Below are 115,343 nucleotides of genomic sequence, written 5' to 3'. Positions count from 1 at the left end.
AGATCATAACAACCAAGTCGAGCAATTATTAGGTAACATAAAGGATAAAACTTTAATCGTAGAAGAATATAAAAACAAGAATGATATGCTGCTGAGTGATCTACAAGAATACAAACAATATAAGGTTGAATTAGAAGAGTATAAAAAGCTTCTAGCAGATGCTCAGGCCAGAAACATAGATAAGGATAATATCATTAGGGATAATGATTATACTGTTAATCAATTGAATAAGAGCATGGAAAAGGCATCACAAGATAACCATAAGGAATTAGAAACATTAAAAAAAGAAAATCAATTAAATATAAGATTAGAAGTTGCAGAAGTTAAAGAAGAATTGAATAATAAATTTAGCCAGGAACAATTTAAACATAGTAAAGAGATAGAGGAATATCAAAGTAAATATAGAGAATTATTAGAAGAACTGGAGAAGAAAAGAATAACTCCCAAAGCCACTCCTAAAAAAACAATATAAATTCAAAAACTGAAAACATTGATGTATAAGGCTTGTTAAGCATTTAGTTAAATTTAATTAAGCGCTTAACAACTATAATTAATATTGTGGTACAAAAAATAAAACAAATAAAGAAACACCAAACGGAGTATCGGAAGTTCACTTGATTCAGATATGCAGTGCGGTAGCAACAAACAAAGTGCGTTAGAGATATTAAATAATTAAGACCGTTATAATACATTCAAAGTAAAAAGTCAACACGTTATGTTACGTTGAAAATGAAAAAAATAAGGAATGGTCAATAGCCCCAATGTGAAAGTAACTCAATTGATATTGTGTTACTTTCACTTTGGTTTTCATCATTAGGGGTATAAAGAACATAGCTGTGCCTTACTGAAAACTCAATTCCTTATATTGGCAAGTTTAAATATATATCGTGGGTTTTCTGCTTTCGTGACCGGAATGCTTTTGTATCATAGTATCCTTTTATTTAAATTAAACTTATATAAAATAACTTACTTTTAAAAAGTTCCTATAATGTCGAGTGTAGGAATTTTTTTGAGCTTAATTTACTATATCGGGGTCTCGCCAACATAAGTCTGAATCACACCAGTAGTAATTTTATAATCTCTCTGTAAAGCTAAATATATTTTGCGGAGATGTTCATAAATGGTTTGTTATATTTTACGAATATATTTTATAGGTTTTTTCACCCTTACATAAAGGTATACCTTTATGTAAGGGTGTTTGTTTCAGCATTAAAATAGAGTTTGCAAAAATGGTATCAAATGTTATAATTTTTTTAAGATTAAGTCACAACTTCAAAAAATTGTAACTTAAAGCTATTTATATAATAAGCAGACAAATAGTGATTTATCAAGTTTGCTTATTATTAAATTATGAAGAAAATTTATAAACAATGAAATGTACAAACCAAAATTTGTCGTTTTTGCAAGGAGGGAGAGCCATTATGAACAGACCATTAACGGAACTGAAAGCATTAAGAAAATTAGGTATTGAGGATTTTAAACATCTTACAAAAGATAAGGTTATTACTATGGCATCAATGCTAGATAAGATGGATCCAGAGGTGGCTAAGAAAGCATTAGAACAATTCCCGATGTTTTCCAATACAGTAAAGGAAATATTGATTGGGTATAAAGACACATTGGATAAAGGTTCAGAATTAAATAGGGAAAGTGTTCAATCGTACTATGATTCGTGTAAATATATAATTGAGGGTTTACAAAAACAACTTGATGTTGAGAATCCTTCGTTTGAAGAAAAAAAGTATATCTTTGATAAGATGCTTGAAATCTCAAAAATGATGGGTGAAAAAGACTCAGAGAATAAAAGGTTCATTGCTACAATGGTTGTATTTGGTACGGTAGCTACTGGTATTGCCCTAACTGCGTTGGCGTCTGTACTAGGTGGAAATACAAAGATTGAGAGTTGAGGTAACATAATTTCAGACTCAGTTATGTCGTCTCTTTCTTATATTGTATACCAACCCAAAAGGCAGCAATGCCTTTTTTTATTCCTGTTGGTGTAATTCAGAGAAATGTTGGCGATACCCCTGTTAAAAAGTGTAGTAGCCGAAACTTCAAACTTGGTAACAACTACTGGTGATGTTAATGCTGAGCTAGGTAATGAGGTAACAACAATTAATACTGCTTTAACCTCATTTAAATCTATTATAACTTCTGTAGAGACTATATTACCTGATATACAAAAAGTTTCAATAGGTATCGGTAAACTAAATAATGACATGCACCCAGTAGTATTAAAAATAGAAAGTACTAGTGCAGTATCTGAGGAAAACTCTGCTTCAGCAGAAGAAATTGCAGCTTCAACTGAGGAAATGAAGAATTCAGCAGGTTCAGTAGCGAGTACCGCTCAAAGCCTTACAAATTCAGCAATACATTTAACCGAAGAGATCAATAAATTTAAGCTTTAAACTATTTACTAAATAAATAGACTATTAACTTATCTGTTTAGTAGTATATAGTAATTTATTTATTAGAAAAAAATTTTAAGAAGGGTATACAATATAATAAACGTTATGTTGTATGCTTTTTGTTAATTTATTAAGAGATAGAGGCAACATCCGAAATTTTGGCTCTGCTCCTTTAAGAGTTATAGTAAGAATGCATTTAAATTTAACTGCAAATTTAACAATAAAGTCAGGGGATATAATTCATGGATACCCCAAATGCCATCTAGTACTCATTGCTGGGTTTCACATAATCCACGTTTCGAAACACTTAGCATTTAACTTATATGAAAAGCAAACTTTTGGTTGATAAAACGCGAACTTATATTATAATTATATTAGTGGAATTTTATTTATGTAGATATCAATAAGATATTGTGGATGGTAATATAAAGGATAAAATTCAAGTATAAAAGAGTGTAAATACAAGAATGATATGCTGATGAGTGAGCTGCGGGAAAAAGTTTCTCACAATAAGATCATAAGGAGAAGTTAAAATGCCACAAGTAACGCTTAGGCAATTAAGAGACCTTCCTTTGCTAGGATGTATTGAGGATAAAACCTTAGAGTTAATCAGAGAAAAAGTTGTTATAAAAAAACTAAAAAAATTACAAATGTTATTTGGAGAAAGAGAGTGTTTAGATAACATATACATAGTTCTTGAGGGAAAGGTATCGATGTACAGATTATCAGAAAGAGGTCAAAAGAGAGTTATTTATATATTAAATAAGGCAGAGATCATAAATGAAGTGAATTTCGATAATTATACTTCATCTATTAATTGCGAAGGATTTGAAGACAGTGTAATTATTAGCATATCAAAAGTAGACTTATTGAGTATTATGAAACAAGATTTCAAACTTACAGAGGTTATTTTATATTCCATGAGTAAAAAAATAAGAAGATTGTATAGACAAATTAAGAACACTGTACCTACTAAAATGGATAAAAGGGTAGCTGCAAAGCTTTGGAAACTGTCTAAAGATTATGGAGTAGAAACCCCGGAAGGTGTTTTAATAGATGTTAAAATAAGTATAACTTACTTGGCAGATATGTTAGGGAGCTCTAGGGAAACTATTTCAAGGGCTCTAAAAGAGCTGGAAAACATGGATATGGTTAAAATAGAACATAGAAAATTTATAGTGGATAGAGAAAAACTAAGTGGATACTTTAAAAGTGTGTGATGAAAATCACATACTTTTTTTTACTTTTAAAATACAATGTGCTTAGAAAGTTATATATTTAACTTTCATATTGGGTTAATTACTAAAGTTAATTTATTAACAATGATTATAGATAAATGAAATATAGTATAAAGAAAAAAGATTAAATTGGAGGGTGATGTATTTATGGGCTTAAAGCTTACAATAGAGAAGTTTGATCAGCAGCTTGAAACATTAAGGCAGGAATATAAGGTATATGCACCAGTAAAGATAAAAGGAAAAGGAACGTTTGCAGATACAGATGCCGTTAGATATGGAGAAATAAAGAGTATAAAGGAAATAGAGTTTGATGTAAAATCTAGTTTTTCTCCTAAGGAAATAGTGATTCCTATTACTCAAACATTATTTTATTTTACTGAAGATCAATGCATCGAGCCTAAGACATTCGAAAAGAAAATATTAATATTTTTAAGAAGCTGTGATATTCATGCTATGAAGCGGCTTGATGAAGTTTACTTAAGAAATGGAAATGAAGATTATTACTACAAAACATTAAAAGACAAAGTTAAATTTGTACTTATGGGTTGTAGCGAGAGTTTTGAAAACTGTTTTTGCGTTAGTATGGGATCAAGTACAACAAAAGATTATGATATGTACACTAAAATTAAGGGTGATGAAGTTTTTATAGATTGTAAATCTGAAGAATTGATGAATTATTTTAATATAGATAAAATTAATGTGCATGATGTAGAACCTGAATTTGTTTTGTCTAATGAAATAAAGGTTACTATACCGGCAAACTTAGATCAAAGAATTTTCAAATCAAAAATGTGGGATGAATATTCTTCAAGATGCATTGCCTGTGGTAGGTGTAATTTTGTCTGTGGTACATGTTCGTGTTTTACTATGCAAGATGTTTTCTCCAAAGACAATAAGAATGTTGGAGAGAGAAGACGGATATGGTCATCTTGTCATGTAGACGGATTTAGTGATATGGCAGGAGGACACGATTTTAGAAAAGATAAAAAAGATAGGATGAGATTTAAGATTATGCATAAGGTATACGACTTTAAGAAAAGAGCGGGATACCATATGTGTATAGGTTGTGGAAGATGTGATGATATATGCCCTGAATATATATCTTTCGCTAGTTGCGTTAATAAACTAAATGAAGCTATGAATGAGGTGGAGTAAATGGAAAACATATATATGCCGTTTAAATCTAAGATACTTAATATAAAAAAACATACAGAAACAGATTATACTTTTAGAATGGAGTTTATAGGAGGGGTAAAGCCAGGTCAATTTTTCGAAGTGTCCATACCAAAGTTTGGTGAGTCGCCTATATCTGTAAGTGAAATCGGTGATGATTATGTGGATCTTACAATAAGGCGTGTAGGCGTGGTTACAGATGTGATTCATAGTTTCTTTGTTGGTGGAACATTATATCTTAGGGGACCATACGGGAACGGTTTCGATGTGAATATATATAAAGGTAAAGAAATTATTGTAGCTGCAGGCGGAACTGGACTTGCACCTGTAAAAGGAATAGTGGATTACTTTGCAAAACATCAAAAAGAGTGTAAGGACTTTAATTTAATGGCAGGTTTTAAGTCTCCAAATGATATTTTATTTAAAGATAATTTTAAAACTTGGGAGAAGAGTATAAACGTAACTTTAACTGTGGACGGTGCAGATGATGATTACACAGGAGAGGTAGGGCTTATAACTAAATATATAACAGATATCCCAGTTACCGATATGGATGAGGTTCAAGTTATTGTAGTAGGACCTCCAATGATGCTTAAATTTACTGTTGCTGGGTTTATAAAAAAAGGGGTAAAAGAAAAAAATATATGGGTATCTTATGAGCGAAAAATGTGTTGTGGAGTTGGGAAATGTGGTCATTGCAAAATTGATGATACGTATATATGTTTAGAGGGACCTGTTTTTAACTATTTGGATGCAGTTCATCTAGTAGATTAGGGGGGAGAAAATAATGGATATAAATACTAAATTACTTAAAAAGAATGCATATAGAATAACCAAAACAAGAGGTAAAACCGCTATAAGAATTAGAGTGCCTGGTGGGAAGATTGAAGCAAAACATTTAGAAGTTTTGCAAAAGGTAGCAGAGACCTATGGGGATGGAACTCTTCATATAACTACAAGACAGGGTTTTGAAATACCAGGTATTGATATGGATAAAATACCAGAGGTTAACAAAATGGTTCAATCTGTAATTGAAGGTCTTGAAATAAATCAGATATCACCGAATACCGGTTACTCAGCAGCAGGCACTAGAAATGTATCAGCATGCGTAGGAGCAAATGTCTGTCCTTTTGCAAATTATAATACAACAGAGTTTGCGAAAAAAATAGAAAAAGAAATTTTTCCTAATGATTATCATGTAAAGGTAGCATTAACAGGTTGTCCTAATGATTGTATCAAGGCAAGAATGCAAGATTTTGGAATTATAGGAATGACGCAGCCACAATATGAATCTTATAGATGTATAAGCTGTAAATCATGTGTTAATAATTGCAAAAAAAGGGTCACCGGTGCACTTAAAATGGAGAATTTTAAGGTGGTACGTGACCATGACAAATGTATTGGATGTGGAGAATGTATAGGGAAATGTCCGACATCCGCTTGGAGCAGAAGTATAAAGAAGTACTATAAACTTGTTATAATGGGTAGAACGGGAAAGAAAAAACCTAGACTGGCTCAGGATTTTATAACATGGGTGGATGAAGAAAGTATTATTAAGATAATAAAAAATACCTATTCATACATTGAAAAATATATGGATGTTGGTGCACCAGGAGGAAAAGAACATATTGGATATATTGTGGATAGAACAGGATATCCAATTTTTAAGGAATGGGTTTTAAAAGGAGTTACTCTCGGAGAAAAAGCTGTGGCTAAAGAATTCATTAATTGGTAATAATAAGAGTATGCAGAAATATATACCTGTATACTCTTTATTTTATAGGAGTATATTAATGTGGACTTAGATCATCTGTATATGTTACTATAAAATTGGTTAATTATTATAAGTTTACATAATGTTTAGTTTAATAATCTAGTAAGACTTGAAATAAAAAGTTTTTATAAGTATAATGGTATAATAAGAAAATAGTAGGAGTTGAGAAATATGGCCGCTTCAATAAAAGATGTTGCGAGAGAAGCTGGAGTCTCAATTGCCACAGTATCTAGAGTTTTAAATGATATAGATGTGGTAAATGAAGACACTAAGAAAAAAGTAAAAGATGCTATAAAAAAATTGTCGTATAGACCGAACATAGTTGCGAGAAGTTTAAAAACACAAAAATCTAGCACAATAGGGATAATAATTCCAGATATATCTAATCAATTTTATCCTGAGATTGTTAGAGGATGTGAGGATGTAGCTAATATTTATAATTACAATATTATGCTATGTAATTCAGATTTGGATTTAGATAAAGAAATGGAATCTTTAAGAATTCTTAAAGAGAAAATGATTGATGGAGTTATATATATGAGTAATTCCATAGAGCAAAATGTTATAAGTTTGATAAAGGAACTTGAAATGCCAGTTGTACTTGTAGAAACTACAGATGCTGATGGTATATTCCCTAGTGTTACTATTGATAATGTAGCAGCAGCCGCAGATGCAGTTAAATACCTTATAAATAAGGGTAACAAAAATATTGCATATGTAGGAACGTCTATAGAAAAAGTTAATGCATTATCTAAAAGGTACACAGGATATTTAAGCGCACTTGATGAAATGGGTATAGAACTTAATAAGGACCTAATTTATATCGGTGGAGTTAAACCAAAAGATGGATATATAGGAATCAATTCTATATTAGATACAGGAGCTAAGGTAGATGCAGTATTCTGTGCTAGTGATGAAATTGCTATGTGCGTAATAAATGCATTAAGAGACAGAAATATTCAAGTTCCTGGCGACGTAGATGTTATGGGGTTTAATGATATCTATTCAGCGTCAGTGTTCTATCCAAAACTTACTACAATTGCTCAACCAATGTATGATATGGGATCTGTAAGTATGAGAATGCTTATTAAATCTATAAACAACTTAGAAGTTGAGGAGAAACACTTTGTGTTGCCTTATCGAATGGTGGAAAGAAATTCCTGCAAATAAATAAAAGCCTTATTAAAACCGAATACGTTTTAATAAGGCTTTTTACATTATATCTTAAAATACACAAATAAATGATGTGACTATAAATGAATATTTAATAAATAAGTTGGAGGTAGTAAAGTTTTGAATATTAATACTAAAGTAGAAAAAATATTTTCTTATTTGTTAAGCATTAAAAATATGAACCAAAAAACTATAAGAAATGTAGATGGATATGAAAAAATATATTGGCAAAAAGACCTTGAAAAGATTGATGGATGTACTTTTAATCTTGATGAAAATAAGGATTATTGGTTAACTATAGATGCGAAATCAGAAAAATTATATAGCCAGTTTCAAAAGATGTATCTTCAATTAGAAAAAAACAGTGAAGATCTTGAGATGATATGGTCAAATGGACTATTAACTTGGAATAAAGAAGGAAACGAAATAGTTCATCCTATTTTCACAACTAAAATGGAAATAACATTTGACTCAAAGGATAAAAAATTCACTTTAAAACCATATAATAACCAAACAAATGTAGAACTTGAATTTTTAAATGAATATTTGGAGGTAAACCTAGATAGTTTACTCGAAATTAGAAATAAAGCAAGAGACATGGCAATAGATGTAAGAAATATTGAAATGGCTTCGCAAATTTTCAAAGAGATAGCTACGCTTTTAAAAGCTGATGTTGAGGGCTTTTATATAAGTGAGTTAAGTGGTGGATCAGATTTATTACTAAAGGATAATATACAATTTTACAATGCGCCTAACATCATCCTCCGAAAGGTAGACACAAGACTTTGGAATATGGAACTAAATGATGTGCTAACTCAAATAAGAAATGGATTCCCTATCCCTAAAACTATAGAGGCTTTGGTTTCGGAAAAAGCTGTGTTGCAAGATCCATTGGAGCTTAAAGAGTGGGAGGAAGTAGGGGGAGATGTATTATTTCCACTTCCCGCAAATGAAGAGCAGATGGAAATAACAAAAAGACTGGCAGAGAACTATGGTATTGTTGTACAAGGGCCACCAGGTACTGGGAAAAGTCATTCTATAGCTAATTTGATATGTCATCTTTTGGCTCATGGGAAAAGGGTTTTAGTCACAAGTCAAACAGATAGGGCCCTTAGGGTGTTGTCTAATAAAATACCAGATGAGGTTAGGTCGTTATGTATTAGTATACTTGGCAATGATACAAAATCTTTAGAAGAATTGGATGAGTCTGTAAGGAAAATAACAGAAAATTTATCTATGGATACCAAAGAATTACGAAAAGAAATAAAACTCTTAAAATATAAGCATAGTAGTTGTTTGGGAATGCAAGATAGCTTATATAAAGAGCTAAAATGCATTGAAGATAGAGAAAGCAACAAAATAGAATATGAAGGGCAAAAATATACCTTGATGTACATGGCTAAGTGGGTTAAGGATAATGAAGAAACTCATTCTTGGTTAATTGATAAGATTGATTTTAATGAGGACAACCCTTTAACTGTAGAAGAATTTAAAAAGCTGCGTACATTACTTAAAACAATTACAAAAGATCAAATCGGTGAGATAAATAGCATAAATAAGTATATAGAAATACTTCCTGGTGAAAATGATCTATGTGATAAAATAGAAGAGTTATTTGAACTAGAAAATAGGCAACATGAGTGCTTAGATAATATTCGCGACTTAAATAATGTTGATTCTATAGATTATGGAAATAGAAGATTGCTAAAACTTGTTGATGATGCTATAGAAAAATTGTCTTTACTTGAAAATACTTGGTTAAGTAATGTTAAAACTAATTATTATTCCAATATCGAATCGCAAGATATGTGGAGACAATTGGTAAACAAAAGCAATGAATATATAAAAGATATAAGTAAATTAAAACAAGAATTAAATAATCACAATCTTGCATTTACTGGGAATATAGATATAAACAAGTTTAAAAATGATTTTGGTATTATATCAAAAACAATAAACGAAAAAGGTAAAATAGGAATAATATTTAAGATGCTTCATGGAAATCTTAAATACATATTGGATGACTTCAAGGTAGATTATGAGCTCATAAACAATAGTGAACAAATAATAGTAGTTGATATATATATAAGGATGTTGTTATTAGAAAGAGAACTTAAAAATATTTGGAACAATTCGATAAAAGAATACGGTGGAAAACTCATAGAAGAGTTTGATTTAAATTATTTAAGTGAAATTTCTAGAGAAATAGCAGGTATTGAAACAATTATAAATTGGGACAAAGACTTTAAAAATAACATAGTTAATTTCTTACCAGGCAAAATTTTGAAGAATAACTTACAGTGGCATGAAAAAGAAACATATGTTTATCTTAAAAATGGGTTCGAGAGTTTAAAACTAATAAATAAATATAATAGATTAAATGACGAAATGTTAGAAATACAAAAAACATTTCCGCGTGTTGGGTTACTAAAGAAATTGCAGAATGCTATGAATGTGAGAAGTGTTTATGATATACATGCTTCTTATATAGAAATTAGTTTGCTAATGAAAGAATCTGCGCAAGTGCTTGAACTAACTAAAATAAGCAAGAAGTTAGAGGTCTGTTGCCCATTGTCATATGAAAGTATAACTAACAATGAATATAAGACTACAAATGATCAAAATTTGAATTGGGCAAAAGCATGGAAGTGGAAAAAATGGAACGACTTTTTAAGTAAATTAGCAGAGGTTGATGTAGATGCAATAGAAAAAAGTATTACCCAGGAAAAGATAAAAGAAAAAATTATAGTTCGGGAACTTGTATCTAAAAAAAGCTGGTTTAATCAAATAGAGAGAACTACTGAGGTGCAAAAAAGAAGCTTATTTACTTGGATGGAAGCTATAAAAAGAATAGGAAAAGGTACAGGAACTCAGGCAGTTAAGTATAGAAAAATTGCACAAAGAGAAATGGAAAATTGCAAGGATGTAATTCCTGTATGGATTATGCCAATAAATAGAGTCATGGAGAATTTGAAGCTAACAGACAATTTATTTGATGTGGTAATTGTTGACGAGAGTAGTCAAAGTGATATATCAGCCATCACAGTTTTAATGAGGGCTAAAAGGGCAATAATTGTAGGGGATGAAAAGCAAATAAGTCCGGAAGCTATTGGTAAAGATCATAATGTTGTTGAAACTTTGATAAGTACGTATTTAGAAGGAATACCCCATGCTGAGTGGTTTGATTTAAAAACTAGTTTATATAATACAGCATTAAGAGTTTTTCCAAATAGATTACTACTTAAAGAACACTTTAGATGCGTGCCAGAGATAATTGGATTTAGCAATGAACTCTGCTATTCTAATGAAATAATTCCTTTAAGGCGAATAGATGAAACAGAAAAAGTAGGGCCATTTATAGTTACATCTAAAGTTACACTTGGATGTAAGAACGAAACTAAGCCAATAAACGAACCAGAGGCGCAGTGCATTGTAGAGAAGATAGTGGAGTGCTGCACGAGCGAGAGATATAATGGGATGACTATGGGTGTTATATCGCTTCTAGGGGATGCTCAAGCTGAATTAATACAAGGTATGTTGGTGGATAAGCTTGGCATGGAAGAAATTTTGCAAAGAAGACTTATTTGTGGTGATGCTTATTCCTTCCAGGGAGATGAGAGGGATGTAATGTTCCTATCTATGGTTATTGCAAATAATGCTAAATTTACATTTCTAACTAAGGGCACAGACATAAGAAGATTTAACGTAGCTGCCAGCCGTGCGCGAAATCAAATGTGGCTATTTCACTCAGTAGGTCTTGAGGATCTTAATCCTAACTGTGTTAGATATGCGTTGCTCAAATATTGCCTTGAGGAGAAAGAACCCAAGGAAGAAGTTAAATCGAGTGAGTATTTATTGCTAAGTGATTTTGAAGAGAATATAGAAAAATGTATAAAAGCAAGTGGCTATAAACTTACACCGAAGGTAAAGGTCGGAAAATATACTATAGATTTTGTTGTAGAGACAGATTTAGCGCTGGCGTCTACTGATGGACATTATAAAAAAATAGCAGTTAAATGTATTGGGATGGAAGAGGATGAAAATTATAGCTGGCAAAAGCAGTACGAAATGCAGATGTGTCTTGAAAGGGTTGGATGGGAATTCTACAAAATACGTGCTAGCGAATTCTATAGGAATCCAAGTAGAGTAATGGAAAAATTATCGCAAATACTGAATAGTTAGAGTATATAAAAAACTTAAGGCGACGCGGTATATATTTTCATATTTATCATGGGATTATCATAATAATATAATAGTATAATTTTTCAAATAAGAGGGTGAGAGCAATGACAAACAAAGTGGACAACGTACTATGGTTGATGTGGAAAGATGATCAAGGACAACCATTTAAAGTAGGCGAATTGAGTAAAGGATCTGAAAAATATTATTTTGAATATGACATTGAAGGTGTTAAAAAATCTACGGAATATGGATTCTCTCCATTGCCATACTTCCCTATGGTAAATGCAAAGTATTTCAGAGAGGAATTATTTAACTCATTTTCAAACAATCTACCTGGCTATGGCAAAAGTGATAGAACATCAGTTTTAAAAAAATATAACATTAATGAGTATGATGATTTTGAAGTATTAATAAAAGCTGGATGCAAAACTTCTACAGATAGTTTTGAATTTATTTCGCCTTTTAAAGAAGAGGAAGAGTTAGGGGCAAACCTAGTAGAGATAAAAGATGAAAAAGAGGAAGAAATTATTTTAGATGAAAAATAAGTAAAGTTAGATAAAAAAGTGTGTAATACGAAAATATATTTTCGTATTACACACTTTTTAATTTCAAAATATACCAGTCATTAATTATATTTAAAATTGTTTTCACAACCTAGTGTTATGTTTCATAAAATGAAATGAGTAATAATTTGGAGTGGTATTTTGTTATACGTACTAATTTTAGCAGGTGGAAAAGGAACAAGACTATACCCTCTATCTCGTGCACAAAACCCGAAGCAGTTTTTAAATATTATTAATAATAAGAGCTTTTTAAGAAGCACTGTGGATAGAATAAAATGTATAGTTGAAAATGCAAATATTTATGTAGTTACCAATGAAGATTATTTTGAAAAAATTTGTGAGGAACTCCCAGAAATCAGAAAATCAAATATATTTGTTGAACCTAGTAATAAGGAGACTGCTACGTGTATAGGTCTATCGGCTGCCAAACTATTAAAGCAAGACAAGGAAGCGACTATGATAGTGCTACCTTCCGATCATTATATAAAAAATGATAAGGAATTCAAAGAAACTATATTACAAGGAGTTGAAATAGCAAATAAGAAAAGAGGGCTTGTCACCATTGGTGTACAGCCCACAAGACCAGAAACCGGTTATGGTTATATAGAAATGGGAGATAGAGTAACTGGTGATATGCCTACATTTAAAGTAGAGAGGTTTTTAGAAAAACCTAACACTGAAGTAGCCAAAGATTTGTTGTTAAAAGGAAACTTCGTTTGGAACAGTGGTATGTTTGTATGGAGAGCAGATGTGTACTTGCGTGAAATGGAAAAGTATTTACCTAAGATGTATAAGCGGCTAATGACTATATATCAAGCTTTAGAAACTGAGGAGGAGAATGATGTAATAAAAGATCAGTACAATGAAATAGACGGGATTTCCGTGGATTTTGGAATAATGCAAAAGACTAGAAAGGCATTTGTTATAAAATGTGACTTTGAATGGGATGATATTGGAACGTTTGCATCACTTTCAAGGTTTCTTAGTAATTTACGAGGTAATAATGTTTTGGGTAATACATTTATGGAAGAAAGTGAAAACTGCTCGGTATTTGGCAAAGACAGGCTCATAATTGGGTTTGGAATAAAGGACCTTATAATTGTAGATGCAGGAGACGTAATACTCGTAATGGACAAAAATAAGGACCAGGAGATCAAACATCTGGTTAATGAACTTAAAGAACATGAAGAAACGGGGAGATATATATAAATTGAAATAGTAGGTTTCACTTTAGGGTGAGGCCTATTATTTTTGATTGGCGAAAGGGCTAGTGAAAGAATGGTTGGTATAAGGTCACTAAAGTTTGGATCGTGAGTAATATTAAATAATGACATTTCTTGTTTTAGAAGATAATGTTATTATTAGTATAATATTAATATTAATAAATATAGTGTAACTTTTTAGAGTTTTTTTCCACTATATATGCAAGAGGTGATGGTTGGTTGGAAAGTATGAAAGATCTTTATGAGACATATGAACGATATATTTTTAGGTAGTTATATGGATTGACACTTAATTATTATAAAGCCGAAGAGCTTACGCAGGAAACATTTTTTCAATTGCTTAAGTCCTTTCATAGATTTCGTGGTGACTGCCATGTATCTACTTGGATATATAAAATTGCAAGAAATGTATTTATCCAATATTCTAGAAAAAACACTATAACTACCATTTCTATAGATGAAAATTTGTTGGATAATCCAGATAGAGACGGGCCTGAAGAAATTTTCGAAAAAAAGGAAAGCAACATGCGAGTTATAGCAGCTTTATCGAAAATTCCTGAAAAGCAGCGTGAAATTCTTTGGTTAAGGGAATGGCAGGGGCTTTCCTATGAAGAAATAGCTAGTATAACAAACCACTCTCTTTCTTGGGTGAAGGTAAATATACATCGTGCAAGACTGGCCTTTAGGAAATCTACTCTTTTAGTTTATATACCATCACAAGATTTGACCACTGAGATGGGATTAAAAAGCATGGTTGAAACACAAACTTTGATTGCAGATATTGTGTTCAAATATTTAAAGGATGGAAAAGTAGTTGTTTATAAAGGAGAAAGCACAAGCTGGGGAGGAACTTTAACCTTAAAATATTATGTGCATTCGTGGAATGATGAAAGGGGTAAGCTTCATTTTGATACTTATAACGAAACTAACCAATTAATAAAGTATAAATTGACTGACAAAACAGAAGTAGGTACAATTGATTTTGAGTATCAAAACACAGGAGTAAGAGGGAAAATGACAGGCGTGAGGCTTAATAAGGAGGGCTGGTTAGAAAATAAAAGTGGTGGTGGCAGTGGTTCATTTAATCCTGAAGATGAGAAGGCTTATTATACAATTAAATGGAATGGGAAAAAAGAAAATATTATATTGGAATTAAAATAAAGGGCGAAAGTACCTAGTTAAAGGTATATAAGATTGATGATTAATGGTATAATTTACTATATGGTATTTCGTATGTTTATACATTATTATTAATGAATAGGAGGAGTAATTTGATTAAAAAATTCATTGTAATAGGATTAATCTTTATAGTAATGATAGCAATGCTATTTACTGTATTTCGTAGGTCAAAAAATGTAAATGAAGATGCAGTATTGAGAAATAAGATAATAGAAATTATTAATCAAGATGATAGTATAGATTTTAATAAAATCACTAATTTTGAGTGGGATACTATGTATTTATTTACTCCTGATTCAAGGCCAAAAGATGTATTTAAGACGGATGATATAAAAGAATACAATTCGACCTTTAATATTGAAGTTCGTGAGGATATAAATATGATTGCATTTGTAAAATTTAATAGGTTGATTTCATATGTAGAGTTACCGAGGAATTATGGTGGTGAAGATATTACAAAATATATTAAATTAAGTAAAAGTAATGCAAAATTCAATATATCACAGAAAGATAAAGTTATAATCTTTAACGAGTAATATTGAATTGAATATTTAATGTTATTAAATATATTTTAATAAACAAGTTCAAAAGCATATGCATATAACCTATTATATGGTAATATGTAGAAGTGAGACCATATGTTAAAAAATTTTTATTTTATTGATTTTCTAACTATAAAATCTATTGTAGTATATATTAAAAGAATGGAGGTTGTATCGTGGACTGTGCTTATAATAATGGGATGGTAGAAAAGATTGTATCAGATGTGAAAATTATTAAAGAACAAAATACTGAGATTAAACTACTAAAGGAAATTACAGTGGAACAAAAGGAACAATTGGAAACTATGGCAAAATCAATGAAGGCACAGGAAGAATTTATCGTTAACATATCCCATGAACTTAAAACACCTCTAAACGTTCTGTCTGCTACGGTACAATTATTTAATATGCATTGCAATGATGGCTCATTAGAGGAAATGAAAAATTCCATTGTTAAATATATTAGTTCAATGAATCAAAATTGTTATAGATTGTCCAAGCTTATTAATAACATAGTTGATTCATCAAAAATTGAAACAGGCTTTTTTGAATTGCACTTAACAAATAATAATATCGTAGAAGTTGTAGAAAATATAGTTATGTCTGTAACTAATTTTACTGATAGCAAAGGAATAAATGTTATTTTTGACACAAATATAGAAGAAAAAATTATTGCATGTGACACAGAAAAAATAGAGAGAGTAGTATTAAATCTTATATCGAATGCAATAAAATTTTCAGATAAGGGCGGTGAAATATTTATTGATGTTAAAGATAAGGGGAGATTTGTTGAAATATCAGTTAAGGACAATGGCATTGGCATCGAAGAGAAGAACTTGGAGTCGATATTTGATAGATTTAAACAGGTGGATAAATCACTATCAAGAAACACAGAAGGCACAGGTATAGGGTTGAGTTTGGTTAAGTCAATCGTAGAACTGCATTCTGGATTCATATATGCTGAAAGTGAGGTTGGTAAGGGTAGTAAGTTTATATTTAAGCTTCCTTCAGAAAAAGTATCTAATGAGAGTGTGGTAAATAGCAGCAAAATATCAAGCAAAAATGAAAACGTTAAGGTGGAACTTTCGGATATACATTTCTGTTAATTGTTATCACCGGATATTATTATATATGTAACTGTCGTAATTTAAAAAATACAAATTAATGAAAACGTATACTTAAATATTTTCTTATATATGGACGCAAAGAAACCCATATCATAGATATGGGTCTTGGTTTCCAATATTTAAAGATAAACTTTATAATCTTGCCATATATCCTCTAAAGTAGAGAAAGTTTTTGAGATTTTTTCTTTTTCTCTTAAGCCAACAGCTATGATTAATGCATTTATTACACTAAGTGGTGCTACTAAGGAGTCAACAAATGAAGTCATATTACTTTGTGCAACTAAAGTATAGTCAGCGTTCACTGATAATGGAGATAATAAACTATCTGTAATTGATACAATAGTGGCATGTTTGCTTCTAGCAAAGGTTAGAGCTTCGATTGTTCTTATAGCATACCTAGGAAATCCTATCCCAATAACTATGTCTTGTTCATTAATATTAAGCATCTGCTCGAATATATCACTAACACCATATGCAACTAGCTCAACATTATCTAAAATAAGATTTAAATAGAAAGCTAAGAATTCTGACAATGCAGATGAGTCTCTAAGTCCAATTATATATATCTTTCTAGCTTTGAATAATGAATTAACAATATCTTCAAAAGTTTGATAGTTTATTTTTTCCGAAGTAGCTTTAATATTTTCTATATCAGCTTTTAATACATTTTTCAGTGCATTTTCTTGAGTAATGTAGTCATTAGATAATTCAATTCGTTGTACTGTAGTTAATTTATTCCTAATTAACTGTTGAAGTGACCTTTGTAACTTTGGATAACCACTAAATCCTAACTCGCTTGCAAATCGTACAACAGTTGACTCACTTACTCCTATACTAGTACCTAATTTGGCAGCTGTCATAAACGCTGCTTTGTCATAGTGGTTTAGAATATATTCAGCGATCAGTTTTTGACCCTTACTTAAACGTGGCAGCTTGATTTGAATAGATCTCATCAAATCTTGTTTGTTATTTTCCATAATCAATTCAATCCTTTCAATGTTAATTCAATTCTTTCTATGTTAACTCAATTCTTTCTGTGTTAATTCAAACTAAATGAAATAAAAACGTTTAATAAAATATTAGTGTTATTTTAGTTTATCACCTATTAAACATAGTTTCAACGAACTTTATAAATTTTTACATATATTCTTAAATTTAATTTAAGGATTAATTCTTTCCGTTTAATTGCTCTGCAATAATTCTTGATAAAAGCACACCACTATTTTTTGCTTGTTCGACAGTATTATTATTGTTTCCAACCTCAATGAGCACTGCATTATCACTCTTATTTTGATTGTAAAATCTTATTCCCTTATCATAGAGCCAGACTTCTCTGCTGTCTAAAAGACCTGGGAATAAGGTTTTCGATATTCCAATCATAGAACTTACTAGTTTCTTCTGCTTTGCATATCTAGGATTTTTCTGTGTTACTGCAAAAGTAAACTTAGCAACTTCTTTTCCATTTATTTTAGTTTTTGTATTTTTAAAAGAGCTAGGAACACCGTCTCGATGCAAATCAATAATTAAATCAAAATCTCCAAATTCCTTCAAATACTTATCTAAAGTAACTCCGGATTTCATGTATGATGCATTATAATCTCCAATATTATGCAAAGTTTTATCATGAATAACGGCAATACCATAATTTTTTTCTAGCTCATATTCAATTACATCACCAACTGCGCATACATTTTTTCTTAAGTCCATATTAAAGGTGTTCTTGGACTTATCATTGTCAGAAGTTAGGTAAGATTCAGTTGCATGAGAATGGTAAATAAGTACCCTTGGTTTTGCATTGTTTAGAGTTTGTTTTAGCTTAGGATTATAGAGGGCTGAAATCACATTAGAACCTTCAGATTTACTTACCTGATTATCATCTAATTTAAAGGGGTTAAGAACAGATGCTTTTCTTTTTTCTACACCATTACTCTCATTATCTATAACTACATCAGTATTGCCGTTGTTGTTATCAAAATATGCGATTTGTTTTGTTAATATTGATATAGGATTGGTAATATCTATCCCTAAAAATGATAAAGCTGTATATTTAATATCACCACTTGAATCTTGATTTGTTTTATTTGTAAATGCAATCGAAGCTAATGTATTACTAATAATATTAACATAAAAGTTATTTTGAGGTATTAAAGAATTATCTGCACTATCTGCGTTAGCACCTTTAGGCAAAATCAAGCATAATAAAAAAATAACAAGAAATGTGGAAATGCTCAAAAGTAATCTTCTTCTAACATTTTTCAGCCTCATATCCGTACCTCCACTAAGCTTTGTTTAATCCATATTGTTTTTAAATATATTCTTTAAAGAAATAATTATTACATTTAATTAAAAAAATTACTTAGCAGCTATTAAACTAAGGCACAAAAATGTGCGTACTTGATATTGGGTTTCTTAGTAAGATATAATAATGACGTATAATATAGAAGGTTAATGTAAAAAAAATAGTAAATAGGGGTGTTGAGTTTTGGGAAAATTATTTACCGAGTTTAGTATTAAAGATTTAAAAATGAAGAATCGTATTTGTGTTCCTCCAATGGTAGTTGGATTTAGAGTTGATGGATATGTAGCGCCAGAAAATGTAGAACGTTATAGGAAGTTAGCTAAAGGTGGAGCAGGGCTTATAATTCAAGAGGCTACGTGTGTTAATGATGATGGAAAATTAATGGAAAAGCAACTTGGGATATGGGAAGATGGGCAAATTAAAGGGTTAAAAAGTATAGTTGATGTTGTTCACGAAGAAAATAGTCTAATATTTATTCAAATTCATCATGCTGGAGTTGTTGGAATATCAGAAGACCCGATATGTCCAAGTCCATATGAATATACAAATTATGCTGGAAGTGTTGTTGTTGGGCATGAAATGAGTAGTGAAGATATAAAATCTATACAAAATGATTTTATTGAGGCTGCAATAAGAGCTTATAGCGCGGGATATGATGGGGTTGAACTTCATGGATGCCATGCATATTTAATAAGCCAGTTTTTAAATAAAAAAGTGAATAAGAGAACTGATGAATATGGCAAAAACCCTGAAAAATTTGTGATAGAAATAATAGATGGAATTAGGGAAAAAACGCCAAAAGAATTTATTGTTGGAATCCGTTTGGGAGGATTTGAACCAACAATAGAAGACGGAATAAATTATGCTAAAATATTAGAAAAAAACGGAATAGATTTCCTTGATATTTCTTATGGTTTTATGAGTGAGCAAGAAATTCATGTAAATAAAGAGTATAAATACTCTCAGGCTATTTATGCAGCGCAAAAAATTAAAGAAGTAGTCTCAATTCCTGTATTTGGGGTTAATGGAATTAAATCAGCGGAGATGGCTGAAGATATATTAAATGAAACAAATATAGACATTGTTGATATTGCTACGGGATTTCTAATAAATAATAATTGGGCAAATGACGCCAAAGAGGGAAGAGATACTGGGAAATGCTTGAATTGTGCAAAATGCATGTGGTTTGGTCAGTCTAAAGTCTGTGCAGGAAAAGTTTTATACGACAAAAATAATAAATAAAATAATTGCCTCACAAAATTTACATAAAGTCCATAGACCATACATTAAGTTGACATTAAGGTGACACGGTTAGTGGGTATAATTATTAATGTAGCCATGGCAAAATAAATAGAGTGAGGAGAAGATAAAATGAAAAGCATATCTTTAAAAACAAAAATAATATCAGGAGTAATAACAGGAGGAATGATTTTATCCTCTGTTAGTGCATTCGCAGCAACTACGAAACAAACAAATACTGATACTTCAAAAGCTAGTCAGCAGGTTCAAAGGGATACTAAAAAACAAGAGAACTTCGACGCAAATTTGAAAAAACTTGTAGCTGATAAAACTATAACTCAGGCTCAAGCAGATAAAATTAAAGCAGCGAAGGTTGCTAGAGAAGCTGCTCATAAAGCAGAAAGAGAAAAAACTAAAAGTATGACGGATGCTCAGCGTAAAACATATATGGAAAGTAATAAGGATAAGCATGTAAATATTTTAAAGTCACTTGTTGACAATGGAACTATAACTCAGGCTCAATCTGATAAAATAGGCCCTGGTGAAGGTAAACATAATGGTGGAAAAGGACCTATGGAAGGTCTAAAGATTAAATAGTCTATCTTTAAATAAAAAACTGAATTTGGAATTTGTATAAAGAAAGGAACATACTGGATAAAAACTAGTATGTTCTTTTTAATTTAAATAATTAAACTAAAGCTAAATCACTGCGTGACATGTAATATAACGACATATTAACTAGTTTATAGTATACTAACATTAGTATTAAATAGAAGGTTATTAAAGAATACAATAAGGTGGAGAGTGGATTAGTATGAAATTCTTAAGGAATCTAGAAAAGGAAACTATAAGTATTAAGAAATTGAGCATAATTAAAGCTTTTTTTGTGATGGTTTTATCTGTTTTATTGGAGGCTTTTGGAGCTGTACCTATAGGAATTATTAAATTATTTACTAGTCAAAGTCCGCAGTTGGCGCCATATATAAATCTTGGAGCAGGAGTAGTAGTTAAATATTTTGTAATTATTCTTTTATTAAAATGGTATAGTGAAAAGCCGAAAGAACAAGCGCATAAGCAAAATATAACAATAAAGAATTTTATTTGTGTAACACTAATCATTATAGCTTTTCGCGCCATATTTGATAATAGTTTAATTTACTTGGTCAATAAAATACCAATGCCTGATTTTATAGTTCAAGCTTTTAATGAAATGGCCATTTCACCAATTATAATGATACTAAGTGCTGTTATTATAGCACCTATATATGAAGAAGTTATTTTTAGAGGAATCATGCTAAAAGGTATGGCTAGAAAAATGAATCCAATATTGGCAATTATAATATCAGCCCTATTTTTCGCAATACTTCATATGAATATACCTCAAGGGATAAATGCATTTTTACTAGGAATCGTTATTGGGTCTATATATTTAAATACAGGTTCAATTTATTTAAGCATATTTGCGCATTTTATAAATAATTCGGTTGGTATTACAATTTCGGAATTATATGGATTAATAAGTGGAAAGTACAGCATATTATTTCATGGAGTAGCTATCATTTTAGGAATTATAATTTTAATTGCAGCGTGTAGGTGGCATAAACAAAGTAAAACTGTAAATGAGTTAGATATATACAAAGAATTTAAGGAAGTATGAAATTAATTTTTATTTTAATTATTGTAGGGAGATTATACACAAGAGATACTATTGCGAAAAATGATTGAAATATAGAATTAAACTGCAATATATCTTTACAAAAGTTATAATAGACTATATAATAAGCTTTAAACTGAAAGTTCAACAAGGCTAAAGTTCATAAAGACTAAAATAAATGTAGTGTCTAAAAATGAAAAATAAGGTATATAACAAGGAGGATAATAAATGAAAAATAAGGAAATAACAAACCATAATGATGCTCATAAAATGGCAATGAGTAAGTTAAATGCAGATAGTAAAGAACAACCAGAATTATTTAAAGATATATTCCCATACTCAGAAATTCCAAAGATGGTCTTTGGAAGTGAACAAATTCCAATGTGTATACCTGATGATATTTGGATTACAGACACTACATTTAGAGATGGGCAACAGGCTATGGATACTTACACTGAAAAACAAATAGTAAAAATATTTGATTATTTACACAAACTTGACAACAATTCTGGGATAATAAGACAAACAGAATTCTTTTTATATACGCAAAAGGATAAAAACGCTGTTAAAAAGTGTCTAGAAAGAGGATATAAATATCCCCAAATAACCTCTTGGATAAGGGCAAACAAAGAGGACTTTAAGTTAGTGAAAGATATGGGGCTTAAGGAAACAGGAATGCTTATGTCTTGCTCAGATTATCATATATTCAAAAAATTAAATAAAACAAGACAAGAAGCTATGGATTTATATGTATCACTGGTAGAAGAGGCATTAGAAAATGGAATAATTCCAAGGTGTCATCTTGAAGATATAACTAGAGCAGATTTCTTTGGGTTTGTGATTCCGCTAGCTAAAAAACTTATGGAACTTTCTAAGAAATCAGGTATTAAGATAAAGATTAGAGCCTGTGATACATTAGGACTTGGATTACCTTACGCAGGAACTGAGCTGCCAAGAAGTGTACAACATATTATACATGGATTAAGAGTTTATGCAGGAGTGCCTTCTGATTGCCTTGAGTGGCATGGACACAATGATTTTTATAATGTGGTACCAAATGCTACTACAGCATGGCTTCATGGGTGTAGTGCTATAAATACGTCATTATTTGGTATCGGAGAGAGAACAGGTAACTGTCCACTTGAAGCTATGATTATAGAGTATGGCCAAATAAAAGGTAATGTAAAAGATATGAATTTAAAACTTATAAGTGAAATTGGTCAATATTTTGAAGGCGAATTTAAATATAGTATTCCACCTAGGACACCTTTTGTGGGCAGTGAATTTAATGTTACGAGAGCTGGAATACATGCGGATGGAATATTAAAAGATGAAGAAATATATAATATTTTTGATACAGAAAAAATATTAGGTAGGCCAATTGTTGTTGCGGTTAATGAACATTCAGGACATGCAGGTATAGCGGCTTGGCTTAATACTTATTTTAGATTAAAAGAAATAGATAAGATAGATAAAAAAGATGATAGAATTCAGATTATAAAAGAGTGGGTAGATGAAGAATATATGTCAGGGAGAAACACTGTTATGAAAAGTGAAGAGTTAGAAATATTTGCTAAAAAAGCTATTCCAGAACTAAGTTTAAAATTACAAAAGACTAAAGCGTGTTAATATAATTATATATCTTTAATACTATCTATCTTTAATATTATCAAATTTTAATACTATCTATATACGAAAAAATGGAGGGATATCATGGCATTTACAGCAACGCAAAAAATAATTAAGGCTCATCTAGTTAAGGGTGAAATGATTACGGGTAATGAGATTGCAATTAGAATAGATCAAACATTAACGCAAGATTCTACAGGTACAATGGCGTATCTTCAATTTGAGGCTATGGGAATAGATAAAGTTCAAACTAAAAAATCTGTTGCATATATAGACCATAATATTTTACAAACGGGTCCTGAAAATGCAGACGATCATTTATATATACAGAATGTAGCAAAAAAACATGGAATATATTTTTCGAAGACTGGAAATGGGATTTGTCATCAAGTTCATTTAGAAAGATTTGGAGTGCCAGGTCAAACTTTACTTGGATCTGATAGTCATACTCCAACTGGTGGCGGAATAGGTATGATCGCTATAGGAGCAGGAGGCCTTGATGTTGCGGTTGCTATGGGCGGCGGAGAATATTATATAACAATGCCTAAAGTTGTAAAGGTAGAGCTAACAGGAAAGCTTAGCCCTTGGGTTGCAGCTAAAGATATTATTTTAGAGTTATTAAGAAGATTAACAGTTAAGGGTGGAGTTAATAGAGTATTTGAATATACTGGCGCTGGACTTAAAACTTTAAGTGTTCCAGATAGAGCAACTATTACAAATATGGGAGCGGAACTTGGAGCTACAACTTCAATCTTCCCTAGTGATGAAGTAACTCACGCATTCTTAAAAGCACAGGATAGAGAAAAAGATTATGTAGAGCTAAAAGCAGATGATGAAGCAGTATATGATGAAGTAGTTGAAATAGATTTAAGCAAAATAGAACCTCTTGCTGCTTGTCCACATAGCCCAGATAAAGTAGTTTTAGTGTCATCTTTAAAAGATATAAAAGTAGACCAAGTGTTAATAGGAAGCTGTACTAATTCATCTTATGTTGATATGATGAAAGTGTCAAAAATACTTCTAGGAAAAACTATACCTGATGAAGTCTCACTTGCTATTGCACCAGGTTCAAAACAAGTGTTAAATATGTTATCTAAAAATGGTGCACTTGGAGATATGATTGATTCTGGGGCAAGAATACTCGAAAGTGCATGTGGTCCTTGTATAGGAATGGGTCAAGCACCTGCAACTAATGCGGTATCTCTAAGAACCTTTAATAGAAACTTTAAGGGTAGATCGGGAACCGTTTCTGCAAGTGTTTATATTGTGAGCCCAGAAGTTGCGGTTGCGTCAGCGCTTATGGGATATATAACGGATCCAAGAGAACTTGGTGAAGCGGTTGTTGTGCCTATGCCAGAAAAATTCTTGATTAATGATAATTTAATAATATCGCCCGCTGAGAATGGAGAAGGCTTAGTAGTTAAAAGAGGCCCTAATATTAAACCATTCCCTATAGCTAAAGAATTAGTAGGAAATGTAGAGGGTAAAGTTTTAACTAAACTAGGGGACAACATTACAACGGATGATATAATGCCATCTAATGCTAAATTACTTCCATTTAGATCTAATATTCCTTATCTTGCAGAATTTTGTTTAACTCCAAGTGATGAGAATTTTCCAACTAAAGCTAAAGAAAATGGTGGTGGAATTATAGTTGCAGGATCAAATTATGGTCAAGGATCAAGTAGGGAACATGCAGCACTTGCACCTCTTTTCTTAGGGATTACAGTTGTTCTTGCTAAATCTTTTGCAAGAATTCATAAAGCTAATTTAATTAACAATGCTATAATTCCATTGGTGTTCGAAAATACAAATGACTATGAAGATATATCATTTATGGATGAATTAGTAATAGAAGATGCGGCGGATCAGATTGCAAAAGACGTTGTTATAGTGAAAAATATAACAAAAAATACGGAATATAAAACTTTACCTGAAGTAACTCAAAGAGAAAAAGAGATGCTTATACACGGTGGATTAATAAATCTTATGAAAAACAAGAAAAAAGGAGAGGTTTAGAAGTATGGAGCATAATATTACACTTATACCGGGAGACGGAATTGGACCAGAAGTAACTGCGGCTACTGTTAAAGTTCTAGAAAAAAGTGGAGTCAAAATTAATTGGGAAATAGTGCGTATGGGCGCAGAAGTTATAGAGGAGTTTAATACTCCTATGCCTCCATATGTTTTAGAGAGCATTAAAAAGAATAAAGTTGCACTAAAAGGTCCTGTTACAACACCAGTAGGCAAAGGGTTTAAAAGCGTTAATGTTACATTAAGACAGGAATTAAATCTTTATGCTAATATACGCCCTATAAGAACTTTTGAAGGTGTTCCTTCAAGATTTGAAAATGTAGATCTAATAGTAGTAAGAGAAAACAGTGAAGATTTATATGCAGGAATAGAGCATATGATTACTGAGGATATTGCAGAGAGCATAAAAATAATAAGTAAAAAAGCTAGTGATAGAATAGTAGAATATGCTTTTAAACTAGCAAAAGATCAAAATAGAAAGGAAGTAATAGCTGTTCACAAAGCAAATATTATGAAACTTTCTGATGGACTTTTTTTAAGATGTGCAAGAAATGTTGCAGAAAAACATAAAGAAATAGCTTTTGGAGACGTAATAGTTGATGCTATGAGTATGAAACTTGTAATGAATCCAGAAAAATATGATGTACTTGTAATGCCTAATCTATATGGAGATATATTATCTGATATGGCGGCAGGTCTAGTTGGTGGTCTTGGACTAGTTCCAGGAGCAAATATTGGAGAAGACGGCGCAGTTTTTGAACCAGCTCATGGTTCAGCTCCAGATATAGCAGGGCAGAACATAGCAAATCCTACTGCGTGTATTCTCTCAGCAGTTATGATGTTAAGATATATAGGAGAAAAAGAGGCAGCAATTAAAATAGAAAAAGCTGTAGAAGCTGTCCTAAAAGAAGGAAAACACTTAACTTGTGATTTAGGTGGTACTACTGGAACTATTGAATTTACACAGGTTGTTATTGATCAAATGGCTAAATGAGAATAAATAAACTCCTTAGTAATTATGGCATTTGTTCAAGGACTGATGCTAATAGACTTATAGTTGAAAATAGAATAATTGTAAATGGCAAGCTATGTATTCCAGGTCAATGGGTGGAAATCGAAGATGATATTCTTATTGATAATGAGAATGTTTCAGCGAGGAAGAAGATTTATATTGCTCTAAATAAGCCTGTAGGAATTACTTGTACTGCAGCGAAAACAGTAGAAAACAATATAATTGATTTCATGGAGTACCCCCAGTACATATTTCCAGTTGGGAGACTCGATAAGGCATCTGAGGGTTTAATACTTATGACTAATGATGGTGACTGGTCAAATAATATATTAAATTCTGATAATGAACATGAAAAAGAGTATATAGTAACTGTAAATAAGCCTTTTGATGACCTTTTTATAGAAGGAATGTCAAAGGGAGTTCAAATTTGCGGTGTTAATACAAGGCCATGCAAAGTTAATAGAGTATCAAGTGATACTTTTAGTATTATTTTAACGCAAGGATTAAACAAACAAATCCGTAGAATGAGCAAGACTTTTGGATTTACAGTTGTGAGGCTTGAGCGAATTCGAATTATTGATATAAAAATTGATGGTATAGAAATTGGAGCGTGGCGACACCTTACGGATAAAGAGGTAGTAGAATTAAGTAATAGATAAAGGGTTTCTTAGTAGTGATACTAAGGAACCCTTTTGTTATCAATAACTATTTTATTATTTATGGTTAAAAGTTAAGCAATCTGTTTCTGAATAAAGATTAACATTGTGTCCATTAACTTCTATTGATTTAGCGCTGCAGAGTTCGTTTGAGTTATAGGTGCATGTGACTACAGTACAAGAAACTACGTCGCATCCATGACTATTGGTATCTATAATATTTGTAAGAGAACTATAGGCAAGACTATCTAAAAATGAAGCACAACAGGTATCAGATTCTTTTCTTGCACTTTTACCACCAACATTGATTATGTTTGCAAAACATGTATGTTCATTATTATGTGAGCAATTTTCAACGCCACAGTTAATTTTTGACATGTAATCTCCTCCTTAATGTATCTACTACAAGTTTAACCAAAAGTAAAACAAATTATTAATAATATAAAATCATTTTAAGTTTTGGTGTTTATAAGCTGCTGAATGTGATATAATAAGAATAATGTAGTAAAAATAAACATGTGTGTTCTAGAGAAAATCGAGTTGTTATTAAAAAAAATAGGGAAATATTAAAATTATTTATATAATTTTAAATCCCTTAAAGGCATATAAAAAAAATAGGCTAGCATGCTGACTGGTTATTTTTTTAAGATGCCTAAATAGAAGAAAGAGGTGTCCTATCATAAAAAACGAAATTGGAAACAAAAAAGTAAATAGTAAAGTAGAAACCACTAAAGTAGAAACTGCTAAGGTAGAAGTTAAACTTAATAAATATCAAACACTTGAAGAAGTTACTTACTTAAAAATAGTTAAAAAAGATGGCACAACTATTGATTGTAAAATAGATACTGAAGATTTAAAAAAAGTATTAGAAAAAGGTCGTTGGTTTGCAGAGTGGAACAAAGACTTCAATAATTTCTTAGCACAAAATTTAGGTTCATATTATATTGAAGAAAAGAAATATAGAAGAAAGCAAAGTTTGCAATCATTTATATTAGATGTTCATCCAAAAGCGCCTGTAAGGCACATTAATGGAGATACTCTAGACAATAGAAAATGTAACCTTGAAGTTTATAATCAGAATACAATTAATGATTATGAAGAACATGATGAAGATTCTGTTGGTGTGATATTAAGAGACAGATATGGTAAAGAGAAAGCAAGAACTATAATTGATAAAGAAGATTTGAATAGAGTAGTTAACAATGACTACACATGGGTTTTATTTAAGAAAGATACAGAACCTTATGCTGTAGCAAATACTCCTGAAGGAAAAATTTATCTTAATAGATTTATAATGAGTACTACTGAAGATATGGTTACTCATCCTATAAATCTTAATACATTAGACAACAGAAAAGCTAATTTAGAAAATAAATATGCTAATGTTGAAGATGTTAAAGTAAACGAAGAAACAGAAATTTAATAAAAGTATAAAAAACCAGTATAGAAGATAGCTCTATACTGGTTTTATTTTTTTGTGCTTAATTCATCAATATTTTTAGTTTGAAACTGATTTGTTTTACCCATAATATATGCTAGTTTAATTATGGATTTTTCTTCTTTTGTCATTTCTCTGTCAAACATTTTCTCAAATTGTTTTGACAAACTAACGAAATCAATTTTATAGTTTGGAGTAGCTAGTCTCCTAACCTTCATAGGTTTATATGGATCGTATACCTTGGTTTTGATATCCTCGTTATAAATTAGCTTAAAAACCTTTGCAGTGTAATAAGCATCATTGAAAGCATTGTGAAATTCACTTTCAATAGGGATACTTAGTAGTTTTGCAGCATTACCTAACCCGATGTTTATTCCTTTTTTACAACCAAGTTGCTTAGAGGCATATGATTGAATGTTGATGTACGATGTAGGTATAATGGAAGCATCTAAACCATGGTATGCTATGTTTCTAAATAATTCAGTGATATCTGCCACGCCCCACACAGATAGTACATTTTCATCGGTTTTAACGAAGTCAGCTAGTTCATCATACATCTCTTTGAAGGATTTGCCGTAATTAAGATCCTCCATTGTTATTCCAGTAATTTCTTTTACAAAAGGATTAATTTTAGTGTAAATTTCTGGTTTAACTAACACATCCAAAGCCCCGATAGTCTCAAAATTTTCATTCAGTTTTACTGCGCCTATCTGAATTATTTCAAAAGGGCACTTGGGGTTTGATTTATTTTCAGTTTCTTTTCCAAAATTGTAACCTTGATTAAATTCCAAATCAAATACTATATAATTCATTTAATAACCTCTAAACTTATTTAATTTTGATATAAATAGATGGAAAAATATCATATAACTATAGTATATTTCTAATTATAATATATTATGTAGTATATCATTTATAATAACAAAAAACACCTTAACTAGATCTCTTAGGCTAACAAAATTTGAATATTGGAACTAAAGTAGTTATAATAAGTATAGTTAGGGTATTATGTTCTTATAAAAATATTAACAAAAATAGCTATTAGTATTATGAGAAAAGTAATTACATATAGATGAAGAAAGAAAACTGAGTATAGCTCAGTAAATTATAGTCATACGAGAGGAAGTTTTATATATGGGAAAAATATTAGTGCTTGCAGAAAAACCATCAGTTGGTCGCGAGCTTGCAAAAGTCTTAAATTGTACTCAAGGCGGAAATGGGTATTTAATGGGAGCAAAATATATTGTAACTTGGGCATTAGGACATTTAGTAACACTAGCAGGCCCTGAGGATTATGATGTAAAATATAAAGCTTGGAAAATGGAAGATCTTCCTATGTTACCAAAGGATTTAAAACTGGTAGTTATTAAGGAAACTGCAAAGCAATATAAGATTGTACGTGAACTCCTTAAAAAAGCAGATGTAGATGAACTAGTAATAGCTACAGATGCAGGACGAGAAGGAGAATTAGTAGCAAGATGGATAATTCAAAAAGCAGGATTTAAAAAGCCTATAAAGAGGTTATGGATTTCATCTCAAACCGAAAAAGCTATAAAGGATGGATTCGCTAGTCTTAAACCAGGAAAAGATTATGAAAACTTATTTTGGGCAGCGCAATCAAGAGCGGAGGCGGATTGGCTTATAGGCCTTAACGTTACGAGGGCCCTAACTTGTAAATATAATGCTCAATTATCAGCTGGAAGAGTACAGACGCCAACATTAGCACTTATTGTTGATAGAGAAAATGAAATAAAAAGATTCATTCCAAAGGATTACTGGACGGTAAATGGTAAGGTAAATAATTTCAATGTTCATTGGTCAAGTAAAAATGGTGAAGCACGTACCTTTGATAAGAAAAAGGCAGAAGACATTGCAGTTAAAGTAAACAATCAAATGGGAACTGTTGTAGAACTTAATAAAGCATCTAAAAAAGAGCTTCCACCACTTGCATATGATTTAACAGAACTTCAAAGGGATGCAAATAGAAAATTTGGATTTTCTGCAAAACAAACTCTTAATATAATGCAGAAGTTATATGAAACTCATAAGATCTTATCTTATCCAAGAACGGATTCTAGGCATATTACCACAGATATAGTAGCAACGTTACTTGATAGGCTAAAGAGCGTAGCTATAGGACCATATGAGAAAGCAGCTAGAAGCATAATAAAGGGTAGAATTCATACTACAAGTAGACTTGTGGATAATAGTAAGGTATCAGACCATCATGCTATAATTCCTACAGAGCAGCATGTAGATTTATCAAGCCTTAACAAAGAAGAGAGAAGTATTTATGACTTAGTTATAAAAAGATTCTTAGAAGTGCTAAGTCCTGCTTTTGAATATGAGCAAACAACTGTAGTTATAGATGTTAAGGGTGAAAGATTCTCTGCAAAAGGGAAAATAGTTAAATCAAAGGGATGGAAAGAAATAAGCAGTTCTGAGGGCAGTGAAGATAAAGATCAATCACTTCCACCAATTAATAAAGGTGAGGCAGTAAAACTTACCTTAGTTAAATCAGTGAATGAGAAAACTAAGCCACCAGCTAGGTATAATGAAGCAACGCTACTTACAGCGATGGAGCATCCAGGGAAAGATATACAGGATGAGAGTTTAAGAGAAGCTTTGGATAATACCTCAGGCCTAGGAACCTCTGCAACTCGTGCTGATATAATAGAAAAACTATTTAACATATTTTATATGGAGAGAAGAGGTAAAGATATATTTCCAACATCGAAAGGAATACAGCTAATAGGATTAGTTCCAGAGGAATTAAAGTCTCCAGAGCTTACTGCAAAATGGGAAAAACAGCTTCAACTTATAAGTAAAGGAAAAGCTAACTCCATGAACTTCGTAAAAGATATGAGAGAATATGCAGTGAAGCTTGTTAAGAACGTTGCAGCTTCTGGCGAAATATATAATCATGACAATGCTACAAGAATGAAATGCCCTGAGTGTAGTAAGTATCTTCTTGAGGTTAATGGCAAAAGAGGAAAGATGCTAGTATGCCCAGATAGAGAATGTGGATATCGTAAAGGTGTATCACAAGTTTCTAATGCACGTTGTCCTACTTGCCATAAGAAAATGGAGATAAGAGGGGATGGAGACAATAAGATTTTCACTTGTGGTTGTGGCTACAGAGAAAAACTATCAGCGTTTAACAAACGTCGAGATACAGAAAAAAGTGCATTAAATAAAAAAGATGTTAACAAGTTCTTAAATCAGCAGAATAAAGAAGATGAAGGAACTGGTAATTCCGCAATGGCTGAGGCTTTTGCTAAGTTTAATTTAAAATAGTAAAACTGTAACACAATATATAAGTGACTTATACGTTGTGTTACAGTTTTATTTTTTTCTAAATCTTTGAAGATTACTTAGCGCTTGTAGAGCTTCTTTGCTTTTGTCTATATTTTCTTTGTCACAAACAACCTCGTCAATTGCGTTGTCATTAAGTGGCAATTTAATATCTTTTATATATTTTTTAATAATATCGACTATAACATTTTCTTGATCTTTAGTAAAAATAACAAGATCTTCCTTTCTACCATAAAAATCGGATTTTATCAGTTGCTTTATTTTGTTACTCCAGTTTTTATCAAAGTACCCAGACTTATTTAATTCATTAAAAAAGTCCTCATCTTGTTTTCCAAAAACTATGGATTTTACACGTTTAAAAGTAACTTTATTAGCCACTCTTTATCACCTCACTTTAAACATTGAATGATAGTTGGGCAACTTTTTGAAATGAATTAGCATTCGCAAAACGAGGATTATCAACGAATACAACATCATTCTTGATATATTTTTTGATATCTTCTTTAAATGATATGGCACCTCCACCAATTATATAAATTTTATCAGCTTGACCGATTTGTCTATATTCTGCTTTAAGGCTAGTGATGATATCGTATATGTAATTATCTTTTAATGGATCGAGTACTGACAAGTCATGCACTTTTCCATCCATATCTTTTACGTAGCCTTTCTGGAGTACTCTCTCCATATCTTTTTCATTAATATTTATATCAAATTCTTCATTCAAACGTCTAGAAAGTTTGCCGAAAATGTCTTTTGTACCTGTAGGCATAGAGGCATTTACGTCCTCAAGGTCCATAAAACTATAGAAACTTACGTCTATTGTGTAATGCCCAAAATCTATCACAACACTGTTAGGAATATCTTTAAATTCTTCCTCATACAAAAAAGGCAGACCAGATGCTTGAGGAATAGTAGTTATATTGCTTATATTTATAAGTTTCTCTTTTCCCCCATTAACACTAACTAGTTGGTTATCACAAGCGGTTTTTATATATTTCTCAAAGGCCTCACATTGCTGGTTATAGTATTGAATTGGTAATCCAACGCAAAGATTACATTCTACATCGTCTACTTGTTCAAATGACGATTTATATATTGATGCTAATGTTAATACTTTGATTATCTCTCTATCAATTTCACCTTTTACCTTGTTAATTCCAGACAGTTTTTTTCCTTGGTTTGTTATTGTATAGTATTTATCTCCAATTTTCACTTCAACAGTATCATCTGATGCTACAGCTAACTTTTTGCCTTCAAGGACACTACTTGTAAAGCAATGGTTAGAAGAATCCTTCAATGCTGAATATCCATGGTCTTGTCCTAAAAAAAGAACTTGATTAATCATAATACCCCTCCTATTTGAACATGTACTAAAAGTAGTACTTAGTAATACTTTTAATACTTGTAAGGTAATAAAAGTATTAATTTTTATTACCTTATCAATATACTACAAATTTCAATAAATTACAATATTTACAATAAATATATATTTTAATTATTGTAAACGTAAAATAATTAAGATATACTTATAGTTAAATTGGGTTTACATTAAATGGAATATATATAGGAGGAGAATATGAGGGGTAGAAAAAAAGGTGAGAATAGTAAAACGAAGGTGTTATCTATTAGGATTACTGAGGAGCAGCATGAATTATTACATAATAATGATTGGATAAGAAAAGAGATATCTAAAAATGTTAATGAATATTTAACAGCATTTGTTAGTTAGGAGTATATTATTATCTTTTAATTAAAATAATGATAAAAAACACAATGTATAAAAATTTGTTTATGCATTGTGTTTTTTTGTATGATAATATGACATATTAATACAAAATATTTTAAATAAATACAATTTATCCTTTACAAACCAATAAGAATACATTAATCTTAATAAGAGTAATAGTATTACTATACGGATGTTCGACATAACAAATATTATTAACAGTTAGCTTAGTTATTGATTATTTTAATTTATACGAGGTGGGATTATATGAGATATATACCAATTAAATATATAACAGAAGGCATGATTTTAGGTAAAACGTTATATGGTGAGAATGGGGAAATGCTTTTAAGGAAAGAAACAATTATACAAACATCATATGTAAATAAATTAATTGATCTAGGTTATAGTGGATTATATATAAATGACAAAATGTCAGAGGATATTACTGTAACAGATATTATTAGTGAAGGGTTAAAAATGAAAGCAATAAAATCAATAAAGAATCTAATGCAACCAAATAGGAAAAGGAAAGATATAGAATCTTCGATTAAAGTTGTGGAGAGTGTAATAGAGGATATTGTTGATGAAATATCAGGTAATGAAGATACAATAGTTAATATGATGGATTTAAGAGTATCAAGTGAGTATACGTTTTACCATTCGGTAAATGTTTGTGTATTATCAATTATAGTAGGGGTAGCGCTTGAACTAAATAAGGAAGACTTATATTTATTAGCAACATCATCATTATTACATGATATAGGTAAAATATACACGCCCAATGAAATACTAGATAAACCATGCAAATTAACAGGTGATGAGTTTGAAATAGTAAAACAACACTCTGAAAATGGTTACAGATATGTAAAAGGAAATTTAGATTTAAATACAAAAGTTTATATGGGAATATATCAGCACCATGAAAGGTATGATGGCACAGGTTATCCATTAAATATAAAAGGTAAGGATATATCGATATTTGGACGTATAATAGCAATTGCTGATGTATATGATGCTCTTATATCTGATAGACCATATAGAAAAGGAGTGTTACCATCCGAGGGTATTGAGTATATTATGGGTGGAGGTGGAACTATGTTTGACCAATCTCTAGTCAAAATTCTTTCGTCTAAGATAGCCCCATATCCAATAGGTACTTGTGTAAACCTGAGTAATTATTTAGTTGGAATAGTTGTTGAAAATTATTCGAGTTATGGATTAAGACCTTCAGTGAGAATTATAAAGTCTGGTGATAAATTAGTTGTACCATACTTAATAAATCTTAAGGAATCTAACTATAATGTAACTATTATAGGGACAGGTGATGCGTTGTTATATAATTGATAACTGTGATATTAATAGTGGATTAATTTATAATGTATATCACATTATCTTGATTTTATCTATGTCGAATCCTAAAATAAATTGTAAATAAAAATACGGATAGGGTGAATAATTTTATAGTATAATAGTATATATATGGGACTATTATCAATGTTTACAACTACATTTTTCGGGGGGGATATATAGTGAAAAGTAAATATAAGGGTTTACTAGCAATACTAATATTAATAACAATGGTTAGTATTCTTATTGTGGGATGTTCATCTAGTAAGTCAAGTTCATCAAGTGAGGACAAGGTTAGCGTGTCTATTCCCGATAATAATAGTGGGTTAAGTGAAAATAGTGTTGCTGGTACCAATGGTGATACTCAAAAAAACGATGCTAAGGCAGTGAACGAATCAAAGGATGCTTTGGTTAATTCTTTAGAAGGACAGGGCAAGATAATAAGAAAAGGAATAATAGACATGGAAACGATAAGCTTTGACAACACCGTAAAGCAGATTTTAAGTAAAACTGCTAGCATGGGTGCTTATGTTCAAAGTTCTAATATTTCAGGTAATAGTATTGCAGCAAAGGTAAACCCAGGTGAAGAAAGTAGAAGAGGCGAATTTATACTAAGAATTCCTAAGACTAAATTTGATAGTTTTATATCTGATATTGGAAGCTTGGGTAGCATTACAAATCAGAAAATCTCAAGTGAGGATGTAACGACAGCATATTTTGATACGCAAGCACATTTGAAATCACTAAACATTCAAGAGGAAAGATTACTCACACTTTTAAAGAAGACTGGTGAGCTTAAAGATATAATAGTCTTAGAAAAGGAATTAAGTGACGTAAGATATGAAATAGAGAGTTTGACAGGTAGTCTTAAAAAATGGGATAATTTAATAGATTATTGCACATTAAATATACAGATATCAGAGGTTCACAAAATAAAAGAAACATCTGTTTCCTACGGGCATAAAATTTCAAATGGATTTACATCATCACTTAAAACGTTAGCTGATTTTGGTAAGGGGTTTATTGTAATTGTATTTGTAGTATTGCCTTATGCAGTTGTTTTATCAATCTTATTTATAATAGGAAGGTATGTATATATACACATAAAGAAAAAAAGATAATTCATGAGAGGGCGATGTTTATGTTAGATACTAATAAGTCCAATATATCGGATATATTCGGATGGACGTGTTCTGATGTATGGAGGAAATTTGCATTAAATAAGAATGGTATATTTGAAAAAGGAAATATAATAAAAGAGCAAAGTATAAAAATAAAGAATGGAGAAGGATATATATGTTATAAAGCATACAGGAGGGTTAATAACGAAAGCGGTATGAATACACAAATAACGGCCAATTATATTACAAAAAATAATTTAATTTTTAAATTAAGAAAAAAGGGAAGCATTTATACACCAGTTGCTTATCTCAATAAACTTGAAAACGTAAAAATTGATAATGAAATCTTTAATAAATTTATTTTAAGAACTAATGATGAAAATGCTTTAGGTGAATTATTTAAAGATGATGAGATTACTAATTTGGTAAGAACACATGATTTATTTTGTATGGAAATTAGAAAAGGGAAAAAGATTGATGAAAATATTTTATATTTAGAAATCAATGGAATAGTAAATGATTATAAAGAACTGGAACAAAGTTTTAATTTGGTTATTAAAATCATAGATGAAATTAAGTTATAAAAGATAACACAATGTATAAGAGTTTTTATATGTTGTGTTATTTTTACGTTCTCAAGTAATGGCATATTTATTAAATCCTTATAGAATCCTTATAAACGTTAGCTATAGTATGAGGTGAACTCGAGAAAGGAAGATGAATATGGAGAAATATATTTTACAAACAAAGAATCTTTGCAAAACTTTTAAAGGAGAACGTGCTGTGGATAAAATTTCGCTTTCAATTAAGGAGAATTCTGTCTATGGATTGCTAGGTCCTAATGGTGCTGGGAAATCAACTCTATTAAAAATGGTTACAGGAATGCTTCATCCAACATCAGGAGAAATTATTTTTGAGGACCATGCATGGAGCAGAAAGGATCTTTCTGACATAGGACTTTTGATTGAATCTCCTCCTCTTTATGAAAATTTGACGGCAGTTGAAAACATTAAAGTCCGAACCATTCTTTTAGGACTTCCAAATTCTCGTATTAAAGAAGTACTTGAAAGGGTTGATTTGACAAACACAAAGAAAAAACAAGCAGGACAGTTTTCTATGGGAATGAAGCAGCGCCTTGGAATTGCAATTGCACTACTAAATAAACCCAAATTATTAATTTTGGATGAGCCTGCAAATGGCCTAGATCCTCTTGGAATACAAGATTTACGTGAGTTAATACGTTCTTTTCCAGCACAGGGAATGACAGTTATCCTATCTAGCCATATATTGTCTGAGGTTGAACTTATTGCAGATCACATTGGTATCATCAGTAATGGGGTACTCGGGTATAACGGCAAAATTAATCCTGATGAAGATTTGGAAGTACTTTTCACAGAGGTTGTGAAAAAGAATAGGAAGGAGGATTTATAATGCTCAAATATTTACAGGCTGAAAATTTGAAATGTAAGAGAACATTTATAAAAAAACTGATTCTTATCGCACCTATAGTTACTTTGTTATTTGGATTTATGACCGGAAGATATTTTGAAACCAATAGCTTCAATTGGTGGTACACGCTGATATTACCAGGATATATTTCAATAATGGCAGTAATGACTAACGATGCGGAGCAAAAAAAGTTACGCTATAGGGCTGTATTTGGTCTGCCAATTTCTTTAAAAAAAGTGTGGATTTCAAAAGTTTTGACAAACGGGATTTATATGACTTTCTCATGTATGATTTTTATAGTTGGAATTTTTTTAGGAAGTTATCTAAGGATCCATCCCATACCGGTTTTTAGTGCATTTGCCGGAGCTGGTTTGATTGCAGTTACATCTTTATGGCAGATTCCACTTTGTATGTTTTTAGCGAAGAAACTGGGAATGCTAGGGACGGTTTTGATAAGCGTTGGAGTTGGAACTGTATTAAATGTTATGGCTGTAAGTACATCAATGTGGTGGATTTCTCCTTATAGTTGGACGTCACGTATTATGTGTCCCATTCTTGGGATTTTGCCAAATGGAGAGCTAGCAGGCATAGGAGATCCACTGCGAAATCCAGTCGTGATTCCAATTGGAATTATTCTGTCCATTATACTGTTTGTTTTGCTAATGATTGTTACCACTAATTGGTTTGAAAAACAGGAGGTTAATTAATATGATTGCTTTAGTTAGATGTATAAAATCGGATTTTTATAAATTAAGACATACTTCCATTCCGTGGATTCATTTACTTATTCCACTAGCGGTAGCATTCATGTTTTTGGAGTATTATAGATTATCTTCATTTGACACAGTAAAAAAAATAAGTGGGTATCTGGAGACCCTAGCAATTGCATTTCCTTTGCTGATAGGAATAATAAGCGGTATAGTAATTGAGCATGAAGAGCAAGCTGGAAATTTTCAAACACTACTGTGCAGTACGAAATCAAAAAACACCACGTATTTGAGTAAGCTAATTATTTTACTTTTATTGGGAAGCTTTTCTATTATACTTGCTGTAGGAACATTTGCACTTGGATTCCAAACAATGCCCAATATATTTTACTTGAAAGCCGCAGGAGCATTAGTAATAGGAAACATATTTCTATATATCTTGCACGTGTTCATGAGTCTTCAATTTGGAAAAGGAGCCTCCGCAGCGCTTGGAGTTTTTGAAAGTCTGATTTCTGCTCTTATGCTTACTGGTCTCGGAGATAATGTATGGCATTTTCTTCCCTGTGCATGGGGTGTAAGATTTTGCGATTACCTAGTTGTAGAGTGGGCCAATTATTCTACAAGTTCTTTTGTAGCTGTTGATACGAAGCAAGGAGTATTTATCATGTTATTTGCCGTATGTATAGCCTTTGTTGAAAGTCTATTTTGGTTCGAAAAGTGGGAAGGTAGAAAGTCCTATGAATAAGAAAAATATAGTAAGCAGAATCTGTATTTTGTTTTGAAATTTATGTATAATATAAGTTGAGTTAATGTTATTTATGGTTAACTGTTTATTGACACAGAAGGAGTGGTTTTGGATGGCAAGAATTCTAGTTATCGATGATGAGCCCGATATTCTTACTTTAATTAAAAATATTCTTCATAAAGATAATCATTTGGTAACTACAGTAACAAATCCCGAAAAAATTCTATCTAGTGAATTCGTAAAGTATGATTTGATTTTACTGGATGTGATGATGCCTGGTATGGATGGATTTACATTTTGCTTGAAAATTCGAGATGTTGTGGACTGTCCCATTATTTTTCTAACAGCAAAAGCTATGGAAATAGACATTATGTATGGATTAGGACTTGGCGCAGATGATTACATTACAAAACCATTTGGCATGGGGGAATTAAGAGCCAGAGTAAATGCTTACCTCAGGCGCGAAAACCGTGAAAAACGTTGTACATTTTGTATCTCTGGTTTAAAGTTTAATTTATTGGGCAAAGAGGTTTTAGTTAATAGTAAAAAAATACCTTTAACTAAAAGTGAATATAATATCTGCGAATTTCTTGCAAAAAATCAAGGTCAGGTTTTTTCAAAAGAAAAGATATACGAAGCCGTATATGGATACGATGGCGAAAGCGACAGTTCGGCTATTACAGAGCATGTTAAAAACATACGTGCAAAACTGGCGTTTTTCGTAAAGTCTCCAATAGAGACAATATGGGGGATAGGATACAAATGGGAATGAAGAAAAAGGTTCTTACTCTAAAGGTAGTATTTTTCAAGTATTTAATAACGTTAGGACTAGCTTTTATTGTTGCGGCTTTGTTATATATGGGGATTTTAAATTTGGGAATACAAAGAGAATTAATTTTTACTGCAAATTATAGTGAGAACTTGGCTAGGTTAGCTAAACCATTGATTGCATCTGTACCTGAAATCACAGAGGTGATAATACCCTATGGATGTAAATTTGTTGTTTTGGATAAAGAATATGGAGTTATAAAAACAAATTTAGAGAGTCAGGACTTACTTTCGGCAACAGAATATGCTAAGGGGAATTACACTAAAAATATAACCCAAAAGAATTACTATTTAATTGAAAGACAAGATGGATTTTGTGTTTTACAATATTATATTAAAATTAGCTATCAATCTGAGTTTTTGAACCAACATCTCCCGTCTCCAGAAGTCAGTATGATCGTAATCTTTGCCATCTTATATTTTTTCATTGTTCTAATAATTACTACTGTTTGTGCAAAAAATCTAAACAAACATTTGAAGACCCTCTTAAGAGCTACCGAAAAAATAAAAAAGCAGGATCTTGATTTTAAAATAGAATATTCAGGAATCAAAGAATTCAATGCTGTCCTTTTTTCAATATCAGACATGAAAACAGAATTGAAGAATTCTTTGAAGCAACAGTGGAATATTGAACAAGTAAGGAAGGAACAAATTTCAGCTCTTGCACACGACATTAAGACACCATTAACAATTATTAATGGAAATTCTGAATTGTTGTCTGATTCAAAATTAGATAAAGAGCAGAGAGAATATGTTGATTATATTTATAAAAATACTGCGCAAATAGATCAGTATATAAAAACACTAATTAATATTTCAAATTCAGAAAAAGGACTATTTCTACAACCTGAAAGGATAGATTATAGGAACTTTATAAATACAATTCACCACCAGCTTGAAGCAATTGCAAATATCAAGGGACTTAAGGTAGAGTTTACTGAAATCGATGTACCTGCTGAAATTATAATTGATCAAGCTCTACTTCACCGTTCAATTATGAATGTTATTTCAAATGCGGTGGATTACTCCCCGAATAATGGTCAAATTTATTTTGAGGTAAAATTGATCGACAATAAAATTATTTTCATAATAACAGATAGCGGTAAAGGTTTTTCAAATGGCGGTGTAAAATATGCAACAAAACAATTTTATATGGGCGATAGTAGCAGGGCCTCAAAAATTCATTTTGGGATGGGTTTGTATATTACGAAGTCATTTGTGGAGCTCCATGGTGGAATGCTCCATATAGCAAACTCACCTATCACTGGTGGCGCCCGGGTAAGAATAGAGATACCCAATATTATTAACTAAAAAAAACATGAGGACTTAAATTTAAGCCCCATGTTTTTTATTAACTCTATTGTTGTTTAAATTCTGACCAAATTGAATCATACAACTTAGATGCACTACCAGCGTCCTCTAAATGCTTAGCTTTAGTGAACTCTTCGTTAGGTACATAAACAGCTTTATTATCAAGAAGACTTTTTGGCATAAATTCTTTAGCAGCTGTATTAACATTAATATATTCTATACTAGTTGTAATTTCGCTACTTACTTTACCATCAAGTACGTAGTTTATAAATTTTTCAGCATTTTGTGCGTGGGGTGCTTTTACAGGTATTATTAAGTTATCAGTTTCAAACTGCATTCCTTCTTTTGGATAAACAATTTTAAACTTTGGATTACCTTTAAGTGCTGCTGATGCTTGTGATCCCCACATAACTCCGATATTAGTATCTCCATTAATTAAGCTAGTCATTGGTGTATCAGCATCAAACACTTTAACGTTAGCTCTTAATTTTTTAAGTTCTGCTTTCGCCTCGGCAAGTTTTGCTGGATCAGTTTCATTAATGCTGTAACCAAGTTTTGTTAATGCCATACCTATAACAGATCTTGAGTCTTCGAGTAATACTTCAGAGCCCTTCAAAGAAGGATCCCATAAATCACTTATTCCTTTAATATCAATTTTAATCTTATCTGGATTATAAACTATCATTTCACTTCCAAGTGAATAAGGAACTGAATACTTATTAGTCTTATCATAATATTGCCCTAAATAAGCCTTATCTAAATTTTTATAATTAGCAATTGCAGATTGATTAATAGGTTTAAGTAATATATTTTTCTGTTTTGCCATAATCTGAACCATATAATCTGCACAAATTATTACATCGTATTGTCCGCCTTTAGCTGCTTGTAACTTTGCTAACATCTCTTCATTTGTTGAAAAGTTGCTATAATTTACTTTGATTCCTGTGCTTTTTTCAAAACCTTTAACAACAGTATCTGGAACATAATTTGCCCAAGTATAGATATTAACTATTTTATCAGTATTTGTCTTTGTTGTTTTTGATTTTGAGCAACCTACAAGAGAGGTGCCTATAACTGAAACTGCAAGTAATATAACTAAAGATTTAAATCTCTTTTTTAACATGTAAATACCCCCTAATTTTAAGTGTAAAACTTTGTTGTAAATGTATTTTATTTATTTCTTTTAAGTTTTATACCTTGTGATAATATTAAAACAACAAAAGTTGTTAATAACATGATTGTGCACAATGCATTTATTTCTGGCGAAAGGCCAAATTTTAGCATTGAGAATATTTTAATTGGAAGTGTAGTACTTTCTGGTCCGCTTATGAAAATATTTATGATTACATCATCTAGTGATAACGCAAACGCTAGCATAGAACCCGAAATAACTGCTGGGAAAATAGATGGAAGAGTAATTGTTCTAAACACAGTAAGTTTTGAGGCGCCTAAATCCATTGAGGCCTCTTCAATTGACATATCGAAATCCGCAAGTCTCGACTTAACGTTTATAAGTACAAACGGGATACAAAAGGTTGTATGTGCAAGTACTAATGTGAATATACCAAAATCCAATTGAAGCATTGAAAAAAATACAAGTAATGATATTCCCATAATTATTTCTGGGATTACAATTGGAATATAGAGTAGTAAATCTATTACTGATTTTCCTTTGAATTTATGCCTTTTTAGTCCAAGAGCTCCAATTGTTCCAATTATCGCTGAGATAATAGTGCTTAAAGTTGCAATAGTTAAACTATTTATAAGTGCATTAAGTACATCGTCATCATTAAATAATTTGGTGTACCAATCAAGAGTAAATCCACTAAAAACTACATTTGACTCAGCAGAATTAAAAGAGTACATAATGATTATTGCAAAAGGAACATATAAAAAGGCAAATATACAAAATATATATGTTCTTTCTAGTACTTTTGATAATTTTGAATCCATTAGAACACCTCCGTGTCTAATTTTTTACCTATAATTTTCACATAAAATAAAATTAAAATTAAGGATATAAAAATCATCACTATTGATAATGCAGCGCCTAATGGCCAATCGTTTGCTTGCAAAAATTGATTTCTAATAAGATTTCCAATGAGCATTACATTGCTTCCACCCATTAGGTCTGGTATGAAGAACAATCCTACAGAAGGCACAAACACTAAAATACAACCAGCAACTATTCCTGGCATAGTTAGAGGAACAGTAATAGTTCTAAAAGTCTTCCAGCTACTAGCCCCAAGATCTTTAGAGGCTTCTATATAAGATTTATCCATTTTATCTATAGCATTGTAAAGTGGAAGCACCATAAATGGAAACATTGTATATATCATTCCAATCATTACTGCTCCATAGGAATATAACATCTTTAATGGTTCTTTAATGATTCCAGTTATAAGTAGTATATGATTTAATGACCCATTGGTACTTAAAATTACAATCCATCCATAAGTTCGTATTAATGAATTAGTTAAGAATGGTGCCATTATTAAAAGCATTATTACAATTTTATATTTTTTTATCTTAGTGGCAAAGTATGCAAAAGGATATCCGAAAATCAAGGTAAGTAAAGTTGTAACAAAAGCCACTACTATAGAATCCCAAAATACTTTAACATATAATGAACTGGCCATTCTTGTATAATTCTCAATTGTTGGTATATAGACTATAGATCCGTCATCACCTCTTTGCATAAAACTAATAAACACAATATACAAAAGAGGCACTGCCACGAAGAAAAGCATCCAGAAGGATATTGGACCTATAGTTATACCTTTTAGAATATCAATTTTTTTCTTTTTCATTTCTTCACCTAACCTTCTTCAACTATAACTACGTCTTCAGGTTCAAAGGACATCCAAACCTCACTACCTATACCTATTAAATCTTTTTTCTTATCGTAGTCGCAAACTATAATTTCCTGTCCGCTTTCAAGTTCCATTGTAGTTTTAATGATAGAGCCGATGTAGCTATGTTCTTTTATTATTGCAATAAGTCCAAATTGTGGTTTTGATGTGCTATATTTAATGTTTTCAGGTCTTATTAAAACATAACTTTCCTTAGCTTTTGAATTATCGTAGTTTTTATAATTCACGTTCATTTTATTTTCTCCAAGTTGAACTGAAATTCTTTCCTCATCAATTTTTTTTATTTTAGTATTAAATAAGTTAGATTCCCCAATAAAACCTGCTACGAATTTAGTTGCTGGCCTCTCGTATATATCTTCAGGGGTTCCTAACTGCTCAATAATACCCTCATTCATAACTGCTATTCGATCTGACATATTAAGAGCTTCATCTTGATCATGGGTAACATATACAAAGGTAATCTGTAACTTTTTCTGAAGTTTTTTGAGCTCAACTTGCATTTGTTTTCTAAGTTTTAAATCAAGTGCGCCTAAAGGCTCATCCAAAAGTAATATTTGTGGGTTATTTATTAGGGCCCTGCCTATTGCAACCCTTTGTTTTTGACCGCCGCTTAATTGGTCTGTTTTTCTTTTTTCGTATCCCTCTAGTTGAACTAAGCTAAGCATTTTAGAAACCCTCTTTTTTATTTCTACCTTATTAACCTTTCTGATTTTTAAAGCATAAGCTATATTATCAAACACATTCATATGTGGAAATAATGCGTAATTTTGAAATACCGTATTTACATTTCTCTCGTTAGGTTGTTTATTTTCAACATGGCTTCCTTCGAGCAAAACACTACCACTTGTTGGAGTTTCAAAACCAGCTATTATTCTTAAGGTAGTTGTTTTTCCACAGCCGCTTGGGCCTAGCAGAGTTAAAAACTCCCCTTTGTTTATCGTAAGGGACATATTCTTAATGACTTCTTGATTTTCATATTTTTTTATTATATTGTCCAATTCTAATATAATTTCTGACAATGTTTAAAGTCTCCTCCCGTATCCCGTATACTTAAATTAATGATTTAAAAAAATCCTTTCTACTATCATACCATAATGTTCTTTATTTTGATGATATTTCCTAAATTTAAAAATGGTGCAATTATCAGTTACTTAAAATAATAAAGTTGACTTTTTATATATCGACGAGTAATCATACTTGTTTAATAATAATATGCTTATATTATATTATTATGTGAGAACTTTTTAATACTTTTGTTATAGAGGGTAGGAAGAGGATTTGTATGATACAATTAATCACATAAACTATAAAGATGGTATATAATGTAAAGTGGAGGGTTTAATATGGAAACTATAGATCAAGAAGCAGTTCAAAGTATGCTTAATGAACATAATAAGTATTTTCTATTAGGTGAAACAAGGGATATAGATTTTAGAATTGCTGCACTTAAGAAGCTTAAAAATGTTATAAAAAAGTATGAGGAAGAGATAATAAAAGCCTTATATAGGGATTTAGGTAAAAGTGAGTTTGAAGCTTATGGTACAGAGATTGGGTTTGTTTTGGATAGCATAGGAAACTTTATTAAACATTTAAAGAGTTGGGCTAAGACTAAAAATGTAAGGACACCACTTCATCAGTTTCCATCTAAGGGATACATCATGTATGAACCCTATGGAACCGTGTTAATTATAGGTCCTTTTAATTACCCATTTCAACTTTTAATTGAGCCTTTAATAGGAGCTATAGCCGCTGGAAATTGTGCTATTTTAAAACCGTCTGAAAGTACGCCTACTGTTTCAGGGTTAGTGAAAAAAATCATTGAAGATGCCTTCGAAAAAGAATACATACGAGTTATTGAGGGAGAGAAAGAGACTACTTCAGCGCTTATTAATTCACCTTTTGATTATATATTCTTTACAGGTAGTGTACCGGTTGGGAGAATAGTGATGAAAGCGGCTGCTGAAAATCTAGTACCTGTAACCCTTGAACTGGGTGGAAAGAGTCCTGTAATAGTGGATAAGACTGCTAATTTAGAATTAGCTGCTAAAAGAATATTATGGGGTAAACTAATAAATGCAGGACAAACTTGTATTGCCCCTGATTATATATTTGTACACAAATCAATAAAAGAGAGATTTATTCAAATGTTAAAAATTGAAGTGGTTAATTTTTATGGTGAGGATGCTTCTAAAAGTAGTGATTATGGTAGAATTGTTAACAAAAGACAGTTTGATAGATTGGCAACAATAATCGAAAATGACAAAAATAAAATTATTTATGGTGGGGGATCAAATGCAGGTGCATTGTACATTGAACCAACAATTATTGATAAAGTGAATTGGCAAGATGATGTTATGAAAGATGAGATATTCGGGCCGATTATGCCAATACTTGAATATGAAAATTTAGATGAAGTTATTGAAATGATAAATGATAGGCCAAAGCCTTTATCCTTATATGTTTTCACAGAAGATAAAAACTTTGAAACTACAGTTCTTAGAAGAATATCCTTTGGTGGGGGATGTATAAATGATACTATATCACACGTTGCAAGTTCAAATATGCCATTTGGTGGAGTTGGAAATTCCGGAATGGGTTCATATCATGGAAGAGATAGTTTTGAAACTTTCTCTCACAGAAAAAGTATATTAAAGAAAAGTACTTCTATGGACATAAAACTTATTTTTCCTCCTTATGGGAATAGAGATAAACTTATAAGGAAAATGTTAAAATAATAAATAAACTATAACATAATGTATAATTCGTATTATACGTTGTGTTATAGTTTATTTTAAATTAATGGTGAGTCACTTAAGGTTACTATAGGTGAAGTTGGATTACTTTTTGCATCTGATGTTAAGGGTGCTAAATTTGCAATTACAGCATCTCTAAATTGATCTGGTACTTTTTGAATTGTTCTTAATCCTGCCTTTACAAGTCTGTAATACATATCAACCATTTATATACTTCCTTTCACTAATAAGTATCTGAATATTTTAGATAGAAAATTAGTTATATCATTATTTTTTAACATTTGATTGATGAGTAGAGAATCATTTTAATAAACGTTTTCAAGATTTATAATGATTCTACAACTATAATATGGTCATATAGTATATTGTTTACAAAAATAAATTTTATATTCATTGTATTGAGTAATTTTATTAAATTCTGTAGCTATATTATAACCAAAGCATAACAATCTATAATAAACACATTTATGACATAATACGACATAAATCCCATCAATAAATAAACTGTATACGTCATTTTGATGTTACTATAGGTGTACAAAGAAAAAACATACTTTGTATATAAAATTAAGAAGGTGAGGTACAAAAGATGAAGAAATCTTTAAGAGCATTAATATTAACGTTAGGTATTTTAGTAACAACAGGAATAAGTTCAGCTGCCTACGCACAAGATTGTTATACGTTTAACACAATTAAGGCAGGAGATAGCCTACAAAGCTTATGTGCTAAGTATGGAATTGAACTTCCAAAGGGGTTAGCTATTATGCCTCAAGGAACCACTCCTATAAAAGCAACACCTGCAAAAGCAGTGGCTGTAAAGGAAACACCAGCAAAAGCAACGCCTGCAAAAGTAACACCAGTAAAAGCAACGCCTGTAAAAGCAACGCCAGTTAAAGCAACACCAGTAAAGACAACACCAGTAAAAGCAACAACAGCACCAAATTTGTCAGCAGATGACAAGATAGTAAAAGAAGTAGTTACACTAGTTAATCAGGAAAGATCAAAACAAGGACTAGCTCCATTAAAAGAGAATGTTAAGCTTTCAACTGTAGCTAGAACAAAGTCAGAGGACATGGCGAAAAACAATTATTTTTCTCATACATCACCGACTTATGGATCGCCTTTTGACATGATGAAACAATTCGGTATTACATATAGCGCAGCAGGTGAAAATATTGCAATGGGTCAACCAACTGCAGCTTCAGTAATGGATGGGTGGATGAATTCTCCCGGACACAGAGCTAATATTTTAAGTAAGGATTTTACTGAAATAGGAGTAGGAATAGCAAAGAACGCAAACGGATCTATTTACTGGACTCAACAATTCATAGGAAAATAAATAATTAATAAATATAGATCTGTGTTTCTTAATATTGGATTTTACAATATAAGAAATACAGATTTTTTTTATTGAATAAAACATTCTAGAGCAGCATATAGTAATTATTATATAAGTACATATTATAAAGTTGCGATTATATATAGTAGAATTTTCACTAAGTTAATATTTGATAGAGTAAATTGTATGTTACACTTAGGAACATGATATGGTAAACGATATTAAGTTTTGTAGAATGTTACAAAGCGTGGTTAAAATGCAAAAAATATATATTAATTGTGCAGATTTTGGGGGAGTACAATAAGTTAGAGAGTGTGAGTTAATGAAATTTTTTGAAAATATAGAAAATGGGAATACTAATATAAAAAAAATGGGAATCATAAAAGCTCTATTTGTAATGTTTCTTTCAATTTTATTGGAAGCGCTAGGTCAAATGCCTGTAGAGTTTTTAGAGATATTTTCTGGTAAATATGAAAAGGCAGTGCCTTATATCGTTTTTGTTTTCGGAGTATTAGTAAAATATTATGTTATCATCATTTTATTCAAATGGCTTAGTAACAGGACATGTGAGCAAAAACCTAAACGCTACTTAAATTTAAAAGATTATGCTTGTGCGGGCCTAATGATTATAGCTTTTCGTTTGATATTTGATAATAGCATAACGTTTTTGGTAAGCAATATATCTATGCCTAATTTTATAAATGAAGTATTTGATGAAAATTCTGTTTCACCAATTATATTAATACTTAGCGTTTCTGTAGTAGCACCAATATATGAGGAGATTATTTTTAGAGGAATTCTTTTAAAAGGGATGTCTAAAAAGATAAATCCCATAGTAGCGCTTGTTATAACATCATTATTTTTCGCAATTGTGCATATGAACATACCTCAAGGTATAAATGCATTTTTCTTAGGACTAGTTCTTGGATTTATATATTTGAAAACTGGGTCGATTTATTTAAGCATATTTGCACATTTTGTAAACAATCTCTTAGCACTTTCAATCTCTTCATCATTTTTAATAATAGGTGGAAAGTATGTAATAGGAATCCATGGAATTTTTCTAATTTTAGGGATCATACTTTTGGCAATAGTTTGTAGTGGATATAACCAAAATAAAATAAAAAATAGGCCAAAGATATATGAGGAATTTGTGGAAGTATAGTCTCTTTTATTATCTTAATGTAAAATAAATAGAATTAAAATTATAAAAGCAACCTCTAACGTATTATATATGTTAGAGGTTGCTTAAAGTTTATAAAGATAAATATATGTCGATAAAGTGAATTACTTTAATTCATTCATCATTTGATTTGCTTGATCTTTTAATTCTTGAACTTCATTATCAGGAGCATCTTTTGTAGGATACCATCCTTTTTGTTTCATAGCATCAAATATCATATATTGGATGTTTTGATCATTTGTATAGTTTCCGATTAATGTATTTCTCAAATTTGCGCAAGAAGATTCAGTTATTCCTGTACTGTAAGCGGAAATAACTTGTTTTTCTGTAGCAAGTAAATCTGACATCAAATCTTTTTCAGTCATATTCATAAAATATCCCTCCATTTATATATTATTGATGAGAATCAAGGTAAGTTTTTAATGTATTAAAGTTTTGCTTGTGAGTTTGACTAGCCTCATTGCATAGATTCTTTAAATTTTGATCTGTGCATTGTGAACCATATTCATTAAATTTTTTATTAAGTAATGATTCGTATCCTAACTGGTCTTTAATTACTTTTAGATTGTTACTTTCAATTTGCTTATTTTCGTTATTCATCATATTTATTTCCTCCAGTCTTTTATTAAATCTACAAAAGTATTATCTGCTTTTTATAATAAAATATAAGTGGTAAATTAATGAAATATAAGCATATAATTAAAATATAAGCTAAATATGCTGAAAAATTGCTAAAACAAAATAAATTGGGTAAAATATTATAAATGGAATTTTAAAATATTAGATTTTAATAGGTAATAAATGAAATTTAAGAAAATTTTAAGGTAACATTAATCAATTTTTAATAATAGTAGAGTACAATAAATGTATAAACAAGGTTATTTTAGATAGGAGTGACTATAATGCCTACTATAAACATGCTGTCTTCAGCAGATAAAGTTAAAGGTCAAGGGGTAGGGTCAGCTTACCTAGAGCAAGTAAATTTAGTTAAAAACGGATTGGACAAGGAATATAAGGTTGTTATAAATAAAAGAGCAAGAACTGAAATAATGCATTATCATACTATTGATTTAAAGCATTATTTAAGTGTGCCTTTTGCTAAAAGAAAAGGTGTAACAGTGGGTTATGTACATTTTTTACCTGAGACTATTGAGGGAAGTATTAAATTACCAAAACTTATTAAAATAATTTTTTATAAATATATTATAAATTTCTATAACAAGATGGATTATTTAGTTACAGTAAATCCAAACTTTATACCAAGGCTCGAAGCTTATAATATTGATAGAAAAAAAATAACGTACATTCCCAATTTTGTATCAACTGAAAAATTTTATAAGCTTACAGATGAGAATAAATATATAGCTAAGGAAAGATTAAATATTGCAAGGGATGCTTTTGTTGTTCTTGGCGTAGGTCAGATACAAACTAGAAAAGGTGTCATTGATTTTATAAACATAGCAAGGAAACTTCCAGGAATACAATTTGTTTGGGCAGGTGGTTTTTCTTTTGGAAACATAACTGATGGATATAAGGAATTGAAACATCAAATGGATAATGCACCTAAAAATATATTATTTACAGGAATAGTTGAAAGAGATTTGATGAATGATATATATAATGTATCAGATGTACTTTTCATGCCGTCTTATAATGAGCTTTTTCCTATGTCTATACTTGAAGCAATGAATACTCAAACACCAATATTGCTAAGGGATTTGGAATTATATGAGGATATATTATTTGATTATTACTTAAAAGAACATACTAATGAGGGTTTCATTAATGCTATAGAAAAGTTGAAAAATGACCAGAAGTATTACGAGCAGGCTAAAGAAAAGGCAGTACGTGGACATAAGTTTTATTCAAGAGAAAGTGTACTTTCTATGTGGCAGGATTTCTATAAAAAGGTTTCTAAGGTAAAAGGTAGGTAATTAAATGAAAAATTATAAATTGAATTTTATCTTGGGAATAGGATCTGCAGCTATATTTATTCTACTAATAATATTCACTAATGGTTGGATGGATTTAATTCATCAAATAAAAAATTTGCAAGTGAAATGGATTGTCGCAGCCTTTTTATCGATGCTTCTATATTGGGCTTTTGAAGCTAAAACATTGCAAACTATTATATCTTTAACAAAAAGAGATTATAAATTTAAAAAAGCATTTAAAGTAACTATGGTTGGTCAATATTTTAATTCAATTACACCTTTTGCATCCGGTGGTCAGCCAATGCAGCTATATTCACTTATAAAACAAGGACTGGGTGCAGGTAATTCTGGCTCAGCGCTTATGATTAAGTTTATTATCTATCAATCAATATTAACTATATATTCTTTAGTTCTTATATTTTGGAAAGCAAGTTTCTTTAGAGGTAAAATGAGCAATTTGTTTTATTTAATAGGAATAGGTTTTACAGTCAATGCTAGTGTAATTATATTTTTAATTGTATTTTCAAAATATAGAAAATTAACACATAAATTAATATTATTTTTATCTAAGATATTAGGGAAAATTAAATTAGTAAAAAACATGTCAAAGCTAGAAGATCATATTAATGACAATTTAAATCAATTTCATGATAATATGGAGATAGTAAAGACAAGCAAAGTATTAATGCTGAAAGCTGTCATTTATACAATATTTCAGTTAACAATAATTTTTGTTATTCCTTATTTTATTTACCTTAGTTTTGGAATGAGAAATGCAAGCGTAGGAAGTATGATAGCTGGAACTGCGTTTGTAATGATGCTTACAGCATTTATACCATTACCTGGAGCCGTAGGTGGAGCAGAAGGTGCTTTTTATATGTTCTTTGGTTTGTTTTTTGCTTCTAATAATATAATGGCGGCTATATTGTTATGGAGAGTAATCACATTTTACTCTTGTATAATCTTTGGGTTTTATGCATTTATGAAGGATTAAGATAGGTCCGTTGATGCACAGTAATTAAAAGGATTTTAAAGAAAACTATAGTATTTGAAGGGGACTGATTATGAATATTGGAATTTTTACTGATACCTATTATCCGCAAGTAAGTGGGGTAGTTACGTCTACTATGATACTAAGAAATGAATTAATTAAACTTGGGCATAATGTAACTATTATAACAGTAACGTACCCAGATGTGGAGGAGCAGGAAGGTATAATTAGGTTACCCAGTATACCATTTTTCCTTTTACCTTCTCAAAGAGTTGGGATGATATATTCACATAAAATTATGAGTAAAATAAAAAAATTAGATTTGGATTTAATACACACACAAACAGAATTCAGTGTAGGAATATTTGGAAGAATAGTAGCTAAAAGGTTAGATATACCTGTAGTTCACACTTACCATACTATGTATGAAGATTATATTCATTATGTGTCTCATGGCATAATGCTTAAGCCAGCTTCACAATTTGCAAAGAAGGTAAGTAAACTATATTGTAGAGATTGCAGCGCTATAATAGTACCTACAATTAAGGTCAAAGATGCATTGCGGCAATATGGGTTAACAAGACATATTGATGTAATACCTACAGGCGTTGATATAGAACCATTTAAAAGAAGCAACTTTAATGAGGAAGTTATTAAAAATGAAAAGAAATCTTTTGGGATAAATGAAACGGATCCAGTTGTGTTATTTATTGGACGTATAGCAAAAGAAAAAAGTATAGATGTAATTGTAAATAGTATGAAGGAATTAATTAAGAGATTACCTAACTGTAAATTGCTCCTTGTAGGTGATGGTCCGGAACGTGAAAATCTAGAATTATTAGCTAAGGAGTTAGGAATTGAAAAGTCTGTGATATTCGCAGGAGAAAGACCTTGGGCGGAAATTGGTAAGTATTATCAAATGGGAGATGTGTTTGTAGGTGCTTCACTAACGGAAACACAGGGATTAACTTTTGCTGAAGCTATGGCTGCTCAGATTTTGGTTGTAGCTAAGTATGATAAAAATTTAGATGGTATAATTTCGGATAAGGTTAATGGTAGAATTTTTTATAAGGATGAAGATTTAGATGGGATATTATTTGATATCTTGAATGATAAAGGTAATTGCGACGTAATGGTTAAAAATGCTTATGATGGAATAGATTCATTGTCATCTAGGTGTTTTGGGGCAAATGTTGAGAGGGTTTATATGGAAGTGGAAAAACAAACTTACATGATAGCAAATCAAAAGGTAACATAGAAGAAACTCGCTGAAAAGCGAGTTTTTTTAGTCGCTTGAAGCCATTTAAATTGAGAGGTGACAAGATGCACCATATTCAGCAGATTGTCCATGATATAATTACACAATAAGTGGGAATGTAAAGATAGTATAATTCAAGTAAATATATTAAATTATACTATCGTCTGAAAGAAGGTGTGGGATGATAAGGTTACTACAATTTGCATTAATTAGTGTTATTGAATTAACTATGTTTATACTATTATGGTCAAAGTTTTCTCTGAAAGAAGAAAAGAATTGGATTAAAAATTTACTTATAATATCGATAGGAACATGTTTAGTGATGATAACAAGGAATATGAGTATTTACATGAGTGTGTTTATTAGATACATGAGTATGATATCTCTAATGAAATTTATGTATAAGAGATCTTTTATTAAGACTATTTTCGAATTTGTTATATATCCTTGTGTAATTATGATTATTGAAATGCTATTAATTGGTTGTGCAAGTTTAGCTGGATTTTCATATTTAGACAATTACGTATGGAATATTAATATTCTTCTAATTGAATTAACTTTAATATTTATTATAGTAAGATGTAATTTTAGTGGAAAAGTAAAGGAAGGTCTGAAGTTAGAATCTAAGATATTATATTATTTTGTTATTAATTTAGGGTTATATATTTTGTTTTCTAAATTTATTTGGGAATATAATAAAAGCATAATATTAAATAATCTCCTAGTATACATTTTAATTATGTTATCAATGTTAGCATTAAATATATTTTTATATTATTATATAGTTAAAATAAGCGAGGATAAAAAAGTTTTAGAAGTTCAAAATATGTATAAGCCTATATTATTTGATATAGTGGAGGAGACAAGGCGGAAACAACATGATTTTAAAAATCATTTAAACACAATAAATGCAATAGTAGAAATAGCAGATGAAAAAGAAGTTAAAAACCAATTGAATAAGTATATCATGTCAATTAATTATGCGAATAATATTATAGACGATATTATATATATAGAAAACATTATTATAAAAGCTATAATATATAATAAAATATGTGAAGCAAGTAGATTAAATATAAAATTCTTATTTAATGTAGTAAATAATTCATTGGAAAATAGTTTAAATGATCATGAGATTTCAGATATTTTAAATAATCTATTGGATAATGCTTTTCAAGCAGTTATAAATAGTACTGATGATAAGGTTGTTATATTAAATATTTATAAAAATAGAAATGCTAATATCGTAGAGGTTAAAAATAGTGGAATAACAATAAAACCAGATAATATAAAAAATATATTTGATAGAGGGATCTCTACTAAAGAAGGCGATAATAGAGGATACGGACTTTATAATGTAAAAGAAATATCTCAAAAAAGAAGCAGTGATATTAAGCTATTCTTTGAAGAAAATTATACTGTTTTTAAAATAATATTATATATGGTAAAATAAGAAAAGCAGATAGAAATAAGAAAAGTACAAATGAGAAAAATACAAATGATTGGAGTAGATAAAAATGAAAATACTTTATTATGATTGTTTTTCAGGTATTAGTGGAGATATGAATTTAGGAGCATTACTAGATTTGGGTATAGATGAAAAATATTTAATAGACGAATTAAGTAAGCTTAATTTAGACGGATATGAACTAAAGGTATCAAGAGATATCAGAAAAGGAATAGAAGGCACTAAGGTGGATGTAGTTTTACAAGGACATTATCATGAACATGCACACACCGAGGACCATAGCGAACATCATCACGAACATTTACATAGTGACATGCAAGGTGCTCATGAGCATGAACATATTCATAAAGAAGATGGACACTCTCATGTTCATGTTGAAGATAATAGTGATACTCATGTTCATCGAAACCTTAAAGATATAAATGGAATTATAGATTCTAGCGAGTTAAACTCTAAAGTAAAAGAATTAAGTAAAAAAATGTTTATGAAGGTTGCAGAGGCTGAGGCAAAGGTTCATGGAAAAACTTTATATGAGGTTCATTTCCATGAGGTAGGAGCAGTAGATTCTATTGTTGATATAGTTGGGGCTGCTATTTGCCTTGATAATTTAAATGTTGATAAGATAATGAGTTCTTCTGTAGAGCTTGGTGGTGGGTTTGTTAAGTGTGCACATGGGCTTATACCGGTACCTGCACCTGCTACAGTTGAAATACTAAGAGGAATTCCAGTAAAGCTTGGAGCTGTACCATTTGAAACTACAACACCTACAGGGGCAGCAATTCTCGCAGCTAATGTTAGTGAATTTAAAGATGATAATAATTTTATAATAAATAGGATCGGATATGGTATAGGGAATAGGGATACAAAGATTCCTAACGTATTAAGAGTTATGTTAGTAGAAGAAATAGATAAGTCAGCTGATAAAAAGTTATCTTGCGAGGGACATAAAACAGAATATGATAATGAAATAGCTCAGGAAATTATCGAATGTAATATTGATGATATGAACTCAGAACTATATGAGTATATTATCGATAAGCTTTTTGATGAGGGTGCCTTGGATGTTTATTTAACACCTATCATAATGAAAAAAGGACGACCAAGCGTAAAAATAAGTGTTTTATGCACAATAGACAAAGTGGAAAAGATGAAAGAGGTACTCTTTACAGAAACTACTACATTGGGAACGCGTTCATTTGAAGTACATAAAACTATGCTTGAGAGGAAATTCGTTAAGGCAAACACTAGTTATGGTGAAATTACAGTAAAAGAAGCGTACTACAAGGGCGAAAAGATAAAAAGCAAATTAGAATATGAAGAGTGTAAAAAAATAGCTTTAAGCACTGGAATGTCTATAAACAAAGTATATGAAAAATTAAGAAAAGAAATATAAGGTTATCTATAAGATTAGACCGATAGATTTAAATTCTATTTTAAAAAGGTGGGTAATATATGAATTCAGAAGAAATGAAAAAATTTCTTAAAAACATAAAAAATGGTGATATATCTATAGATGACGGAATTGATAAATTGAAAGATTTGTCGTATTCTGATTTAGGATTTGCGAAAATAGATAATCATAGAGAACTTAGAGTCGGATACCCAGAGGTTATATATTGTGAAGGTAAAACTGTTCAGCAGATAAAGGACATTGTTAGTTTAATGCTTACAAAAGATGTTAATATTCTTGGTACAAGAGCCTCTAAATCAATGTATGAAGGGGTTAAAGAGGTATGCGGGGATGCACAGTACAACGAACTTGCAAGAACAATTGTAATTAAAAGAAAAGAAGTTGAGATTCAAGATACATACATTGCATTAGTAACAGGAGGAACTTCTGATATACCAGTTGCCGAGGAAGCAGCTATTACAGCAGAGATTTTTGGAAACAGGGTTGAAAGGATTTATGATGTAGGAGTAGCAGGGATCCATAGACTATTCGAAAATTTAGATGTTATAAGACACGCTAAAGTAATTATTACTGTAGCAGGAATGGAAGGTGCATTAACTAGCGTAGTTGGAGGATTAGTTGATAAACCAGTTATAGCTGTACCAACTAGTGTAGGCTACGGAGCTAGTTTTAATGGACTTGCCGCACTTCTAAGCATGCTAAATAGTTGTTCTAGTGGAGTTAGTGTTGTAAACATTGACAACGGCTTTGGAGCAGGATATTTGGCAAGTATAATTAATAAATTATAAAATAGAGTTAAATTTTAAATATAGGGCTGTCTTAAAATAGAAAGTAGTTTCTATTTTGAGATGGCTCTTTATTATTTTAGTGTGCAAGTTATTAACATAAATAAAATGCAGAATTATTCCGTTTATGCAAGGAAATATACGGTTCATGTATTTTATATTGTTTTATAATTTTAAATTGTTATCATTAGCTTATGAATCACATGAAATATATTTTAATATAAAAATTAAGCCTTTAGTGAAAACAATAAAAATAATAGACAGTATAAAGAGAGGGGATGTTATTAGTGAAAAAGGCTGTTAGGTTATTAATGTTATTAAATTTAATGAGTTATATAAGTAATTTTGCATTTGCATTTATATACTCATACAACAAGGTTGGAGTGCAAAGGAATGTAATACTAGAAGTAGGTTGGGTATTGTCACCATTTGTATTTTTAATAGCTACATCATTTATATTAGCCACTGATTATAAAGAAGAATATAAAGCATTTAAAACAGAAGCAATAATCGATTGGTTTATAAGAGTTGCTTCATGTTGCGTTGTTTTTCAAGAATTTAATTTCAAATTTTTATCATCAGGGTTTATTATTCAACAAGTCATAGTAGCTTCATTATTAATTATTAATATATATTTGGAATTCAAAATGTATAAAAAAGCAAAAGAACATATACCTAATAAAAAAGTAAATATTGAAATAGAAAAAATATCTGAGGAAGAAAAACATAATATCAGGGAAATGGGAAAGGCAACAACACTTGGGATGATTTCGTTTTTTGTATTTGCTGGGTTGGGAATGGGCTCAATGAAGACTGATATCAATTATAAATCACCAGACCTATTCATGATGCTTGTTATGTTTGTCTCTATTTATGCTTTTATATGGTTCTTAATCGCTAATTATAGAAAGTGTTATTTATTTTATTTAGATAAAACTTTAGCAAAGAGAATTTTTGTTAGAGATGCTTTATATGCATCTCTTGGATATACAATAGTTTTTGTGTCTGCATTTGGATTTTTTGGAATAGGTATGCTTGAATCATCAGTAACATTTATTGGGATTTTGTTGTTGTATCCGACAATACGTACCGATAGAAAAATGGGACTTAGATATACTAAAGTAAAGGGTATTTTAGGTGAGAACTTTTATTTGTACTTTAATTGTAAAGAAAAGAACTTATAGGATAGAAGTATGAAAATAGAGGGACTGTGAGTATTTAACATTAATCAAATAATAATTATGAAATAAAGTGGAATAAATTATCTTGAAGGCAAAAGTTTTTATTAGTAAGGGTGGAGATAATTAATGATTAAAAAAAAATCTAATAATAATTTAAATAGTATATTTAATGTGCTTGGGAATGATATGATTTTTTCGAGTATATGTTATGTACTATGTGTTATTAGTGCACTTCTTATAAATTCTGAGAAAAATTACACTCACTTAAATAGTGGACTATTTATTATGGTATTATTGTATGCTCAACTATTATTAATTATGGCAAATATTATTTTGGTTAATAAAAAAGGCAGATTAATTAATGTAAAAGTGTTCTACCAAAAAACTGAAATGATATTAAGATTTATGAATATTTTAATAATAAATTTAAACCTAAATAGATTTGGAATAGATATATATTTACAAGCTAAGCTAATAATTATAGGATGTTCAGCTATTGTAAGTATTGCCATTATCGTGTACCAATATATAAAATTTATTAAGTCAAAAGATTTAAGGAGTATAGAAGGTGAGTTTGATAATTTAACAGGAAGAATAGAAGTCAATAGTAAAGAATTAGAGCATATTAGTTTGATAGGTTTAATATTATATATTTATTCTGTAACTTTAATAAATCAAGAAATACAGGTTATTACTTTAGCATTGAAGTCTCTGGTATTTTATATTGCAATTTCTTTAATTATTCAAAGGATTAAAATTAACCGTCCAAATCTAAAGCAAAATAAGATATATATAATAATTTCAGGATTAATAATAGGGTTTCTTTTAAACTTTTTTTTAGCAATAATTTTAAGCTATTATATAAATTATATTAATATAGATGATCTTAATGGAATAAAAGATGTTATGTTTATAGTTGCCATGGTATTTGCGATTCCGCTACTAAAGGAGTATACAAAATAGAATTGTACAAGTCTCAATATTTTATATACCGTAAGAATCCTATGGGGATAAGATAGTAGGAGTATGAAATCTTTCCAAAGTGACTTGCAATCAGAAGCGAAAAAACATTGAAATTCTATTTAGAAATTCTTCTTTTGCCAATATAAAATTCATGTAAGACTGCCAGGACACATAACAATTGATAATTATTATGTCCCCCAGAGAACTACCCAGAGGCTCAGTCTAGCAAACCTGAGCCAGGATGGCGAATGTGAGCGCTAGGGAATTTTATATTTGCAAAAGATTAGAATTTTTTAATGGAATTTCCTATTTTAAGCTTTGGTGCAAGGCATGCAGGAGAGATTTCATTTTTTTTATTTAAATAGATTCACTATTGTATATACTCTCATAAACTTTAAGAGTATTACTTGCAGTGTTTTGCCATGAAAATTCACTAGCTCTTATTAATGCCTTAGAGCTAAGTTCTGATCTTAAACTTTCATTACTCAATAAGTTTCCTATGGCTAGCGATATCTCAGAGATATTATAAGGGTCTATTAAAATGCCACCATCTCCTACCACTTCAGGTATTGAAGTAAGTTTAGATGCTATTACTGGAGTGCCACAATTCATTGCCTCTAAGGGTGGAAGTCCAAACCCCTCGTAAAAAGACGGATATATAAAAGTATCACAAGAGTTATAAAAAATAGGTAAATGCTCTTCGGGCACAAATCCTGTAAAAACAACATGAGATTCCATTTTAAGTTCATTTGTAAGTTTTACTAGTCGTTGACTTGAGTCTCTGTAATTACCTACAATGACTAGATTATAATCTTTGTTTAAGTCTTTGTAGACTTTAGAAAAAGCAGTTATGGCAGACTCAATATTTTTTCGATCACTAAACCCTCCTAGGTAGAGTATAAATGGCTTTGTTAAATTATATATAGTTTCTAGAAGATTTTTGCAGTGGAGTTTATCTAAAGGAGTGTATTTTTTATCAGCAGCTAAAGGAGTTACAAAAATCTTTTTTTCGTCTATAGGAAAAAATCTTAGAATATCCCGTTTGGAAAACTCAGACACAGTTATTATTCCATCAGACCCTCCCATAATTATGGGCATTTCTTTTAAAAATTTGAGAAGATAGCTACGTCCTACAGTTTCGGGCATAACATATGGAATCAAATCGTGTATAGTGACTATCTTCTTGCAAGATATCTCGTCAGAAAAACCTATACCATTTTGGGGCATATGATATATGTCTATATTCTCTTTTTCAATATTTTGCGGGAAGTAATAATCTTCAAAAAATCTTTGATGTTTTCTAGATGTCATTACTATTTTGCAGTTGTCTTTTTTTATACTTTCATAATTATTACCTGACCAAAAAACATGATAATTATTAATAGTATCTATGTTTACCAAATTTTTAACTATATTTTCTGTATAAGTTCCTATACCAGTTCCACTATATAAATTGATGCCCCTAGCATCAATTGCGATCTTCATAGGTTCCACTCCTTAAAATTATTCTAAAACCCTGTATTAGTAAAGAAAGTCTCGTCAAAAGGATAATATATATTAATATATTATTTTAACTTAAAAAGTGTGCCATTTAAGCAATTAATTTTAAGCACAATTTATTCGTAAATTTCATATATTGCAATAGAACAATATTTCGGAGGTTATCGTTTGGAAACACAGGAATTAAAAGAGATAGTACAAATAAATTATTCTATTCACATTAATGATATACAGAAAATAAAAAATGTTTACAAGATAGAAACTGAAAATGAGATATATTGCTTGAAAATCATTAATTATGAGTTTAGGCATTTTTTATTTATTGTTGGGGCTATAAAACATTTACAGAAAAATGGGTTTGAAAGTATCCCCCAAATCATAGAAACTATTGATAAACAGGAGTTTATAACACTTGATAAAAAACATGCTTATTTAACACCTTGGGTAGATGCAAGAGAATGCAATTATGATAATCCAGAGGAAATAAAATTATGCACAACAAAGCTTGCACAGCTCCATAAAAAGAGCTTGAATTTTAGAGTCACACCTGACATGAAACCTAGAATAGCATGGCTTAAATGGATAGAAACCTTCAAAACGAGGCGAAATGAAATATTGGATTTTAAAAGAAGGATAAATGAAAAAGAAAGTATTTCAGAGTTTGATAATTATTATTTAAACATAATGGAAGATGAGCTAGCAAGGAGTAGTAAATCAATAAATAACTTATGCAAAAGTCAATATATAAATAAAATGAAAGTTGAAATCAAAAATAGGGGTTTTTGCCATCATGATTATGCTCATCACAATGTGCTCATGGAGAAAAATGGAGGAATAAGTATTATTGATTTTGATTATTGCATCTTAGATACTCATTTACATGATTTAAGCAGCCTTCTATTAAGAAGAATGAAAACGGATAAATGGAGTCTTGAAAATGCACTTTTTATAATGGATGAGTACGATAATACATTTTCAATATACAAAAGTGATATAGAGATAATGGCAGCATTTATGGAATTTCCTCAGGAATACTGGCAAATAGGGATTCAATATTACTGGGAAAAAAGGATTAAGGGAGAAGAGTTTTTCCTTAAGAAACTTGAAAAATTGCATAATGATGTTATTGGTAAGCAAATTTTTATTGATGAATTTAGAAAAATAAAATATGGGAGGTAACATTATGGGAAAGAATAAGAGGGATATGTCCAATGATGATTCAGAAATTGAAATAATTCATCCTGAGGAATCCACTGTAGAGGATTATGATATGAAACTTGAAAACATGAAAGAAGAGATTAAGAATCTTAAAAAAATACGCAGAAGACAAAAGAAACTTGATGAGTTAGAATTTGAGCAAAAAGAAATATTAAAGAAGATGGATAAAAATAATAGAAGAAATAAATAGAAATCTAATAGATTTAATTTGAGGTGATGACTTTGACAATAAACATCTATAATGATTTTTCTGACTATATGATGTTTAAAGGTATTAAAAATGTGGATGTAATCCAACCCAAATGTGAAAATATGGATCGTGACATAATGGAAAAATTAATTATAGAGCAATTTGGTGTTATTCACTGTCTACATGAAAAATCTTTGGGGTTCGATGGATACCTTAGAAATAGATTAAATAACAACACAGGAAAAACTATAGAGGGATATAGAATTTCTATTAAAAAGCTTGCCAGCGACATAGATAGTATCAGTAGACATGAACCTAAAAATTCCTTTGAAAAATTGATTGTGAAATATGGTAAGGGAGTTATGGAGAGGGGGGAGAACTGTATAAGGGCCGCATATGGAGCGGATTATTTAGGGATAATAACAAGGAGCATGAGGCGGGGCGAGATATGTTTAGGTAATACTGGTTTTGAAAACCTAAGTCAAAATGAATTCATTGAAGTAGTTAGTTTTGAAAGTTGTTGTTATAACATGGTAGAAATGGATTGTTACCTTTTTCTCAGTAAACTTAAAAGAAAGGGAGTAAAGGTTGATTTTAATAAGATGGCAGAGGAGTTTTGCACCATTGAAGGTCTAGATGAGTCCAGCTTAAAATTTTTATTAGCATTAATTTCTTATCCTCATGAATTCATGAAATGTTGTAATAGACATAGAGCAGGTAAAAGACTGTGGCATGAGGACAGGTTTTCACAGAAACTTGCAAAAGCTTTAATTCAAGATGGAGATTCTTTAATTTAGAGAGGTGACGAAATGTTAGACGTTAGATATAAAGATAGGGCTTATTTAAGCAAATATGATCTTGATGTGAATTTATTTAGCGAATTTGACTTAGTGGTTTATGATGTTATTCCAGTAAGGAAAGTATTTATACTTAATACTAATAAGGGCGATAAGGTTTTAAAAAAAGTAAATTATAGTATAGATCAACTTGAGTTTATTAACTACGGAGTTGAATATATTAAAAAAAATAAATTTAACAGAATAATAGAATTTGAAAAAACAAAGTCAAATTTAATATATGTTCCTTGGGAGAATGACATTTATTGTATTATGGATTTAGTAGAAGGTAGAGAGTGTGAGTATAGCAATCCAGTGGATGTAATGCTTACAGCTAGAGCAATAGCAGAGCTTCATAGAGGATCTGAAGGGCTCATATACGAAGAGGGATTTAAAACGCAACTTGCTAAAAATAAAGACCGGTTGTTATGTGGTAAGGTGATTGAAAATTTTAATAAGAAATTAAATGAACTTATGTTTTATAAGAATATAGCAAAGTTAAACGAAGATAAAAATGAGTTTGATTATATATTTTTAGAGCATGTAGAATATTATGAAGAAAATATTACTAGAAGCATAAATATTATTAATCAGTCAGAGTATTTTAATTTATGTGAGGAAAAAGGAAAAACAGTTTTTTGTCATCATGATTTAGCTCACCACAATATTTTAATTAATAAAGAGGAAGTATATTTCTTAGATTTTGATTATGCTGTTATAGACTTAAAGGTACATGATATTTGCAATTTTACAAATAAAGCTATTAAGGATTTCTGTTATGATACGGAAAAATGTCATAGCATAATAGATGAATATACAAAAATAAACCCACTAGATGATAGGGAACTCAAGGTGCTTTACGGAATGCTCAGTTTCCCTGAAGATTTCTATAGTATATCTAAGGATTATTACACAAGAAAAAAGCAGTGGAGTGAAGAGGTGTTCTTAAATAGATTAAAGAGAAAAGTTGAATATAAAAAAGATAGAGAGCAGTTTTTGGAGGCTTTTAAAAATTATTATAATATATAGAGTAAAACCCCTACATAGTGATAAATTCACTATGTAGGGGTTAATTTTATTTCTTTAATAAAATCACTTTTTACTTCTATTTAATATGCTGTTATAAGCAGTTAGAGTATCCGCAGCAGTATGTTCCCAAGTTAGTTCAGAAGCTCTTATTAAGCCTTTAGTTATAAGTGATTGTCTTAAATTATTATCGTGGAGTACATTGAACATTTTTTCACTTAAGTCATTAATGTCGTTAGGATCGATGAGCAAAGTTGAGTCTTTAACTATTTCAGGAATGGAGGTAGCGTTAGATGCAATTACAGGGACTCCACAGGCCATTGCTTCAATTGGAGGTAGTCCAAATCCTTCATAAAAAGAAGGGTATACAAACAGCTCACAAGCATTATACATGAAGGGGATATGGTCCATGGATATAAACCCTGGAAAAATTACTTTATCCTCGATATGAAGGTCTTGCGCTCTTTTTTTATATATATCATATGATTTGCCTTTGCTACCTGCTATAACTAATTTCATATCTTTTTTTAGCTTAGGCAAGAGCATACTAAAGGAATTTAATAAACCAACAATATTTTTCCTGGGACTAAAACCCCCAATATATAAAATATAGTCTCCTTTTATAGAATAATGTTTTTCGATAATAGATTTACTAAGGGTTTTGTCATAAGGTTTATAAATATCCTCACTAGCTAAATGAGTTACATATATTTTCTCTCTGGGGAAGTTAAAAACATTAATAATATCTTCTTTTGAGTATTCTGATACAGTAATTATCCCATCACACAGTGGAATAATATTCGGTAATTTTTCATTGAAAATTTTAAGGTATTGATCACCAACTGTATCTGGCATTTTATATGGAATTACATCATGCAGCGTAATAACGAAAGGACAGCTTTTGCTAGCAGGTAATCCAACACCATTTTGAGGAACATGATATATATCTATAGACTTGTCTATTAATGGATTACAGGTATCAACCCCATTCCAAAAATTATTATGATTATCTTGTTTAATAGTTTTTATATGGAAATTTTTATTAAATGGTATTGCGAGCTTGCAGTCATCTGGTACGTATAGCAAATAGTCATTATAATTGTCTGTTTTATTTAAAGAGTGAATTAGTTGGTAAGAATAAGTGCCTATACCAGTCCCTCTATACCATTTTGCAGCTCTAGCATCAATTCCAATTTTCATTATAAGACTCCTTAAATACTAAATTAGTATATCAATATATTTTATTATATTAAAAGAAAGCATAAATGTTGTTAAAACATTCAATAATTTATTCTAAAATGAAATATTAGTAATATAAATTATAAGGGGGGTGAGTAACATGATGAGGGAATTTGAAATTGAGAGACAGTACGGCATTAAAATAGAAAGTATACGACCAAATAAGGGAGTATACCTATTAGAAACAAATGACGGAACTAAGTGTCTTAAAAAAATCAGTTACGGGACACAGAAACTTTTGTTTGTGTATGGAGCTAAAGAGCATCTTGCAAATAATGGATTTGACAAGGTTGATAGATATTTTTTAAATACTGAAGGAAATCCATATGCACTAGTTAATGAAGATATTTACACGTTATCTAAATGGATAGATGGTAGAGAATGCGACTTTCACAATGAAGAGGATTTAGTTCAAGCTGCAAAAAAATTAGCTTATATGCATATTTCATCAAAGGGATATGACCCACCAGAGAATAGCAAGCTAAAAACAGATCTTGGAAGATGGCCTCATTTAATGGAAAAAAGAATAAAGTCATTTGATAAAATGCTGGGGATGATTAGAAAGAAGAAGAATTTTAAAACAGATTTTGATATGAATTATATTAGAAGCATGGAATCTCAAAAAGAACTAGGCAAAAGAGCAATGGCAATACTCGATGACTCTAGGTACTTTGATATATGTAGACAAACGGAAGAGGAAAAAGGGTTTTGTCACCATGATTATACTTATCATAATATTATTATTGATAAAAATAATGATGTTAATATAATTGATTTTGATTATTGCAAAAGAGAAGTAAAAGCATTTGATTTATCTAATTTTTTAATCAAAATGCTTAAAAAGCAGGATTGGGACATAAAATATGCTGTAACTGTTTTAGAGGCATATAGTAGTGTAAATCCTCTGTCATTAGAAGAGTACAGACTTATATATGCATTTTTAGTATTCCCACAACGCTATTGGAGGCTTTGCAATAGGTATTATTATAATGAAGTTACTTGGATCCAAAACACCTTTAACAAGAAGATGGAGGAGTTAATTTCTGAAAAAGAAAAGTTTATGGTATTTATTGAAGATTATAAAAGAGTATTTAATCAGAAGTAGCGTGCAATATAATGGTTATTAAAGTTATGTAGATATAATTTTTACATAACTTTTTTTTGTTTTCACCTATTATACATATTTTCATAATATATATTATGAGGTTAAATATGGAGGTGGCAAAAGTGAAAATAGGAGACATTGTAGTAAGGAAATCCTACGGGGGAGACATTACTTTTAAAATAATAGATGTTGTGATAAGAGATAATGAGGATGTATTTTTACTTAAGGGTATAAATTTAAGAATAGAAGCAGATTCTTTAAGCGAGGATCTACAATTAGTATCAGAAGACGTAATTTATGAAATTGATAGGGTATTTAATAAAAAGGTAAATGCATCTATAAAAAAGATATTGATGAATAGGGTTAAAGGTACTAGAGGAGATAAATCTGCAGCTATAGATTTCAAAGGAAAAGTTAAAGAAATGCAGTTAAAACAGGATAAATACAAAGAATACAAAAATAAGGGTATGACGTTTGGACGTCCAGGTAAAATACTGCATGTGGATGGCGATGCAGAATACTTAGAGGTCTGCCTAAAAACATATAAGCAGTTATCATTAGATGCTGTAGGCAGAGTGATATCAGAAAAGGATCAAGCAAATGAAATAGTTGATTTAGTTAAAGAAGTTAAACCGGACATAGTAGTAATAACAGGTCATGATGGTATGGTTAAGGGGATAACTGACTATATAAATTTAAATAATTACAGAAATTCAAAGTTTTTTGTAGATGCTGTTGTAGCCCTTAGAACTTATAATAGTAATTATGATGATTTAGTGATATTTGCAGGAGCATGCCAATCTTGTTATGAGGCTATTTTAGATGCTGGGGCCAATTTTGCAAGTTCACCAGAACGTGTCCTAATCCATTGTTTAGATCCTGTTTTAGTTTCTGAGAAGATTGCATATACAAATATAGAAAGTGTTGTTGCTATAGAAGATGTTATAGAAAACACCATAACAGGAATTTCGGGCATAGGAGGATTACAAACTAGGGGAAAGTATAGAGAGGGGTTTCCTAAATCTAAGTATATATAAGACTTAGACTTAAAGTAGATTTATTTATTACGTAATTAATGTGTATTAAGGTTATATAAGGTAAAGGGTAATAAATCATATAAGGATTAATCATATGGTGATTAATCTATGAAAATCAATATTGGTAAGACTAAATCAGCATTGACAAAATTGTAACAGTAGTGATAAAATATAAAGTTTATTTGACAATAAAAAAGATATGGTGTATAATATAAAATGTGGAAAGAGGTGTTTGCTGTGGAAAAAATAAATGTATTGACTTCAATAAAAGATGAAATTGAAAGTCATGTTGGCGAAAGAGTTACATTAAAAGCAAATGGTGGAAGAAGGAAAATTCTTGTAGATAACGGAGTTATCGAAAAGACATATCCAAACATTTTTGTTATTAGATTAGAAAAGGACACCCACAGGACAGTGACGTATAGTTATTCAGATGTTTTGACAAAGACGGTTCAAATAGTTTTTGCAGGATAAGACGATACTGCACTTTAGTATCGTTTTTTTATTTTTATAAATTAATCTTATTAATATAAGATTAACAAGGCATATATTTAATAGAATGTAGTAATAAGTGTACATTTTACATAATGTATGCTTTTGTTTTTTTTGTTTGAATTTTATGTTGGATTTTGTTTTACGAATTATAAAATCAGATATCATATTTACAGTGCTATTTCTATATATATTATTAGTAGGTATTTTAGTGGTGTACTATTCTACAAATGCTACGCCGATAGAAATACAAGGAGGTATAATATGGAGATAAATTTGATAAGAGAGAACATAGAATATGAGCAACTACTAGGAGAAAATACTGTTGATACAGTGGTGAAAGAGGAATTTGTAATACCGGATACTCATCCAGATGTTAAGGAAATTCTTATGTTAGATGTAAAAGCTTTTATAAATTCAAAAGAAATAATTGAGGATAAGGTATATTTAGAAGGTCAAATTCAGTATAACGTTCTTTATATGACAAAAGATCAAGAACGTACAGACGTAGAAAATGTTGTATATAGTTCTAAATTTTCAAATACTATAGATGTAATGGGTGCAAAGCCTGAAATGCTTTGTGATACTGAGTGTTTTGTTGAACATATGGAATGCAGAATAGTTAACGAGAGAAAAATATGCTTAGAGGGTATTTTGAAATCAAAATCTGAAGTATATAAGAATTTTAATTTTCAAATAGTTAAAGATATTGATGCTGTTAACGATGTTCAATATTTAAAGAATCCTACTAGTATAGATAAAGTAATAAGGAATTTTACTGGAGAACTTGTTGGGAAAGCTAATATAAAAATTCCAATGGACAAACCTGAAATTTTTAAAGTAATAAAATATGATGTAAATATCCATAAGAAAGAAATAAAGCTTTATGAAGGAAAAATCCAAATTAATGCTTATGCACTTATTAATATGATATATAAGGGCAAAGATAGTAGAGAATTAACTTGTATTGAACATGAAGTAATGCTTAATAAGGAACTAGATTTTGAGGATGTAAATCCATATATGGATAACCACACAGAATTTAAGGTAGATGCAATGGAATTTGATATTAAAGAAGATGATTTAGGAGAAAAAAGAATTATTGATGTAGAGTTTTTGATAAAAACTAATACAAGAGCTATGCGTAAAGAAGATGTTGACATGATTGAAGATGTATATTCACCAACTACGAAACTTGAGATGGAGAAAAAAGATTATAGCCTTAATGTAATGCAGGGGCAATTATTAACAGAGACATTGGTTAAGGGAGACATAGAATTAGATAAGACTATGGCAAAACCTAGTAAAGTGATAATGAGTAATGCTAGTGTTTGTATAACTGATAAAAAGGTGATTGAAGATAAGGTTGTAGTTGACGGTATAATGAATGTAACAGTATTATACCGAAGTGATGATGAAGAAAGATATCTCTCTGCAGTGTCTGAGGAAATTCCGTTTACATGCGGCGTCGATATATTAGGCGCTAAGATAAATATGAGTAGCATGTGTAAGGTAGCATTAGAGAATATAAATGTAGATATTGAGGCTGGAAATATAGCTGTTAGAGCAGTTGTTAAAGTATATGCTAGAGTGAATTATATGGTTCAAAAGAGATTTTTAGTTGATGTTTTCCCAATTGAGGGGGAGGCACCAGAAAAGAAGGCTAGCATAACTATTTATGTAGTTCAAGTTGCGGATACCTTGTGGAAAATTGCTAAAAAATATAACACCACAATACAGGAAATTGCAAGGGTGAATCAAATAGAAGATACTAATGTTATTAAAGTTTCACAAAAACTTATAATACCAGGTAGAATAGTTATATAACTAAAACATTAAAATCCCGCAACGTTATTAATAATGTTGTGGGATTTTAATGTTTTAGTGCTTTATTTTAAAATTATATGTAGCAATATTAAATTTGTTGTAATATACTAATTTTAATGGTTATGGGTTAAGAAGAAAGATTAGCATCTAAAAAGAGTTGGAGGAAAATCATGTTAGTAAAAGCTTATGCAAAAATAAACATATCTTTAGACATAATAGGTAAAAGGGAAGATGGGTACCATTTACTAAAAATGATTATGCAAAATGTAGATTTATATGATTCTATGTCATTTCAAAAATGTAATAAGGGTATTAATATAAGTTGTAATAAACCATATATACCTACAAATGATAAGAATTTAGTATATAAAGCTGCAAAACTTTTTATGGAAACCTATAATATAAATGAAGGCATAAATATATATCTTAAGAAAAACATTCCTGTAGCAGCTGGGATGGCAGGAGGAAGTGCAGATGCAGCAGCTGTTTTTAAAGCACTTAAACAATTATTTGAGATAGATGTAGATGATGAGGAACTTATTAATTTAGGGGTTAAGATAGGTGCAGATGTTCCGTTTTGCATTGTAGGGGGGACTGCCTTGTGTGAAGGTATAGGAGAAATTATTACACCGCTTGCACCTTTTAAAAATCAAATCTTAGTGTTAGTTAAGCCTAACTTTGGAGTATCTACTAAGGAGGTTTTTAAGAACTTAGATATAAATAAAATTTTCAAACATCCAGATACAGAAGCATTAATAAGTGCTATGGAAGAGGAAAGACTTGTGGATGTATGCAAGGATATGAAAAATTTACTTGAAAATGTTACGTTAAGAAAATATCCGGTTCTTAAAAGAATAAAAGAAGATATGGGTAAAATGGGTGCAATAGGTTCGATGATGAGCGGAAGTGGGCCAACGATTTTTGCGTTTTTTGATGATATGTTAAAGGCTCAAAAATGCTATGATAAGTTTAAGATCCAATATAAAGAAGTATATATAACTAGAACAATATAATCGTAGAATAATTTAATATAGAATATAAAAACGTGTAAAAACCTTTATGGTTTTTACACGTTTTTGTATTTATATGAGTGAATAGCTATTTAAGTGAATATTTTTTTAATGTGTCGTAAAAACTAACTAGAGCAAAGTGGAAAACATATATTAAAATATGAAACTTTAACAAATGAATTATGAACTAATTAAGATTAAATAGGGAGAAAGAAAATGAAAGTTTTAGATTTATTTGATATGTATTTTTTAGTGATGATGTTGATTCAGGGTACAGTTGTTCTAACAGTAGATGCAAGGGATTTCAAAAAATCAGGTATGGGAGTCATTAGTAAAAAAGCACGTGTAATAGGAGGGCTTGCAATCATTATATCTATGATTTTATTTATGCTCAGGTGGATGTTATAGGCAAACATATTTAGTTAATTGATACATATATAAGGAAGTGAAACTATGAAGGAAGATATTAATGATGAAATTAATCCCATAGCAGAAGAAAATATAAAATATTTAAAAGAATTGTTAGAGGATAATTCAGATGTTATTTTTAGAACTTTTAATGTTGGAGAGTGGAAGGCATCATTAGTTTATATTGATGGGATGGCAGACAAACTGCTATTGAATGATTATGTATTAGAACCATTAATGTCATTTGACAAGGAAATAGATGAAGTACAGGAAATAAAAGACAATATTCTTGCAGTTACAGATATGCGTGAAGTTGAAAAATTAAGTGAAGGAGTCAAGGCGGCACTTTCCGGTGACACATTAATGTTTATAGATGAGCTTAACTGCGCTTACGTTATTGCAACACGTTTTTGGCCTGCAAGAGGTGTAGGGGATCCATCTGGTGAAACTGTAATAAGGGGTGCAAGGGAAGGATTTACTGAAACTATAAGATTCAATACTGCTCTAATTAGAAGACGAATTAGAGATACAAGGCTAAGAATTAAGCCTAAATCTATAGGGATTAGATCGAAAACTGACGTGGCTATTATGTATATTGACGATATAGTAAATAAAGATGTGCTTAAAGAACTCAATGAAAGAATAGAGAGAATAGATATTGATGCAGTTTTTGATAGTGCATACATTGAGCAACTTATAGAGGATAACAAATATTCCCCGTTCCCTCAAATACAGAGCACCGAGAGGCCTGATGTAGTAGCGGCAGCATTATACGAGGGTAGAGTAGCACTTGTTGTAGATAATTCCCCTTTTGCAATAATTGTCCCAACCACATTGCCTAATTTGTTCCAATCTCCCGATGATTATTATCAAAGATGGATGCATAGTTCTATAATTAGATTTCTTAGAATTTTTGCTATATTTATTTCTCTTACCGCACCTGCATTATATGTAGCAGTTACCTCATATCATACATCTATAATACCAACTAAATTAGCTTATGCAATAGCAGCATCTAGGGAAGGGGTTCCATTTCCAGCATTTATAGAGGCTATAATTATGGAACTGTTTTTCGCACTGCTTATGGAGGCTGTTATAAGACTACCAAGGCCCATTGGATCTACTATTGGGATTGTTGGAGGGCTTGTTATAGGACAATCAGCGGTAAGTGCCGGAATAGTTAGTCCTATTATGATAATTATTGTGGCAATAACTGCTATTACTACATTTGTAACTCCTAATTATGAAGTTGCTACAGCTTTCAGGTTAATAAGGTTTCTACTTGTTATTGCCTCTGGGATAGTGGGGTTTTATGGGATAATAATTGGACTTATTTTACTTCTCATTCATCTAGTTAGAATGAAAAGTTTTGGAATACCTTATTTAGCTCCTGCAGTTAGTACAGATATTAATGATTTAAAAGATATGTACATTAGAGCACCGATATCAGAACTTAAAGAAAGACCTAAATATATGAAAACGGGAGATAAGATAAGGCAAAAATAAAAAACATCATCTTCTGCATGGAGGTTAAAAAAATATTATGAAAGATAAAAAAGTAATTGGAGATTTTGGATTATTTACTACAATATCTGTAGCTATAGTAGGTGTAGGGATATTTTCTTGCCCTAGGGAAGTCATTGGTATTGTAGGCAGTGATGCGTGGGTGATTACTTTAGCTGCCGGTGTAATAGTCTGTTTATTGATTTATCTTATTTATATGGTAATGCTCAAAAATAATTTTGAAGATCTTACAAATATATTGCAAAGCACTTTTGGAAAAATAATAGGGGGGGCATTTGCTATTTCGTTTGCAATGTATAGCATATTTATTGTATCCCTTGGAATGCGGGAGTTCGTTGAAGTAATCAAACTATATTTATTAAGGCGGACTCCTACAGAATTTATTTTGGTGACTACTATTTTAACCGGAACTTATTTAGTAAGGGGGGAAATTGGAGACCTAGTTAAATTTAATGAAATATCATTTTGGATTATGTTTGTCCCGGCATTTGTTGTTTTAACATTCACCGCAGTAAATGCAGACTTTACAAATTTATTACCTATACTTAACAATAAACCAATGGATTATCTAAGTGCTTCCAAATATATTTTATTCTGTTTTGGGGGAATAGAAATAGCATATCTTATTCTTCCCTACATTAAGAATAGGAATAATTCATCTCGTGTACTAAAAAGAAGTATTATGTTCGTTACAATATTTTATTTGCTTGTAATGATTCTTGTCTTAGCTGTATTCTCTAAAGCACAAAGTATAGTATTATTATGGCCTACTATTACGATGATACAGTCTTTAGAAATATCGGGCACATTTATAGAAAACTGGGAAGGAATAGTTATGGCATTTTGGATATTTTTCTATTTTACTACATTTGTTAATACTTATTTCTTTTCAGGAGAAATAATAAAAAATGTATTTAAGTTGAAAGATATTAAGCTATCTTCACTTTTGATAATGCCTATTATTTATATTGTAGCAATGTATCCAAATAATATAGCTCAACTTTATAAAATGCAGTTTAATACCCTTCTAGTTATATTAATAGCGATATTTCTTTTCGTGATATTACCAATACTTATATTAATAATAGGTAAGAATCGGGAGAGGGGGAAAAAAATAAATGAAATTTAGAAAGATTTTACCTCTAATATTATGCTGTTTAGTTCTTAGTGGATGTTGGGATAAAGTAGAGATAGATAGGCGTAATTTTATATCTACTATAGCTATTGACCCAGGAGAAGATATATCTAAGGAAAAGGAGCTTAAAAAGCTTAATTTAGTAGAACCATTTGCAGCGATAAGTGTTAAAAAATTAAATGTAACTTATGGGTTCCCAGATATGAGTACTGTAGGAGCGGAAAAAAGCGGAAGCGCAGAGGAAAAATACATTAGTACGCAGGCTTATTCTATGGAAGATGCTTATTCTGAAGCCATGGCCAAAAGTAGCAGAGACATATATCTTGGTCATACAAAGTTGCTCATATTATCCAGTGATATATTAAAACACAAAGATACTGTTAAAGAGGTAGTAGATTATTTGCAGCGTAACCCAAACATAAGTAGGATGATTCAGGTAGTTGTATCGGATGGATCAGCAGAGGATTACATGAAATTTAAACCGGAAACAGAAAACAGTACCCAATATTATATATCTGGACTTATGGATAACAGTAATAGAAATTCTAGGATTATGAGCATGACTTTAAATGACCTTCTTATATTATTAAGTGAAAATGGGAATGCTTTATTACCAATGATTAACTTAGATAATGAGAAAAAAGAAATTGTGTTAAGCGGAGCGGCTATAATTAAAGATTACGAATTAAAAGGACAATTTACACCGCTTGAACTACTTAATATCCAACTTTTAAGTGGAAAGTTTAAAGCGGGTAAAAAAGCTATATATATGGAAGGACACCCTATTGATTATATAATTGATGGGTATCATAGGAAAATGAGTGTTGTAGAAAAAGGCAATAAGTTAATCATTGATGTGGATATAGACCTTGAAGGACAAATAGGTGGATATTATATAGGTAAAAAATTACTTGATGATGGTGAATTAGAAAAAGTACAAAAATATTTCAATAATTCTATTAGTGAAGACTTACAAAAGGATATGGAACTTGCAATAAAAGAATTTGATATAGACCCGTTTGGGGCTAGAGAGTATATTGAAAAATTCAAACCTTCGTTATGGAAAAAAATAAAAAAGGAGTGGGACAAAAAGTATAAAGATGCATCAGTAAATGTAAATGTTGACACTAAAATACGAAGAATTGGAGCAACGCAGTGAATACAATTACATAATATGGTAATACTCTTAATATAAAATATTGTGTTCGGGGGGATTATCATGAAAAAGTTTATATCAATAAGTTTAGCTTTAATAATTATAATTTATATAGCAATTAACGGGAATAGCGCATCTGTCAAAGCAACTCAAAGTGATGTTGCTGGGAAGCTTATAAGGTTTCATGTAATTGCCAATAGTGATGACAAAATAGACCAAAAGTTAAAATTAAAAGTTAGAGATTCTGTTTTAAAATATATATCACCAAAACTTTCTGCCTGCACGACTATAGAAGAATCAAGAAAAATTATAAATAATGAAAATAAAAATATAAAAAAAATAGCGGAAACAGTTATAAAGAAAAATGGATTTAAATATTCTGTAACTGCGGCTCTATCGGAGGAGAATTTCCCAGTTAAAACATATGGAAATATAACTCTGCCTCAAGGGAAATATGAAGCTTATAGAATAATCATTGGAACAGGAACAGGTCAAAATTGGTGGTGTGTTATGTTTCCACCATTATGTTTTGTAGATATTACTAAAGGAAATGTATCTTACGAGAAAACTGAAAAAGAAATGAAAACAGTATTATCGGATGATGAATACAATTTAGTTGATAATACTGTAGATAGTAATAAAATAGTTGTTAAGTTTAAATTGGGTGAGATTTTTGGAAAATTATTTAGTTAAATATTATTTACTTAAGAAAATCAGGAGGGAAACATATGAAAATGCTAAAGAAAAGAGTTTTGTATACAGGTATCGTAACCTTAATAGTTGTGTTTTCAACTACTTTTGCAATACTAATGTTTTTGGAAAGGTTAGATTATAGAAATTACCTTCAAGGTCAGTATAGCAAAAATATGTATGAACTTGTCGACTCCGTGCAAAACATAAGAGTAAATCTTGGAAAATCTGCTATTGTTGGATCAAGGGATCAGAGTATAATAGTTTTTGAAGAAATCTTTAGGTATTCCGCAACTGCAAATGATAAATTACATTCGTTACCTATTGACCAAGTAGTTGTTGGCGATACAAGTGAATTTTTAACTCAGGTAGGTGATTTTTGTTACACACTAGCAAAAGCATCGTCAGAAGGAAAAGAACTTAGTGATAAGGAATATGATTCTATTGATAAATTGGAACTTCAATCATATACACTACAAGAACAATTAAATGGAGTGCTTAGTGATATAAATGATGGAAGTATTAAATGGGGGGAGATTAGAAAAAAAAGTAGTGGAGTACTTGCAAAAACTGGTGGTGATCTTGTGACTGATAAATTCACGGGTATTCAAAAACAAATAGTTCAATATCCAGCATTAATTTATGATGGTCCATTTTCTGATAATATATTAGAAATAAAGCCTAAAATAATCGCTCAAAAGGAAGTTAGCGAAAAAGATGCGATTAAAATAGTAAAAAACATGTTTGGAGCAGATAATATAAGTAGTGTTGAAAGTAAGTCAATACAAGGTAAAACTAGAATACCTACCTATACTTTTAATATAACATTTAAAGGGAGAGATAAAAAAGATGGAGTATCGGCAATAGAAGTAAGCAAAAATGGAGGGAAAGTAGTATATTTTCTAGATAATAGGACTATAGGCAAACCCGTAGTGAAAATCGAAAAAGCAGTGGCAGATGGTAGTAAGTTTATTGCCCAAATAGGATATAAAAATATGGAGCCTACCTATACTCTAAATTATGATAATACCGCTGTAGTGAGCTATGTTTATAAACAAGGAAAAGTAGCAGTTTATCCAGATCAAATAAAACTTAAGATAGCATTAGATGATGGTAGTGTTATAGGAATTGAATCTGAAAAGTTTCTAGTTTCTCATGTTGAAAAAAGAGATATAGTAAATCCTAAAATAACAAGAGCAAAAGCTCAGGAAAAGGTTGGCAAAAGACTGAAAATAAGTAAAGTAAGTTTAGCCATTATACCTACTGATACTAATAAAGAGGTTTTGTGTTATGAATTTCTAGGATCATATAAAGATAAAGATTTTATAGTTTATATTGATGCGAATACTGGATATGAGCAAAGAATAATCGAAATAATAGATACTCCTAATGGGAAATTAACTATTTAACTGAACAAAGGTTAAAGAAAGGATATATGTGTTTAAAGTGCGCAGATATCCTTTCTTTTATTGAGTTATTTATTATTTCCTTATTATATCTTGAAGTAATGTTATAATGAAGATTAGGTTTTAAAAATTAAAATACAAAGCAATAGCTAAAGATGATATAATATTAATTATTATGGTTATAAGGAGAGGGCGAAAGTGAAAAAGAAAATAGCAATATTATTTGGCGGACAGTCCACAGAACATGAGGTTTCTAGATCATCAGGAGCTTCAGTTTTAAGAAATATTGATCAATCGAAATATGACATATATCCTATAGGAATAACTAAAGAAGGTTTATGGTTTGAATATACTGGAGCCGTAGAGAATATAGAAGATGGAAAATGGGAAACAGACGAATATTATAAGATAGCAGATGGGCAAAACCTTTTATTCAATAAAGAAGTAGACGTAGTTTTCCCAGTACTTCATGGGTTATTTGGTGAAGATGGTACTATTCAAGGTATGTGTAAGTTATCCAATATTCCTTGCGTAGGACCAGGTGTAATGGCTTCTGCTATTTGCATGGATAAAATATATACCAAATATTTACTTGAAAAATTTAATGTAAAGCAAGCAGATTATGTGGTAGTAAATGCTTTTGAATACGATCAAAATAAAGAATTGATAATAGACAAAATAGAAAAAAAACTAGGGTATTCAGTATTTATAAAACCATCTAATGGTGGTTCTTCTGTTGGTATATCAAAGGCTCATAACAAAAGTGAATTAATGCTTGGAGTCGAAGAGGCCCTTAAATATGACAGAAAGATTCTTGTTGAGCAAGCTATAAATGCAAGAGAAATAGAGGTAGCTGTGCTTGGAAATGATTCCCCAGAAGCGTCTGTGCCTGGAGAAGTAATTCCAGCAAAAGAATTTTATGATTATGAGGCTAAATATAAAAGTGAAGCATCTAAGCTATTGATACCTGCAGCACTCTCATCAGTTAAACTTGATGTTATTAAAGCAGAAGCTATAAGAATTTATCAAATATTAGATTGTGCGGGAATGGCAAGAGTTGACTTTCTAGTAGATAAGGAAACTGAAGAGGTTTATCTAAATGAGGTTAATACTATACCTGGATTTACTAAAATAAGTATGTATCCTAAAATGTGGCAAGCTACAGGTAAAACATATATAGGGCTTATTGATGAACTTATTGAACTCGCTATAGAGAGAAATAATAAGTAGAAGGAGAATTTTTTATGACAACAGCTTTAGCTATGATTTCCGGAGGCCTTGATAGTACACTTGCAGCAAAACTAGTAAAAGATCAAGGAATAGAAGTCATTGGAATATGCTTTAAATCAAACTTTTTTAGTGAAAAGAATGCGATTAAAATCGTTAAACAAATAGATATACCGCTCGTGGTTGTAGATTTTTCGGAAAAGCATCTTGAAATGGTAAAGGACCCAAAGCATGGGTATGGTAAAAATATGAACCCTTGCATAGATTGTCATGCTATGATGATGAGATATTGTGGAGAATTATTAGAAAAATATCATGCGGATTTTATTATAACAGGAGAAGTCTTAAATCAAAGACCTATGTCTCAAAATAGATCAGCTTTAGATATTGTTAAAAATGAATCTGGTATAGGACATAAGATATTAAGACCATTATGCGCGAAAAATCTAAATCCAACTCAAATGGAGATAGATGGGCTCATAGATAGAGAAGCTCTTTTGGATATAAAAGGACGAAACAGAAAAGTTCAAATAGAGCTCGCTAAGAAGTGGGGAATTTTAGAGTATCCTTCGCCTGCAGGTGGATGCAAACTTACGGAACCTAACTATTCTGTAAGACTTAAAGACCTTTTAAAGTATAAAAAAGATGTATCGAAGAAAGACTTACAATTACTTAAAATAGGTAGACATTTTAGGTCATCTAAGGATGCTAAAATTATATCTACAAGAACGGAGACTGAAGGGGAATTGCTAGAACAACTTTTAACAGATGAAGATTTGATGTTTATAGCCAGAGATCACAACGGGTCTACAGTGGCCGTGGTTGGCAAAAGTGAAGTTGAGGATATTGAACTAGCTGCAAGGATAACGGGACGGTACTGTAAAGCGAGAGACGAAAAAATTGTATCTATTATTTATGGAGTAAATGAAGATAACCTAAATAAGACTATAGATGCAGCGCCTAGCACGGAAGAAGAAATAAAAAACTATATTATAAATTAGCGAGGGGTAAATTCATGAAAAGAAAAGCAATAATTTCAGTAGTTAGTAGACAATCAGATAATGAAGATGATGGTGATGCAATAGAGGTGGTAACACCTGGTGAATTTTATAAAAAAGATAATTGTTATTATGCAGTATATGAAGAAACAGAGATTTCTGGAATGAAGGGAACTACAACTACATTGAAAATTGATCAAGAAAAATTTACGCTAATAAGAACTGGAACTACTAATACTGAAATGAATTTTAAAAAATATTCAAGGGATCTAACATTATATAATACACCTCATGGGGCTTTAGATTTAACTGTAGATACAAGGGAACTGAAAATGAATATAGATAACAATGGTGGAGAAGTATTTATAGATTATGATATGATAATAGGAAATCAACAAAGTTTAAGTACAACACTTCAAATTAATATTAAGGTATAGTGCAATCGGTATGAAGTTTCTCCTGCGTGACATGAAATAAGAATTTGAAACGTGAAAGTTGATTAAAAAATTCTATTGTTTTGCAAATATAAAATTCACTATCGCTCACATTCGGCATTCGCCGGTTCGCTAGCCTTCCTTCCAGTCAGGCTTACGAGAATTTTATATTTGCAAAACAAGAATTTCTAAACCAACTTTCAATGTTTCTGCACTTCTTATTTCATGTCACTCCCGTAGAAATTCATACTATATCATATTTACGCTAAGAGGTATATAGTGTGGATCGTATATAAGAAATTAATAAAAAGTATCTTTAAACCTTCGTAATGTAAGGGCTTAAGGGTATTTTTATTTTTGAAGAAAACATTTAACTTATAAATAAATGCTTTTTTATCTGCGTTGTCTCGCATAGAAATAAATTGATTTATATCTGAATGGAGTTCATTCACACTTGCAAGAGAGAGGCTATTTACCTTTTTAAGAATGTAAAACTCCTAATATAACATAAGCTCTCTGTCAAAAATATAATCTATCATATTGTCTTTAAATAAGTCTTGTAATGCCTTTTGTATGGTAACTTTTCAAGATATGATAGAACGTCATAAAAAGTTAGTTCTCGTTTAGTCATACTACAGCGCCATTCGATATTTATGATAAATAAATTATAAACCCTTTATTTTAAGTAGTTTAGAATCATCAACGGATTACCTCATTTAAAACAATATCCATGTAAGGTACAGGCACTTGCAAAAAACTAGAACGGTTTTTGTTGTTGAACAATATAACTGGACATACAGTATGAAGTTTATCCGGGAGTGAGTCCAAATAAGAAGAGCAGAAACATTGAAATTCCATTTAAAATTCTTCTTTTGCAAATATAAAATTCTCGTGAGTCTGACTGGAAGGAAGGCTAGCGAACCGGCGCAAGCCGAATGTGAGTGTTAGAGAATTTTATATTTGCAAAAGATTAGAATTTCTTAATGGAATTTCACGTTTCAAACTTTTATTTGGAGTCTCACAGGAGAAACATCATACGAATTGCATTCTATTGATAGTTTTTGTGGATTATTGTCAATAATTTAATTAATGACAATAATGTCTAGAGGAGCTAGGGGTGGTTTAATGTATGCCAATATTGATTATGAGAAGATAATAGAAGCTATCTGCTATGTTAAAGGTATAAAAAGATATGATACATTAAAGATATCAAGGAATAAGGAATATAAGTATGTATTGTTCTTATTATTTAAAAAGTTTAAATGTAAAGATACTGAAAGTATTTATAAGGATTTACTGATACCTAGTAAAAGGGCAGCTAATTATGGTTTAAAGAAAGCAGAGGAACAATTTTTTATAAATAGAGAATTTAGAGAAATGTATTTTGAAATAGAAAATATATTAGAAAAAATAGAATGATTATGAATGGATTACCACATGAAAGAAAGCGAAATAAATGACGTGAAAAAAAGAAAAACAAAAAAACACTGGTGAATGATAAAAAAGTGTGATAAGATATTAATATTGTTTTAAAAAAACCTATACCATTATATTTATAGGGTAATTTCTATTATAAAATTGCTTGGAACATTTGTCAAGCTATTTTAATAAAAAAGTATAGACTTTTTAAAAGTTTTACATAATCAATAATACATAATTAAAACATTAATAATATATTAAAGTTTAAAAACTAGCAATTATAATGAGTTATAAAACATAGGAGGAGTAATATGAGTACTAAGTACATATTTGTAACAGGTGGAGTGGTTTCATCTCTAGGTAAAGGTATAACGGCAGCATCTCTTGGAAGGCTTTTAAAGAATAGAGGGCTTAAGGTTTCTATTCAAAAGTTTGACCCGTATTTAAATGTAGACCCAGGTACAATGAGTCCTTATCAACATGGCGAAGTTTTTGTTACTGATGATGGCGCAGAAACAGATCTAGATTTAGGTCATTATGAAAGGTTTATTGATGAAAACCTAAGTAAAAGCAGTAATGTAACTACTGGAAAAGTATATTGGTCAGTAATCTCAAAAGAGAGAAGAGGAGATTATTTAGGTGGTACAGTACAAGTAATACCTCATATAACTAATGAGATAAAAGAAAGAGTATATAGAGTAGCTAAAGAAAAAGATGTCGATGTTGTTATTACTGAAATTGGTGGAACTATTGGAGATATTGAATCTTTACCATTTTTAGAAGCAATAAGACAGGCGAAATATGAAGTAGGAAAAGAAAATGTTTGTTTTATTCATGTTACATTAGTACCTTACTTAAGAAAAGCTGGAGAGCTTAAAACAAAACCTACTCAACATTCTGTAAAAGAACTAAGAAGTATAGGTATTCAACCAGACATCATTGTATGTCGATCTGAAAAGGAAATATCTGAGGATATGAAGGCTAAAATTGCAATGTTCTGTAATTTAGAAGCTGACTCTGTAATTCAAAATTTAGATGCTGAAAATTTATACGAAGTACCACTTATGCTTCACAACGAAGGATTAGATACATTAGTATGTAAAAAATTAAAACTAGAGTGTCATGAAATAGATAATAGTTCATGGATAAATATGGTTGATAGATTAAAGAATTTATCTGGAAATGTAAAAATAGCATTGGTTGGGAAATATGTTGAACTTCATGATGCATATATTTCTGTTGTTGAGGCGCTTAGTCACGGAGGCCTTTCTAATGATTGCAATGTAGAAATTAAATGGGTAAATGCATGTGATGTAACTTCTGAGAATGCAAGTGAAATATTAGGAGATGTATCTGGTATATTGGTTCCAGGTGGATTTGGTGACAGAGGAATAGAAGGTAAAATTGAAGCAACAAAGTATGCTAGAGAAAATAAAATACCATTCTTCGGAATATGCCTTGGAATGCAGTGTGCTGTTATTGAGTATGCGAGAAACGTAGCAGGATTAACTGGAGCTAATAGTTCTGAAATTGATCCAGAGACTAAGTACCCAGTAATAGATTTAATGCCAGACCAAAAGGATTTAGATGAAAAAGGTGGAACTATGAGACTCGGGTTATATGCATGCAAATTAACAAAAGATTCTAAATCTCATGAGGCATACACTGATGAAGTTATATATGAAAGACATAGACATAGATATGAAGTTAATAATGAATATAGAAAAGCAGTAACTGATGCAGGACTTATGCTTACAGGAACAAGTCCTGATTCAAGATTAGTTGAAATAGTTGAAATCAAAGATCATCCTTGGTTTGTGGGAGTTCAGTTTCATCCAGAACTTAAGTCTAGACCTAATAACCCACATCCATTGTTTATTGATTTCATTAAGGCTTCTATTGAACATAAATAGAGCATAAATAGAGCATAAATAGAACATAAATAGAACATAATAAATATGATTTAACAATATCCTATAGAGTAGATGAATTTTAAAATCTATCCTATAGGATATTTTTATGTTTATTATTAAATAAATATAGAAGGAATTTAATAAGATTTATAGAATTTAATATTATATAATATAGTGTGATAAATAAGGTTTAAATATGGGGGCGAAGTTATTGATATTCGATACTAATATTGCAATGGCTTTAAAAAATTCTAGTGGCAAGTATAAAATTGAACAACTTACTATATTTGAAATAGAGAGTATGAATACAAAATTACCATCAATAAGCGTCAATGTGAATAATGGTAATGAAATATTAGTGAAAGTAAAATGTCCTCTTTGCTATGAGTATCATATTTATCATTATAATATTAATGAGCTATTAAAAAGAAGCATGGTTATAGGGGGATGTGAGCAATTAGCCTTGCCTATATTTTTAATTGGTAAAGTCGAGAAGGTTATAGAAAAGGTGAATGAATATAGACAAACTATAGAGAAAGTTTACGCATTGATATAGAAATAGGAAGACTCGTTATTATATTTGCATAGAACTTTGGAGGTTAATGGTAATTTTAAATATAGTGGATTAAAATTATTAAATAGGATATAATTAGCATATATATCATTTCTAAAAATTCATTGGATAGTAGAATCGAATTAAATTAAATTCCCATGATATTTATTAAATAGATATTATATAAATACCCTTCGGAGGTGCAGATTTTTGATAAACAAAGAAATAGACAATATGACTGTTGTCGAGCTGAGAGAACACTGTAAAGAACTCGGCATAAAAAATATATCTAAACTTAAAAAAAATGAGTTACTTGAGGAAATTAAGAAAATAACGCCAGTTTCCGTAAAAAAGGATGGAGTTATTCTAAGAGAAAAAATAAGCCCTAAAATCACTTCTACAATAACTCCTACAATTGAGGATAGTATAGCAGTGAAAACAGAAAAGCCAATCGAGGTAACACCTATTCAGAGTTCACAATCTGCTGAAAATCAAATGATTGATACAGGCTTTAAAAATCAGAACGATAATGAAGTAATTGATACAGGATTTAAAAATCAAAATGAAAATAAAAAAGAAAAATTGCAGGAAATGATAAATGAATCTGGCTCAGCTAGAGGAGTTCTAGAAATTATAGAAAATAATAGTTATGGTTTTCTAAGAGGACATAATTATTTATCAGGATCTGACGATATTTATGTTTCACCATCTCAAATCAGAAGATTTAACTTGAAAACAGGTGATGAAGTAGAAGGTAAAGTTAGAATACCTAAGGAAGGCGAAAAATTTAAGGCTTTATTATATGTGCAGGGAGTAAATGGAGAAAATCCAGATAGAGCTGTAGGTAGAAGACCTTTTGAAAAGTTAACGCCTATTTACCCTACAGAAAGATTGAGACTAGAAACTACTTCAAATGACTTGTCTTCTAGGATTATGGATATTATTTCTCCTATAGGAAAAGGACAACGAGGTATAATTGTAGCACCACCAAAGGCAGGAAAAACAACACTTCTTAAAAAAATCGCTAATAGTATCTCTATAAATCACCCAGATATAAAATTAATTGTTGTTTTAATAGATGAGAGGCCCGAAGAAGTTACTGATATGCAGAGATCTATTAAAGGCGAGGTTATATATTCAACTTTTGATGAAGAGCCAGATCATCATACAAAAGTAGCTTATATGGTACTTGAAAGAGCTAAGAGGATGGTTGAACAAGGGCAAGATGTAGTTATTTTATTAGATAGCTTAACAAGACTTTCTAGAGCTTACAATTTAACTGTAACACCATCAGGGAGAACTTTGTCTGGAGGACTTGACCCAGCTGCAATACTTATGCCGAAGAAATTTTTTGGAGCTGCCAGGAACATAGAAGAGGGTGGAAGTTTAACAATACTTGCTACTGCTTTGGTAGATACAGGAAGTAGAATGGATGACATGATTTTTGAGGAATTTAAGGGAACAGGTAATATGGAAGTTCACTTAGATAGAAAACTTCAAGAAAAGAGAATATTCCCAGCTATAGATATCTATAAATCAGGAACAAGAAGAGAAGACTTATTACTCACTAAGATTGAAATGGAGACTATATACAATTTAAGAAAGATAATGTATAGAGAAGGAAACTCAAACGGGGTAACAGAAAAACTTCTAAATATAATATCTCAAACTAAGAATAATAAAGAATTTTTAGAAATGATAAATAAGAATTTTGAGATTTTAGCTAAATAAAATAAAAAAATGGAAAAGATAATTAAATCTTTTCCATTAATATATTATTCTACATCTTCATTTTTTATGTTAAATTTCTTCATGAATCTATCAACTCTTCCACCGGCATCAATATTCTTTTGCTTACCAGTATAGAATGGATGGCAATTAGAACATACGTCTACTTTAAGTTCTTGTTTAGTAGATCCTGTAATAAAAGTGTTTCCACATGCGCATTTAACAACTGTATCATTATGGTATTCTGGATGTATTCCTTCTTGCATATTTTTCACCTCTTTCTAAAATAAATATGTATCCGTATTGTCAACTATTCAATTTTATCATATAATTAATAATTAAGTCAATAAGAATAAAATTATTTTTTACTTTAACATAGAGCATAAATTTGATAAAATATAAATATACAGACTTTTATTGGATTTTAAAATTATATTTGTAATTCTAAATTTGGTTGCAATATATAATTATATGATTAGAGTTTGACTGAAGATTATTAAAATGTGAATTAACAAAATGGAGGTAGTGAATATGTACGGACCCAAAAATCATGGCTGGGTGGAAGTTATTATAGGGCCTATGTACAGTGGAAAGTCAGAGGAACTTATACGCAGAATAAGAAGAATAAAAATTGCAAAGCAAAAGGTGCAGGTGTTTAAACCTGAGATTGATAATAGATACAGTAATGTAGATGTGGTATCGCACTGTGGGACTAAGGTAGATGCAATTCCAGTTAAGGATAGTACGCAGATATTAGGCCTTATAGATGATGATACACAGGTTGTTGCTATAGATGAGGTACAGTTTTTTGATAAGGGAATAGTCGATGTAATTACAACACTTGCTGATAATAATAAAAGAGTTATATGTGCGGGACTAGACATGGATTTTAGGGGTGTTCCTTTTGGACCTATACCTACACTTCTCGCTGTAGCGGAATTTATTGATAAAATTCAGGCTATATGTGTGGTGTGTGGCAATCCGGCTACTAGAACTCAACGTTTAATTAATGGGAAACCAGCCAAATATGAGGATCCTATTGTATTAATAGGTGCTACAGAATCATACGAAGCAAGATGTAGAAAATGTCACATTGTTCCAAGGGAAGGGGTGTAACTATGGCTAAAAATGTTAATGTTGGAGGTCAAGCAGTAATTGAAGGGGTTATGATGAGAGGGAAAACAGGAATCGCTACTGCTGTGAGGACTGCTCAAGGGGAAATTGTAGTAGAAAAAAAAGACTATACATCTTATACCAAAAAGAATAAAATTTTAGGGCTCCCTATAATAAGAGGATTTGTTTCTTTAATTGAATCGCTAGTTATAGGAGTAAAAACTTTGAATTATTCAGCATCTTTTTTTGAAGAGGAGGGTGAACCTTCTAAAATGGACCAATGGATACAAAAATTGTTTAAAGAAAAATCGGGCGATGTAATTATGGGTATATCACTTGTTATTTCACTTGTTATATCTGTAGGGCTATTTTTTATTCTTCCTACACTTGTGGCTAGTATTTTCAGCAAAATGGGTGTTGGTCCAATGGGGATGAATATTGTCGAAGGGATTATTAGAGTCTCGATATTTTTAGTATATGTGTATCTTATTGGAAAAATGGAAGATATTAAGAGGGTGTATGAATATCACGGAGCGGAACATAAAACTATATTTTGTTATGAAAATGATGTTGAATTAACACCAGAAAATGCAGCTAAATTTGGAAGACTACATCCAAGATGTGGAACAAATTTTTTATTTTTAGTTATGATAGTTAGTATTATAGTTTTTTCTTTAACTGGTTGGAATTCGATATGGGAAAGAATAATGTATAGGATAGTACTACTTCCTTTAATTTCAGGTGTTAGCTTTGAAATTATTAAGTGGATGGGGAAAAGCGGAGGAACCTTAGCTAAAATCCTTTCTTATCCTGGACTTAAATTGCAGAAACTAACTACAAGGGAGCCGGATTTGTCTCAACTAGAAGTGGCAATAAAAGCGCTTAAGGTAGCTGAGGGTATTGTAGACTAGCAAGTTATTAGATACGCAGCAATTATGAATGAGGGTGGATCGTTATGAATATAGGAGAAATACTTTTACAATCATACCAGATATTAAAAAGTGTAAAAATTGAAAGTTATTTGTTGGATTCTCAACTTTTACTCGGCAAGGTTCTAAATAAGGATAAACTGTTCATAATGCTTAATAGAGATTTTAATATTAATGAAGAACAGGAAAATGAGTTTTTACAATTAGTTGAAAAACGCAGAAATAAAATGCCTATAAAATACATCCTTGGAGAATGTGAGTTTATGTCTATGGATTTTATAGTAAAGCCAGGGGTTTTAATACCTAGACCCGATACTGAGATTTTGGTTGAAGAAGTAATTAATATTGTAAAAGAAAAAGGATATACTAGAATATGTGATGTTTGTAGCGGAAGTGGAGCTATTGGTATATCAATAGCTAGGTTCGTAGAAAGTGCAAAAGTAATGCTTTATGATATATCCCCAGATGCAATAGATGTTTCGAATCTTAATATAAAAAGGTTCGACTTGACTCATAGGGTTAATGTTCAGGCTAGCGATTTGCTTAAAGTCCCAATAAACCAAAACATGAAATTTGATGTTATAGTTTCTAATCCTCCATATATAAGGGAAGATGTTATACCAACTTTGATGGAAGATGTAAAGAATTATGAACCGATGATAGCCCTTAGTGGTGGAGAAGATGGTTTGGATTTTTATAGAAGGATAACAAAAGAGAGCGTTTGTCTTTTAGAAAAAGGAGGCCTTCTAGCTTTTGAAATAGGATATGATCAAAGAGAAGAAGTTAGTGAAATACTTTTGAAATCGGGATTTAAGGAAATAAAATGCATCAAAGATCTATCAGGAAATGATAGAGTTATTAAAGCAACATTAGAGTAATTATTAGTAGTATACAGTTTGTATTCTAATTATAATTATGATATAATAAAATAATGTGAAAATATATAGACGGAGTGATAAAAATGTTAGATAGGCTTGATTTTACGGAAAATAAATATGACGAACTTACAATAAAAATTAGCGATCCTTTGGTTATTGCTAACCAAAATGAATGGCAAAAATTATGTAAGGAACATGCGGCACTTGAAATAATTGTTACAAAATATAGAATATATAAAAAAGCTAAAGAAGATATAGAAACAAACAAGGAAATGCTCAGAGAAGAATCTGATAGAGAAATGAAAGAAATGATTCAAGAGGAAATTAAAGAATTAAATGAGGTTAAGGAAACTATACAGGAAGAACTAAGAATATTACTTTTACCTAAAGATCCTAATGATGAGCGGAACGTATTCATCGAAATCAGAGCAGGAGCAGGTGGAGACGAAGCGGCACTTTTTGCAGCAAATTTATTTAGGATGTATACAAGGTATGCAGAGCGTAATAGATGGAAAGTTGAAGTTATGAGTGCTAATGAAACTGATATTGGGGGATTTAAAGAAGTAGTATTCATGGTAAAAGGTGACTCTACATATAGTAAGTTTAAATACGAAAGTGGAGTTCATAGAGTTCAAAGGGTTCCAGACACAGAGTCAAGTGGAAGGATACATACATCGACAGCTACGGTTGCAGTATTACCAGAAGTCGACGATGTTGATATTGAAGTTAGTGCGAATGATTTAAGAATAGATGTGTTTAGAGCATCTGGTAATGGAGGGCAATGCGTTAATACAACAGATTCAGCAGTACGAATGACGCATATTCCTACAGGACTTGTAGTTTCTTGCCAGGATGAGAAATCTCAGTTAAAGAATAAGGAAAAGGCTCTAAAGATATTAAAATCTAGATTATTTGATAAAGCTGAGGCTGAGAGATCTGCAGGGATAGCTGAGAATAGAAGGAGTCAAGTTGGTACAGGAGATAGAAGTGAGAGAATTAGAACTTACAACTATCCTCAAGGAAGGGTAACAGATCATAGAATAGGGTTAACAATTCATAGATTAGACGCTTTTCTTGATGGAGATATTGATGAAATGATGAATACTCTTATAACAGCTGATCAAGCAGAAAAGATGAAAGCTATGGGTAATAACGAAAACTAATTTAATCACATTAAGATATTATTATCGCAACTGAAAGGTGAAATTATGAATATAAATAAAGCCATTAGAAAGCAAAAAAAAACTTATAAAAGGTTTGTGCTATCGATGTGCTTTATTTTTGTTCTATTACCTATTATTTTAATAATATCAAAAATTATGAATCTTTTTTTTGTAATCTATTTAGTTTGCATAGAAATGATGATTTTTCTTGGAGTAATGCTTAGACTTAATGAGGAATACATGGATTTTAAATTGGATGGATACAAAATCAGTATATGGTGCGGAATAGCTAGGGTTAAATTTATTATTATATGTAAAAAAGTGGCTTTAGTTCATGTTGACGGACAAGGTAAGGATTTAAATATCGTAATATTAACAACATCTAGATTTAGGAATAAGAAAATACATCCTATAGATATAGATTTTATAAAACAAAACCCATATGTGGCTAAAATGTACTATGAAATTAAAGTTTTAATGCCAGAAGAAAACTATTTTTATTTTACAATAAATCATGGTGGATTTAAAAAATATATCTTGCTGGATGAGTTATATAAATTTTGTGTTTCAGCGGTATTTTCTGGTGATGCAATAGAAAAAATTAAAGAATATAGGGATAAGGTTATAAACCTCCACGTTCATAAATAAAGTTAATATATAGATTTATAGTGATTAATATTATAAATCTATAGAAGTGGGGGTATAAAATTGAATAATAATATTATTTTAATTATCATATTTTCTGGTGTAATGGCTTTAATTGGTACTATGCTCGGGGCATTATTAGGTGTTGTTATAAATAGACCTTCTAAGAAATTCCTCGGAAATATTTTAGGATTTGCATCAGGTCTTATGCTTTCTATTGTAGTTTTTGAACTTATTCCAGATTCTTTAGAAAAAACGGGCATTTTTGGAACACTATTATTTTTAATACTAGGCATTATTATTGTAGTAATTATAGATAGAATGAGTAATTTAAGTAGTAATGTAAATTCACAATATGCAAAAGTGGCATTTATGGTTGCTGTAGGATTAATGATTCATAATTTTCCAGAAGGACTCATAATGGGGTTTGGTTTCATTAACGGCGATAGTTTAGGAATTAAAATGAGTATGATAATTGCAATACATGATGTGCCCGAGGGATTAGCTGTGGCAGCTCCACTTATGCTTTCAGGTATAAAAAGCAAGAAAATATTGTTTTATGCATTTTTAACAGCGCTTCCTACTGCGGTTGGGGCATGGATAGGGATTTATATTGGAAGTATATCTGTAGAAATATTGGGTGGAGCTTTAGCTTTTGCCTCCGGAGTTATGCTATATGTGGTTTATGGAGAGATGATACCCCAGTCCAGAAAGCTTTGGGCTGGAACAACAAGTACTTTAGGGATACTTTTTGGGATGATAGTGGGTTTGTTAATGATAAATGTGATTTAACATTAAAGATGATGAATTAAGAGGGGTAAGAATGAATACAAAAATTGTGATTTTAGATGAGGATAATATAGAACAAAATATAGTTAACGAAGCGGGACTTGTTATAAGAGAGGGTGGATTAGTTGTTTTTCCTACAGAAACGGTTTATGGCCTTGGGGCAAATGCTTTAGACTCGATAGCTGTAGGAAAGATATTTAAGGCTAAAGGAAGACCTCAAGATAATCCTCTTATAGTTCATGTATCTGACTTTAATATAGATCATTTAGTTAAAGAAGTACCTCGTATTGCCAAAAAAATTATGAATATGTATTGGCCTGGGCCGATAACACTTATTTTTAATAAGTCGAACATTATTCCAAGTGTCACATGTGCGGGATTAGATACTGTAGGGATACGGATGCCATCCAATATTATTGCTAGAAAGCTTATTGAGGCAGCGGGTACTCCTATTGCAGCCCCATCAGCTAATATATCTGGTAGACCTAGTCCTACTGATGTAGAAAGCTGCATTGAGGATTTAAGTGGAAAGATAGATTATATTCTAGGTGGAGATAAAAGTGAGGTTGGTCTTGAGTCAACAATAGTTGATTGTACTTGTACTCCGATTTGTATATTAAGGCCAGGAGCTATAACTGTAGAGATGTTAAGGGAAATAGACGATAAAGTATATATTGATAAAAGTATAATGTCTAAACCGAATAAAGATTTTAAGCCTAAAGCACCTGGCATGAAATATAGACATTATGCACCAAAAGCACCAGTGAAAATTATATGTGGAGATTTAACAAAAACTATTGCAAAAATCAATGAAATAGTGCAAACTAGTATAGGTAACAAAAAAATAGGTATTATGGCAACAGATGAAACAAAGGATAAATATCCTTATGGTACAGTTATTTCTTTAGGTAGCAGAAAAAAACTTGATAGTGTGGGTAGGAATCTTTTCGAAGTATTAAGAAGTTTTGATGCTATAGATGTAGATTTGATACTATCAGAGGCATTTGAAGAAATGGGAATAGGTGTTGCTATAATGAATAGGCTAAAGAAATCCGCAGGTTTTGATATAATTTACGTTTAGGAAAACGGCAATTTGTAATTATATCTATGCTGTAGGAATACAAGGAGGATGAATATGGATATATCATATGTTTATAATGAAAAAATGCGAGAAAGCTATATGCTACAAGCTGTTTTTAATAAAATGTGTGTTATAGAAGTACTATCTCTTATTGTTAAAAGTATTTCAGTTTATTTCAGAAAAAATAATCTATTAAAGAATAATATGATTTTATTATTATATAAGCATAGGAAGGTAATGGCATTTGAATAGTTTATTTAAATGACGATATCTTCTTTTTTTGTAATAAAATATATTATAATAGGGAATGTTTTATTGGAGGTGTTTAATAATGAAGATAGCATTAGGTAGTGATCACGGTGGTTTCGACTTGAAAAAAGAAATAATTATTTATTTAGAGAGTAAAAACATACAGGTTACAGACTTTGGGACTCATACACAGGAGTCATGTGATTATCCAGATTATGCACTAAAAGTTGCCGAAGAAGTAGCTAGCGGAAACTTTGAATTAGGAATAATAGTATGTGGTACAGGTATAGGGGTGAGCATTGTTGCTAACAAAGTACCTGGGATAAGAGCTGCGTTATGTAGCGATACCTTTAGTGCTCACGCAACGCGTCAGCATAATAATGCTAATATACTTACTCTTGGAGCTAGAGTTGTCGGAAGTGGATTAGCACTTGATATAGTGGAGGTCTTTATCACTTCTAAGTTTGAGGGAGATAGGCATCAAAAAAGAATTGATAAAATTACTGAAGTAGAGAAAAAATATTCTAAATAAAAATATTAAAACAATAACATTAAAATATTAAACAATAACATTAAAATATTAGGAGGAATTACATATGAGTAAAGTAACACAAATTGCACATCCACTTATACAACACAAATTGGCGTACATAAGAGACAAAAACACAGGTTCTAAGTATTTTAGAGAGTTAGTTGAAGAAGTTGCAATGCTTATGGCTTATGAAGTTACACGTGATATACAAGTAGAAGAAGTGGAAATTGAAACTCCTATTTGTACTACTAAATGCAAAGTTTTAGCTGGAAAGAAAATGGCAATAGTGCCTATACTTAGAGCTGGACTTGGAATGGTTGATGGTGTACTAAAACTTATACCAGCAGCTAAAGTTGGACATATAGGAATGTATAGAGATGAAGAAACATTGCAACCGGTTGAATATTTTTGTAAATTGCCACAGGATATTAGTGAAAGAGATGTAATCATTACAGATCCTATGCTTGCGACTGGTGGTTCTGCAATAGATGCAATTGCAGCGCTTAAGAAGAGAGGAGCAATAAATATAAGACTTATGTGTCTTATAGCAGCACCTGAGGGATTAAAGGCCGTTACTGATGCACATCCAGATGTTGATATATATGTAGCTTCAATTGATGAAAAGTTAAATGAAAAAGGATATATTGTTCCAGGTCTTGGAGATGCTGGAGACAGATTATTCGGAACTAAATAAAAAAATATTTATAAAAAAGCAACCTACAGATATAATCTGTAGGTTGCTTTTATGCTTTATTAAATTTTATTGAAAATATCTAGTTAATAATCCAGCGAATGCTTTGCCATGACGTGCTTCATCTTTACACATTTCATGTACTGTATCATGAATTGCATCATAGTTAAGTTTTTTAGCTAATGTAGCTAAATCTTTTTTGCCTTGACAAGCTCCGTGTTCAGCATCAACTCTCATTTGAAGATTTTTCTTAGTATCATCTGTTACTACTTCTCCAAGCATTTCAGCAAATTTTGAAGCATGATCAGCTTCTTCAAATGCTATTCTTTTATATGCTTCTGCAACTTCTGGGAACCCTTCTCTATCAGCTTGACGGCTCATTGCTAAATACATTCCAACTTCAGTACATTCTCCAACGAAGTTAGCTCTTAATCCTTCTATAACTTCAGCGTCTACGCCTTTAGCAACTCCTACTGTATGTTCATCTGCCCATGACATGTTATTTTCATCTTTCTCTATAAACTTGTCGCTTTTAGCTCCGCAAACAGGACAGACATCAGGTGCAGAATCCCCCTCGTGTATATATCCACATATTGTACAAACAAATTTCTTCATGTATATTTCCCCCTTATATTTTTGGTAAGATAACAATTACAAATTGTTTCCTCCATATATTAAATTGTATAATTTGCAAAGTGAATAAAAAATTTGAACTTAACTTTGCCACAATTACAACTATACATCAACGGATAATAATTATCAAGTAAAATTAAATATCTTTTAAAAATAAATTCGAGTTTTTTCGACAATGCTATTAAAATAGTATGTCTTCGAGGCCTTCTAGATCTTTTATTTGAACAAAGTTTTTACTGAAATCTATTAAATCATCATTTTTCATATTAGAGAACTCTCTTGAGAGGGAGGGCCTTTGTACACCTAAATGCTCTGCGAGATTTTTTCTGGACATTGGTAATATAAGGTCTAGTTTTTTTTGTGTTTCATATTGAGAAAGTAAATAGTTAGATATCTTTTGTCTAAGGGTTTCAAAAGAAAGTTCTTTAATTTTTCTGTTTAATAAAAGGATTTTGCTCGATAATAATTGCATGAAATTATTTAATACTAGAGGATAGGAGCTACACATAGCTATAACATCTTTTTTTGTAATGTAAAGTATAATTGAACCTTTGTTTGATACAATGGTAGCTGGGTATATATTTGTTTCTGAAAAAGCTATTGCTTCTCCAAAAATTTTGCCTTTATTTAATTTTGCAAGTGTAACAATTTTACCGCTAGCATAATGTTTTTGGACTTCGATTTCCCCTTGAATTACTATTCCTAGTGAGGCACAGATATCACCTTCAAGAGCAACTATGGTAGTGCCACCTTCGATACAATCTTTGCTATTATCAGCAATGGAATAATTTATGCTCTTAATTAGATTTTTAAGTTCAGTGGTAGTTAAGTCTTTAAATAAAATGCAACACTTCAAATCATTTACTAGTTTATCCATAGAATCACCTCTTTCTTTTTATTTTGGTAACCTGGGATACATATTATCATAAGTAATTTTAATATAATAGTCATATAGAGTCAATTAAAAAGTTAGTTTAGCAAATAAATAAATATATATATAACCTTAGGAGGTATTAAAATGAAAAGAAATATTATTAGTATAGATGAAAATAAATGTAATGGGTGCGGATTATGCATAGATGCTTGTCATGAAGAGGCGATAGAGCTAGTTAACGGTAAGGCTAAATTGATAAGTGATGAATATTGTGATGGACTCGGAGATTGCTTGCCTGAGTGCCCAACTGATGCAATTAAAATAATTGAAAGGGAAGCTTCAAATTACGACTTAGAGGCTGTTGAACTGAAAAAAAATAAAGATATTAAACCTGCTAGTATGCCTTGTGGATGCCCTGGTACAATGGAGAAGTCAATAAAAAGGGATCTTAAAGTAGAGGAAATGGTTAAAGCTACAAATGTAGAGGAAGTGGAAGTGGCGACGTCACAGCTAAACCAATGGCCGGTGCAGTTAAAACTTGTTTCCTCAAAGGCTAAATTCCTAGAAGGTGCAGATATATTAATTGCAGCAGACTGCACAGCTTATGCATATGGAAATTTCCATAAAGAATTTATTAAAGGCAGAGTAACTCTAATAGGATGCCCAAAACTTGATGACAATGACTACTACAAGCAAAAAATTAAAGAGATATTAGAAAACAATGATATCAAAAGTGTAACAGTGGTAAGAATGGAGGTGCCATGTTGCGCGGGGATTGTTAGTTGCGTAAAAGAAGCAATGTTAAGTGCTAAAATAATAGTTCCATATAAGGAAGTAATAATTGGCATAAACGGAGGAATAATATAGTAACATTGCAAGTTAATTGAAAATACTAGTCATTTTATAAGGGTAGCACGTCAAGAGAAGCATAAAACTATGCTTCTCTTTTGATTTATAGAAAATTAATATATAGAGAAGATTAAACACTTTAAATCCTTATCGTTTTAGTGTAAAATAGTAGTGATTGATTATTAGATTGTAAATTTTGATTTCTTATCTATATAATTAAAATAAATTATATGAGGTATAATTATGGGAAGAATTGACAAGCATAATTATTATTTGGATATATGCGAAACAATATCTGAACGAGGGACTTGTTTGCGCAGAAATTTTGCTGCTATAATAGTGAAAAATGATGAAATTATGTCTACCGGATATTCGGGAGCGCCTAGAGGAAGAAAAAATTGTTGTGATTTAGGCATATGTAGGAGAGAAGAATTAAAGGTTCCAAGAGGGACAAGATATGAACTTTGCAGATCAGTACATGCAGAGCAAAATGCAATAATATCCGCTCGAAGAAATGATATGTTGGGCGCGACTTTGTATCTTGTTGGCAAAGAGGTAAGCACTGGTGAATTAGTGGAAAATGCGTCTCCGTGTTCTTTATGCAAGAGGTTTATAATTAATTCAGGTATAGAAAAGGTGATAATTAGAGAAGATAAAATACAATATAAAATTGTGTGTGTAGAAGAATGGATAGAAAAAGATGACTCACTTCAAGGTGATGGTGGATATTAATTATGAGTAATTTTTATATATTAGCAGTAATTACGGCTTTAATTTCTTTTGTAATTACCCCTTTAGTTAAAAAATTAGCAATAAAGGTCAATGCAATTGATGTTCCTAAAGATGATAGAAGGGTTCATATTAAGCCTATTCCGGTTATGGGAGGGCTAGCAATATACATATCTTTTGTTGTAGGAGTAGTTTTATATAATGGGATTTTAACGGCCTCTCAAATAGGGATAATTCTAGGTGCAACAATTATTGTTATAGGTGGAATTATAGATGATATTAAAGATTTAAGACCAAAATATAAATTGCTAATACAGATTGCAGCGGCTATTTGTCTTTTAATGTCAGGGATAAGCATATCTATTATAACTAATCCTTTTAAGGAATTCTATCCTTATCTAAGCATAGGATGGATTAATGTGCCTGTAACAATAATATGGATTGTAGGTGTAACTAATGCTTTTAATCTAATAGATGGATTAGATGGTTTAGCAGCGGGCGTGGCATTTATATCGTGTATTACTTTAATGATAGTGTCTCTACTTAATGGAAGACTAGAAGCTGCATTTTTAACAGCTGTTTTAAGTGGAGCAATCTTAGGGTTTTTACCATATAATTTCAATCCTGCATCCATTTTTATGGGGGATACTGGCTCTCAATTACTAGGGTTTCTTTTAGCTGCTATTTCAATTGAAGGAGCTATTAAATCTGCAACAGCGTTTATAATTGCGGTACCAATTATGGCATTTGGAATACCTATTTACGACACTTTGTTTGCTATGATAAGAAGAAAAATAAATGGAAAATCTATAATGCAAGCAGATAAAGGTCATTTGCACCATCGTCTTTTGGATATGGGCATGAGCCAGAAACAAGCAGTTATTATTATGTATTTTATAAGTGCTGTACTAGGAGGTATTGCAATTCTAGCTACGCAAATTAGTAATCGAAGGGCATATTTTTTATTAGCATTAGTGATGGTGGTAACCGTTCCAATAGCGTGGAAATATGGAATTTTTCATCAAAAAGAATAGTAATATAATTTATGTAGGAGGGTATCCATGGAAAATATTAAGGTTATAGTAATATTTGGTACAAGGCCTGAGGCTATAAAAATGGCACCCCTTATTAAGGAGTTAGAAAAAAATTCTCAAATACAATGCACTGTATGCGTTACAGCGCAGCATAGAGAAATATTAGATCAAGTTCTTAATATTTTTAATATTACGCCAGCATATGATTTGAATATAATGAAAGCGAAACAAAGTTTAACAGGTATAACGTGCTCTGTGCTTCAAGGGTTAGAGGAAGTTTTTGAAAAAGATCAACCGGACATAGTTCTTGTACATGGAGATACTACTACTACCTTTGCTGCGTCACTCGCTGCTTTTTATAAGAAAATACCTGTTGGGCACGTTGAAGCGGGACTCAGAAGCTACAATAAGTATTCCCCTTATCCTGAGGAAATTAATAGAAAGTTAACTGGATCATTAGCAGAACTACATTTTGCACCTACTGTAACTTCTAAGGAGAATTTATTAAGGGAAGGAATAGAGGAAAGCAAAATCTTTGTTACAGGTAATACAGTTATAGATGCTATGAAATTTACAATTAAAGATAAGTACATCTTTGAAAATGATGAACTAAATACTATAGACTATAAAAATAAAAAGGTAATAATTGTAACGGCTCATAGGAGGGAAAACTGGGGAAGCGGTATTGAAAATATATGTAATGCATTAAAAATCATTACAAAGGATAATGAAGATGTCGAAGTTTTATATATAGTTCATCCGAATCCAGTAGTCAAAGATATGGTGCACAGTCTTTTAAATGGAGTAGATAGAGTGCATTTGATTGAGCCTATAGACACTAAAGAAATTCATAATTTGATGAAAAAATGTTACATGGTAATGACAGATTCAGGAGGAATTCAGGAAGAGGCACCTCATTTAGGTAAACCTGTTTTAGTGCTTAGGCAAGTTACTGAGAGGGTAGAGGCGCTTCATGCTGGCACTGTAAGGCTTGTTGGGACAGATATAGAGAAAATCGTATCTAATGCGAGTAAACTCCTGCGAGATCCAGATGAGTATAACGATATGAGTAAATGTATTAACCCCTATGGTGATGGTAATGCATCTCATAAAATTGTAGCGGCGTTATTAAAGTATTTCAATAATAATTAACAATACTTTCAGATAAGTCTAATATTTTTAGGCTTATTTTTTTTAAAAGACTTTTCTATAAGATAATTAATATTAGGTAATTATATAAAATAACGGTTTCGAAAACCAAAAAACTCATATGCATCTCTAATAAAATTAGAGGCTTAACTGTATTCTATATTGTGATATGAGGTATTTATAAGCTTATAGCTAGTGAAATATATAAAATCACCTGTATATTTTTTGAAAATTAGGCGAATAATAAAATAAAAAAAATATTTTATTAAAAAAATAATGAATAAATTAAAATATAATCATGCAATTGTTCTTAAAAAACAAACAAATTATACCGATAACATTTATTATTTAATTTCGTGTAAATGTTTAACTAAATAAAATTTAAATTAAAGAGTTCTTAGAATGTTAATATATAAGACTAGTTCTCAAATATACGGATAAATATTATGAATATTATGAATATTCATAATTGTTTTAGAAATTATTCAATTGAATAATATAAGTTAAAATTCTTTGATTGTTCATAATATACATTAAATTAGAGATATATGGAGTAATATAAGTATTTTAAACATATAATAGTATTATTTGAGTATATATACCTATAAAACGGTGTATTTTGGGTTTTATTTATAAAAATTAGTAGACTATAATTGAAAATGTTCTAGATAGTGAGGGGAAGATAAGTGAACAGTGATTTTAAGATAATGTTTAAAAAGATTGCGTTGTATGATTTTATTATTTCTTTGATTTTTGCTACCGTGATGTATTTTACAGTTAGGTCGTATACATTATTTTTTATATTAGGGGTAATAATATCACTAATAAATCTTTATGTTAATGGCATTACAGTAGAATATTCTCTTAATGGTAAAAATGAAAAAAATACAGGAATAATAGTAATAGGCTCTTTCATAAGAGTTATATTAGTTAGTGTTATTGGGTTTATGATTGGCAGGCATAATATGTTTAATATAATTGCATATATTTTCGGTTATAGTTCGCAGTTCATATCCTTGGTTTTCTATGGAATAAATAATAAAAATACGCAATAGGTAAAAAGAAAATGTAGTAAATAATATTAATAGTGAAGGGAAGGGAAGTGATTTAATGGAGGATATAGCACCGTTATTTCATATTAAATTCTTTGGTTACAGTATTGGAATTGTTGAGAGTATATTTGTTCAGTGGTGCATAATTGCTATAGTAGCCGTATTATGTCTATGTTTTACAAGAAACTTAAAAATAATCCCAGATAAAAAACAGAATATAATAGAAATGATTATGGATTTTATAAACAACCTCGTTAAAAATAATATGGGGGAAGAGTATATGGGGTTTGTACCTTATATAGGAACAATAGTAATCTTCTTATCAATTGCTAATTTGACGGGTCTGCTAGGAGTTACGCCTCCTACAGTAGATTATAGTGTATCACTAGCACTAGCATTAATAACATTCTTTGTTGTTCAATGGTTTGCTATTAAAAAAATTGGCTTAGGCCACTATTTCAAAGGATATGTCGAACCGTATTCATTTATACTTCCTATAAATCTAATAGAAAGAGTAATGCTACCAGTATCATTAAGTTTTCGTTTATTTGGAAATATGACGGCAGGGGTTGTAATAATAGAGCTGGCATATAAAAGTTTAGCAAGTTTGAATGGATTTGCCCAAGTACTTCTTCCGATACCATTACATTTTTATTTCGATTTATTTGATGGTCTTATTCAGATGGTTATTTTCGTAATGCTTACAATGGTTAATATAAAAGTTATAGCAGAACACTAAATTTAGTTTTTTAAAATTAAGGAGGAATATTTTATGGCTATAGATTCAACAACAATAATTACAGCAGCATCTGCAATAGGTGCAGGTCTTGCAGCAATAGGATGTATTGGCGGAGGAATAGGAACAGGGAATGCGGCAGCTAAAGCGGTAGAAGGCGTTGCAAGGCAACCAGAAGCTAGAGGATCTATTATTAGTACGTTAGTCATAGGTGCTGCATTTTCAGAAGCTACAGCTATTTATGCGTTTTTAATAGCACTAATCTTAGCATTTAAATAAAATGGAATATATCAAAATGAGAAATTTTGAAATTAGGCCTAAAGGGGGCTTTAATAGATTATGAATTTGAGCTTGCATTTACCTACAATTGTATTCACTATAGTAAATTTTATTATATTACTATTTATCTTAAAGTACTTTTTTAGTAAGCCAGTAAACAAGATATTAGATGAAAGAAAAAATGGAATAAATACATCTATTAAGAATGCTAAAGATAATGAAGAAAAAGCAGAAATATCAAGAAAAGAGAAGGACCAATTATTGCATGAGTCAAGGTCAAAGGGAAGAGAAATAGTAGAAGAGTATAAAGTGAAAGCTCAAAATATTTCTCAAGAAATTATCGATGACGCGAAAAAAGAATCAAATGTAATTATTGAAAGAACAAGAGTGGAAATAGAAAGAGAGAAACAAAAGGCAGAAAGTGAAATAAAAAAGCAAGTCATAGATTTATCACTAATACTATCTGAAAAAGCTTTAGAAAGACACATAGATGAAGCAGAACATAGAAAATTAATTGAGGATTTCATATTTAAGGTAGGTAACTAAAATGTATGAATACTTGGATAAAAGATATGCACTAGCGCTATATACAGTTGCAGAGGAAAAAGGCAAAGTAGAAGAATATTTAGATGATATGAGACAAATTGTTCTAATTATGAAAAATGATGTCGAGTTTCTAAAAGTTATTAAACATCCTAAAATAAGTACTTCTACAAAGAAGAAGATGTTTATTAATATCTTTAAGGGTAGAATTGATGAGGAAGTTTTATCTTTTTTACTTATTCTTATTGAAAAAGATAGAATACTATTCACTGGAGAAAAGCTTAAAGAAATGGAGAAAATCCATTTAGAGCGTAATAACACTTTAATAGCTGAGGTTAGGACAGTAATATCTCTTAATGAAACTGAAAGAGAGAACCTTCGCGAAAAATTGTGTGACATTTATGATAAAAAAATTATTTTAGAAGAAAAATTAGATAAAAATATTATCGGTGGAGTATATATAAGAGTCGGCGATGATGTTATTGATGGTACATTAAAAAGTAAATTAGAAGAAATGAAGAAATTAATGTTTAAATAGGAATGGAGGTGAGTTTATGAATATTAGACCGGAAGAAATAACATCCATAATAAAGAAAGAAATTGAAAGATATGAAAATAAAATAGACACAGTTGACTCAGGCACAATAATTCAAATAGGCGATGGAATTGCAAGGGTTTATGGATTAGATGAATGCATGGAAAGTGAACTTTTAGAGTTCCCTAATGGTGTATTTGGAATGGCATTAAATTTGGAGCAAGACAATGTCGGGTGTGTATTATTAGGACCAGAAGAGGGCATCAAAGAAGGTGACATAGTTAAAAGAACTGGCAGAGTTGTTGAAGTTCCCGTTGGAGAGGCCTTAATAGGAAGAGTTGTAAATGCATTAGGTGTTCCAATAGACGGTAAAGGACCAGTTAAAACTACAGAGACAAGGCCAGTAGAAGTAGAGGCACCTGGAGTTATTGAAAGACAATCAGTTAAAGAACCACTTCAAACTGGGATAAAAGCAATAGACTCTATGGTACCAATTGGACGAGGTCAAAGAGAACTTATAATAGGGGATAGACAAACTGGTAAAACAGCATTAACCATTGACACTATTCTAAATCAAAAGGGTAAAGATGTTATATGTATATATGTAGCTATTGGTCAAAAGCAATCTACAGTTGCTCATATTGTTAATACGTTGTCTGAAATGGGAGCAATGGATTATACAATAGTTGTAGCGTCAACAGCTTCACATTCTGCTCCATTACAGTATCTAGCGCCTTATGCTGGATGTAGTATGGGAGAATATTTTATGCATAATGGCAAGAATGTATTAATAGTATATGACGATTTATCTAAGCATGCAGTTGCTTATAGAGCAATGTCACTATTACTTCGTAGACCGCCAGGCAGAGAAGCGTATCCTGGAGATGTATTTTATATTCATTCAAGATTACTCGAAAGGGCTGCAAAACTTTCAGACAAATTAGGTGGAGGATCGTTAACAGCGCTTCCTATAATTGAAACTCTTGCAGGAGATGTTACATCTTATATACCAACCAATGTAATTTCTATAACGGATGGACAGATATTCCTTGAGGCTGAATTATTTCACTCGGGTCAAAGACCGGCGGTTAATGCTGGAATATCTGTATCAAGAGTTGGTGGTAATGCTCAAATAAAGGCTATGAAACAAGTTTCTGGAACTTTAAGACTTGAACTAGCTCAATATAGAGAACTTGCTGCGTTTGCTCAGTTTGGTACAGATCTTGATAGGGATGCCAAAATGAGGCTTGAAAAAGGTAAAAGATTAATTGAGATATTAAAACAAGATCAATATTCACCAGTACCAGTAGAAAAGCAAGTTATGATTTTCTTTGCTGGATCAAATAACTATCTTATGGATATTCCGGTACATCAAGTAATTAGATTTGAAAGTGAATTTTTTGAGTACATGGATACCCATCATAGAGATATAGGTAAATCAATAGTAGATGAAATGGTATTAAGTGATGAAATAAAACAACAACTTATTGAAGCGATAGATGATTTCAAAAAAATATTCGTATTAGAAGAACGTTAACGATATTTTACAATAAATCGTTAGGGCGTAGAAAGTAGGCAATGATTAAGTTGCCTCTATAATTTATTTATTGAGGCTAAAGTGAGGTGAAACATGTCAGGTATGGGGCTTATCGCAATTAAGCGAAGAATAAAATCCATAACAAATACTACAAAAATCACCAGAGCCATGGGACTAGTTGCCACATCTAAATATAAAAAGATAAGGCAAAAAGTAGAGGTTAACAATAATTATGTAGAGATGCTTTATGAAACTATGAAGCAAGTTAAAATTAATTATGAGGAAGATAGCATCTACATAAAAGGTAATGAAAGTAGTAAAAAAATGTATGTTGTATTGACCTCGGATACAGGTCTTTGTGGTGGCTTTAATTGGTCGGTTGTAAATAAAATGTTGATTAGTGTAAAGGGTAGCGTTGAAGGTGAAACTAAAGATTATAGTGTAATTATTGTAGGGCAAAAAGGAAGAGCTTTACTTAAAAAACTTAATATAGAAACTGTTGCTGAATACGTCGAAATTCCGGATATACCTACTCAAAAAGAAGCTATGACCATTATTAATCGTGCTATTGGTATGTACATTGATGGTGATATAGGTGAAGTGAATGTTGTTTATAAAAAACTTATATCTGCGCTGAAAAATGAAGTTATAATTGAGAAGTTACTTCCATTAAATTTTAAAGATGAAGTGGATGGGAATAAAGAGTATGTAGACGTTGATGCAATAGATGAAACCGCAATGGATGAAATTACGAACTTGTTTTTAACCGGGAAGGTTATGAATGCTATGCTGCATTCAAGAGCTAGTGAGCACAGGGCTAGAATGGAGTCTATGGGGTCAGCTACTAACAACGCTAACGATATACTTGATAAACTCAATTTAAGTTATAATAGGATTAGACAAAGTGCAATTACACAAGAGATTTCAGAAATAGTTGGAGGAGCGGAAGCTCAAAGGTAAAAAGGAGTGAAAACAATGCCAGGACATATAGGTAAAGTAGTCCAAATAATAGGACCAGTTATAGATATAAAATTTGACTCAGATAGTCTTCCTAATATCTACAATAGCATTGAAATTCAGATGGATGATAGAGTTGTTGTTGCTGAAGTTGAGCAACATATTGGTGATGATATTGTAAGATCTGTAGCTATGGAAAGTACAGAAGGATTAAGGCGAGGTCTTGAGGCGTTTGACACAGGAAGTCCGATATCGGTTCCAGTTGGGAATGTAGTTCTTGGAAGGTTATTCAATGTTCTTGGAAAACCTATGGATGAAATGGGCGAAGTGAAGGTAGAAAAATATATGCCTATTCATAGGTTAGCTCCAACATTTGAAGAGCAATCTGTTGAACCAGAAGTGTTTGAGACAGGGATAAAGGTAATAGATTTAATAGCTCCATATCAGAAAGGCGGTAAAATTGGTCTTTTTGGAGGTGCTGGAGTTGGTAAAACCGTTCTCATTCAAGAACTTATGAATAACATTGCAAAAGAACATAATGGACTGTCGGTATTTACCGGAGTTGGTGAAAGAACTAGAGAAGGGAATGACCTTTATAATGAAATGAAAGAGTCGGGAGTTATATCCAAAACGGCTTTAGTTTTCGGACAGATGAATGAACCACCTGGTGCTAGAATGAGAGTTGCATTAACTGGGCTTACAATGTCAGAATATTTTAGAGATCACGGGCAGGATGTACTTCTATTTATAGATAATATATTTAGATTTACGCAAGCTGGTTCAGAAGTATCTGCGTTATTAGGTAGAATACCAAGTGCTGTTGGGTATCAACCAACACTTGCTACGGAAATGGGACAATTACAAGAAAGAATTACGTCTACAAAACAAGGATCTATTACTTCTGTGCAGGCTGTATACGTACCGGCAGATGATTTAACAGATCCTGCTCCGGCAACTACATTTAGTCATCTTGATGCCACTACAGTTCTATCAAGAGGAATAGTTGAGCTTGGTATTTACCCAGCGGTAGATCCGTTAGAATCTACTTCAACAATGCTTGATCCTAGAATAGTTGGTAGGGAACACTATGATGTAACTATAAAGGTTAGACATATACTTGAAAGATATAAAGAACTTCAAGATATTATTGCAATACTTGGTATAGATGAATTATCTGAAGAAGATAAATTGGTAGTATTAAGAGCAAGAAAGGTTCAGAGGTTCTTGTCACAACCATTTACTGTAGCGGAGCAATTTACTGGAATGAAGGGTAAATTTGTACCAGTAAAAGAAACGGTACGAGGATTTAAAGAAATCCTTGAAGGAAAACACGATAATTTACCAGAAGCAGCATTTATGTTTGTTGGTTCTATAGAAGAGGCAGTAGAAAAAGCTAAAACTATGGCTAGTGAATAAAAAGTTTTAAGAATATATGTTTAGAAATGGAAGTGGTTAAGGATGGAAAAGCATATAAAACTTACTATACTTACTCCAGAGATGGAGTTTTATAGTGGTGAGATCCTGAATCTTAATACGCAGAGTGATAATGGTAGATTTAGTATTCTTGCGAATCATGTTCCTATGATATCTCCATTAAAACCAACTGTAACAACATTTACAGACGTAGATGGTAAAGCATTTAAAGCTTTTACGTCGACGGGGGTTTTAAGAGTAGTTAATGGAACTATAGAAATGGTATGTAATGCCTGTGAATGGCCAGAAAATATAGATATTGAAAGAGCAAAACATGCAAAAGAAAGAGCCGAGGAAAGATTGGGAGATAAGCACGGAGTGGGGTTTATAAGAACTGAAAATGCTATACTGCGGGCGCTTGAGAGAATTAGGACAAAAGGGTAGGGATTTTAAAATGAAGATATTAATTTATCTTCATTTTTTTTATGCCGAAAATATATGATAAAAAATTATTTTAAGCACATTTATATTAAATATATATATATTAATAATATAAAGAATATAAAATTAAATACCAATTTTTATAGGTCTCCTACCTATACAATAAATAAAATAACCCTCTTCACACTTGTGCTGGGGGATGATTTTATTAATATAATAAATGTAAAAATTTAGTTATTAGCAGACTAAAAAAAGAAATTATTGTCAATAATCTAATTATAGGTAGGGGGAGTTTATAATGAAAAAAAAGAGTATAGCGCTTTTGTGTATAGTATTGTGCTTAATTATTTTACAAATTAATATTAAATTTACAAATGCACAAGAGGAAGGTAATTTATTTGACCAGATTTTACTACAAACTAAAAGTAAAACTGTAGAATATGGATTGAAGGCATCATTCAAAACTGTCGAGGAACCCAAAATTATATGTAACTATTTAATTCAATCTTTAGATCTTAATAGCAAAAATATAAAATTAAATAGGTCTAAGGATGAAGATTCTTATTGTATAGAGTTTACAGGCAAAAATATTGAAGGATATATACAAGGATTAAAATATGATAACCAAGGACTGAAATACGATAATGAGAATGATATAACGATAAACATAAGTAGGGTAGGGAATAAAAATGGACTAGTATCCCTTAAAAATAAAATTAGAACCGGTATTGGAAGCAGAGGTAAAGATATTAAATATTATCAATATCTTAAGGCCAAAAGTGAAGATAGTAAGTCATATGTAAAAATTAAAGATATTTATAGAGCCAATAATGGAATAATAAAACTTTTAAAGTTGGGCGGAGCAATAAACATTGACACTGTGAGTTTAAATAACGGGCTAAGTACCATAGCATATACCAAAAGGTATGATGAGAAAGTAACTAATAATAAGTTGATTGATTTTAATTATGCAATATGTAATTATTCATCAGGAACGTACATTATTATAGGTACACCTGAAATAATTATAACTTATTAAAAATTAACAATTTAATGGAGGTAATAAATGGATAAATTAGTTATAAAAGGTGGGAAAAAATTACAAGGTGAAGTTAATATTAGCTCGGCTAAAAATTCGGTTCTCCCTATATTAGCTGCAACAATATTAAACGGGAATAGTTGTACTATTGAAAATGCGCCTATGCTTGAGGATGTATTTGTAATTTGCGATGTATTAAAATCACTTAAAGCAGACGTTAATATTGATAAAATTAATAATACGGTAAAAATAAATACTGCTAATTTATTTGATAATGGTGCTAACGATGAATTAGTAAGAAAAATGAGAGCATCTTTTTTAATAATGGGGCCAATGCTTGGAAGATTTGGAAGTTTCAAAATTTCATTGCCAGGTGGGTGCAATATTGGGACTAGACCTATTGATCTTCATTTAAAAGGATTATCAGCATTAGGTGCTGAGATATTTGTAGGCCACGGATATGTAGAGGCAAAAGCAAAGAAACTAGTTGGAAGCAATATATATTTAGACTACCCATCAGTTGGTGCTACAGAAAATATAATGATGGCAGCAACGCTTGCCTATGGAGAAACAATAATAGGAAATGCAGCGGAAGAACCAGAAATTGTAGATTTAGCAAAGTTTCTAAGGAATATGGGTGCTCAAATAAGCGGGGAAGGAACAGATACTATTAGGATTTTAGGGGTTAAAGATTTCAGAGAGGTTGTTTATACACCTATATGTGACAGAATAGAGGCGGGTACATTTATGATAACCGCTGCAATGACAAAGAGTTTAGTTAAAATTAATGGAGTTGATGCCGTGCATTCAAAACCAATAATTGCAAAGCTAACGGAAATGGGTGTAGCAATAGAAATTAATAATAGCAGTATAACGGTTGATGGTAGAAAAAAATTAAATCCAATAGATATAAAGACTATGCCTTACCCAGGATTCCCAACTGACATGCAAGCCCAGATGATGAGTTTATTATGTACTGTGAAAGGTACAAGTATAATTACAGAAACTATATTTGAAAATAGATTTATGCATGCCGTAGAACTTAAGAGAATGGGAGCTAATATAAAAATAGATGGGAGAAGTGCTGTAATAGAGGGAATAGATATGTTTACGGGGTGTGATGTTACAGCTACGGATTTAAGAGCGGGAGCAGCATTAATACTTGCAGGTCTTACTGCAGAGGGCACAACAACAATAAAGGATATATATCATATCGATAGAGGTTATGTTTCTATTGAAGAAAAATTAAAAGGTCTAGGGGCGGATATAGAAAGAGTACATTCTCGTGATTAGTATATAATAAATAGTACTAAAATTTATAAAATATAATATTGAAAGCCAAAAGGAATGAGATGTATTTCAATTCTTTTGGTTTTATATTGCGTTAACCTAACATTTATATTTCACTGAAATTGAGAGTCGAAAAAAGTAATATTATTTATATTTATTTAATATGTATTATGGTAGAGCTTTTTACATAACTGAGAGGAGAAAAGAATGAGAAGAGTTTTTATTACAGTGCATTTAAAAAATGTAATTTTACTAATTACCGCATTTATTGTATTCATAGTAATAGCTTCTGTTTTAATAGTGGGAGTGGGAAATAACGTTAGTATAAGTAAAAGCAAAAACTCTGAAATTAAGTCGCAAGACAATAACAATATTATTAAGTATAGCGAACTACCAAAAACAACTAAAGTTAAAGTTTATATTACAAAAGAAAATGCTGTTAAGGAACTCAACTTAGAAGAATATGTGACGGGAGTTGTTGCTGCTGAAATGCCGGCTGCATTTGCAGTAGAAGCATTAAAAGCTCAAGCAGTGGCTGCTAGGACGTATGCTTTAGCACATGTTATAGAAGATGGGGGAACCCCGTGTAAGAATGGTAGGGGGGCTGATTTGTGTGATACGGTGCACTGTCAGGTTTATATGAGTAAAACAGAACGTGTACAGGCATGGAATATAGATAATAAAAATAAAGGTGAGCAGTTATGGAATAAGATTAGTAAAGCTGTAAAAGACACATCGGGTGAGGTTTTAACGTATAATAACGAGCTGGTAATGGAACCTTATTATTTTTCAACTAGCAGTGGGAAAACAGAAAATTCTGAAGAAGTATTTAGTACTAGTATACCTTATTTAAGGAGTGTAGAAAGTCCGGGAGAAGAAACTGTAAGAAATGCTAAGAGTATTAAAATTGTTAAATATAAAGAGCTAAGCCTAGCGATAAATAATAATTATAATAATTCTAAGGTAACCTCGACTAATATAAAGAATCAAATAAAAATACTTGATAGAACCGAGGGTGGTAGTGTTAAAAATATTAAGGTAGGTAATATAACTATGACAGGCAGCAAATTTAGAACAATGCTAGGGCTAAAGTCGTCAAATTTTGAAATAAAGTTTAATACAACTAGTATGGAGATTGATTGTAGTGGTTATGGTCACGGTGTAGGAATGAGTCAATTCGGTGCAGATGCTATGGGGAAAGCTGGAAAAAATTACAATCAAATTTTAACTCATTATTACCAAGGTACGGTTATATCCAAATAAAATATGGATGCGCTGGTTATTCTCTATAAGAAAGGGTAACTAGCTTTCTTTTTTATAAAAATAACATCATAAAATACTTAAAAAACAAATAAGTATAAATAAATTTTAGAAAATATGTATGTTTTATTAGTTTATGGACAAAAATACAAATGGAGGTGTTTGTATGGATAAGAACGCAAACAATAAGACATTAAATTTTTTTAAGAAGGAAGGCTTCTATGTAATTTTATTTGTTTGTTTATGTATAGTAGCTACAGTGGCATCTATAACAGCAAACAATAATAAAAAGATATCAAGTAATCAAGAAGCATTACAACAACAACAGGCAAATGCAGCAAGTGTATTAAAACAAGAGCAAAAGGAATATGAGGGTGCACTTCAAGTGAAAAAAGATAATCTAGCTAAGGCTGAAGCACTTAAAGAGGTACCGAACATCAAAAAAGTTACAACCAAAACAGAAGATGCAGCGGTTTCAAGTTCAGTTAATGCTAAGTTTCAGAAACCAGTAGCAAATGGAACGCTTGCAAGAGCATATTCAAAAGATATTGATTCAGTAGTATGGAAGACTGATGGAAGCTATAGAACAAACTTAGGTATTGACATTCAAGCAAAGATAGGTGAAAAGGTTGTATCTGTCATGGATGGAATAGTTAAAGCGGTTGGAACTGACGTTGAAGGTCAAAAGGGCATGATGGTTCAAATAGATCATCAAAATGGTTTAGTCACCAATTATACTAATTTAGATAATAAAATATTGGTTAAAAAGGGTGATAAAGTAACTAAAAATCAACAAATTGGTTCGGTGGGAAACACTAGTTTAAATTCATATAACGAAGTTTATGGTTCTCACTTGCATTTTGAAGTTTTGCAAAATAGTAAGAATATTGATCCTGCTAAATATGTAAATTATGAAAAATACCAACCAGCAACAGTTAAAAAATAACCAATAACCATCTCAATTAGCCATTTTTCTGAAATATATGGTCAGATGACTAATTGGAATGGAATTTAAAAGCAAGGTATTGCATATTTATAAATATAGAAGGGTTTAGGAGGTAACACTTTGAAAGACTATATTGAAGACCGAGTATTAGAAGTTGCAAAATATATTATTGAATCAAAAGCTACAATAAGAAGAACAGCCAAAGTGTTTGGAGTTAGCAAAAGTACTATACACAAGGATATGACGGAAAGATTGCCTACTATAAATCCTCTAATTGCTAACGAAGCAAAAATAATTTTGGATTTAAATAAAGCAGAGCGACATATAAGAGGTGGAAGGGCAACTATGCTGAAATACAAGGCAATAGAAGGATGAAAACATTTCTGGCTAGAACCTATAAAAAATAAAAAAATAAAAAAATTAAAAAAGAGGATTTTTTTATGTCTTTATAGAATAGAGTTTAGTATAATTTAAATATCGAATATACTAAAGAGCAGGAGTGGTTTTGAAATGTTTTTTTTTAAAATGGGTACGGATATGGGAATTGATTTAGGCACAGCCACAGTACTTGTATACATTAAGGGCAAGGGTGTTATTTTAAAAGAGCCCTCTGTTGTTGCCATTGATAGAAACAATAACAGAGTACTAGCAGTTGGCGAAGAAGCAAGGAAAATGATCGGGAGAACGCCAGGAAATATTGTGGCTATTCGTCCTATGAGGGATGGGGTTATATCAGATTATGATATAACTGAAAGAATGTTAAAGCATTTTATTAAAAAAGCTTGTGGTAAAAGAAGATTATCTGCACCAAAAGTTGTAATTTGCGTTCCATGTGAAGCGACAGAAGTAGAAAGAAGAGCAGTAGAAGATGCAGCCAGAAATGCTGGAGCTAAGAAAGTTCAACTTATAGAAGAACCCCTAGCAGCAGCAATCGGAGCAGGACTAGATATCACTCGTGCAAGTGGTAATATGGTTATTGATATCGGTGGAGGAACTACTGACATTGCAGTTATTTCTTTAGGAGGCATGGTGGTTCGTCAGTCAATTAAAGTGGCTGGAGATAGGTTTGATGAGGATATTATTAAATATATTAGGAAAAAACATAAGTTAATGATTGGTGAGAGGACTGCAGAGGACTTAAAGATCAACATAGGTTGTGCATATAAACAAGAAGAAGATGCAAGCATGGAGATAAGAGGAAGAGATTTAGTTACAGGTCTTCCTAAAAATTTAGCAGTAACATCTGAAGAGATGAGAGAAGCACTAAAAGATGCAGTATCTTTAATAGCAGGATGTGCACACTCCGTTTTAGAAAAAACACCACCTGAGCTTTCAGCAGATATAGCTGATAAAGGCATAGTTATGACTGGTGGGGGAGCACTACTCAAAGGTTTAGATAAACTTATACAAGAGATAACTAAGGTTCCAGTCTATTTGGCGGAGGATCCAATTTCTTGTGTAGCGCTTGGAACTGGTAAGGTTCTAGATTATATTGGTAAATTGGATGGTTCATTTAATGGAGTAAACAACTATCTAATAGATTAAAAAGTGCAAACAAGCTATAAAAATAAGCAAAACAATTATTAAATTAATTGTTTTGCTTATTTTTATATTATATGAAGTGCGAATTATTTTAAAAAAGTTAAATCCTTTTCTTCAGTAGTAAGGGAATATAAATAATATGAATGCAAAAGAGAGCGGCTTAAGACACTTGCAATTTCCATTACTAAACTAAGTCTTATGTTTCTATTAGTGAACACTTCACTATCGTCACTTGAATCTACTATACCTATCAATGAAACATTGCCTACCTTAGGGAGCGTTTTACCTACACCTTTGCCGGGATGAATAGGATAATTTCTTGCTTGGAGTTCTCCAATGTTTGAGATGTCACCTAAACAAGCATCTACCCCAATTATAGTACAATTGGGGTGTAATGCATTTATTTCAGATAATTTACTATCGATGTTTAGCGCATGAATTGGATTATCTATAGTTCCATACACAGGCAATGGAAAGGAGCTATTCTTTAAAAATGTACCCACAAGAGGTCCTAGACAATCGCCAATACATCTATCAGTGCCTATACAAACAACTAATGTGTTTTTATCTATATAATCTTTGAGATAATTAGAAATTGTATAGTAGGCCAAGGGATCTTTATAATGTGTTTTAGTTTTACTCAAGAAATATACCTCCTTGTATAACGCTATAGAAAAATAATAAGTTATTATTTTCCTATGAACTATTTATATGAATAAACACAACGATTTATTATGATAAAACAATAAAAAATAGATTATTTTAAAAAATATACGTGTTAGTTATTCTAAATAGTATATATATAATGAGTTTTTTTAACATAAATAATATATTGCATTGATGTCTAATAACGAGCGAATATGAGGAAGATATAGTATTAAGGAGGAGATTTGGTCAGAACAAGTAAAATGGGGTTGAAATTAATTAATTAAAGTTGTATAATAATTCTTGTCGACACGGTAAAGCGACGAAAAACATAATATGCTGGCATGGCTCAACGGTAGAGCAGCTGACTTGTAATCAGCAGGTTGTAGGTTCGATTCCTATTGCCAGCTCCAAAATGGAGGAGTTCCCGAGTGGCCAAAGGGGGCAGACTGTAAATCTGTTACGTAATGTTTCGATGGTTCGAATCCGTCCTCCTCCACCATTTATCATACTAACGACAGTTAGTACAGTTACCTTAGATTATGGGAGCATAGCTCAGCTGGGAGAGCATCTGCCTTACAAGCAGAGGGTCACAGGTTCGAACCCTGTTGTTCCCACCATAACATCTTTTTTAGGCTAAAATACATGCTGGCATGGCTCAACGGTAGAGCAGCTGACTTGTAATCAGCAGGTTGTAGGTTCAATTCCTATTGCCAGCTCCAAACATGGAGGAGTTCCCGAGTGGCCAAAGGGGGCAGACTGTAAATCTGTTACGTAATGTTTCGATGGTTCGAATCCGTCCTCCTCCACCAAAAGACATCTATAGATGTCTTTTTTACTTAGTTCATTTTTAGAAGAATATAGATTCTGTTGACACTGCTAAATGCATGTGGTAATATAATTAAAACTTAATATTGATAACTCTTATCAAGAGAGGTGGAGGGAAAAAGGCCCTATGAAACCCGGCAACCGGTGCAATGCACCATGGTGCCAATTCCTGCAGTTATAATCTGCAAGATAAGAAGAATGGTTAAAACACCTCTTCTTATAATTAGAAGAGGTTTTATTTTTATAAAAAAGAATTTTTAGGCACTCGAAAGGAGAATTATAATGAAACGATTATTTACATCAGAATCAGTTACAGAAGGGCATCCAGACAAAATTTGTGATCAAATCTCAGATGCTGTACTTGACGCTATATTAGAACAAGATCCTTATGCTAGAGTTGCTTGTGAAACAGCGGTTACTACAGGCATGGTACTAGTTATGGGAGAAATAACAACAAGTTGTTATGTGGATGTTCCTAAAGTTGTTAGGAATACCATTGAAGGTATAGGATACACTAGAGCAAAATATGGGTTTGATGCTAGTACATGCGCCGTAATTACGTCAATCAATGAACAATCACCAGATATAGCTATGGGAGTTGATGAGGCTTTAGAATCGAAAGCAGGCCTTGCTGATAAGACAGATTCAATAGGTGCTGGAGATCAAGGTATGATGTTTGGGTTTGCTACAAATGAGACACCAGAATTTATGCCATTACCAATTGCTATGGCTCATAGACTTGCAAGAAAATTAAGTGAAGTAAGAAAAGCTGGCACATTAGATTATTTAAGACCAGACGGAAAGACTCAAGTTACTGTTGAGTATGAAGACAATAAGCCAGTTAGAATAGATACTATAGTTATTTCAACTCAACATGGTATAGATGCAACTCATGATCAAATTGAGAATGATATAAAGGAATATGTAATCAAGCCAACAGTTCCAAGTGAATTGTTAGATGATGATACTAAATATTTCATAAATCCTACAGGTAGATTTGTAATCGGAGGCCCACAAGGTGACTCTGGTTTAACTGGAAGAAAGATTATAGTTGATACCTATGGAGGATATGGAAGACATGGCGGTGGAGCATTCTCAGGAAAAGATCCAACAAAAGTTGATAGATCTGCTGCATACGCTGCAAGATGGGTTGCTAAAAATTTAGTAGCTGCAGGTGTTTCTGATAAACTAGAAATAGAACTTGCATATGCTATAGGCGTAGCGAAACCAGTATCTATAGAAGTTGATACTTTTGGAACAGGAAAAATTTCCGATGATAAGATTGTAGAAATAATAGGGAAAGTATTTGATCTAAGACCAGCTGTTATTATCAGGGAGTTAGATCTTAGAAGACCTATTTATAAACAGGTAGCTGCTTATGGTCATTTTGGAAGAACCGATTTAGATCTTACATGGGAAAAACTAAATAAAGTAGATGAAATAAAGAAATATTTATAGCAAAAAAAGGGATAATAAATAATAATTGTTATCCCTTTTTTTTATTTTTTGGATTATTAATCAGAATTTTGATAAAACTTAAGATAGACCAGCTAGTTAAAGTCAACTATTTAATTTAAATTTGTTTAAAGTTATTTAGATTAATTTTTTGCACAACAAAAAAACCGTTTCAAAAGACGAACGATGGTAAAAAAGG

Annotated in this window: 114 protein-coding genes, 5 tRNA genes and 1 riboswitch (1 of these 120 running past the window's edge); of the genes, 100 read left to right on the top strand and 19 right to left on the bottom strand. The window is 31.0% G+C overall.

The features are described 5' to 3' along the window. The 14 genes from KPL55_RS08830 to KPL55_RS08765 all read left to right on the top strand — a co-directional run. On the top strand, positions 1-472 hold the 3' portion of the coding sequence (locus KPL55_RS08830; protein WP_216306346.1) for a hypothetical protein. It extends 431 nt beyond the left edge of the window; 472 of the gene's 903 nt are visible here — the last part of the coding sequence; the start codon falls outside the window, past its left edge; its stop codon occupies positions 470-472. A gap of 949 nt (positions 473-1,421) precedes the next feature. Further along, positions 1,422-1,907, top strand: a complete 486-nt coding sequence (locus tag KPL55_RS08825) for a hypothetical protein (protein ID WP_216306345.1) — start codon at positions 1,422-1,424, stop codon at positions 1,905-1,907. 105 nt (positions 1,908-2,012) lie between these two features. Further along, positions 2,013-2,408 carry a methyl-accepting chemotaxis protein gene (locus tag KPL55_RS08820; protein ID WP_216306344.1) on the top strand — a complete coding sequence of 132 codons (396 nt, stop codon included), beginning with the start codon at positions 2,013-2,015 and terminating at the stop codon, positions 2,406-2,408. Positions 2,409-2,941: 533 nt separating this feature from the next. After that, positions 2,942-3,628 carry a Crp/Fnr family transcriptional regulator gene (locus KPL55_RS08815; protein WP_216306343.1) on the top strand — a complete coding sequence of 229 codons (687 nt, stop codon included), beginning with the start codon at positions 2,942-2,944 and terminating at the stop codon, positions 3,626-3,628. 165 nt (positions 3,629-3,793) lie between these two features. Then, positions 3,794-4,801, top strand: a complete 1,008-nt coding sequence (gene asrA / locus KPL55_RS08810) for an anaerobic sulfite reductase subunit AsrA (protein ID WP_216306342.1) — start codon at positions 3,794-3,796, stop codon at positions 4,799-4,801. Further along, positions 4,802-5,593 (top strand): anaerobic sulfite reductase subunit AsrB, encoded by a 792-nt coding sequence (asrB, locus tag KPL55_RS08805; RefSeq protein ID WP_216306341.1) that lies wholly within the window; start codon positions 4,802-4,804, stop codon positions 5,591-5,593. Between the two features lie 13 nt (positions 5,594-5,606). Further along, entirely contained in the window at positions 5,607-6,554 is a 948-nt protein-coding gene (gene asrC, locus KPL55_RS08800) for a sulfite reductase subunit C (RefSeq protein WP_216306340.1), read from the top strand. Between the two features lie 210 nt (positions 6,555-6,764). Then, complete coding sequence (locus tag KPL55_RS08795) at positions 6,765-7,763, top strand: LacI family DNA-binding transcriptional regulator (RefSeq protein WP_216306339.1); 999 nt, start codon at positions 6,765-6,767, stop codon at positions 7,761-7,763. A 123-nt stretch (positions 7,764-7,886) separates the two neighbouring features. Then, positions 7,887-11,948 carry a PDDEXK-like endonuclease domain-containing protein gene (locus KPL55_RS08790; protein WP_216306338.1) on the top strand — a complete coding sequence of 1,354 codons (4,062 nt, stop codon included), beginning with the start codon at positions 7,887-7,889 and terminating at the stop codon, positions 11,946-11,948. A 104-nt stretch (positions 11,949-12,052) separates the two neighbouring features. Then, on the top strand, positions 12,053-12,493 hold the full coding sequence (locus tag KPL55_RS08785; RefSeq protein WP_216306337.1) for a HipA N-terminal domain-containing protein: 441 nt from the start codon (positions 12,053-12,055) through the stop codon (positions 12,491-12,493). A 159-nt stretch (positions 12,494-12,652) separates the two neighbouring features. Continuing rightward, positions 12,653-13,720, top strand: coding sequence for a mannose-1-phosphate guanylyltransferase (locus tag KPL55_RS08780; protein ID WP_216306336.1), 1,068 nt, complete (start codon positions 12,653-12,655; stop codon positions 13,718-13,720). A 296-nt stretch (positions 13,721-14,016) separates the two neighbouring features. Continuing rightward, positions 14,017-14,895 carry an RNA polymerase sigma factor gene (locus KPL55_RS08775; RefSeq protein WP_216306335.1) on the top strand — a complete coding sequence of 293 codons (879 nt, stop codon included), beginning with the start codon at positions 14,017-14,019 and terminating at the stop codon, positions 14,893-14,895. A 110-nt stretch (positions 14,896-15,005) separates the two neighbouring features. Further along, complete coding sequence (locus KPL55_RS08770; protein ID WP_216306334.1) at positions 15,006-15,449, top strand: hypothetical protein; 444 nt, start codon at positions 15,006-15,008, stop codon at positions 15,447-15,449. Positions 15,450-15,631: 182 nt separating this feature from the next. Further along, complete coding sequence (locus tag KPL55_RS08765) at positions 15,632-16,561, top strand: sensor histidine kinase (protein ID WP_312887255.1); 930 nt, start codon at positions 15,632-15,634, stop codon at positions 16,559-16,561. Between the two features lie 140 nt (positions 16,562-16,701). Here KPL55_RS08765 and KPL55_RS08760 read toward each other — a convergent pair whose 3' ends face one another. Next, complete coding sequence (locus KPL55_RS08760; RefSeq protein ID WP_216306333.1) at positions 16,702-17,559, bottom strand: MurR/RpiR family transcriptional regulator; 858 nt, start codon at positions 17,557-17,559, stop codon at positions 16,702-16,704. A gap of 190 nt (positions 17,560-17,749) precedes the next feature. Further along, the gene (locus tag KPL55_RS08755) at positions 17,750-18,847 is read right to left on the bottom strand and encodes a stage II sporulation protein P (protein ID WP_216306332.1); all 1,098 of its coding nucleotides are present in this window, start codon (positions 18,845-18,847) and stop codon (positions 17,750-17,752) included. A 217-nt stretch (positions 18,848-19,064) separates the two neighbouring features. On the opposite strand from KPL55_RS08755, the gene KPL55_RS08750 reads away from it, so the two are divergent. The 7 genes from KPL55_RS08750 (at position 19,065) to KPL55_RS08720 (ending at position 27,108) form a co-directional block, all read left to right on the top strand. Further along, positions 19,065-20,123 carry an NADH:flavin oxidoreductase gene (locus KPL55_RS08750; protein ID WP_216306331.1) on the top strand — a complete coding sequence of 353 codons (1,059 nt, stop codon included), beginning with the start codon at positions 19,065-19,067 and terminating at the stop codon, positions 20,121-20,123. A gap of 129 nt (positions 20,124-20,252) precedes the next feature. Next, entirely contained in the window at positions 20,253-20,717 is a 465-nt protein-coding gene (locus KPL55_RS08745; RefSeq protein ID WP_216306330.1) for a hypothetical protein, read from the top strand. A 217-nt stretch (positions 20,718-20,934) separates the two neighbouring features. Further along, positions 20,935-21,777 carry a CPBP family intramembrane glutamic endopeptidase gene (locus KPL55_RS08740; RefSeq protein ID WP_216306329.1) on the top strand — a complete coding sequence of 281 codons (843 nt, stop codon included), beginning with the start codon at positions 20,935-20,937 and terminating at the stop codon, positions 21,775-21,777. 273 nt (positions 21,778-22,050) lie between these two features. Beyond that, positions 22,051-23,403, top strand: a complete 1,353-nt coding sequence (locus KPL55_RS08735; RefSeq protein WP_216306351.1) for a hydroxymethylglutaryl-CoA lyase-like TIM-barrel protein — start codon at positions 22,051-22,053, stop codon at positions 23,401-23,403. An 84-nt stretch (positions 23,404-23,487) separates the two neighbouring features. Beyond that, positions 23,488-25,422, top strand: a complete 1,935-nt coding sequence (locus tag KPL55_RS08730) for an aconitate hydratase (protein WP_216306328.1) — start codon at positions 23,488-23,490, stop codon at positions 25,420-25,422. Between the two features lie 4 nt (positions 25,423-25,426). Continuing rightward, positions 25,427-26,431, top strand: coding sequence for an isocitrate/isopropylmalate dehydrogenase family protein (locus tag KPL55_RS08725; RefSeq protein WP_216306327.1), 1,005 nt, complete (start codon positions 25,427-25,429; stop codon positions 26,429-26,431). Then, positions 26,428-27,108, top strand: coding sequence for a pseudouridine synthase (locus KPL55_RS08720; protein ID WP_216306326.1), 681 nt, complete (start codon positions 26,428-26,430; stop codon positions 27,106-27,108). Before KPL55_RS08725 ends, KPL55_RS08720 begins: the two co-directional genes overlap by 4 nt. Before the next feature lie 54 nt (positions 27,109-27,162). On the opposite strand, the gene KPL55_RS08715 is transcribed toward KPL55_RS08720, so the two are convergent. After that, entirely contained in the window at positions 27,163-27,483 is a 321-nt protein-coding gene (locus tag KPL55_RS08715; RefSeq protein WP_216306325.1) for a DUF1540 domain-containing protein, read from the bottom strand. A 598-nt stretch (positions 27,484-28,081) separates the two neighbouring features. On the opposite strand from KPL55_RS08715, the gene KPL55_RS08710 reads away from it, so the two are divergent. Further along, entirely contained in the window at positions 28,082-28,528 is a 447-nt protein-coding gene (locus KPL55_RS08710; protein ID WP_246599358.1) for a hypothetical protein, read from the top strand. Positions 28,529-28,572: 44 nt separating this feature from the next. On the opposite strand, the gene KPL55_RS08705 is transcribed toward KPL55_RS08710, so the two are convergent. Further along, the gene (locus KPL55_RS08705) at positions 28,573-29,355 is read right to left on the bottom strand and encodes a 3'-5' exonuclease (protein WP_216306324.1); all 783 of its coding nucleotides are present in this window, start codon (positions 29,353-29,355) and stop codon (positions 28,573-28,575) included. 322 nt (positions 29,356-29,677) lie between these two features. On the opposite strand from KPL55_RS08705, the gene KPL55_RS08700 reads away from it, so the two are divergent. Continuing rightward, complete coding sequence (locus KPL55_RS08700; RefSeq protein WP_216306323.1) at positions 29,678-31,840, top strand: DNA topoisomerase III; 2,163 nt, start codon at positions 29,678-29,680, stop codon at positions 31,838-31,840. Positions 31,841-31,888: 48 nt separating this feature from the next. Here KPL55_RS08700 and KPL55_RS08695 read toward each other — a convergent pair whose 3' ends face one another. Both KPL55_RS08695 and KPL55_RS08690 read right to left on the bottom strand, forming a co-directional pair. Next, on the bottom strand, positions 31,889-32,236 hold the full coding sequence (locus KPL55_RS08695) for a hypothetical protein (RefSeq protein ID WP_216306322.1): 348 nt from the start codon (positions 32,234-32,236) through the stop codon (positions 31,889-31,891). A 16-nt stretch (positions 32,237-32,252) separates the two neighbouring features. After that, positions 32,253-33,206, bottom strand: a complete 954-nt coding sequence (locus KPL55_RS08690; RefSeq protein WP_216306321.1) for a ParM/StbA family protein — start codon at positions 33,204-33,206, stop codon at positions 32,253-32,255. Positions 33,207-33,437: 231 nt separating this feature from the next. Between KPL55_RS08690 and KPL55_RS08685 the strand changes: the two genes are divergently transcribed. The 9 genes from KPL55_RS08685 (at position 33,438) to KPL55_RS08645 (ending at position 41,098) form a co-directional block, all read left to right on the top strand. Further along, on the top strand, positions 33,438-33,590 hold the full coding sequence (locus KPL55_RS08685) for a hypothetical protein (protein WP_216306320.1): 153 nt from the start codon (positions 33,438-33,440) through the stop codon (positions 33,588-33,590). Positions 33,591-33,854: 264 nt separating this feature from the next. Then, on the top strand, positions 33,855-34,934 hold the full coding sequence (locus tag KPL55_RS08680) for an HD-GYP domain-containing protein (RefSeq protein WP_216306319.1): 1,080 nt from the start codon (positions 33,855-33,857) through the stop codon (positions 34,932-34,934). Positions 34,935-35,119: 185 nt separating this feature from the next. Further along, positions 35,120-36,058: a DUF4349 domain-containing protein gene (locus tag KPL55_RS08675; RefSeq protein WP_216306318.1), complete on the top strand. Its 939-nt coding sequence runs from the start codon at positions 35,120-35,122 to the stop codon at positions 36,056-36,058. A 20-nt stretch (positions 36,059-36,078) separates the two neighbouring features. Further along, a complete protein-coding gene (locus KPL55_RS08670; protein ID WP_216306317.1) occupies positions 36,079-36,642 on the top strand; it encodes a hypothetical protein in 564 nt (187 codons plus the stop codon). Positions 36,643-36,781: 139 nt separating this feature from the next. Beyond that, complete coding sequence (locus KPL55_RS08665; RefSeq protein ID WP_216306316.1) at positions 36,782-37,489, top strand: lantibiotic protection ABC transporter ATP-binding protein; 708 nt, start codon at positions 36,782-36,784, stop codon at positions 37,487-37,489. Continuing rightward, positions 37,489-38,214: a lantibiotic immunity ABC transporter MutE/EpiE family permease subunit gene (locus KPL55_RS08660; protein WP_216306315.1), complete on the top strand. Its 726-nt coding sequence runs from the start codon at positions 37,489-37,491 to the stop codon at positions 38,212-38,214. Before KPL55_RS08665 ends, KPL55_RS08660 begins: the two co-directional genes overlap by 1 nt. Before the next feature lies 1 nt (position 38,215). Beyond that, positions 38,216-38,959 (top strand): lantibiotic immunity ABC transporter MutG family permease subunit, encoded by a 744-nt coding sequence (locus KPL55_RS08655; protein ID WP_216306314.1) that lies wholly within the window; start codon positions 38,216-38,218, stop codon positions 38,957-38,959. A 112-nt stretch (positions 38,960-39,071) separates the two neighbouring features. Further along, positions 39,072-39,731 (top strand): response regulator transcription factor, encoded by a 660-nt coding sequence (locus KPL55_RS08650; RefSeq protein WP_216306313.1) that lies wholly within the window; start codon positions 39,072-39,074, stop codon positions 39,729-39,731. Further along, entirely contained in the window at positions 39,722-41,098 is a 1,377-nt protein-coding gene (locus tag KPL55_RS08645; protein ID WP_216306312.1) for a sensor histidine kinase, read from the top strand. The genes KPL55_RS08650 and KPL55_RS08645 overlap by 10 nt, the downstream gene beginning before the upstream one ends. Before the next feature lie 46 nt (positions 41,099-41,144). On the opposite strand, the gene KPL55_RS08640 is transcribed toward KPL55_RS08645, so the two are convergent. Genes KPL55_RS08640 through KPL55_RS08625 form a run of 4 tightly spaced genes read right to left on the bottom strand, consistent with a single transcriptional unit; the run spans position 41,145 to position 44,990 of the window. Then, complete coding sequence (locus tag KPL55_RS08640; protein WP_216306311.1) at positions 41,145-42,221, bottom strand: polyamine ABC transporter substrate-binding protein; 1,077 nt, start codon at positions 42,219-42,221, stop codon at positions 41,145-41,147. 47 nt (positions 42,222-42,268) lie between these two features. Then, complete coding sequence (locus tag KPL55_RS08635) at positions 42,269-43,051, bottom strand: ABC transporter permease (protein WP_216306310.1); 783 nt, start codon at positions 43,049-43,051, stop codon at positions 42,269-42,271. Further along, positions 43,051-43,908, bottom strand: a complete 858-nt coding sequence (locus tag KPL55_RS08630) for an ABC transporter permease (protein ID WP_216306309.1) — start codon at positions 43,906-43,908, stop codon at positions 43,051-43,053. The genes KPL55_RS08635 and KPL55_RS08630 overlap by 1 nt, the downstream gene beginning before the upstream one ends. A gap of 8 nt (positions 43,909-43,916) precedes the next feature. Beyond that, positions 43,917-44,990: an ABC transporter ATP-binding protein gene (locus KPL55_RS08625; RefSeq protein WP_216306308.1), complete on the bottom strand. Its 1,074-nt coding sequence runs from the start codon at positions 44,988-44,990 to the stop codon at positions 43,917-43,919. A 324-nt stretch (positions 44,991-45,314) separates the two neighbouring features. On the opposite strand from KPL55_RS08625, the gene KPL55_RS08620 reads away from it, so the two are divergent. Beyond that, positions 45,315-46,706 carry an aldehyde dehydrogenase gene (locus tag KPL55_RS08620; RefSeq protein WP_216306307.1) on the top strand — a complete coding sequence of 464 codons (1,392 nt, stop codon included), beginning with the start codon at positions 45,315-45,317 and terminating at the stop codon, positions 46,704-46,706. 56 nt (positions 46,707-46,762) lie between these two features. Here KPL55_RS08620 and KPL55_RS08615 read toward each other — a convergent pair whose 3' ends face one another. Beyond that, on the bottom strand, positions 46,763-46,930 hold the full coding sequence (locus tag KPL55_RS08615) for a CD1375 family protein (protein ID WP_216306306.1): 168 nt from the start codon (positions 46,928-46,930) through the stop codon (positions 46,763-46,765). Positions 46,931-47,313: 383 nt separating this feature from the next. Here KPL55_RS08615 and KPL55_RS26930 point away from each other — a divergent pair, with 383 nt between their 5' ends. Together KPL55_RS26930 and KPL55_RS08605 are read left to right on the top strand one after the other, a co-directional pair. Further along, the gene (locus tag KPL55_RS26930) at positions 47,314-48,063 is read left to right on the top strand and encodes a CAP domain-containing protein (RefSeq protein ID WP_246599356.1); all 750 of its coding nucleotides are present in this window, start codon (positions 47,314-47,316) and stop codon (positions 48,061-48,063) included. A gap of 322 nt (positions 48,064-48,385) precedes the next feature. Continuing rightward, entirely contained in the window at positions 48,386-49,228 is an 843-nt protein-coding gene (locus tag KPL55_RS08605; RefSeq protein ID WP_216306305.1) for a CPBP family intramembrane glutamic endopeptidase, read from the top strand. A gap of 122 nt (positions 49,229-49,350) precedes the next feature. Here KPL55_RS08605 and KPL55_RS08600 read toward each other — a convergent pair whose 3' ends face one another. Both KPL55_RS08600 and KPL55_RS08595 read right to left on the bottom strand, forming a co-directional pair. Next, a complete protein-coding gene (locus KPL55_RS08600; protein WP_216306348.1) occupies positions 49,351-49,611 on the bottom strand; it encodes a spore coat protein in 261 nt (86 codons plus the stop codon). Between the two features lie 28 nt (positions 49,612-49,639). Further along, positions 49,640-49,849, bottom strand: a complete 210-nt coding sequence (locus tag KPL55_RS08595) for a hypothetical protein (RefSeq protein ID WP_216306304.1) — start codon at positions 49,847-49,849, stop codon at positions 49,640-49,642. Positions 49,850-50,148: 299 nt separating this feature from the next. Between KPL55_RS08595 and KPL55_RS08590 the strand changes: the two genes are divergently transcribed. From KPL55_RS08590 to KPL55_RS08555, 8 genes are all read left to right on the top strand, one after another. After that, a complete protein-coding gene (locus tag KPL55_RS08590; RefSeq protein WP_216306303.1) occupies positions 50,149-51,180 on the top strand; it encodes a glycosyltransferase family 4 protein in 1,032 nt (343 codons plus the stop codon). Between the two features lie 4 nt (positions 51,181-51,184). After that, positions 51,185-52,174 carry a lysylphosphatidylglycerol synthase transmembrane domain-containing protein gene (locus KPL55_RS08585; protein ID WP_216306302.1) on the top strand — a complete coding sequence of 330 codons (990 nt, stop codon included), beginning with the start codon at positions 51,185-51,187 and terminating at the stop codon, positions 52,172-52,174. A 70-nt stretch (positions 52,175-52,244) separates the two neighbouring features. After that, positions 52,245-53,429 (top strand): glycosyltransferase family 4 protein, encoded by a 1,185-nt coding sequence (locus KPL55_RS08580; protein WP_216306301.1) that lies wholly within the window; start codon positions 52,245-52,247, stop codon positions 53,427-53,429. A gap of 181 nt (positions 53,430-53,610) precedes the next feature. Continuing rightward, the gene (locus KPL55_RS08575) at positions 53,611-54,882 is read left to right on the top strand and encodes a sensor histidine kinase (protein ID WP_216306300.1); all 1,272 of its coding nucleotides are present in this window, start codon (positions 53,611-53,613) and stop codon (positions 54,880-54,882) included. 64 nt (positions 54,883-54,946) lie between these two features. Further along, the gene (larC, locus tag KPL55_RS08570; RefSeq protein ID WP_216306299.1) at positions 54,947-56,290 is read left to right on the top strand and encodes a nickel pincer cofactor biosynthesis protein LarC; all 1,344 of its coding nucleotides are present in this window, start codon (positions 54,947-54,949) and stop codon (positions 56,288-56,290) included. A 59-nt stretch (positions 56,291-56,349) separates the two neighbouring features. Further along, on the top strand, positions 56,350-57,096 hold the full coding sequence (gene larB, locus KPL55_RS08565; protein ID WP_216306298.1) for a nickel pincer cofactor biosynthesis protein LarB: 747 nt from the start codon (positions 56,350-56,352) through the stop codon (positions 57,094-57,096). Between the two features lie 284 nt (positions 57,097-57,380). Further along, the gene (locus KPL55_RS08560; RefSeq protein ID WP_216306297.1) at positions 57,381-58,277 is read left to right on the top strand and encodes a hypothetical protein; all 897 of its coding nucleotides are present in this window, start codon (positions 57,381-57,383) and stop codon (positions 58,275-58,277) included. A gap of 123 nt (positions 58,278-58,400) precedes the next feature. Next, complete coding sequence (locus tag KPL55_RS08555) at positions 58,401-59,237, top strand: hypothetical protein (protein WP_216306296.1); 837 nt, start codon at positions 58,401-58,403, stop codon at positions 59,235-59,237. 357 nt (positions 59,238-59,594) lie between these two features. Here the strand turns inward: KPL55_RS08555 and KPL55_RS08550 are convergent, their stop codons facing one another. Then, positions 59,595-60,722, bottom strand: coding sequence for a glycosyltransferase family 4 protein (locus KPL55_RS08550; protein ID WP_216306295.1), 1,128 nt, complete (start codon positions 60,720-60,722; stop codon positions 59,595-59,597). Between the two features lie 183 nt (positions 60,723-60,905). On the opposite strand from KPL55_RS08550, the gene KPL55_RS08545 reads away from it, so the two are divergent. Genes KPL55_RS08545 through KPL55_RS08530 form a run of 4 tightly spaced genes read left to right on the top strand, consistent with a single transcriptional unit; the run spans position 60,906 to position 64,010 of the window. After that, the gene (locus KPL55_RS08545; RefSeq protein WP_216306294.1) at positions 60,906-61,916 is read left to right on the top strand and encodes a CotS family spore coat protein; all 1,011 of its coding nucleotides are present in this window, start codon (positions 60,906-60,908) and stop codon (positions 61,914-61,916) included. Between the two features lie 4 nt (positions 61,917-61,920). Further along, positions 61,921-62,145, top strand: coding sequence for a hypothetical protein (locus KPL55_RS08540; protein ID WP_216306293.1), 225 nt, complete (start codon positions 61,921-61,923; stop codon positions 62,143-62,145). 32 nt (positions 62,146-62,177) lie between these two features. Beyond that, a complete protein-coding gene (locus KPL55_RS08535) occupies positions 62,178-62,942 on the top strand; it encodes a hypothetical protein (RefSeq protein WP_216306292.1) in 765 nt (254 codons plus the stop codon). A gap of 12 nt (positions 62,943-62,954) precedes the next feature. Next, the gene (locus KPL55_RS08530) at positions 62,955-64,010 is read left to right on the top strand and encodes a CotS family spore coat protein (RefSeq protein ID WP_216306291.1); all 1,056 of its coding nucleotides are present in this window, start codon (positions 62,955-62,957) and stop codon (positions 64,008-64,010) included. Between the two features lie 63 nt (positions 64,011-64,073). Here the strand turns inward: KPL55_RS08530 and KPL55_RS08525 are convergent, their stop codons facing one another. After that, complete coding sequence (locus tag KPL55_RS08525; protein WP_216306290.1) at positions 64,074-65,207, bottom strand: glycosyltransferase family 4 protein; 1,134 nt, start codon at positions 65,205-65,207, stop codon at positions 64,074-64,076. Positions 65,208-65,346: 139 nt separating this feature from the next. Here KPL55_RS08525 and KPL55_RS08520 point away from each other — a divergent pair, with 139 nt between their 5' ends. From KPL55_RS08520 to rho, 18 genes are all read left to right on the top strand, one after another. Then, positions 65,347-66,351 carry a CotS family spore coat protein gene (locus tag KPL55_RS08520; RefSeq protein ID WP_216306289.1) on the top strand — a complete coding sequence of 335 codons (1,005 nt, stop codon included), beginning with the start codon at positions 65,347-65,349 and terminating at the stop codon, positions 66,349-66,351. Between the two features lie 122 nt (positions 66,352-66,473). Further along, positions 66,474-67,388 (top strand): sporulation peptidase YabG, encoded by a 915-nt coding sequence (gene yabG / locus KPL55_RS08515; RefSeq protein WP_216306288.1) that lies wholly within the window; start codon positions 66,474-66,476, stop codon positions 67,386-67,388. Between the two features lie 216 nt (positions 67,389-67,604). Continuing rightward, positions 67,605-67,862, top strand: a complete 258-nt coding sequence (locus tag KPL55_RS08510) for a Veg family protein (protein WP_246599354.1) — start codon at positions 67,605-67,607, stop codon at positions 67,860-67,862. Between the two features lie 282 nt (positions 67,863-68,144). Continuing rightward, positions 68,145-69,707 (top strand): DUF3794 and LysM peptidoglycan-binding domain-containing protein, encoded by a 1,563-nt coding sequence (locus tag KPL55_RS08505; RefSeq protein WP_216306287.1) that lies wholly within the window; start codon positions 68,145-68,147, stop codon positions 69,705-69,707. 170 nt (positions 69,708-69,877) lie between these two features. Further along, positions 69,878-70,720, top strand: a complete 843-nt coding sequence (ispE, locus tag KPL55_RS08500; protein ID WP_216306286.1) for a 4-(cytidine 5'-diphospho)-2-C-methyl-D-erythritol kinase — start codon at positions 69,878-69,880, stop codon at positions 70,718-70,720. Positions 70,721-70,933: 213 nt separating this feature from the next. Then, positions 70,934-71,125, top strand: coding sequence for a CLC_0170 family protein (locus KPL55_RS08495; RefSeq protein ID WP_216306285.1), 192 nt, complete (start codon positions 70,934-70,936; stop codon positions 71,123-71,125). A 45-nt stretch (positions 71,126-71,170) separates the two neighbouring features. Beyond that, a complete protein-coding gene (locus tag KPL55_RS08490; protein WP_216306284.1) occupies positions 71,171-72,631 on the top strand; it encodes a spore germination protein in 1,461 nt (486 codons plus the stop codon). A gap of 37 nt (positions 72,632-72,668) precedes the next feature. Then, positions 72,669-73,778: a GerAB/ArcD/ProY family transporter gene (locus tag KPL55_RS08485; RefSeq protein ID WP_216306283.1), complete on the top strand. Its 1,110-nt coding sequence runs from the start codon at positions 72,669-72,671 to the stop codon at positions 73,776-73,778. After that, positions 73,768-74,943: a Ger(x)C family spore germination protein gene (locus KPL55_RS08480; RefSeq protein WP_216306282.1), complete on the top strand. Its 1,176-nt coding sequence runs from the start codon at positions 73,768-73,770 to the stop codon at positions 74,941-74,943. Before KPL55_RS08485 ends, KPL55_RS08480 begins: the two co-directional genes overlap by 11 nt. Positions 74,944-75,003: 60 nt before the next feature. Further along, on the top strand, positions 75,004-75,633 hold the full coding sequence (gene spoIIR / locus KPL55_RS08475) for a stage II sporulation protein R (protein WP_216306281.1): 630 nt from the start codon (positions 75,004-75,006) through the stop codon (positions 75,631-75,633). 35 nt (positions 75,634-75,668) lie between these two features. Beyond that, complete coding sequence (gene ypeB / locus KPL55_RS08470) at positions 75,669-77,039, top strand: germination protein YpeB (RefSeq protein ID WP_216306280.1); 1,371 nt, start codon at positions 75,669-75,671, stop codon at positions 77,037-77,039. A gap of 195 nt (positions 77,040-77,234) precedes the next feature. After that, positions 77,235-78,266, top strand: a complete 1,032-nt coding sequence (locus tag KPL55_RS08465; protein ID WP_216306279.1) for a D-alanine--D-alanine ligase family protein — start codon at positions 77,235-77,237, stop codon at positions 78,264-78,266. 14 nt (positions 78,267-78,280) lie between these two features. Then, positions 78,281-79,264 (top strand): tRNA 4-thiouridine(8) synthase ThiI, encoded by a 984-nt coding sequence (locus KPL55_RS08460; RefSeq protein WP_216306278.1) that lies wholly within the window; start codon positions 78,281-78,283, stop codon positions 79,262-79,264. A gap of 14 nt (positions 79,265-79,278) precedes the next feature. Further along, positions 79,279-79,698 carry a YwiB family protein gene (locus KPL55_RS08455; protein WP_216306277.1) on the top strand — a complete coding sequence of 140 codons (420 nt, stop codon included), beginning with the start codon at positions 79,279-79,281 and terminating at the stop codon, positions 79,696-79,698. 1,122 nt (positions 79,699-80,820) lie between these two features. Beyond that, positions 80,821-81,114 (top strand): ribose-5-phosphate isomerase, encoded by a 294-nt coding sequence (locus tag KPL55_RS08450; RefSeq protein ID WP_216306276.1) that lies wholly within the window; start codon positions 80,821-80,823, stop codon positions 81,112-81,114. A 311-nt stretch (positions 81,115-81,425) separates the two neighbouring features. Further along, on the top strand, positions 81,426-83,027 hold the full coding sequence (pyrG, locus tag KPL55_RS08445) for a CTP synthase (protein ID WP_216306275.1): 1,602 nt from the start codon (positions 81,426-81,428) through the stop codon (positions 83,025-83,027). A gap of 211 nt (positions 83,028-83,238) precedes the next feature. Then, a complete protein-coding gene (locus KPL55_RS08440) occupies positions 83,239-83,583 on the top strand; it encodes a hypothetical protein (RefSeq protein ID WP_216306274.1) in 345 nt (114 codons plus the stop codon). 207 nt (positions 83,584-83,790) lie between these two features. Continuing rightward, positions 83,791-85,311, top strand: coding sequence for a transcription termination factor Rho (rho, locus tag KPL55_RS08435; RefSeq protein WP_216306273.1), 1,521 nt, complete (start codon positions 83,791-83,793; stop codon positions 85,309-85,311). A 44-nt stretch (positions 85,312-85,355) separates the two neighbouring features. Here rho and rpmE read toward each other — a convergent pair whose 3' ends face one another. Continuing rightward, positions 85,356-85,574, bottom strand: a complete 219-nt coding sequence (gene rpmE / locus KPL55_RS08430) for a 50S ribosomal protein L31 (protein ID WP_216306272.1) — start codon at positions 85,572-85,574, stop codon at positions 85,356-85,358. Positions 85,575-85,839: 265 nt separating this feature from the next. Between rpmE and KPL55_RS08425 the strand changes: the two genes are divergently transcribed. The 10 genes from KPL55_RS08425 (at position 85,840) to upp (ending at position 93,381) form a co-directional block, all read left to right on the top strand. After that, positions 85,840-86,424 carry a thymidine kinase gene (locus tag KPL55_RS08425; RefSeq protein ID WP_216306271.1) on the top strand — a complete coding sequence of 195 codons (585 nt, stop codon included), beginning with the start codon at positions 85,840-85,842 and terminating at the stop codon, positions 86,422-86,424. 2 nt (positions 86,425-86,426) lie between these two features. Then, the gene (locus KPL55_RS08420) at positions 86,427-87,332 is read left to right on the top strand and encodes a DUF1385 domain-containing protein (RefSeq protein WP_216306270.1); all 906 of its coding nucleotides are present in this window, start codon (positions 86,427-86,429) and stop codon (positions 87,330-87,332) included. 44 nt (positions 87,333-87,376) lie between these two features. Beyond that, the gene (gene prmC, locus KPL55_RS08415; protein ID WP_216306269.1) at positions 87,377-88,228 is read left to right on the top strand and encodes a peptide chain release factor N(5)-glutamine methyltransferase; all 852 of its coding nucleotides are present in this window, start codon (positions 87,377-87,379) and stop codon (positions 88,226-88,228) included. Between the two features lie 83 nt (positions 88,229-88,311). Next, positions 88,312-89,391: a peptide chain release factor 1 gene (gene prfA / locus KPL55_RS08410; protein ID WP_216306268.1), complete on the top strand. Its 1,080-nt coding sequence runs from the start codon at positions 88,312-88,314 to the stop codon at positions 89,389-89,391. Positions 89,392-89,547: 156 nt separating this feature from the next. After that, entirely contained in the window at positions 89,548-90,039 is a 492-nt protein-coding gene (locus KPL55_RS08405) for a hypothetical protein (protein ID WP_216306267.1), read from the top strand. Positions 90,040-90,099: 60 nt separating this feature from the next. Next, complete coding sequence (locus KPL55_RS08400) at positions 90,100-90,828, top strand: ZIP family metal transporter (protein ID WP_216306266.1); 729 nt, start codon at positions 90,100-90,102, stop codon at positions 90,826-90,828. Between the two features lie 31 nt (positions 90,829-90,859). After that, entirely contained in the window at positions 90,860-91,906 is a 1,047-nt protein-coding gene (locus tag KPL55_RS08395) for an L-threonylcarbamoyladenylate synthase (protein ID WP_216306265.1), read from the top strand. 54 nt (positions 91,907-91,960) lie between these two features. Then, entirely contained in the window at positions 91,961-92,158 is a 198-nt protein-coding gene (locus tag KPL55_RS08390) for a hypothetical protein (RefSeq protein WP_216306264.1), read from the top strand. A gap of 79 nt (positions 92,159-92,237) precedes the next feature. Continuing rightward, positions 92,238-92,687: a ribose 5-phosphate isomerase B gene (gene rpiB, locus KPL55_RS08385; RefSeq protein WP_216306263.1), complete on the top strand. Its 450-nt coding sequence runs from the start codon at positions 92,238-92,240 to the stop codon at positions 92,685-92,687. A gap of 64 nt (positions 92,688-92,751) precedes the next feature. Further along, a complete protein-coding gene (upp, locus tag KPL55_RS08380; protein WP_216306262.1) occupies positions 92,752-93,381 on the top strand; it encodes a uracil phosphoribosyltransferase in 630 nt (209 codons plus the stop codon). A gap of 66 nt (positions 93,382-93,447) precedes the next feature. Here upp and KPL55_RS08375 read toward each other — a convergent pair whose 3' ends face one another. Together KPL55_RS08375 and KPL55_RS08370 are read right to left on the bottom strand one after the other, a co-directional pair. After that, positions 93,448-93,993 (bottom strand): NADH peroxidase, encoded by a 546-nt coding sequence (locus tag KPL55_RS08375; RefSeq protein WP_216306261.1) that lies wholly within the window; start codon positions 93,991-93,993, stop codon positions 93,448-93,450. Between the two features lie 199 nt (positions 93,994-94,192). Next, the gene (locus KPL55_RS08370; protein ID WP_216306260.1) at positions 94,193-94,888 is read right to left on the bottom strand and encodes a Crp/Fnr family transcriptional regulator; all 696 of its coding nucleotides are present in this window, start codon (positions 94,886-94,888) and stop codon (positions 94,193-94,195) included. A 141-nt stretch (positions 94,889-95,029) separates the two neighbouring features. Here KPL55_RS08370 and KPL55_RS08365 point away from each other — a divergent pair, with 141 nt between their 5' ends. From KPL55_RS08365 to KPL55_RS08275, 19 genes are all read left to right on the top strand, one after another. Then, a complete protein-coding gene (locus tag KPL55_RS08365; protein ID WP_216306259.1) occupies positions 95,030-95,752 on the top strand; it encodes an ATP-binding protein in 723 nt (240 codons plus the stop codon). A gap of 225 nt (positions 95,753-95,977) precedes the next feature. After that, positions 95,978-96,466: a deoxycytidylate deaminase gene (locus KPL55_RS08360; RefSeq protein ID WP_216306258.1), complete on the top strand. Its 489-nt coding sequence runs from the start codon at positions 95,978-95,980 to the stop codon at positions 96,464-96,466. Between the two features lie 2 nt (positions 96,467-96,468). Then, complete coding sequence (locus KPL55_RS08355; protein WP_216306257.1) at positions 96,469-97,497, top strand: glycosyltransferase family 4 protein; 1,029 nt, start codon at positions 96,469-96,471, stop codon at positions 97,495-97,497. Positions 97,498-97,524: 27 nt separating this feature from the next. Next, complete coding sequence (gene wecB, locus KPL55_RS08350; RefSeq protein ID WP_216306256.1) at positions 97,525-98,649, top strand: non-hydrolyzing UDP-N-acetylglucosamine 2-epimerase; 1,125 nt, start codon at positions 97,525-97,527, stop codon at positions 98,647-98,649. 683 nt (positions 98,650-99,332) lie between these two features. Beyond that, the gene (locus KPL55_RS08345; RefSeq protein WP_216306255.1) at positions 99,333-99,701 is read left to right on the top strand and encodes an ATP synthase subunit I; all 369 of its coding nucleotides are present in this window, start codon (positions 99,333-99,335) and stop codon (positions 99,699-99,701) included. Positions 99,702-99,756: 55 nt separating this feature from the next. After that, on the top strand, positions 99,757-100,437 hold the full coding sequence (locus tag KPL55_RS08340; protein ID WP_216306254.1) for a F0F1 ATP synthase subunit A: 681 nt from the start codon (positions 99,757-99,759) through the stop codon (positions 100,435-100,437). Between the two features lie 33 nt (positions 100,438-100,470). Then, positions 100,471-100,713, top strand: coding sequence for an ATP synthase F0 subunit C (gene atpE, locus KPL55_RS08335; protein ID WP_216306253.1), 243 nt, complete (start codon positions 100,471-100,473; stop codon positions 100,711-100,713). 66 nt (positions 100,714-100,779) lie between these two features. Further along, complete coding sequence (locus KPL55_RS08330) at positions 100,780-101,259, top strand: F0F1 ATP synthase subunit B (protein WP_216306347.1); 480 nt, start codon at positions 100,780-100,782, stop codon at positions 101,257-101,259. A 1-nt stretch (position 101,260) separates the two neighbouring features. Continuing rightward, positions 101,261-101,794 (top strand): F0F1 ATP synthase subunit delta, encoded by a 534-nt coding sequence (locus KPL55_RS08325; protein ID WP_216306252.1) that lies wholly within the window; start codon positions 101,261-101,263, stop codon positions 101,792-101,794. Between the two features lie 16 nt (positions 101,795-101,810). Then, a complete protein-coding gene (gene atpA, locus KPL55_RS08320; protein ID WP_216306251.1) occupies positions 101,811-103,328 on the top strand; it encodes a F0F1 ATP synthase subunit alpha in 1,518 nt (505 codons plus the stop codon). A gap of 93 nt (positions 103,329-103,421) precedes the next feature. Continuing rightward, positions 103,422-104,288, top strand: a complete 867-nt coding sequence (gene atpG, locus KPL55_RS08315; protein WP_216306250.1) for an ATP synthase F1 subunit gamma — start codon at positions 103,422-103,424, stop codon at positions 104,286-104,288. Between the two features lie 15 nt (positions 104,289-104,303). Beyond that, complete coding sequence (atpD, locus tag KPL55_RS08310; protein ID WP_216306249.1) at positions 104,304-105,701, top strand: F0F1 ATP synthase subunit beta; 1,398 nt, start codon at positions 104,304-104,306, stop codon at positions 105,699-105,701. 42 nt (positions 105,702-105,743) lie between these two features. After that, a complete protein-coding gene (atpC, locus tag KPL55_RS08305; protein ID WP_216306248.1) occupies positions 105,744-106,142 on the top strand; it encodes an ATP synthase F1 subunit epsilon in 399 nt (132 codons plus the stop codon). Between the two features lie 295 nt (positions 106,143-106,437). Then, on the top strand, positions 106,438-107,178 hold the full coding sequence (locus KPL55_RS08300) for a YwmB family TATA-box binding protein (RefSeq protein WP_216306247.1): 741 nt from the start codon (positions 106,438-106,440) through the stop codon (positions 107,176-107,178). Positions 107,179-107,205: 27 nt separating this feature from the next. Beyond that, positions 107,206-108,471, top strand: coding sequence for a UDP-N-acetylglucosamine 1-carboxyvinyltransferase (gene murA / locus KPL55_RS08295; RefSeq protein ID WP_216306246.1), 1,266 nt, complete (start codon positions 107,206-107,208; stop codon positions 108,469-108,471). A 204-nt stretch (positions 108,472-108,675) separates the two neighbouring features. Next, positions 108,676-109,731 carry a stage II sporulation protein D gene (gene spoIID / locus KPL55_RS08290; protein WP_216306245.1) on the top strand — a complete coding sequence of 352 codons (1,056 nt, stop codon included), beginning with the start codon at positions 108,676-108,678 and terminating at the stop codon, positions 109,729-109,731. Between the two features lie 163 nt (positions 109,732-109,894). Further along, complete coding sequence (locus tag KPL55_RS08285) at positions 109,895-110,674, top strand: M23 family metallopeptidase (RefSeq protein ID WP_216306244.1); 780 nt, start codon at positions 109,895-109,897, stop codon at positions 110,672-110,674. Positions 110,675-110,794: 120 nt separating this feature from the next. Then, the gene (gene spoIIID, locus KPL55_RS08280) at positions 110,795-111,049 is read left to right on the top strand and encodes a sporulation transcriptional regulator SpoIIID (RefSeq protein WP_216306243.1); all 255 of its coding nucleotides are present in this window, start codon (positions 110,795-110,797) and stop codon (positions 111,047-111,049) included. A 135-nt stretch (positions 111,050-111,184) separates the two neighbouring features. Further along, entirely contained in the window at positions 111,185-112,219 is a 1,035-nt protein-coding gene (locus KPL55_RS08275) for a rod shape-determining protein (protein WP_216306242.1), read from the top strand. An 83-nt stretch (positions 112,220-112,302) separates the two neighbouring features. Here the strand turns inward: KPL55_RS08275 and yyaC are convergent, their stop codons facing one another. After that, positions 112,303-112,860, bottom strand: coding sequence for a spore protease YyaC (gene yyaC, locus KPL55_RS08270; RefSeq protein ID WP_216306241.1), 558 nt, complete (start codon positions 112,858-112,860; stop codon positions 112,303-112,305). Positions 112,861-113,199: 339 nt separating this feature from the next. Between yyaC and KPL55_RS08265 the strand changes: the two genes are divergently transcribed. The 6 genes from KPL55_RS08265 to metK all read left to right on the top strand — a co-directional run bounded on the left by KPL55_RS08265 (position 113,200) and on the right by metK (position 115,147). Continuing rightward, positions 113,200-113,274, top strand: a tRNA-Thr gene (locus KPL55_RS08265). Positions 113,275-113,278: 4 nt separating this feature from the next. Then, a tRNA-Tyr gene (locus KPL55_RS08260) sits at positions 113,279-113,363 on the top strand. A gap of 42 nt (positions 113,364-113,405) precedes the next feature. Beyond that, positions 113,406-113,481 (top strand) — tRNA-Val (locus tag KPL55_RS08255). A gap of 27 nt (positions 113,482-113,508) precedes the next feature. After that, positions 113,509-113,583, top strand: a tRNA-Thr gene (locus tag KPL55_RS08250). Between the two features lie 5 nt (positions 113,584-113,588). After that, a tRNA-Tyr gene (locus KPL55_RS08245) sits at positions 113,589-113,673 on the top strand. 109 nt (positions 113,674-113,782) lie between these two features. Further along, a riboswitch (SAM riboswitch) is annotated at positions 113,783-113,885 on the top strand. An 86-nt stretch (positions 113,886-113,971) separates the two neighbouring features. Next, positions 113,972-115,147: a methionine adenosyltransferase gene (gene metK / locus KPL55_RS08240; protein WP_216306240.1), complete on the top strand. Its 1,176-nt coding sequence runs from the start codon at positions 113,972-113,974 to the stop codon at positions 115,145-115,147. The last annotated feature ends 196 nt before the right edge of the window (positions 115,148-115,343 follow it).

It is taken from the genome of Clostridium lacusfryxellense (assembly GCF_018861735.1).
Lineage (GTDB): Bacteria > Bacillota > Clostridia > Clostridiales > Clostridiaceae > Clostridium_AD > Clostridium_AD lacusfryxellense.
The sequence above is the reverse complement of the archived record's forward strand: the minus strand, read 5'-3'. Positions and strand labels throughout refer to the sequence as shown.

Coding starts and splice junctions, on each gene's coding strand:
- KPL55_RS08825 (WP_216306345.1), top strand. CDS start 1,422: ATGAACAGACCATTAACGGAACTGAAAGCATTAAGAAAATTAGGTATT.
- KPL55_RS08820 (WP_216306344.1), top strand. CDS start 2,013: ATGTTGGCGATACCCCTGTTAAAAAGTGTAGTAGCCGAAACTTCAAAC.
- KPL55_RS08815 (WP_216306343.1), top strand. CDS start 2,942: ATGCCACAAGTAACGCTTAGGCAATTAAGAGACCTTCCTTTGCTAGGA.
- asrA (WP_216306342.1), top strand. CDS start 3,794: ATGGGCTTAAAGCTTACAATAGAGAAGTTTGATCAGCAGCTTGAAACA.
- asrB (WP_216306341.1), top strand. CDS start 4,802: ATGGAAAACATATATATGCCGTTTAAATCTAAGATACTTAATATAAAA.
- asrC (WP_216306340.1), top strand. CDS start 5,607: ATGGATATAAATACTAAATTACTTAAAAAGAATGCATATAGAATAACC.
- KPL55_RS08795 (WP_216306339.1), top strand. CDS start 6,765: ATGGCCGCTTCAATAAAAGATGTTGCGAGAGAAGCTGGAGTCTCAATT.
- KPL55_RS08785 (WP_216306337.1), top strand. CDS start 12,053: ATGACAAACAAAGTGGACAACGTACTATGGTTGATGTGGAAAGATGAT.
- KPL55_RS08760 (WP_216306333.1), bottom strand. CDS start 17,559: ATGGAAAATAACAAACAAGATTTGATGAGATCTATTCAAATCAAGCTG.
- KPL55_RS08755 (WP_216306332.1), bottom strand. CDS start 18,847: ATGAGGCTGAAAAATGTTAGAAGAAGATTACTTTTGAGCATTTCCACA.
- KPL55_RS08745 (WP_216306330.1), top strand. CDS start 20,253: ATGAAAAGCATATCTTTAAAAACAAAAATAATATCAGGAGTAATAACA.
- KPL55_RS08740 (WP_216306329.1), top strand. CDS start 20,935: ATGAAATTCTTAAGGAATCTAGAAAAGGAAACTATAAGTATTAAGAAA.
- KPL55_RS08735 (WP_216306351.1), top strand. CDS start 22,051: ATGAGTAAGTTAAATGCAGATAGTAAAGAACAACCAGAATTATTTAAA.
- KPL55_RS08730 (WP_216306328.1), top strand. CDS start 23,488: ATGGCATTTACAGCAACGCAAAAAATAATTAAGGCTCATCTAGTTAAG.
- KPL55_RS08725 (WP_216306327.1), top strand. CDS start 25,427: ATGGAGCATAATATTACACTTATACCGGGAGACGGAATTGGACCAGAA.
- KPL55_RS08720 (WP_216306326.1), top strand. CDS start 26,428: ATGAGAATAAATAAACTCCTTAGTAATTATGGCATTTGTTCAAGGACT.
- KPL55_RS08715 (WP_216306325.1), bottom strand. CDS start 27,483: ATGTCAAAAATTAACTGTGGCGTTGAAAATTGCTCACATAATAATGAA.
- KPL55_RS08705 (WP_216306324.1), bottom strand. CDS start 29,355: ATGAATTATATAGTATTTGATTTGGAATTTAATCAAGGTTACAATTTT.
- KPL55_RS08700 (WP_216306323.1), top strand. CDS start 29,678: ATGGGAAAAATATTAGTGCTTGCAGAAAAACCATCAGTTGGTCGCGAG.
- KPL55_RS08690 (WP_216306321.1), bottom strand. CDS start 33,206: ATGATTAATCAAGTTCTTTTTTTAGGACAAGACCATGGATATTCAGCA.
- KPL55_RS08685 (WP_216306320.1), top strand. CDS start 33,438: ATGAGGGGTAGAAAAAAAGGTGAGAATAGTAAAACGAAGGTGTTATCT.
- KPL55_RS08680 (WP_216306319.1), top strand. CDS start 33,855: ATGAGATATATACCAATTAAATATATAACAGAAGGCATGATTTTAGGT.
- KPL55_RS08670 (WP_216306317.1), top strand. CDS start 36,079: ATGTTAGATACTAATAAGTCCAATATATCGGATATATTCGGATGGACG.
- KPL55_RS08665 (WP_216306316.1), top strand. CDS start 36,782: ATGGAGAAATATATTTTACAAACAAAGAATCTTTGCAAAACTTTTAAA.
- KPL55_RS08660 (WP_216306315.1), top strand. CDS start 37,489: ATGCTCAAATATTTACAGGCTGAAAATTTGAAATGTAAGAGAACATTT.
- KPL55_RS08655 (WP_216306314.1), top strand. CDS start 38,216: ATGATTGCTTTAGTTAGATGTATAAAATCGGATTTTTATAAATTAAGA.
- KPL55_RS08650 (WP_216306313.1), top strand. CDS start 39,072: ATGGCAAGAATTCTAGTTATCGATGATGAGCCCGATATTCTTACTTTA.
- KPL55_RS08645 (WP_216306312.1), top strand. CDS start 39,722: ATGGGAATGAAGAAAAAGGTTCTTACTCTAAAGGTAGTATTTTTCAAG.
- KPL55_RS08640 (WP_216306311.1), bottom strand. CDS start 42,221: ATGTTAAAAAAGAGATTTAAATCTTTAGTTATATTACTTGCAGTTTCA.
- KPL55_RS08635 (WP_216306310.1), bottom strand. CDS start 43,051: ATGGATTCAAAATTATCAAAAGTACTAGAAAGAACATATATATTTTGT.
- KPL55_RS08630 (WP_216306309.1), bottom strand. CDS start 43,908: ATGAAAAAGAAAAAAATTGATATTCTAAAAGGTATAACTATAGGTCCA.
- KPL55_RS08620 (WP_216306307.1), top strand. CDS start 45,315: ATGGAAACTATAGATCAAGAAGCAGTTCAAAGTATGCTTAATGAACAT.
- KPL55_RS08615 (WP_216306306.1), bottom strand. CDS start 46,930: ATGGTTGATATGTATTACAGACTTGTAAAGGCAGGATTAAGAACAATT.
- KPL55_RS26930 (WP_246599356.1), top strand. CDS start 47,314: ATGAAGAAATCTTTAAGAGCATTAATATTAACGTTAGGTATTTTAGTA.
- KPL55_RS08605 (WP_216306305.1), top strand. CDS start 48,386: ATGAAATTTTTTGAAAATATAGAAAATGGGAATACTAATATAAAAAAA.
- KPL55_RS08600 (WP_216306348.1), bottom strand. CDS start 49,611: ATGACTGAAAAAGATTTGATGTCAGATTTACTTGCTACAGAAAAACAA.
- KPL55_RS08595 (WP_216306304.1), bottom strand. CDS start 49,849: ATGATGAATAACGAAAATAAGCAAATTGAAAGTAACAATCTAAAAGTA.
- KPL55_RS08590 (WP_216306303.1), top strand. CDS start 50,149: ATGCCTACTATAAACATGCTGTCTTCAGCAGATAAAGTTAAAGGTCAA.
- KPL55_RS08585 (WP_216306302.1), top strand. CDS start 51,185: ATGAAAAATTATAAATTGAATTTTATCTTGGGAATAGGATCTGCAGCT.
- KPL55_RS08580 (WP_216306301.1), top strand. CDS start 52,245: ATGAATATTGGAATTTTTACTGATACCTATTATCCGCAAGTAAGTGGG.
- KPL55_RS08575 (WP_216306300.1), top strand. CDS start 53,611: ATGATAAGGTTACTACAATTTGCATTAATTAGTGTTATTGAATTAACT.
- larC (WP_216306299.1), top strand. CDS start 54,947: ATGAAAATACTTTATTATGATTGTTTTTCAGGTATTAGTGGAGATATG.
- larB (WP_216306298.1), top strand. CDS start 56,350: ATGAATTCAGAAGAAATGAAAAAATTTCTTAAAAACATAAAAAATGGT.
- KPL55_RS08555 (WP_216306296.1), top strand. CDS start 58,401: ATGATTAAAAAAAAATCTAATAATAATTTAAATAGTATATTTAATGTG.
- KPL55_RS08550 (WP_216306295.1), bottom strand. CDS start 60,722: ATGAAGATCGCAATTGATGCTAGGGGCATCAATTTATATAGTGGAACT.
- KPL55_RS08540 (WP_216306293.1), top strand. CDS start 61,921: ATGGGAAAGAATAAGAGGGATATGTCCAATGATGATTCAGAAATTGAA.
- KPL55_RS08530 (WP_216306291.1), top strand. CDS start 62,955: ATGTTAGACGTTAGATATAAAGATAGGGCTTATTTAAGCAAATATGAT.
- KPL55_RS08525 (WP_216306290.1), bottom strand. CDS start 65,207: ATGAAAATTGGAATTGATGCTAGAGCTGCAAAATGGTATAGAGGGACT.
- KPL55_RS08520 (WP_216306289.1), top strand. CDS start 65,347: ATGATGAGGGAATTTGAAATTGAGAGACAGTACGGCATTAAAATAGAA.
- KPL55_RS08510 (WP_246599354.1), top strand. CDS start 67,605: ATGTGGAAAGAGGTGTTTGCTGTGGAAAAAATAAATGTATTGACTTCA.
- KPL55_RS08505 (WP_216306287.1), top strand. CDS start 68,145: ATGGAGATAAATTTGATAAGAGAGAACATAGAATATGAGCAACTACTA.
- ispE (WP_216306286.1), top strand. CDS start 69,878: ATGTTAGTAAAAGCTTATGCAAAAATAAACATATCTTTAGACATAATA.
- KPL55_RS08495 (WP_216306285.1), top strand. CDS start 70,934: ATGAAAGTTTTAGATTTATTTGATATGTATTTTTTAGTGATGATGTTG.
- KPL55_RS08490 (WP_216306284.1), top strand. CDS start 71,171: ATGAAGGAAGATATTAATGATGAAATTAATCCCATAGCAGAAGAAAAT.
- KPL55_RS08485 (WP_216306283.1), top strand. CDS start 72,669: ATGAAAGATAAAAAAGTAATTGGAGATTTTGGATTATTTACTACAATA.
- KPL55_RS08480 (WP_216306282.1), top strand. CDS start 73,768: ATGAAATTTAGAAAGATTTTACCTCTAATATTATGCTGTTTAGTTCTT.
- spoIIR (WP_216306281.1), top strand. CDS start 75,004: ATGAAAAAGTTTATATCAATAAGTTTAGCTTTAATAATTATAATTTAT.
- ypeB (WP_216306280.1), top strand. CDS start 75,669: ATGAAAATGCTAAAGAAAAGAGTTTTGTATACAGGTATCGTAACCTTA.
- KPL55_RS08460 (WP_216306278.1), top strand. CDS start 78,281: ATGACAACAGCTTTAGCTATGATTTCCGGAGGCCTTGATAGTACACTT.
- KPL55_RS08455 (WP_216306277.1), top strand. CDS start 79,279: ATGAAAAGAAAAGCAATAATTTCAGTAGTTAGTAGACAATCAGATAAT.
- KPL55_RS08450 (WP_216306276.1), top strand. CDS start 80,821: ATGTATGCCAATATTGATTATGAGAAGATAATAGAAGCTATCTGCTAT.
- pyrG (WP_216306275.1), top strand. CDS start 81,426: ATGAGTACTAAGTACATATTTGTAACAGGTGGAGTGGTTTCATCTCTA.
- rpmE (WP_216306272.1), bottom strand. CDS start 85,574: ATGCAAGAAGGAATACATCCAGAATACCATAATGATACAGTTGTTAAA.
- KPL55_RS08425 (WP_216306271.1), top strand. CDS start 85,840: ATGTACGGACCCAAAAATCATGGCTGGGTGGAAGTTATTATAGGGCCT.
- KPL55_RS08420 (WP_216306270.1), top strand. CDS start 86,427: ATGGCTAAAAATGTTAATGTTGGAGGTCAAGCAGTAATTGAAGGGGTT.
- prmC (WP_216306269.1), top strand. CDS start 87,377: ATGAATATAGGAGAAATACTTTTACAATCATACCAGATATTAAAAAGT.
- prfA (WP_216306268.1), top strand. CDS start 88,312: ATGTTAGATAGGCTTGATTTTACGGAAAATAAATATGACGAACTTACA.
- KPL55_RS08405 (WP_216306267.1), top strand. CDS start 89,548: ATGAATCTTTTTTTTGTAATCTATTTAGTTTGCATAGAAATGATGATT.
- KPL55_RS08395 (WP_216306265.1), top strand. CDS start 90,860: ATGAATACAAAAATTGTGATTTTAGATGAGGATAATATAGAACAAAAT.
- KPL55_RS08390 (WP_216306264.1), top strand. CDS start 91,961: ATGGATATATCATATGTTTATAATGAAAAAATGCGAGAAAGCTATATG.
- rpiB (WP_216306263.1), top strand. CDS start 92,238: ATGAAGATAGCATTAGGTAGTGATCACGGTGGTTTCGACTTGAAAAAA.
- upp (WP_216306262.1), top strand. CDS start 92,752: ATGAGTAAAGTAACACAAATTGCACATCCACTTATACAACACAAATTG.
- KPL55_RS08375 (WP_216306261.1), bottom strand. CDS start 93,993: ATGAAGAAATTTGTTTGTACAATATGTGGATATATACACGAGGGGGAT.
- KPL55_RS08370 (WP_216306260.1), bottom strand. CDS start 94,888: ATGGATAAACTAGTAAATGATTTGAAGTGTTGCATTTTATTTAAAGAC.
- KPL55_RS08365 (WP_216306259.1), top strand. CDS start 95,030: ATGAAAAGAAATATTATTAGTATAGATGAAAATAAATGTAATGGGTGC.
- KPL55_RS08360 (WP_216306258.1), top strand. CDS start 95,978: ATGGGAAGAATTGACAAGCATAATTATTATTTGGATATATGCGAAACA.
- KPL55_RS08355 (WP_216306257.1), top strand. CDS start 96,469: ATGAGTAATTTTTATATATTAGCAGTAATTACGGCTTTAATTTCTTTT.
- wecB (WP_216306256.1), top strand. CDS start 97,525: ATGGAAAATATTAAGGTTATAGTAATATTTGGTACAAGGCCTGAGGCT.
- KPL55_RS08340 (WP_216306254.1), top strand. CDS start 99,757: ATGGAGGATATAGCACCGTTATTTCATATTAAATTCTTTGGTTACAGT.
- atpE (WP_216306253.1), top strand. CDS start 100,471: ATGGCTATAGATTCAACAACAATAATTACAGCAGCATCTGCAATAGGT.
- KPL55_RS08325 (WP_216306252.1), top strand. CDS start 101,261: ATGTATGAATACTTGGATAAAAGATATGCACTAGCGCTATATACAGTT.
- atpA (WP_216306251.1), top strand. CDS start 101,811: ATGAATATTAGACCGGAAGAAATAACATCCATAATAAAGAAAGAAATT.
- atpG (WP_216306250.1), top strand. CDS start 103,422: ATGTCAGGTATGGGGCTTATCGCAATTAAGCGAAGAATAAAATCCATA.
- atpD (WP_216306249.1), top strand. CDS start 104,304: ATGCCAGGACATATAGGTAAAGTAGTCCAAATAATAGGACCAGTTATA.
- atpC (WP_216306248.1), top strand. CDS start 105,744: ATGGAAAAGCATATAAAACTTACTATACTTACTCCAGAGATGGAGTTT.
- KPL55_RS08300 (WP_216306247.1), top strand. CDS start 106,438: ATGAAAAAAAAGAGTATAGCGCTTTTGTGTATAGTATTGTGCTTAATT.
- murA (WP_216306246.1), top strand. CDS start 107,206: ATGGATAAATTAGTTATAAAAGGTGGGAAAAAATTACAAGGTGAAGTT.
- spoIID (WP_216306245.1), top strand. CDS start 108,676: ATGAGAAGAGTTTTTATTACAGTGCATTTAAAAAATGTAATTTTACTA.
- KPL55_RS08285 (WP_216306244.1), top strand. CDS start 109,895: ATGGATAAGAACGCAAACAATAAGACATTAAATTTTTTTAAGAAGGAA.
- KPL55_RS08275 (WP_216306242.1), top strand. CDS start 111,185: ATGTTTTTTTTTAAAATGGGTACGGATATGGGAATTGATTTAGGCACA.
- metK (WP_216306240.1), top strand. CDS start 113,972: ATGAAACGATTATTTACATCAGAATCAGTTACAGAAGGGCATCCAGAC.